Here is a 100,780-nt window from a genome sequence, read left to right on the forward strand (position 1 = left end):
GTCGCCCTGAACCGTTTCCCAGATCCATAGGCCGCAGGCTTCAATTTTTTTCTTTCCCTGTGAAAACCAGCTATCGGGCGCGGCGGTAAAAAACGCCAGTGCGTGAGTGAGTTGCTGTCCCATCAGTGGTGACCTCCTGTTATTGTATTTGCCTCTGTATCCGTGCTATTCACCGTGTCTCGCCAGAGACGCTACTGTGACCCAGGACTGGGCGGCGCCAGTTCGTAACGCACGTTGGCGGATTGACGGTAAAGTCGGCGTCCTGCAACAGTATCTCGCCCGGGGCGATATTGCGGATGCCGGTAAAGGTTATCTGGTGGCAATAGGTCTTGCTCAACCCCTCGCTGGAAGTGGAGGATTCCACATTGAGGTCGGTTGCGCCGGAAACAGACAGCCGGTAGCGGGCGAACGTGGCGGTTAAGGAAGAAAGCGGCGTGGGTATCGCGGAATAATGCTCCATGCGGTTTCCTATTTTCTGTCCATTGAGAAATTTAAGCAGTGCATTATGCCGCAACAATCAATAAAACGGTAAGAGAATTAAGCGATGAAGATCACAATAATATTCTTTTAAATCAAATTGTTATTATGATAACAATATCATTTGTCATTATTAGAAATGAGGTGTTGGAATATTTATACGGCAGGATAAAGGGAATGTTAATGGTTGTCGTCCTGCTATGCGTAAACCGGCTAATCCGCATATAAGGCTTATCGCTATCCGGGTCATACTTCGAGCTGTATGCATTGGCCCTGTACAGGGCCAACACTTTGCGTTGTTCAAAGCGACGGCGTTTTGTCCCGCAACTGGCATTATTTAGGCTATAAGGTTGCCCATCAGCCGTCTTGTTTTGGCGGTTCCGCAGGGGGTTTCGGCGGTTCCGCCGGGGACAGCGTGAGCATCAGGCCTTCCTGGCGCATCCGGGCGGCCTCGTCGGGCAGATGAAGGCGATCCAGCGCATCGGCGCGCCAGGCGTAGTCATAGGCATCCGGACGCTGATCCAACGCGGCGCGGAACGCATCGCTGGCCTGCTGCCATTCGCCATGTTGCATCGATAGCTGGCCTAGCGTGCTGTTCAGCAACGGCGTCGCGCCCTGTTGTTTGATCAACTGGCGCAACATTTTTTCCAACCGATCGGGATCGCCGGACTTCAGGCGCGGCATCAACAGAACCAGCCGCTCGTCATACTGGCGTTTGAGCCCGTCCAGAATGATTTTCTGGGCGGTATCGTGGTCGTCGCACTCGATAAGGTGCTCCACCATCGCCACCTGCAAAGGCACTTCATGGCGGACTTTCCGGCTCTGATTATTCCACCACTGTTTCAGCTCTTCACTGCCGCCGTCGGCCATCGCCTGATTCATCAGGCCGATATACGCCTGCTGCTCCAGCGCCTGCAACTGCGCGTCGTCATGCAGGTTCGTTTTGCGCATCGCGGGAATAATATCCAGCAACGCGCCGTAGGCATTGGTGCGCAGGAAAGCCTGCTCCGCCAGACGCAACACTTCCGGGTGGCGCGGGGCGACTTCCAACAGGCGATCCACGCCGTGACGGGCGGCATGGTCTTCATGACGCGCCAACTGGATGCGTACCCGGGTAATATCCACCGGCAGCTGATCGGTATCGGCGATTTCCGCGGCGCGCTCCAGATATTGTTTGGTGCGGAATTCGTCGCCGCGCTGCTGCGCCGCTTCCGCCGCCATCAGATAGTTAACCACCGGCTGATCCGCATGATCGGCATTGCGGGCCATCAATTTCTCTACCTGTCGATAATCGCCTTCCGCCAGTTTGAGCAGCGCAGCCTTGGTCTGTTTTCTGGCCCGGCTGCGTTTGCGGCCCAAAAACCAACCGCGGGTGCGGGCGCCGGTATGGAAAATACGGCGGATCGCCCACTCGATAACCAGCAGCGCCAGGAACAGCAACACCAGCATGATGACCAGACCGGTTACGCTGGTTTCAATATTGTAGTTGTCCGTTTGAATCAGTACGTATCCCTGATGACCGGCGACCATCGGGCCGACGATCACCCCGGCGATCAGGATGAGGAACAGCAGCAAAATTTTCAGCATGTTCAGCCCTCCTGCCGCGTCGCTGGCGTTTGCGCCAGTAAGTTGCGTACTCGCGTCTGCATCAGTTTTTCCAGTAGCGGCTGGCTTTGCAGCGTGGTCGGCACATCCATTGAAACTGACTGCTGGCTCAACGCATCCACGCTTTCCAGAAAGGCCTGGGTGTTGGGATCGCTGGTATCAAAATAGGCCCTGACCCAGGTGGCGGCGGTTTCCAGCGACTGTCTGTAGGTTTCGTTCTGATGGCGCGGGATGGCCTGGGCGGCCACCAGCAGACGGGAGCGGATATTCTCGCGCAGATAAATATCCTGATTCGGCGCCAGCAGCGGTTCCGCCGCGCTATCGCGCCGGCGAACGGTGATGAATTCCGCGATAAAGTTATGCCAGCTCTTGCTGAGATTTTGCCGCCATTCGCTGAGAGAGGCCGACAGCTCGGTGCTGTTCTCATCCATCGGCGTTTCATCGCTATTGTTGTCGGCAAGGCGCAGGTTATCCACCTGATCGGTCAACTGGTTCACTTTCAGAATGATGCCGTCGAAGTCGATCTGGCTGACGCCCGCCAGCGCGCTGATGTCGTTGGTGAGCGCGCGGCGCACTTCAATCACGCTTGGGTCATTCATTTCCGCCAGGCTGGCGTCCGCGCTTTTCAGCAACGCGCCCGCCGTGGTGACGTCTTTATCGCTCCATAATTTGCGGCCCGCCATTTTCACCAGGAAATCCGCCTGGGATAACAGCCAGGTGTTGGTGTCGTGCTCGGTCAGCGACGCCAGTTTTTGACTCATCTCATCCGACTGGCGGGTTAATGCGTTAAGGCGCTGCTCGGTGGCGTTCAGTGATTGGCTATGCGACTGCTGCGCGTCTTCCCACTGCCGTTGCCCCTGGTTGTACTGTTGTTGCAACGCGCTCAACTGGGATTCCAGACGCTGGATGACGGCGGCTTTCTGCTGCTCTTGTTGTTGCGTGTAGTAGTAATGCCCGCCGCTCAGCGCCAGCGCGATAATAATGGCTATCGACCCCAGCAAGACGCCGCTTCGTCCGGACGGTTGCGGTTTGGGCTCCTGCTGCTGATGCGCGGGCTCAACCCGTTCTGCCACCGTTTCGGATGGGGTCGTGGGGGTATTGTGTTCCGTCATAATGGTACATCCCATGATCAGGTTTATTGTAGTGCGCGCATAAGCGCATCGTTGTCGGCATTATCGGCGATACGAATATGACGCCAGCCGAGTTGGCGGGCCTGGACGGCCAGTCGTTCGCTAACCACTATCAACTGACAACCCAGTAACCAGGAAGCCCGATAGTAATCAGGCACTAAAGTATAGATCCGTTGTAGCATTTCTCCGCTGGTGATCACCAGCGTATCGATACCGGCCTGTTGCCAGTGGCGGCTTTGTTCCGGTCCGTCATAATGAACGGGGCGGCGCTGGTAACATTCGGCGTAACTCACTTTCGCCCCTCGTTGCGCCAGCGTGTCGCCCAGCAGTTCCCGACCGCCGTTACCCCGTAATAATAGTGCGTGTTTACCATTAACATACTGTAATTCTGGTAATTGCAGTAAACTTTCGCTGGTCTCGCGCTCTGTTGGGTAGGCGACATGCCGCGCGCTGACTTTATGCAGCGCCAGCGCGGTGGCGCGGCCGATGGCGTAATAGCTCGGGTTTGACGGCCAGCCGGCGCCGCTGCGGCTTAACAGCGGATCGGCATAATCGATGGCATGGCGGGACAGCGCGAAGAGCAGATCGCCGGGGCGCAAGCTCGCCAGCATGGCGGGCAATTGCGCCAGTTCGCCGCCCGGCGAAAATTCGATCAGCGGGCTGTGATAAGCGCTGTAGCCCCGTTTTCTTAAGCGGGTCACCAGTTGTTCACCAGCCGGAGACGGACGGGTAACCAGAATCGTCATGATGAGGGGATGTCCCGATAAACCGCCTGGAGAATGGCTTTGGCGCCTTTGGCCAACAGCTCTTCCGCCAGCGCGACGCCGATCTGTTCCGCTTCGGACGGTTTTCCCCGGCGCTCGCCGGTAATGATTCGGCCGCCATCCGGCGAGCCGACCAGCGCGCGCAGCCACAGCGTATCGCCGTCCAGTTCGGCGTAGCTGCCGATAGGCACCTGGCATCCGCCTTCCAGACGCAGGTTCATCGCCCGTTCAGCCTGCACGCGGACGGCGGTGGCGGCATGGTTGAGCGGAGAAAGCAGCCGGCGGGTTTGTTTATCGTCCTGCCGGCACTCAATGCCGATCGCCCCTTGTCCTACCGCCGGTAACGAAATTTCCGGGCTGAGCGGGCTGCGGATCCGGTCTTCCAGCTTCAGACGTTTCAGTCCCGCCGCCGCCAGAATAATCGCGTCATAGTCGCCGCTATCCAGTTTCGCCAGCCGGGTACCCACATTCCCGCGTAAATCGCGGACGATCAGATCGGGGCGCCGGGCACGCAGCTGGCACTGACGGCGCAGGCTCGACGTGCCGACGCAACTGCCCGCCGGCAGTTGATCAAGATCGGCATAATGATTGGAGACAAAGGCGTCGCGCGGATCGTCGCGCTCGCAAATCGTCGCCAGACCGAGGCCTTCAGGAAATTCAGCCGGGACATCCTTCATTGAATGGACGGCGATATCGGCGCGATCTTCAAGCAGCGCCAGTTCCAATTCTTTGACAAATAATCCCTTGCCGCCGACCTTGGCTAAGGGGGTATCGAGGATAATATCGCCGCGGGTCACCATCGGTACCAGTTCTACCCGAAGTCCCGGATGGTGGCGGCTCAGCAATTGCTGAACATATTGTGCTTGCCACAGCGCCAACGGGCTCTGTCGGGTAGCAATTCTAATGATATTGTCTAACATGCTTGATACCGTTTTTATCGTTTTCCGGCGCCATCGTATCATTGATAGTGCGCCAGTGTCAGGTGACGGACATCGGAGTCCGCCGGCAAAACGGCAGAAAATGAACGGGTTTGAAATGACATGTGACAGGCCGGATTTCTCAGGCGATAATTAAAACCGTAATGAAAGCAAGGAGGATAAGTCTAACTTTCTTTACTTTCTTTACGCTTAATCAGCAAGGTGTTAAATTGATCACGTTTCCAGCAATATCTTGCCCAACATTCTGCTAAATATAACCGTTGGCAAGTCAGGAATACGTTTTTTCTAAGCACTGATAATCAGGCGAAACGTCTTGTACTTCTATATCGAGACTTTGAAGCAAAGACTGGATGCGATCAACCAACTGCGTGTTGATCGGGCTCTGGCCGCAATGAAACCTGCTTTCCAGCAGGTCTACAGTCTTGTGCCGATTTTATTACATTATCACCACCCACTCATGCCGGGCTATGTCGAGGGCAAGGTTCCTCACGGCATTTGCTTCCACACGCCTGATGAAAAGCAGCAACAATACCTGGATAAAATCGAACTGCGCTGGGGACCGTTTGCCGACTCCCACGATAAGGGCGAATTGCCGATTACCGGCGTCTACTCCATGGGCAGCACCTCGTCTATTGGACAGAGCTGTAGTTCCGATCTGGATATCTGGGTTTGCCATCAATCCTGGCTGGATAACGAAGAGCGTCAACGCTTACAGAAGAAATGCACCCTGCTGGAAGAGTGGGCCGCCGCGCAGGGCGTGGACGTCAGCTTCTTCCTGATGGATGAAAACCGCTTTCGCCACAATGAAAGCGGCAGTCTGGGCGGCGAAGATTGCGGATCCACCCAGCATATTCTTTTACTGGACGAGTTCTACCGTACGGCCGTCCGCATGGCGGGCAAGCGTATCCTGTGGAATATGGTGCCGGTGGAAGAAGAAGCGAATTACGATGAATATGTCCTGTCGCTGTACGCGCAAGGCGCGCTGGCGCCGAACGAGTGGCTGGATCTCGGCGGGCTGAGCACGCTGTCGGCGGAAGAATATTTCGGCGCCAGCCTGTGGCAGCTCTATAAAAGCATCGACTCCCCTTACAAGGCGGTATTGAAAACGCTGCTGCTGGAAGCCTATTCCTGGGAGTATCCGGATACGCGTCTGTTGTCCATGGACATCAAAAAACGTCTGCACAAAGGCGAGATCGTCTCTTTCGGTCTGGATCCTTATTGCATGATGCTGGAACGGGTGACGAATTATCTGACGCAGATAAACGATCCGACCCGTCTCGACCTGGTGCGCCGATGTTTCTATTTAAAAGTGTGTGAAAAACTCTCCAGCGACCATGCCTGCGTCGGCTGGCGGCGCCAGATTCTGCAACAGCTGGTGCAAGAATGGGGTTGGAGCGACGATCATTTGGCGATGTTGGATAATCGCGCCAACTGGAAGATTGAACGGGTACGTGAAGCGCATAACGAACTGCTGGATGCGATGATGCAGGCCTATCGCAACCTGATTCGCTTCGCACGGCGCAATAATCTGAGCGTCAGCGCCAGTCCGCAGGATATCGGCGTCTTGACCCGCAAGCTGTACGCCGCGTTTGAAGCGCTGCCCGGCAAGGTGACGCTGCTGAACCCGCAGATTTCGCCCGACCTGTCGGAGCCGAATTTAACCTTTATTTATGTGCCGATCGGACGTGCGAACCGCTCCGGTTGGTATCTGTACAATCAGGCGCCGTCGATGGATGCCATCATCAGCCATCAGCCGCTGGAATATAACCGCTATCTGAACAAGCTGGTGGCCTGGGCCTACTTTAACGGCTTGCTGACGCCGAAGACGCATCTGCACATTAAAGGCAGCGAACTGTGCGATATCACCCGTCTACAGGCGCTGGTGTCCGATGTTTCCAGCCATTTCCCCTTGCGTCTGGCGGCGCCGACGCCGAAGGCGCTGTACAGCCCGTGCGAAATCCGCCATTTAGCCATTATCGTCAATCTGGAACATGATCCCACCGCCGTCTTCCGCAATCAGGTGGGGCATTTCGATTTCCGGCAGATGGATGTGTTCAGTTTTGGTCAACAGCAGCAATGTCTGGTCGGCAGCATCGATCTGTTGTATCGCAATTCGTGGAATGAAGTGCGTACGCTGCATTTCAGCGGCGAACAGGCGGTGTTGGAAGCGTTGAAAACGATTCTGGGCAAGATGCATCAGGATGCGGCGTTGCCGGAGTCGCTGGAAGTGTTCTGCTACAGCCAGCATTTGCGCGGGCTGATTCGTACGCGCGTGCAGCAGCTGGTCTCCGAATGCATTGAGCTGCGCCTGACCAGCACGCGTCAGGAACCGGGTCGGTTTAAAGCGGTGAAGGTCGCCGGGCAAACCTGGGGACTGTTCTTTGAACGGCTGAGCGTTTCGGTGCAGAAACTGGAAAACGCCGTTGAATTCTATGGCGCGATTTCCAACAATAAACTGCAAGGCGTGCCGGTTCATATTGAATCCAGCCATGTGCATTTACCCCCGGTGGTCGATGGCGTCGCCAGCGAGGGCATTATCCAATTCTTCTTTGAAGATTTGGATGAAAATCAAGGGTTTAATATTTATATTCTGGATGAGTCCAACCGGGTTGAAGTGTATCATCACTGCGAAGGCAGCAAAGAGGAATTGGTGCGCGACGTGAGCCGTTTCTATTCCTCCTCTCACGATCGCTTTACCTATGGATCCAGTTTTATCAATTTCAATCTGCCGCAGTTTTATCAGATTGTGCAACTGGACGGCCGCACTCAGGTGATCCCGTTTCGCAGCAGCGCGCTTTCTCATCTTTGCATTACCCCGGTGCTCGGCGATGCCGCCAAAGGTATGCAACAGCGGTTACAAATATTTTAATTCCCGGCGCCCCGCAGGCGGGCGACGCGCCAGCCTCCTTTCTCCGTTAGTCGTAGCATGCCGTCGCAGACGGCTTAGCTGAAGCGCACCGTTTCTCCGGCCTGGGTGGAGCAGGCGGCGGACAGCAGCGACATGAAATCTTCTCCGCTGCGATCGCACACCCAGCGTTTATCCTGATAGTTGAAGTGATAACCGCCGGTTTTGGTCGCCAGCCAAATCTGGTGCAATGGCTCCTGACGATTGATGACAATTTTTGTTTTGTTTTCAAAGGTCAGCGTCATCACGCCGCCGTTGGTTTCGTAATCGATATCGGCATCCCCGTCGAATTGGTCCAGCGTTTCTTCCAGTTGCAGCATCAGTTCGTCGGCTAATTGATGGAACTCGCTATCGTTCATTTTCGATTCCTATTGATTTTCATGATCCACCTGCGATTATAGAGAGCATGCATGCATGAATTACAGGTCTTAATGTTATGAAAAAGGTATTTCGCCGGTTTTTTCTGGCGTTATCGCTGCTGACGTTGTTCGGCTGCGGTCTTAAAGGGCCGCTTTATTTTCCGCCGGAGGGCAAGTCGGCAGCGCCCGACGCTCAGCAGCAGAGTGCGGATCACACACAGCAAAAATCGTCCGCGCGGCAGTAACCGGCGATGGTGTCTGATATATCTATCATTATGTTTATAACAGGTCACGATAGCGTTTACCGCGTCCGGTTAAGCCAGCGGAGTCAGGATAATGCAGTTCGCTAAAATGCATGGGTTAGGCAACGATTTCATGGTTGTTGATGCCGTCACGCAGAATGTTTATTTTTCACCCGAGCTGATCCGCCGCTTGTCGGATCGGCACTGCGGCGTGGGATTTGATCAACTCCTGGTGGTTGAGCCGCCGTACGATCCCGAGTTGGATTTCCACTACCGTATTTTCAATGCCGACGGCAGCGAAGTGGCGCAGTGCGGCAACGGCGCGCGCTGCTTCGCCCGTTTTGTGCGTCTGAAAGGGTTGACCAACAAGCGTGATATCGCGGTCAGCACCCAGACGGGACGGATGATCCTCAGCGTTACGGAGGACGACCTGGTGCGGGTGAATATGGGGGAACCCAATTTCGAGCCGCAGCAGATCCCTTTTCGCGCCATGAAAGCCGAAAAAACCTACATTATGCGCGTGGAGGAACACACCGTATTATGCGGCGTGGTCTCCATGGGCAACCCTCACTGCGTGATGCAGGTGGAGGAGGCGGCGACCGCCAATGTCGAGGTGTTGGGGCCGTTGCTGGAAAGCCATGAGCGCTTCCCTGAGCGCGCCAATATCGGTTTTATGCAAATCGTTGACCGCAATACCGTCAAGCTGCGGGTTTATGAACGCGGCGCCGGCGAGACTCAGGCCTGCGGCAGCGGGGCCTGCGCCGCGGTGGCCGTCGGCATTCAACAGGATCTGCTGTCTTCACAGGTCAAGGTATCGCTGCCGGGCGGCGATCTGGATATCCACTGGGATGGGCCGGGACATCCGTTATTCATGACCGGGCCCGCAACGCATGTTTACGATGGGTTTATTCATTTATGAAGAATGTCGAGGAGCAGGCGGAACGCCAGATCGCACTCAGTGACGACATGGTGTTGCAGTTCCTGCAACAGAATCCTGATTTCTTTATCCGCAATGCCCGGCAGATCGAGCAGATGCGCATACCGCACCCCGTCAGGGGAACGGTATCGCTGGTGGAGTGGCAGTTGTCTCGTCAACGGCACCACATCACCCAGCTTGAGGAAGAAATCACGTTGTTGATGCAGCAGGCGGGCGTTAACGAATCGCTGTTCAATCGGCTGCTGGGCCTGCAAACCGAGCTGGCGGCGGCGGATAGCCTGATGGATATGCTGGACAGGCTGCAACGCTGGGCGCGCAAGCTCGGGCTGTCGGGCGCCTCGGTTCGTCTGTTCAGCGACAAATGGCGTATCGGCGCGCCGTCTGATTTCACCCATTTATCGCTGAATCGTTCGGCGTTTGAGCCGTTGCGTATCCAGCGTCTTGGTCAGGCCAACCATTATCTGGGTAATCTGAACGGCCCCGAACTGTTGCTGCTGTTGCCGCAGGCCAAACAGGTGGGATCGGTAGCGTTATCCATGCTCGGCGAGGATCACGACCTGGGGCTGCTGATCTTCACCAGCCGCGATAGCCATCACTATCAGGATGGCATGGGAACCGTGCTGTTGCAGCAGATGGCGATGACGATTCTCCCCGCCATGCTGGCGCGCTGGATTGAACGGGTATGAGCCAACCCGCCGCGCCCGTCGCTCCCCGGCTTCAGTCGCCGGTTGACGATTTCCTGCGCTACCTGAAGGTGGAGCGTCAAATGAGTCCGTTGACGCTGAGCAGCTACGCCCGTCAGCTTGCGGCGGTTATCGCCATGGTTTCGTCCGCCGGCGTGGATGACTGGCGAACGCTGGATGCGGCCGGCGTTCGCGCCGTGGTTTCCCGCAGTAAACGCGACGGGCTGCACGCGTCCAGTCTGGCGCTGCGGCTGTCCGCCCTGCGCAGTTTCCTCGATTGGATGGTTGCGCGCGGCGAACTGGGCGCCAACCCCGCCAAAGGCGTGTCGACGCCGCGGGTCGGCCGTCATCTGCCGAAAAATATGGACGTGGATGAAATGAATCGTCTGCTGGATATCGAGCTCGACGATCCGCTGGCGGTGCGCGACCGCGCGATGCTGGAAGTGATGTACGGCGCGGGTCTGCGTTTGGCCGAATTGGTCGGCATGGACTGCCGCCATATCGATCTGGACAGCGGCGAAGTCTGGGTGTTGGGTAAAGGCAGCAAGGAGCGCCGGCTGCCGATGGGCAAAACGGCGGTAGCCTGGCTTGAGCGCTGGCTGGCGCTGCGTGAGTTGTTCGGGCCGCAGGATGACGCCATTTTTATTTCCAATCAGGGCCGGCGTATTTCCATGCGCAATGTGCAGAAACGCTTTGCGGAGTGGGGCGTCAGGCAAGGCGTCAATAGCCATGTTCATCCGCATAAACTGCGTCACTCATTTGCCACCCATATGCTGGAATCCAGCGGTGATTTACGCGCGGTGCAGGAATTGCTCGGCCATGCCAATCTTTCCACGACGCAGATCTATACCCATCTGGACTTTCAACACTTGGCGTCCGTATACGATGCCGCACATCCACGTGCCAAACGGGGAAAACATTGATGCATTTTTACCGACCATTAGGCCCCATCCGTGCGATAACCTTCGATTTAGACGACACGCTGTACGATAACGCCGAGGTGATACGGCGCACCAAGCAGGAATCGATCGCTTTTTTACAACAGTATCATCCCGGTCTGAAAGATTTTCAGGAAGCGGATTTACAGCGCCTGCGCGACGAACTACGGGCGCAAGAACCTGAAATCTATCACGACGTGACGGAATGGCGGCGGCGGGCGGTTGAACAGGCGATGAAGAACATCGGCCTGAATGCCGACGAGGCGATGCGGGGGTCAATGGCGGCGATGGACAACGTCGCCTATTGGCGCAATCAGATCGTCATACCGGAAGAGACGCATCGTACGCTGGCGACGCTGGCCGAGCAGGTGCCGCTGGCGGCGATCACCAACGGCAACGCCGATCCCTATCAGTTCGGCCTGGAGCGCTACTTTGCCTTTGTGCTGCGCGCAGGTCCGGACGGCCGCTCAAAACCGTTCGCCGATATGTATCATCTGGCGGCGGAAAAGCTCAATCTGCCGCTTAACCAGATTCTGCACGTCGGCGACGATCTTACCACCGATGTCGCCGGCGCCGTGCGCTGCGGGATGCAGACTTGCTGGATCAACCTGCGGCAAGGCGACCTGATGCATATCGACGATGCCCGCTTGCTGCCGCATATCGAAATTTGCCGATTGGCATCGCTGACAGCGTTGTTATAATCACCTGTATATATACCCAATAGATTATGGCGGGCTATCCTGCCCGCCTTCGGGTCAACGTTTTGCGTTGTTAAAAAACGATCCCGGCGTTTTTTCACGGCGCGGGCAGCGGCTTAACCGTCATGGCGGTCAACGCTTCCGCCGCCTGAACGATGCCGGGTTTGTCTTGTGTCAATAATCAGTGGTGACCGTGTTGCTTCGCGACGATACGGTTTCCCGTCAACGGATACCGTACCTATGGACGTTTCTGCTCTACTCGATGGCCTCAACGACAAACAACGAGAGGCGGTAGCCGCGCCGCGCAGCAATTTACTCGTGCTGGCGGGGGCGGGCAGCGGCAAGACGCGGGTGCTGGTGCATCGTATCGCCTGGCTGTTGTCCGTCGAAGGCTGCTCTCCTTATTCCATTATGGCGGTGACGTTCACCAATAAAGCCGCGGCGGAAATGCGTCACCGTATCGAACATCTGATCGGCACCAGCCAGGGCGGCATGTGGATCGGCACCTTCCACGGTCTGGCGCACCGTCTGCTGCGCGCGCATCATCTGGATGCCGGCCTGCCGCAGGATTTTCAGATCCTGGACGGCGAAGATCAGCTGCGTTTGCTCAAGCGCCTGATTCGGGCGCTGAATCTGGATGAGAAACAGTGGCCGCCGCGTCAGGCCATGTGGTACATCAACGGCAAGAAGGACGAAGGTTTGCGTCCTCAACATATCGAAAGTTACGGCAATCCGATAGAACAGACCTGGCAGCGGGTTTATCAGGCTTATCAGGAGGCCTGCGACCGGGCCGGGCTGGTGGATTTCGCCGAGCTGCTGCTGCGCGCCCACGAACTGTGGCTGAATAAGCCGCATATTCTGAATCACTACCGCGAACGCTTTACCAATATTCTGGTGGATGAATTTCAGGATACCAACCGTATTCAATATGCCTGGATCCGCATGCTGGCGGGGGATAGCGCCAATGTGATGATCGTCGGGGATGACGACCAGTCGATTTATGGCTGGCGCGGCGCGCAGGTGGAAAACATTCAGCTCTTTCTCCAGGATTTCGCCGGCGCGCAAACCATCCGTCTGGAGCAGAATTACCGTTCGACCAGCAATATCCTGAATGCGGCCAATGCCCTGATTGCGCATAACGGAGGGCGTTTAGGCAAGAATCTATGGACGGAGGACGCGGAGGGCGAACCCATCTCGCTGTACTGCGCGTTTAACGAACTGGATGAAGCGCGTTTTGTGGTCAACCGGATTAAAGTCTGGCAGGAGAACGGCGGCGCGCTGAGCGATAACGCCATCCTGTACCGCAGCAACGCCCAGTCGCGCGTGCTGGAAGAAGCCTTGCTTCAGCAGAGCATGCCGTACCGCATTTATGGCGGCATGCGCTTCTTCGAGCGGCAGGAAATCAAGGATGCGCTGGCTTACCTGCGCCTGATCGCCAACCGTAACGATGACGCGGCCTTTGAGCGCGTGGTGAATACGCCGACGCGCGGCATCGGCGACAGAACGCTGGACGTGGTACGGCAAACCGCCCGGGAGCGGCAGCTTACGCTCTGGCAGTCCACGCGTACGCTATTGCAGGAAAAGGCGCTGGCGGGCAGGGCGGCATCGGCGTTGCAGCGTTTCGTCGAGCTGGTGAATGCGCTGGCGGATGAAACCGCTGAAATGCCGCTGCATGTGCAAACCGACCGGGTGATCAAAGATTCCGGTCTGTGGAGTATGTACGAGCAGGAGAAAGGCGAGAAAGGACAGGCGCGGGTGGAAAACCTTGAGGAACTGGTTACCGCGACGCGGCAATACAGCTATCAGGATGAAGATCAGGATCTGATGCCGTTGCAGGCGTTTTTATCGCATGCGGCCCTGGAAGCGGGGGAGGGGCAGGCGGATGCCTATCAGGATGCGGTGCAGTTAATGACGTTGCACTCGGCGAAAGGGTTGGAGTTTCCGCAGGTGTTTATCGTCGGCATGGAAGAAGGCATGTTCCCCAGCCAGATGTCGCTCGACGAAGGCGGCCGGCTGGAGGAAGAGCGCCGTCTGGCCTATGTCGGGGTAACGCGCGCGATGCGAAAACTGACGCTGACCTACGCGGAATCCCGGCGTTTATACGGTAAAGAAGCCTATCACCGGCCGTCCCGTTTTGTCGGCGAACTACCGGCGGAGTGCGTCGAGGAAGTCAGGCTGCGGGCCAGCGTGTCGCGCCCGGTCAATCACCAGCGTCTTGGCACGCCGATAAGCGAAACCGACAGCGGTTATCGCCTGGGCCAGCGGGTACGGCATGCCAAATTTGGCGAAGGCACCATCGTTAATCTGGAAGGCAGCGGCGAGCACTGCCGGATTCAGGTGGCGTTTCAAGGGCAGGGCATAAAATGGCTGGTGGCCGCGTATGCCCGGCTGGAAGCGGTATGATTTAGACCTGGCGGCCAATCACCGGCGAGCGGTCTGGCAGACGTCGGACGAGAATAAAAAGAGCAACAAGGAGCAGCGGCATGACATTGAAGCAGATTGTGGATGCTTTACGTCAAAAGAAATGGGTGGATTTAACCCACCCGATAACGGGCGATATCCCGGTTTTCAGCGCTTTTGAGGGCGTGAAGCGTAAAACGGTGTTCAGCGTTGAACAGCACGGTTTTTTCGCGGAGGAAGTCACGTTTACCACGCCGACCGGAACGCACATCGATTCGCCGGGGCATTTTGTCGCGGGCAAGCGCTATCTGGATCGCATTGATAATAAAGAGTTATTACTGCCGCTGTCGGTGATTCACAAGCAGGAAGCGGTCGAGCGCGACCCGGACTACCGTCTGACGGTGGATGACGTTTTGCAGTTCGAGGCGCAATGGGGAACGATCCCGGCGGACAGTTTCGTCGCCTTCGCCAGCGGCTGGAGCAAAAGATGGCCGGACGGGCGGGCGTTCGACAACAAGGATGAGCAGGGAAACAGCCACACGCCGGGGTGGTCTATCGAAGCGTTAACATTCCTGTTTGAACAACGCGGCATCAGCGCCGTCGGACATGAAACGCTGGACACCGACGCCGCCGTGGATTTTCGCCGCCACAACGCGCTGATCGGGGAATATTACGTTCTGGATCAGAACGCGTATCAGGTCGAAGTGCTGAACAATCTTGAGCAGATTCCGCCCACCGGCGCCTATATTCACGTGATGTATCCCAACTTTGCCGGTACGGCGAGTTTCCCGGTGCGCGCCGTCGCCTACCTGCCGGAAGACGCCTGACCGCCAGGCGGGCGTCTGGCAAAAGAGGCGCGCCCGGCGGCGCGGAAATCCTTTGGTGATAAAGGGCATATTAGTAACGGTTTTAAAGTTGACAGCCTTTTTCATCTCGGCGTAACATGCGCGCATCATTATTCCTGGAGGACTTACGCCTTGGACGCTCCCAGTCGATGCTGGCTCAATAACCTGACCATTAGGTACAACTTCTAAGGCTATCCTCCCGTTGCTGATAGCCTCAGTGGTTGTCAGCGATCTTTTCATCAATGTCGCTGTGAGTCAGATCCGTCGAACGGACTGAAACCTGCCGGTGACGCTTTCACCCTTGTTTCTCTGCTTCAATCGCGTTGTCCATTCTTTTCTGTTCATGAAAAAGGAAGCAGTGGCCTATGCTGAGCGCATTTAAACTGGATAATTGCCGTTTATCTCGTCTGGAGCTGGACGATTCCGATGATCTCACCTCCTCTGTCTGGGTCGATTTGATCGAGCCGGAAGTCGACGAGCGTGAGAAAGTACAAAATGAACTGGGACAAAGCCTGGCGACCCGGCCGGAGTTGGAAGACATTGAAGCGTCCGCGCGTTTCTTTGAGGATGAAGACGGGTTGCATATTCACTCCTTCTTCTTTTTTGAGGATGCCGAAGACCACGCCGGCAACGCCACCGTGGCGTTTACCATTCGCGACGGCCGTCTGTACACGCTGCGTGAACGCGAGCTGCCGGCGTTTCGTCTCTACCGGATGCGGGCGCGTAATCAGACGCTGGTCGATGGTAATGCCTATGAACTGTTGCTTGATTTATTTGAAACCAAAATCGAGCAACTGGCGGACGAAATTGAAAATATCTACAGCGATCTGGAGTCGCTAAGCCGCATCATTATGGAAGGCCGTCAGGGCGACGAGTACGATGAGGCGCTTTCCACGCTGGCTGAGTTGGAGGATATCGGCTGGAAGGTGCGCCTGTGCTTGATGGATACCCAGCGCGCGCTCAACTTCCTGGTGCGCAAGGCCCGCTTGCCTTCCGGCCAGTTGGAACAGGCGCGCGAGATCCTGCGCGATATCGAATCCCTGCTGCCGCATAACGAATCCTTGTTCCAGAAGGTCAACTTCCTGATGCAGGCGGCGATGGGCTTCATCAATATCGAACAGAGCCGCATTATCAAGATATTCTCGGTGGTCTCCGTGGTGTTCCTGCCGCCGACGCTGGTGGCCTCCAGCTATGGGATGAACTTTTCGTTTATGCCTGAGCTGAAATGGTCATTTGGTTATCCGGCCGCCATCGTGCTGATGATCCTGGCGGGTCTGGCTCCTTATCTTTATTTCAAACGCAAGAACTGGCTCTGAAACGCGTCGCGCGCCCTGGTTTGCGGCGCGCGTTGACGTTTTCCCTCGCGCGATTAATTTCCATGTTAATTATTTGTACAATCCGTTTAGAATGGCGGCAGTCGTCATATTACTGAAACAGGTTGTGTGCATGCGCAATAGCTCACCCTTAATGCAATGGGGGATTCTGTTCTCGGTCTCGCTGGTGTTGGGTGTTGTGCTTCAGGTCTATCACGTTCCGGCCGCGTTGTTGCTTGGCCCTATGCTGGTTGGGGCCGTCATGGGACTGAACGGCGCAACCATTCGTCTTCCCCCCGTCTTTTTTGCCGGCAGCAACGCGGTGCTGGGTTGTCTGGTGGCGCAAAGCCTGTCGCTGTCAATCCTGATGCCTTTATTGGACCACTGGTTGATGGTGCTGTTTATTCTGCTGGCGACCCTCGCCGCCAGCGGGCTGTCCGGCTGGCTGCTGATGAAATTCAGCGAACTGCCCGGCACGACGGGCGCGTGGGGCGCGTCTCCCGGCGGCGCTTCGGCGATGGTGGCCATGGCGGGGGATTTCGGCGCGGATGTGCGGCTGGTCGCGTTTATGCAATATTTGCGCGTCCTGATGGTAACGGCGGCGGCGGCTTTTGTTGCGCGTATCAGCCTGGGGGACGGAGCCGCGCACAACAGCGCCATGCTGATATGGTTTCCGGCGCTGGACTGGCGTTTCCCGGCGACCCTGTGCGTCGCCTTTAGCTGCGCATGGTTAGGGCGGCGGCTGCGCATTCCCTCCGGCGCGCTGCTGGGGCCGATGATTATCGGCTCGCTGTTGCATTCAACCGGCGCGCTGACCTTGCAGACCCCGGAATGGCTGCTGGCGCTGGCCTATGCGATTATCGGCTGGAGCGTCGGTTTATCCTTTACCCGGGCGATTTTTCTGCTGGCGATACGCACCTTGCCGCAGATGATGGCGTCGATTATCGGGCTGATGCTGTTGTGCGGCGCGATGGCGCTGATGGTGACTCGGGTTCTGCCGATTGATCTGCTGACGGCTTATCTGGCGACCAGCCCCGGCGGGCTGGATTCGATTGCCATTATTGCCGCGGGCAGCAACGTCGACATGGCCTTTGTGATCGCGATGCAAACGATGAGGCTGTTCGCGACCCTGATAGTAAGCCCGCTCCTGTCGCGTTTTATCTCCCGGCGCATCGCGCCGTGATGCCGGCGGCTTGCCGCTGTTTATGCCGCTGTTTATGCCGGTGATAAAACGCATCCAGAATAAACAACGCCAGCGCGCTCCAGATAAAAGCGAAGGTAATCATTTTGTCTTCGCCGAACGTTTCGCCATAGCAGGTCACGGCCAGCAGGAACGTTAAGGTTGGTCCCAGATATTGGAAGAAACCCAGCGTAGACAGGCGCAAGCGCATGGCGGCGGCGGTAAAAAACAGCAAGGGAATGGTGGTGATAATACCGGCGCACATTAAAAGCAGGTTTAACGATCCGCTGTTTTCAGCCAGATGACTGCTTGGCGTATCGGCAATAAAAAACAGGTAAACGCTCGCGGCCGGCAGCAGCCACAGGGTTTCAATCAGCATGCCGATCTGGCCGTCAATCCCGATTTTCTTTCTCAGCAGGCCATATAAGGCAAAGCTGAAAGCCAGTCCCAGCCCGATGACGGGCAGCGAGCCGAAGGTCCAGAGTTGGACCAGCACGCCGGCGACGGCCAGCGACACTGCCAGCCATTGCAGACGCCGGAAGCGTTCGCCCAAAAACAGCATTCCCAGCATGACGTTCACCAATGGATTAATGAAGTAACCCAGGCTGGCTTCCAGCATATGGTGGTTATTGACCGCCCAGATATACAGCAACCAGTTGCCGCCGATTAATACGCTGGTGAATGCGAGCAGCAGCAGGCGTTTGACGTTTTTGCAGGCGACGCGAACCTGACGCCATTTCCGGCCGATGCTCAACAGGATCAACATAAAGAAAAACGACCAGATAATCCGATGCGTCAATATTTCATCGGCGGGTACATGTTCGAGTAGCTTAAAGTAAACGGGCGCAATACCCCAGATGGTGTAAGCGCCCAGAGCGAAAAAAATCCCCTTGCGGGTTTGCTGCGCATCCATGGGTGACTCGATAGAAAAAACGATATGGAAAAATAAGAGTTTATCCAAAACCGGGGGCATTTTCATTGTTATCCTCAGCCCGCAAGGTAAATAGCGGGAACAGGTGGATAAAAGGTTAATTAATTGTTTTTTTATTCATTAAATGTGTTTCAGACCAGAAAAAACCGAGAAACGGCGGAACGTTGATTCAAATAGCGGCGAACTGTGTAAAATGGCCCCTTTGGATTTCATGTGGGCCGCTCAGGCGTTCTGATTGACTCGCCGGGGGCGGCCGTCGGGATCGCGGATTTCCGGCTGACGAACATGACGGGAAGTAGACGTAGCCGATCGCTCAGGAGAAGAAGTGAATGCGTAAAATAGTAGGCATGCTGGTGATGCTGTTGGCGATACATGCTCAGGCGGAAGAAGCAACAATAGAGTCGGTGCATGACAAGCCCGCCGTGCGCGGCAGCATCATCGCCAGTCTGTTACAAAAGCACGATAGTCCGTTTATTCTTTATCCGTACGAGAGCAACTATTTACTGTATACCTACACCAGTAATATTAATAAGACCGCGATACAGAGCTACAACTGGAGCAACGCCGCTCGCAAAGATGAAGTGAATTTTCAGCTTAGTCTTGGTTTTCCTCTGTGGCGGGGTATTCTGGGCGATAATTCGTTGCTGGGCGCGTCCTATACCCAGCGTTCATGGTGGCAAATGTCCAATAAAAGCCAGTCTTCGCCGTTTCGGGAAACCGATTACGAGCCGCAGGTTTTCCTTGGCTGGGCGACGGATTACTCCGTGGCCGGCTGGACGCTGCGGGATGTCGAAGTCGGCTTCAATCATCAGTCTAACGGCCGTTCCGAACCGACATCGCGGAGCTGGAATCGCGCTTATGTCCGCCTGATGGCGCAAAACGGCAACTGGCAGGTGGATGTGAAACCCTGGATCCGTTTTTCCGACAGCCGCGACGATAACCCGGATATCACCAAATATATGGGACACTACCGTCTGCGCGTCGGCTATGTCTGGGGCGACAGCGTCATCAGCGCGGAAGGCCGCTATAACTGGAACACGGGCTACGGCGGCGGCGAGCTGGGCTGGAGCTATCCGCTGACGGAACACGTGCGCTTCTATACCAAAGTCTTCAGCGGCTATGGCGAGTCGCTGATTGATTATAATCACCGCCAGACCCGTTTCGGGGTTGGGGTGACGCTAAACGATATGTTCTGATTCTCGTCCCCGCACGGCCAAGCCGGCGGGCGGGCATCGTGGCAATATGCACGTAAACATTGCAGTTTTATCGGACGACGCTGAAAATGGCGTCTGGTTGAATTCATCAGATTGGGGAAGGCGTGTCTACGGCGGAAGTGTTAAATAAGGAAGCGCTGGCTGTGCAAATCCTGCGGGAGACGTTCGGTTATCAGCAATTCCGGCCGGGTCAGCAGGAAATTATCAATGCGACCCTTAGCGGGCAGGATTGTCTGGTGGTGATGCCGACCGGCGGCGGGAAATCACTGTGCTATCAAATCCCCGCGCTGGCGATGGATGGCCTGACGCTGGTGGTTTCTCCGCTCATTTCGCTGATGAAAGATCAGGTCGATCAGCTTCAGGCCTATGGCGTATCGGCGGCCTGTCTCAATTCGACCCAAACCCGCGAGCAGCAGTTTGAGGTGATGGCCGGCTGTCGTTCCGGGCAGATCAAACTGCTGTATATCGCGCCGGAGCGTCTGACCACCGACAGCTTCCTTGACCACCTGATGCACTGGAATCCGTCCCTGATCGCCGTGGATGAAGCGCACTGCATTTCCCAGTGGGGCCACGATTTCCGCCCTGAATACCGGGCGCTGGGGCAGGTGAAACGCCACTTTCCCGGTCTGCCGGTTATTGCGCTGACCGCCACCGCCGATGAAACCACGCGGCGGGATATCCTCCGCCTGCTGGATCTCCAGTCGCCGCTGATACAGGTCAGCAGTTTCGACCGGCCGAATATCCGCTATACGCTGGTGGAAAAATTTAAACCGCTCGATCAGCTATGGATGTTCGTACAGGGTCAGCGCGGCAAAAGCGGCATTATTTACTGCAACAGCCGGGCCAAGGTGGAAGATATCAGCGCTCGTCTGCAAAGCCGCGGACTGAGCGTGGCGGCGTATCATGCCGGCTTGGACAACGAGCGTCGGGCGCAGGTGCAGGAAGCCTTCCAGCGCGATGACCTTCAGGTGGTGGTGGCGACCGTCGCCTTCGGTATGGGGATTAATAAACCGAACGTCCGCTTTGTGGTGCATTTTGATATTCCGCGCAATATTGAATCCTACTATCAGGAAACGGGCCGGGCCGGACGCGACGGTCTGGCGGCGGAAGCCGCGCTGTTTTACGATCCCGCCGATATGGCGTGGCTGCGGCGCTGTCTGGAAGAGAAACCGGCCGGACAGCAGTTGGACATTGAGCGCCACAAGCTGAATGCGATGGGCGCCTTCGCCGAGGCGCAAACCTGCCGCCGTCTGGTGCTGCTCAACTATTTCGGCGAAGGGCGTCAGCAGGCGTGCGGCAACTGCGATATTTGTCTCGATCCCCCCAAGCGTTATGACGGACTGGTGGAAGCGCAGAAGGCGCTCTCCTGCGTGTACCGGGTGGGACAACGGTTTGGCATGGGGTACATCGTCGAAGTGCTGCGCGGCGCGAATAATCAACGTATTCGCGAGTTCGGTCATGACAAACTGCCGGTTTACGGCATTGGCCGCGACAAGTCGCATGAACACTGGATTAGCGTATTGCGCCAGCTGATTCACCTGGGGTTGCTGAGCCAGAATATCGCGCTGCATTCCGCGTTACAGCTTACGGAGTCGGCCCGCCCGGTGCTGCGCGGCGAAGTCCCGCTACAGCTTGCGGTTCCGCGGGTGATTAATCTGAAGCCGCGCGCCAGTCAGAAAACCTACGGCGGAAATTACGATCGTAAGCTGTTCGCCAAACTGCGCAAGTTGCGTAAATCCATTGCCGATGAGGCCAACGTTCCGCCCTACGTGGTGTTCAGCGACGCCACGTTGCTGGAGATGGCCGAACTGATGCCGATTACCGCCGCGGAGCTGTTGAATATCAACGGCGTCGGGCAGCGCAAACTGGAACGCTTCGGCGCGCCCTTTATGTCGATGATCCGCGATCATGTTGATAATGACGACGAATAATCGACGCTATTTCCCGTCTAACACCATAGGAAATCAATGATGCTCATGCTGTTTCTGACCGTCGCTTTGGTTCATTTCATCGCCTTAATGAGCCCCGGACCGGATTTCTTGTTTATTTCGCAGACGGCGGCCAGTCGTTCGCGCAATGAAGCGATGCTGGGTGTGCTGGGGACTTCTCTGGGGGTAATGGTCTGGGCGGCGATTGCCCTGCTGGGACTGCATCTGTTGCTACAGCAGATGGCCTGGCTGCATCGCGTCATCACCATCGTCGGCGGCGCCTATCTGTGCTGGATGGGGTGGCAGATGTTGCGGTCGGCGCGGCGCAAGGCGCAATCCCACACCGAGCCGGAGGCGGTGGTCGCGTTGCCGCGGCGGGGGAAAACTTTTATGCGCGGTTTGCTGACCAACCTGGCCAATCCGAAAGCCCTGGTCTATTTCGGCAGCGTGTTTTCGCTGTTTGTCGGGGACGGCGTCGGCGCCGGGGCGCGTTGGGGATTGTTCGCCCTGATTTCGGTGGAGACGCTGGTGTGGTTCAGTCTGGTGGCGCTGGTGTTTGCGCTCCCTGCGATCCGCCGCGCTTATCAACGCCTGGCCAAGTGGGTGGATGGCGTGGCCGGCGTACTGTTTACCGGCTTCGGGCTGCATCTGATTTTTTCCCGCTGACGTTACCTGCCGCGGACGGTAAATCCGGCGGCGTTCGTCTAGGCTTTTCTGGCGCTGGCCAGCAGCGCGCCGACCAGGATAAACAGCGAACCGAAAATCCTGTTCAATAGGCGCATCTGGCGCGCGCCTTTCAGCCAGCCGGAAATCCGCGTGGCCAGCGTGGCGTAGCCAATCATCACCACAATGTCCACGATGATGGTGGTGGCGCCCAGCACCAGATACTGAGCGGCCTGGGGCTGATGGGGAATGATGAACTGCGGGAACAGGGCAGCCAGAAACACAATGCTTTTCGGGTTGGTCAGATTAACCAGAATGGCGCGTTTCAGCAGCTTACGGCGCGGCATGGCGCTGGCCAGCGCATGCATATCCAGCGAGCCTGCCGAGCGCCACTGCTGGATCCCCAGCCAAATCAGGTACGCCGCCCCCAGCCATTTCAATATGTCGAAGAACATCATGGATTGCGACAGCAGCGCGCCGAGTCCGATCCCCACCAACACGATGTGTACGGCCAGACCAATCTGTAAACCGGCGATTGAGGCAATGGTGCCGCGATAGCCGTGGCTGATGCCGGTGCTCATGGTATTGATCGCGCCCGATCCGGGAGAAAGACTGAGAATGAATGTTGTTAATAAATAGGTTAACCACCAGTCGAAAGTCACTTGCGGATGCTCCCTGAATCCTGTTTTTGATTGCGACGTCTACGGGCCAACGCGTTGCGTTGTTGAAAATCGCTCCAGGCGATTTTTTACTCGCCTCATCCCTGAGGCTCGCCCTATGGGCCAACGTATTGCGTTGTTGAAAATCGCTCCAGGCGATTTTTTACTCGCCTCATCCCTGAGGCTTGCCCTACGGGCCAATGCGTTGCATTGTTGAAAATCGCTCCAGGCGATTTTTTATGGCGGGCTATCCCTGCCCGCCCCCTACGGGTCGTTGCTGCGCAACGTTGAAAATCGCTCCAGGCGATTTTTTACTCGCCTCATCCCTGAGGCTCGCCCTACGGGCCAACGCGTTGCGTTGTTGAAAATCGCTCCAGGCGATTTTTTGTGACACAATACGCCGATACCTATATTTGTTCTATAGCTCACAAAAACTTTCCGCTAGCTTTACTGGTCTGCCCCGGAGATGTGTGATGATTCCGTATTGCGATAGCCTGTTAACGCGAGAAGCGCAGTTCTCCGCCTTCGCTAACGGAAAATTACTGGATTTTTGGCGTCGGCGCGACGAAGGGGAGATGATCGGCGTCGATAACGTGCCGATCCGTTTTGTGCGTTTTACGTCTTCCCGCCACGATAAACTGGTTGTCGTCTTTCCCGGTCGTATTGAAAGTTACGTAAAATACAGCGAAGTGGCTTACGATCTCTTTCATAATGGCTATGACGTGCTGATGATGGACCATCGCGGGCAGGGGCGTTCCGGGCGCTTGCTTGCAGACCGGCATCGCGGGCATGTATTGCGCTTCAGCGACTATGTGGACGATGTCGATTTGCTGTGGCAACAGCAAATCGACGTTCAGGCCTATACCCGGCGATTTGCGCTGGCGCATTCGATGGGCGGCGCCATTCTGGCTCAGTTTCTGGCGCGCCGGCCGGCGGCGTTTGATGCGGCGGCGCTGTGCGCGCCAATGTGCGGCATTCACTTGCCGATGCCGCACTGGCTGGCCTGGCGAATTGTTGACTGGGCGGAACGCCACCCCTCGGTGCGCGACTATTATGCGATTGGTACCGGGCAATGGCGGGCGCTGCCTTATATGGTCAATGTGCTGACCCACAGCCGCGCGCGTTATCAGCGCAGCGTCAGAGCCTATGCCGACGAACCGGCGCTACGCGTGGGCGGGCCGACCTATCATTGGGTGCGCGAAGCCATTATCGTGGGAAAACAGTTACTGGCGATGGCCGCCGATATCACCACGCCGATCCTGCTGTTGCAGGCTGGGGAAGATTGTGTGGTGGATAATCGCAGTCAGGATGCGTTTTGTCAGGCTCTGGCGCGAAGCGGCCACCCATGCGCGGGCGGGAAGCCGCAGATTATTAAAGGCGCCCGGCACGAAATTCTGTTTGAGAAAGATGTTATTCGCGCCGAGGCATTCGGGCTGATTCTGGCTCATTTTGCCCATTATCATTAAATTTTGCGGCGAGCGCCGCGACATCCACCAGAGGTTAGAACTCACCGTTATGTACCATGTTGTCGCTTCCGATTTAGATGGCACGTTATTGTCGCCCGACCATACCCTGTCTCCTTATGCGAAAGAAACCCTTAAGCTATTGACTGAAAAAGGTATTCATTTTGTGTTCGCCACCGGGCGGCACTATATGGACGTGGGACAAATCCGGGATGGCCTTGGCATCAGCGCATTTATGATCACCTCTAACGGCGCCAGGGTCCACAATACGCAGGGCGAGCTGATTTTCAGTCATAATCTGGATGGGGACATCGCCCGCGATCTCTTCGGCGTGGTACACCACAACCCGGATATGCTGACGCATGTTTATCGCGATGACGACTGGTTTATGAACCGCCAGCGCCCGGAAGAAGAACGGTTTTTCAAAGAGTCGGTGTTTAAGTACAAGCTGTTTGAGCCCGCTCTGCTGGAAACCGACGGCGTCAGTAAAATCTTTTTTACCTGCGATGAGCATGAACAACTATTGGCGCTGGAAGAGGCGATCAATGCGCGCTGGGGCGATCGCGTCAACGTGAGCTTTTCCACGCTGACCTGTCTGGAAGTGATGGCCGGCGGCGTATCCAAAGGCCACGCGCTGGAGCAGGTGGCGAAGATTATCGGTTTCTCATTGCGGGAGTGCATTGCTTTCGGCGACGGCATGAACGATTACGAAATGCTGTCGATGGCGGGCAAAGGCTGCATTATGCAAAACGCGCATCAGCGTTTGAAGGATTTGCTGCCGCAGTTGGAAGTGATCGGCAGCAACGTGGATAGCGCGGTGCCGAACTATCTGCGGGATTTGTTTCTGAGATAACGCCGGGCGGCGGCGATGTTGCCGTGACGCTCCACCTCATCGGTAAAAAGAACGCGACCGGCAGGGCGCGTTCTCGAAGTATGACCAACCTTCCCAACCCCGTCATTCCCAACTAACGCGGGAATGACGGGGCGTAGCGGCGAATGACAATGGCGGAGAGCAAGGGCGCGTGTCCCGCTTTACGGCTGAGCTGCATATTTTCCCCCGGACGCGGTCGGTTCGCGCCGATCTCCTCGCTTCTTTCTAATCTGCCTTGCGCCGGATACGCTGCGGCCGCCGGTTCTCCTTTAGTGATATCAATCACGGTTGTGATTTTTAATCGCCATTTAATTTTCGTTTTGTGTTCGTTTTTGCTCTTTATCAAACATTACCCCTGCATTTTGTGTCTCAATAGCCTGGTGGAACGAGACGCGTGAAGCGAGGATATGATGCAACAGAAGGGGTCATACCGGGAAACCGATGTCATTGTGATTGGCGGCGGCGCGACGGGAGCCGGCACGCTGCGGGATTGCGCGCTGCGTGGATTACGCTGTCTGTTGCTCGAACGCCATGATATCGCGACCGGGGCCACCGGGCGTAATCATGGTCTGCTGCACAGCGGATCGCGCTATGCGGTGACCGACGGCGAATCCGCGCGCGAATGTATTGAAGAAAACCAAATTCTGCGGCGTATCGCCCGTCACTGCGTCGAACCCACCGATGGCCTGTTTATCACGCTGCCGGAAGACGATCTCGCTTATCAAACCCAGTTTATCGCTGCCTGCCGTCAGGCGGGGATCGCCGCGCAGGCCATCGATCCGCAAGAAGCCCTGCGGATTGAGCCGGCGGCCAACCCCGCTCTGATTGGCGCGGTTCGGGTGCCTGACGGTACGGTGGATCCTTTTCGGCTGACCACGGCCAATATGATCGATGCGCAAGAGCATGGCGCCGAGGTGCTGACCTACCATGAGGCGATCGGTCTGATCCGTCAGGGCGATCGTATTACCGGCGTGCGCGTTTTCGACCATAAAAGCGGTATGGCCAGCGAAATCTATGCGCAGGTGGTGGTGAATGCCGCGGGGATCTGGGGACAACATATCGCCGAGTATGCCGATCTGCGCGTGCGCATGTTTCCGGCGAAAGGGGCGCTGCTGATTTTGGGGCATCGTATTAACAACATGGTAATTAACCGCTGCCGTAAACCGGCTGATGCCGATATTTTGGTGCCGGGCGATACCATTTCGCTGATTGGCACCACTTCCACCCATATCGATTACGATCAGATCGATAATATGACGGTCACGCCCGCGGAAGTGGACACCTTGATGCGTGAAGGCGCCAAACTGGCGCCGCAGCTCGCGGCCACGCGTATTCTGCGCGCTTATGCCGGCGTTCGCCCGCTGGTGGCCAGCGATAGCGATCCGAGCGGGCGCAGCGTCAGCCGCGGCATTGTGTTGCTCGACCATGCCGGCCGCGATGGTCTGGAAGGTTTAATCACCATCACCGGCGGCAAATTGATGACCTACCGGCTGATGGCCGAATGGGTGACGGATAAAATCTGCGAAAAGTTGGCTCACCACGCGGTTTGTACTACCGCGCACCGGCCGTTGCCCGGTTCGGAACCCGCGCAGGAAGAGGCGGCGTCCAAGCCGTCCGCTTTCGCAAGGCCGTCGCAAAACCCGTCGCCGTCCTGGTCCGCGCCGCTACGGGGATCGGCGATTTATCGCCACGGCGAACGCGCCGATCGTTTGCTGTCCGGCGAACGTCTGGACAGCAGTCTGGTTTGCGAATGCGAGGCGGTGACCACGGGCGAAGTGCGTTATGCGGTGACGTCGCTCCAGGTGAATAACCTGGTTGATTTACGGCGTCGCACCCGCGTCGGGATGGGAACCTGCCAGGGCGAGCTGTGCGCCTGCCGGGCCGCCGGGCTGCTGTGTCGCTTCGGACAGTCGACGCCGCGGGAGTCCATCGTCCAACTGAGCCAGTTTCTGAATGAACGCTGGAAAGGCATTCGTCCGGTCGCCTGGGGAAACACCCTGCGCGAAAGCGAGTTTACCAGTTGGGTCTATCAGGGGTTGTGCGGTTTGACCGCCGACGACCGCGAGGAGGAACGCGATGCGCTATGACGTAGTCATTATCGGCGGCGGACTAGCGGGGCTGACCTGCGGCATTCGGCTCTCCGAGCAGGGGAAGCGTTGCGCCATCGTCAGCGCCGGGCAGAGCGCGCTGCATTTCTCTTCCGGCGCGCTGGATTTGCTGGCTTGTCTGCCGGACGGCCAGCCGGTCGTCCAACCTCTCGACGCGCTGGACGAGCTTGCTCGTCAGGCGCCGCGTCATCCCTATTCGCTGATCGGCGCCGAGCGGATCGCCGCATTATTGCCGCAGGCCCAGGCGCTGCTGGTTCGCTGCGCCATGCCGATGCTGGGCGACTATCGACGAAATCATCAGCGTATGACGCCGCTGGGCAAGTTTCGTCCCTGCTGGCTGAGTCCGCCGGATAGCGCGATCCGCGGTTTACCAGCGACGGCGGATTGGCGAAGACCGCTGGTGGCCGGCATTGAAGGCTTTCTGGATTTCCAGTCGCGTATTGTGGCCGGGACGCTGCAATCGCAGGGGATTGCCGCCCGCAGCGGCGAGTTGAAACTGCCGATGCTCGATCGGCTGCGCCGCAATCCCAGCGAGTTCCGGGCGGTGAATATCTCCCGCGTTCTCGATCGCGCGGAAAACCGGGCGGCGCTGGCGGAGGAACTGACGGTATTGGCGAGCGGCAACGACGGCGTGATTATGCCCGCCTGTCTTGGACTGGATTCGCCTTGCGCGCCGACCGAGCTGAGCGAGCTGTTGGGCAAACCGGTGCGGCTGCTGCCGACGCTGCCGCCTTCCGTGCCGGGGCTGCGCTTGCATCAGGGGTTGCTGCGTCGCTTTCGTCAGTCCGGCGGTATCGTCATGCCCGGAGACCGGGTGGAGCGGGCGATGCAGGATGCGCCGGAGATGGCCCTCTATACCCGCAATCATCAGGATATTCCGCTGCGCGCCAGACAGGTTGTGCTGGCCAGCGGCAGTTTTTTCAGCAATGGTCTGCGCGCGCAGTTCGATAGGGTGGTTGAACCGGTCTTCGGGCTGGATGTGCGCTTTGCGGCGCAGCGGGAAGACTGGAGTCGGCAGGATGTGTTCGCCGCGCAGCCCTATATGCAATTCGGCGTCATCGCCGATGAACAACTGCACCCCGCTATCGGTGGTAAAACGGCGGATAACCTGTATGCCGTCGGCGCGGTGTTGGAAGGGTTCGATCCCATTACGCAAGGGTGCGGCGCGGGCGTCTCGATGCTGAGCGCGCTGTATGCGGCCGACCTGATCCTGAAGGAGGGCCACGCATGAGTTTGCCGGCCGACAACAGCTTCGAAAATTGCATCAAGTGTACGGTGTGTACCACCTATTGCCCGGTATCGCGGGTTAACCCGCTCTATCCGGGGCCGAAACAGGCCGGCCCGGACGGCGAGCGGCTGCGTCGTAAAGATCCGGCCTTGTATGATGAAGCCCTGAAATATTGCACCAACTGTAAACGCTGCGAAGTGGCCTGTCCGTCGGACGTCAAAATCGGCGATATCATTCAGCGCGCGAAAGCCGGTTACAGCACGCACAAGCCTTCGTTGCGCGATGCCATTCTTAGCCATACCGATCTGATGGGCGCCGTCTCCACGCCTTTCGCCCCGTTGGTGAATACCGCCACCGGTCTGAAGCCGGTGCGTCAGCTATTGGATAAAGCGTTAAAAATCGACCATCGGCGTCAGTTGCCGAAGTATTCCTTCGGCACTTTCCGCCGCTGGTATCGCCGGCAGGCGGAAACGCAGCGGCATTACCCCGAACAGGTCGCCTACTTTCATGGCTGCTACGTTAACTATAACCATCCTCAACTGGGTAAAGATCTGATCCGGGTATTTAACGCGCTGAATGTGGGCGTTCAACTGCTCAGTAAAGAGAAATGCTGCGGCGTGCCGTTGATTGCCAACGGGTTTCACGACCAGGCGAGAAAGCAGGCGCGGGTAAATATCCAATCGCTGGATGAGGCGATCAACGGCAAGTCCATGCCGGTGGTGGCGACCTCGTCCAGCTGCGCTTTCACGCTGCGCGACGAGTATCCGCATTTGCTGGACGTCGATACGCGCGCTGTCCGCGACGGCATTGAGCTGGCGACGCGTCAGCTCTACCGCCTGCTGGAAGAACAGGGAAGAGCATTGCCGTTACGCCCGCTGGCGCTGCGGGTGGCGTATCATACGCCCTGTCATCTGGAGAAAATGGGCTGGACCGCCTATACGCTGGCGCTGTTGCAGCGCATTCCCGGTATTGAGCTTATTGTGCTGGATTCCCAGTGCTGCGGCATTGCCGGCACCTACGGTTTCAAAAAGGAAAATTACGCCACCGCGCAGGGCATCGGCGCGCCGCTGTTTCGTCAGATTGAGGAAAGCGGCGCCGATGTGGTGATCACCGACTGCGAAACCTGTAAATGGCAGATCGAAATGTCCACCGGCAAGCCGTGCGAACATCCGATTACGCTGCTGGCGCGGGCGCTGATTCAGGCGTGAAGGGGCAGGGAAGCCCATGATAAAAAAAACCTAAACACCACCGCGCCTCTGCTCCGGAAAAGCACGGTAATGCTTAGGTTTTTGGCCGGCGTGACAAAACAGGCTAACGCAGTATAAAAAACAGACTACTCCGGCAATATAGCCGTCTGAAACGAGAAAACCGTGAACCCATCCACGGTTTTTCGCCCGCAGGTTTTACACCGGCGGTAAATCAAACAGCAGGATCTCGCTCTCTTTGTCGGCATGAATCGACAGCCTGTCTTCATCCCAAACGGCGAAAGCATCGCTGATGCCCGCCTGATGACCGTTGACGGTCACACTGCCGCGCACGACCTGGATCCAGACCCTGCGTCCGGCCTGCACCGGATAAATCGACTGTTCCTGCGCTTGCAGCGCCCAGCGCCACAGCGTCATATCCTGAAAAACCTTGAGCGAACCGTCACGGGCATCCGGCGACAGCACCCGTTGACGCCCCTGCGGCATGTCAAAACGCTTTTGCTCATAACGCGGCGTCAGTCCGGCTTTTTCCGGAATAATCCAGATCTGATACAGATGCAGCAACTCATCGCGGCTGGCGTTGTATTCCGAATGGCGAATCCCCGTACCCGCGCTCATGATCTGAAACTCGCCGGCCTGAATCTGCGCCTTGTTGCCCATGCTGTCCTGATGCTCTACCGTGCCGTTCAGCACATAGGTCAGAATTTCCATATCTTTATGCGGGTGCGTGCCGAATCCTTGCCCGCCTTCAATCCGGTCTTCATTGATGACGCGCAACGCCGAGAAACCCATGAACTCCGGCTCGTAATAATCCGCAAACGAGAAGGTGTGCCAGCTATCAAGCCAGCCATGATTGGCATGTCCGCGCTGCTGCGCCTTACGTGAATAGATCATGTCAGCGTCTCCCGTATATTCGTTACGTAAAGTCTAACGGGTCGCCGGGAATAAGATAGCGTAAAAAATTTAACGTTCCGTTCAAAAAATTTCCGGGAGACATTGCTGGCGGGGTGAATCACAGGCAAAAAAAAAAGCCAGCACCCGAGCTGGCTAAAATAAATACTGGAAGCAATGTGAGCAATGTCGTGCCTTCGCGGTAAAACCGACATCGTGATGTGAATATCATCCACATAAGCATACTTATCGGCTCCCCCGGAACGCACTGCAATAATAATCATTATCATTCTCGTCTGTAAAGCGTTTTTTATAAGAGGCTTTCGGATCATTCCCCTGAGCTCGTCGCGATGTGCGATTTTTCATGGCGCGCGTTTGCGTTGCGCCGACGGCGTTTTTATGCGCGGCAGCGCGGCAAAACGCCGCTCCTGATATGCCCTGAGCGCTTTTTTTGCTAGACTCCCGCTCAATATTTGCAGGCGTGCTCCGTGGATGATGAAGAAGAAAAGACCGGTTCTCCAGGATGTTGCCGATCGGGTGGGCATTACTAAAATGACGGTGAGCCGTTATTTACGTAATCCGGCTCAGGTTTCCGCGGCATTGCAGGAAAAGATAGCCATCGTGCTTGATGAGTTGGGCTACATCCCCAATCAGGCGCCCAATATGCTCGCCAGCGCCACCAGCCGGGCGATTGGCGTTCTGCTGCCGTCGTTGACCAATCAGGTGTTTGCGGAAGTGCTGCGCGGCATTGAACGCGTCACCGATGCTCACGGGTATCAAACCATGCTGGCTCACTACGGTTATCATCCCGAAAAGGAAGAGCAGCGGCTGATGTCGCTGTTGGCTTATAACATCGACGGTCTGATTCTGGCCGAGCGTTTTCATACCGATCGCACCCGGCAGATGATTGATGTCGCGGGTATTCCCGTGGTGGAACTGATGGATTCGGTTTCTCCCTGTCTGGATATGGCGGTGGGGTTTGATAATTTCGAGGCGGCCCGGCAAATGACCCTGCATATGGTTTCGCTGGGATACCGCCATGTCGTTTATCTGGGCGCGCGGCAGGATGAGCGTACCATCACAAAATGTCGCGGTTATGAGCAGGCCATGCGGGATCGCCAACTGGCGAGCCACAGCGTGATGAGCGATTTGCCCTCATCCTATTCGCTGGGCGGCGAATTGCTGCGGCAGGCGCAGACCGAGTATCCGCAGGTCGATAGCGTTTTTTGTACTAACGACGACCTGGCCGTCGGCGCGATGTTTGAGTGCCTGCGCCAGGGATTGCGCGTGCCGCAGGATATGGGGATCGTGGGCTTTCATGGTCACGACATCGGTCAGACGACGGTGCCGAAGCTGGCCAGCGTGCTGACTCCCCGCGAGCGCATGGGACAAATCGGCGCGGAACGCCTGCTGCAACGCTTGCGGGGCGAACATGTTGAACCCGCCATGGTCGATGTGGGATTCACGCTGCTGGATGGCGGCAGCATTTAACGGCGGCCCCGCCACGGAATGTCACGCCTGCCGACGGCCGCGCAGCGCCTCGACGCAGCGGTTGACCACCTCCTCCATACTGCCGTCGATGTCGACCGTCAGCACGTCGGGTTCGTCGACGCCCGGCTCTTCCAGCGCGTCAAACTGGCTTTTTAGCAGCTCGGTCGGCATGAAATGTCCCGCCCGGGCTGTGTGCCGCGCCAGGATAAGATCAAAGCCGCCTTTGAGATAGAGAAAGGTCATTCCTTCATTATCGCGGCGTAAGCGCTCGCGGTAGCGTTTCTTCAATGCCGAACAGACGATGATGCCGGTTTCGTTTTTGTGATACAGACTGTAGGCGGCGTCGTTCAGGCGTTCCAGCCAGGGCGCGCGGTCTTCATCATTCAACGGCGTACCGCCGGCCATTTTCTGAATATTGGCGCGCGGATGCAGATCGTCGCCGTCAATGAACTTCGCATGCAGCGCCTGGGCAAGCCTGACGCCTACCGATGATTTCCCACTACCTGAGACGCCCATAAGAATAATGCTCTGGCCTGGCATAATTTGATCTCCATCCCAAAATGTAAATTAAATGAAACATATCAGTATCCGATCTTAACATGTTACCGATATCATGTTACCGGTATCAAATGGCGCTGTGACCTATCTCACAAACAATCAATCCCCCTGTCGGGGGATTGAAAGGATAATAAACATGACAGAAATTACATCTGCTTATAGTGCCGGCGTGCTGTTGCTGATTGCGGTAGGCGCAGTGGCCTTGTTACTCGTGCTGGTTATGCGTTTTAAAGTCCATGCCTTTCTGGCGCTGGTATTAGTCAGCCTGTTAACCGCGCTGGTAACAAAAACGCCTTATGAAAATATCGTCCCTACGTTACTGAGCGGCTTCGGCGGTACGCTGGCGTCGGTCGCCTTGCTGGTCGGTCTGGGGGCGATGATCGGACGTTTGCTGGAGATCACCGGCGGCGCCAATGTGTTGGCGGATACGCTGATCAATAAATTCGGTGAGCATCGGGCGCCGTTTGCGTTGGGTATCGCCTCATTGTTGTTCGGTTTCCCCATCTTTTTCGATGCCGGCCTGGTCGTTATGCTGCCGATCATCTTCAGCGTGGCGAAGCGTTTTGGCGGTTCAACCCTGAAGTACGCGCTGCCCGCAGCCGGGGCATTTGCGGTCATGCATGCGTTACTGCCGCCTCATCCGGGGCCGGTCGCCGCCAGCGAACTGCTTGGCGCCAATATTGGTCTGCTGGTGATCGTCGGTCTGATTATCGCCTTTCCAACCTGGTATCTGGGGAGCTATCTGTTCGGTCTGTGGGCGGGCAAGAAGTTCCATGTACCGCTGCCTTCCACCTTTCTGGAAGAGGTCAAGGCCGATGAACAACATACGCCGCCCTCGTTTTCAGTGGTATTGAGCGTGCTGTTGCTGCCGCTGGTATTGATCTTTCTCGATACCGGACTGAATACGCTGACGGTCATGGGGGTGATCACCGGCGACAACGCGGTGGTGCAGTTCCTGCGGATGTTGGGGAAAACCCCGGTGGCGCTGCTGATCACCGTGCTGTTTTCCCTGATCATGTTCAGCGGACAGCGCAGCCGCAAGCATCTTAATAATGTGTGTGACGGCGCGTTAGGCCCGGTATGCTCCATTATTCTGGTGACCGGCGCCGGCGGTATGTTCGGCGGCGTCTTGCGCGCCAGCGGTATCGGTACGGCGTTGGCCGATATGCTGGCTGATAACGGAATGCCGGTGATTGTCGCCGCGTTCGTGGTCTCCGCCGCGTTACGTATCGCCCAGGGGTCGGCCACCGTGGCGTTGACGACCACGGCGGCGCTGATGGCGCCGGCGGTGGCGGCGACCACCGGGCTAAGTCAGTTCGATCTGTGCTTCATCGTCATCGCCATCGCCGGCGGCGCGACGGTGCTGTCGCACGTGAACGACTCCGGCTTCTGGCTGGTCGGGCGTTTCCTGGAAATGGATGAGAAAACCACGCTGAAAACCTGGACGGTGATGGAAACGCTGATCGGCACCATTGCCTTCCTGTTGGCCGCGCTAGGCAGTATTTTCCTCTGATGATCCGACGGCGTGGCGGTAAGGTATGCCGCCACGGCCGTTGTTTCACAGCCGCATATACGCCCGCACGCCGTCCAGAAACATCTGCGTCGACAGCATCACCAGAATCAACCCCATCAATTTTTCCAGCGCGTTGACCCCTTTCTCGCCTAACAAGCGTAAAAACAGATTCGACATCAACAGGATAACGAAGGAAACCGACCAGGCGATAAAGAGCGCCAGCGTCAGGTGCGGCAGTTGATCGGGATATTGATGGGACAGCAGCATCAGCGTCGCCAGAATCGACGGGCCGGACACCAGCGGGATCGCCAGCGGCACCAGAAAGGGCTCTTCCCCGGCGGGCAGGCCGGTGCTGCCGCCTTCCCGCGAGGGAAAGATCATGCGGATGGCGATCAGGAACAGTATGATGCCGCCGGAGATCGAGACCGTTTCGGTGCGCAGATTAAGAAAGGCGAGGATCCGCTCGCCGGCGAAAAGAAAGATCAGCATCAGCCCCAGCGCGATAAGCATTTCCCGAATCAGCACCACGCGTCGGCGTTTAGGATCCAGGTGTTTCAGCACCGACATGAAAATAGGCAGATTGCCGAGCGGGTCCATAATTAACAGCAACAGCACGGTTGCCGAGATCATTTCCGTCATTTCAGCGTCTTGCTCCTGAGCGTCAAAGTGGTACATCATCCTGCATAAGAAACGATGATATTAGAATGGCTGCTGAAAAACGTCATATTATCGAATAAATTCACTTGCGACTTTATGTACATTTTGTATGGTGGAAAGTCGTTATACCCCTCATCTTTCAAGTTGCAGGTGTGTCGGCTGCCAATCACCCGCACTGATGTCTGCGCGCGGAGTTCGCTCGCTTGCCGCCTGCCCGCAACGCCCAGAGGGTGGTGGGTCTACTCTCTTAATGTATTTGCTATCAATTACTACACTAAGACAGCAGTCAGGATTCTTTTTGTTACTCCCAAGGTAGGACAGTTACCATGAAAAATGTTGGTTTTGTTGGCTGGCGCGGTATGGTCGGCTCGGTTCTCATGCAGCGTATGGTCGAAGAACGCGACTTCGACGGGATCCGCCCGGTATTCTTTTCCACTTCTCAGCACGGTGAACCGGCGCCCACGTTGGGAGGCCAGCAAGGCGTATTACAGGACGCTTACAGCCTGGAAGCGCTGCGGGCGCTGGATATCATCGTCACCTGCCAGGGCGGCGATTATACCAATGAGGTCTATCCGAAGCTGCGGGCAAGCGGCTGGCAGGGCTATTGGATTGACGCCGCCTCTTCCCTGCGCATGCAGGATGACGCCATTATTATTCTTGATCCGGTCAACCATGATGTGATCAGGCAGGGGTTGGATAAAGGCATCAAAACCTTTGTCGGCGGCAACTGCACCGTCAGCCTGATGCTGATGTCGCTGGGCGGCTTGTTCGCCAACGATCTGGTGGACTGGGTTGCGGTTTCCACCTATCAGGCGGCTTCCGGCGGCGGCGCGCGTCATATGCGCGAACTGCTGGTGCAGATGGGCCTGTTGCATGGCGAAGTGGCGAAAGAACTTCAGGATCCCGCCTCAGCCATTCTGGATATCGAACGCAAAGTGACCGCATTGACCCGCAGCGGCACGTTGCCGACCGACAATTTCGGCGCGCCTTTGGCCGGCAGTCTGATTCCGTGGATCGACAAACAGCTGGATAACGGCCAGAGCCGCGAAGAGTGGAAAGGTCAGGCGGAAACCAACAAGATCCTCGGCACCCGCCGCGCGATCCCGGTTGACGGTCTGTGCGTTCGCGTCGGCGCGCTGCGCTGTCACAGCCAGTCCTTTACCATCAAGTTGAAAAAAGATGTGGCGGTGCCGGAGATTGAACAAATGCTGGCGACCCATAATGATTGGGTGAAAGTGGTGCCGAACGATCGCGAGATCACGATGCGCGAGCTGACGCCAGCGGCGGTGACCGGTACGTTGTCCACCCCGGTCGGCCGGTTGCGCAAACTGAATATGGGGCCGGAATATCTGTCCGCCTTTACGGTGGGCGACCAGCTGCTGTGGGGCGCCGCCGAACCGCTGCGTCGTATGCTGCGTATTCTGCTGTAATCCTTCCTGCGATTTGGCGCGGCGCTGTTCAGGCGCTGCGCTAGGCCGTATTTGCGTATATAATTTCCCACAAACTTACCCTATTTTACTGCTCTGCGAGGCTGACGGTGCAAAGACTGACGATTTCAATGGATGATCAACTGGCGCAGAACTTTGACGAACTGATGCAGCGCAAAGGGTATGCCAATCGTTCCGAAGCGTTTCGCGATATGCTGCGCCGCGAGCTGGGCGAAATGACGCTGGCGACGGATAAAAACGGCGCGTGCGTGGCGGTACTGAGCTACGTCTACGATCATCACGAGCGCCAGCTTTCCAGTCGGTTGGCCGATATGCAGCATGATCATCACGATTTAACGGTCTCCACCATGCATACGCATCTGAGCCATGAAGAGTGCGTGGAAACCATTATTCTGCGCGGCACGGCGTCACAGGTTGAACGTTTTGCCGAGTCCGTGATGGCGCAAACCGGCGTCCGCCACGGACGGTTGAATCTTATTCCGTTGTGACGTCTTCAATGCCGCATCGCCGGCGCAGACGGCAAGTAAAACGCCAACCCCTTGCCGGCTGAAGTTAAGCCAGATCAAGAAAGTATGATTTTTTTTATAAAGTTCATACTCTGCGGTTAAATCAGCCAATCCTATCTGTTATAAGTCGAACATAAAAAAATCGATAACAGGACAACCCCGCGTGAGCCAACTCCTTGTCGACGATGAAAATCGCGAGCTATTGCATGACGTGCAGCGCTACTGGACGACCCGGGCCGCCGGCTACAGTCAACTGAACGCCGCCGAATTAGCCAATGCCAAGCGCGCCGCCTGGCTGAAGAAAATCAACGAATACGCCCCGGACAAACCGGTATTGAAGGTGCTGGATATCGGCAGCGGGCCGGGGTTCTTTGCCGTCGCGCTGGCGCTGGCGGGGCATCAGGTAACGGCGGTCGATATCACGCAGGCGATGCTGGATCAGGCGCGCGGCAACGCGGCGCGCTACGGCGCCGAGATAAACTTCGTGTTATCGGATGTGCATTCATTGCCGTTTGCGGATAACCGCTTCGACCTGATTGTGACGCGCAATGTGACCTGGAACCTGGACGATCCGCAGTGCGCCTATGCCGAGTGGCATCGGGTGCTGGCCGCCGGCGGGCGGTTGATTAACTTTGATGCCAACTGGTATCTGCAACTGTTTGATGAACAAAGTCATCTTGGCTATCTGCAAGACCGGGCCAACGCCCGCTATCTGGGGCTGGACGATCACTACGTCGATACCGATACCGCGGCGATGGAAAACATTGCCCGCCAACTGCCGCTCAGCCGTGAACGCCGTCCGCAGTGGGATACGCAGGCGCTGCTGAAATGCGGCTATCGCAAGATCGCGCTGGACACCCGCGTTGGCGATGAACTGTGGGATGAGACGGAAAAGGTGAATTACGCGTCGACGCCGATGTTTTTGATCTGTGCGGAAAAGTAGACGGCGGGGAACGAGATGCCGAATCGCAACATTACGCTGGCTCGACGGTTCTTCCGCGCTGTCGCGGCGATCGGCCTGACCCTGATCGCACTGGCGGCGTCGAATGGATTCGCCGCGGAAAGCGGGGCCGATCGTTCGACGTTGCATTACGCCAGCACCAAAGATATCCGCGACATTAACCCTCACCTCTATAGCGGCGAGATGGCCGCGCAGAACATGGTGTTTGAACCGCTGGTGGTGAATAGCGAACAGGGCGTGCGGCCGTGGCTGGCGCGGCGCTGGGAGGTCTCGCCGGACGGTAAACGTTATACTTTTCATCTGCGCCGCGACGTGACCTTCAGCGATGGCGAACCCTTTAATGCGCTGGCGGTGAAACTGAACATGGAGGCGGTACTGGCGAATTATCAGCGCCATGCCTGGCTGGAGCTGGTTCGCCAGATCGATAACGTCGAGGTCGTGGATGATTATACCGTCGCTCTTCAACTGAAAAATCCCTATTACCCCACGCTGGTGGAGCTGGGCTTAACCCGGCCTTTTCGCTTTATCTCGCCGAAAAATTTTATCAACGGTCAAACCCGACATGGCGTCAGCGCTTATGCCGGCACCGGCCCCTGGCTGCTGACGGCGCATGTGAAAAACCAGTATGCGGTGTTTGACGCCAATCCGCGTTATTGGGGAACGCCGCCGCGGCTTCATCGCGTGGTATGGAACGTGATCCCCGATGGTCAAAGCCTGTTGCTGGCGCTGGAGAAAGGCGATATTCAGCTTATTTTCGGCGCGGATGGCGACATGACGGACGGCGACAGCTTTGCGGCGTTGCAGGAAATGAATAAGTTTCATACCGCAATTGGCGAGCCGACGGCCTCGCGGGCGCTGGTTCTGAACAGCAGCCGGCCGATTACCGCCGATCGTCAGGTACGCCTTGCCTTGCAGTATGCGGTGGACAAGCAGGCGATCGCGGAAGGGGTGATGGCGGGCAGCGAGAGCGTGGCGGAAACGCTGCTGGCCCGTAACGTACCTTATGCCGACATCGCCGATCTGCCGGTCTACCGCTATGACCCGCGCAAAGCCAAAGCGCTGCTGGACGAGGCGGGATGGCGGCAACCCGCGGGGAGGGCAATCCGTGAAAAACAGGGCCAACCGATGCGGCTGGTGTTCTCTTACAACACCAATAATGCCGGGGAAAAGCTAATCGCCGAAGTGATACAAAGCGATTTCCGCCAGGTGGGGGTTGAGGTTTCCTTGATCGGCGAAGAGAAACAGGCTTATCTGGACAGGCAAAAGTCCGGCGATTTCGACCTGCAATATTCGCTGTCCTGGGGCAAACCTTACGATCCGCAGTCCTATGTTTCTTCGTTTCGCCTGCCGTCGCATGCCGATTACCAGGGGCAAAAAGGGTTGCCGGACAAAGCTGAGTTGGATGCGCTGATTGGCCAGGTGCTGATTGCCGCGGATGAGGCGCAGCGCCGGGCGCTGTACCGGCGGATATTTATGATGCTGGCGCGGGAAGCGGTCTATATTCCTTTGACCTATGCCCGCGCCAAAGCCGTCTTCAGCCCTCATCTGCAAGGCGTGACGTTTAATCCTTCGCAGTATGAGATCCCTTTTGAAAAGATGTACTGGCGTTAAGCGGCGGGAGAACGGATGACGCGCTATTTCTTCCGCCGGCTGTTGTCGACGATCCCGCTGCTCCTGGCGATATCCTGGATTGCCTTTGCGCTGATCCAGCTTTCTCCTTCCGATCCCGCCGAGGTGGCGCTGCGCGTCAATATGGTGGAGCCGACGGATGAGGCGGTTGCGGCGATGCGCCATGAGCTGGGGCTGGATCAGCCATTCTGGCGGCAATACTTTTCCTGGTTGCAACGTTGTCTGCATCTGGATTTCGGCGCCTCGTTCGTCACCGGAACCAGCGTATGGCGGGAACTGATGACGGCGTTGCCCGCCACGTTGCGGCTGGCCGCCGGCGCGCTGGGCATGATTCTGCTGTTTTCGCTGTCGTTCGCCCTGCTGTGCGTGGCTACCCGCGGCCGCTGGCCGGACAAACTGCTGCGTACTCTGCTTTTCCTGCTTACCGCGATGCCGAACTACTGGGTTGGCCTGCTGCTGATTTGGCTGCTGTCAGTCAAACTGAATTGGTTGCCCGTCGGCGGCATGCAGGCGTCGGGGGCGCTGATATTACCTGCATTAACGCTGGCGCTGGGCTATCTCGGCACCTATGTCCGCCTGTTGCGCAGCAATATGCTGGGGCAGCTTAACCAGCCTTATGTCGCCTATGCCCGGGCCAGGGGATTAACCGAATGGCGGATCCTCTGGCGGCATGTGCTGATTAACGCGCTCTATTCGCCGCTGGTGGCGCTTGGCATGAGTATTCCCAAACTGATTGCCGGTACGCTGATTATCGAAAACGTTTTTGCCTGGCCCGGACTGGGACGGCTGTGCGTGACGGCGATCTTTAACCGTGATTATCCGATTATTCAGGCGTATATCTTGCTGATGGCGCTGCTGTTTGTGGCGGCGAACTTTATCATCGATCTACTGCAAATGCGGCTTGATCCGCGTTTGCGGCGCGGTATCGCCGGATGAGCCGCGCGTTCTGGCTGCGTTGCAGGCAGGATCGGCTGGCGCTGACGTGCCTGTGTTTTCTGACGCTGCTGCTACTGGCGGGGTTGTTGGCGCCCTGGATCGCCCCGCACGATCCCCTGCTGGTTTCGTGGCGCGATAAATATCACGCCCCCGGCCCGCTTTATCCGCTGGGCGCCGATCATCTGGGACGCTGTCTGCTTTCTCGTCTGCTGTATGGTATCCGCAGCACGGTATGGGTATCGCTATCGGCGATGGCGGTCGCCCTGGCGTGCGGCATGTTGATCGGCATGTTGGCGGGTTACTTCCGCGGGCGTATCGACGCCGTCTTGATGCGAATGTGCGATGTCATGCTGTCGTTTCCCGGCGAAGTGATGATTTTTGCTCTGGTCGGGATCCTGGGGCCGGGGCTGGGCAATATCATACTGGCGGTGCTGTTGGTGAAATGGGCCTGGTATGCCCGGATGATCCGCGGCATCGTGCTGCAATACAGCGACCGGCACTATATTCATTACGCCAGGCTGATCGGCGGCACATCCCGTTATATCATCCTGCGGCATCTGCTGCCGGTAACCGCCGCGGAAACGGCGGTGCTGGCGACCACCGATACGGGGGCGGTGATCCTGCTGTTATCGGCGCTCTCTTTTATCGGACTGGGCGTACAGCCGCCCACGCCGGAGTGGGGCGCGATGCTGGGCGAGGCGAAAAACGTGATGATGATACACCCGGAGCAGATGTTGCCCGCCGGGATCGCCATCGTGCTGGCGGCGGCGGCCTTTAACTATCTGGGCGATTTTCTGCGCGATGTGCTGGACGGAGAGGATAAAAACTAAAGCGTCTTATCGCCGCTCACCGGTTCGTTGCCGCTGGGGATATTTATCTCTCGGCTTTAAGCCTGAGATTATTGCGCTGGTCCCGCTATCGCCTTTTTCTTTAACAAGAAAGGCAGAAACAACATGATATACGGGGCGATCAGCCAGACAAAACACCAGGCGCGAGAATACCCGGCGTAATTGATGCATCGGGTATTGCTGGAGATGACGGGCAAAAAGAAGATCAGGAAAATAAGGATCGCATAATCGCTACGATACGGGATCCACAGATAAAACAAAAACCAGCACAGCTGGAACGATAGAATACAGAAGTATTGCAGCTTACTGTCTCATCCATAACAGTCAAATGCTTTTACATATCCTCTTGTTATCGTTTTTATAAAAAAATTAATCATAAAACAGGCTCATAAAAATCATGTTGATAATTATAGTTAATATTATTGGAGCGACAAAGTATATGTAGGTTATAGCGGGAGTATGCCATTTTACATGCCCGAAGTGATGATAAAACCGATTCAGAAAAACAAACGCGCTGAATAATAAGATATTTACCACCGATTGCGTAGTAATAAAGAACAACAGCGACGGTCGCGTTTTTTTCAGCATAATAGTCACCACGAAAACCCTGATGTCTGATAATACAAATCAGGCATCGTTGATAAAGCGGTGAAGGATAGCCTAAGCATGATATCGCTAAGCCGCCTGACGCCGATCGTTGAGTAACTTTTTGGGCGAAATAAACGGCACGCGCACCTCGACGCGGGTAAAGCGCTCGGCCTCGCAGACGACGGTGATGCCGAAATGCGTACCGTAGCGGGCCTTGATGCGACGGTCCACCAGGTTCATCCCCAGACCATCTCCGCCGCTGGGCGGTTGATACATGCCGGCGTTGTCTTCCACCGTCAGCTCCAGCGTATTGGCGTGCAGGCGCCCGCTGATATGAATATGACCGACGTCGAACATCTGTGAAATGCCGTGTTTGATGGCGTTTTCCACAATGGGTTGCAGAGAAAAGGCCGGCAGCCGCGCCTCCAACAGCGAGTCCGGCAGCGTGATGTCCACCGTCAGGTGATCGGCGAAACGCGCTTTCTCTATTTCCAGATAAGCGTTCACATGTTCCATTTCGTCGCTGAGCGATACCTCGTCATTGCTGCGCTTCAGGTTTTTACGGAAAAAGGTCGACAGCGACAGCACCAGCTGACGGGCGTGGTCAGGATTGCGGCGTATCACGGCGGATAGGGTATTGAGCGCATTAAACAGAAAGTGCGGGTTAACCTGCGCATGCAGCAGCTTGATTTCCGACTGCGCCAGCAGTTGTTTCTGCCGTTCGAAGCGTCCGGCCAGAATCTGGGCGGAAAGCAAATGGGCAATCCCTTCTCCCAGCGTGCGGTTGATGCTGGAAAACAGCTTGTTCTTGGGTTCGTACAGCTTAATGGTGCCGATGACGCGCTGCTCTTCGCCGCGCAACGGGATCACCAGCGTCGATCCCAGTTTGCAGTTCGGTGAAATGGAGCAGGTGTAAGGCATTTCATTACCGTCGGCGTAGACCACCTGATTCTTCTCGATCGCCCGATGGGTGTGGCGCGAGGTGATGGGGGAATCTACGGTATGGTGGTCGTCGCCCAAGCCGATAAACGCCAGCAATTTTTCACGATCGGTAATGGCGACGGCCCCGACCCCCAGTTCTTCATAGAGGATGCGGGCGACGCGCATGCTGTTATGCTGATTGAAACCCTGTCGCAACGTGCCTTCGGCGCGGGCGGCGATTTTCAGCGCCTTGGCGGAAAAGGCCGAGGTGTACTTCTCAAAAATGGCGCGTCTGTCGAGCAGAATGCGCATGAACATCGCCGAGCCGACGGTATTGGTGATCATCATCGGCAGGGCGATGTCTCTCACCAGCGCTATCGCGTTATCAAACGGCCGGGCGACCAGCAGGATAATGACCATTTGCAGGATTTCCGCCACCAGCGCGGTTAAACCGACCACCAGAGGCCGAAACAGCAGATCGATACGGTTGCGCCGTGTCAGATAGCTGTGCAGCAAGCCGCCCAGCAGACCTTCGGCGATGGTCGACAGCATACAGGCCAGCGCCGTCATGCCCCCCATCGAATAACGATGAAGTCCGCCGGTGAGCCCGACCAGAAAACCGATCGACGGGCCGCCCAGCATACCGCCCAATACGGCGCCGGTGGCGCGGGTATTGGCAATGGAATCATCAATATGCAGGCCGAAATAGGTACCCATGATGCAAAACATGGAAAAAACCAGATAACACACCAGCTTATGGGGTAAGCGGATGGTGACCTGCATCAGCGGTATGAATAAAGGCGTCTTGCTTAACAGATAGGCGATCACCAGATAAACGCACATCTGTTGCAGTAAGGAAAGAATCAAATCGACCTGATTGACCATGGAGAATCACTCTCAGTAATGTTCGCGCCAACGGATTATACCCTTCATTTTTCAAGTTGCAGCGTTCTTGCGCTTCGCTCCGGCGGACGTATTTTTTATTATCTTTATCATTTAGTTGGAATAGTATTTGCTGATTAATGATTTTTAGTATATCTGGCGCCTCTCTGAGACGAATTAATCCTGTGCAATTCATGCTAAATGTCCGCGGACATAACTTATTTGTATAAATATAAACAGAAAAATTAGGCATCGTCTCAGATATTCTCTGGTTATTTGGCTAAGCTAAATAGGTAATCATTGATGAGTGAATTATTTCACTCTGCGAATTATTTTATTATGAGCATTTTTATTGCTTATTATTTTTAATTCATTGTTTTTATTTGATTTTATTCAAAATGCCATCAGGGGGGATATAACCGCATCATAATGGCTTGTTTCTGTAACATATTTATTTAATTCAAATGGTTAATCAGAGGATGAATACCATGCTGGAGTTTTCTGATGCGATTAATTCACTTATTGCCGGGCATTATGCCGATCCCTTTTCGCTATTGGGGATGCATAAAACCTCACAGGGAATCGAGGTGCGCGCATTATTGCCTGATGCCCAGGACGTTTGGGTGGTGGAAACCCGTCGCGGTTGCAAAGTGGCGCAATTGCAACGTTATGATGAACGCGGTTTTTTTTGCGGCGTCTTGCCGCGCAGAAAAAATGCTTTTCACTATCAATTGGCTGTGACCTGGCAGCAGGAAACGTACCTGATTGAAGATCCTTATCGCTTCGGGCCGCTGTTGCAGGATCTGGATATCTGGTTACTGGCGGAAGGGACGCATTTACGCCCTTATGAACGCCTGGGCGCGCATGTGGAAACGCTGGACGGCGTGGCGGGTACGCGCTTTGCCGTCTGGGCGCCGAATGCGCGGCGGGTTTCCGTCGTCGGTCAGTTCAATTTCTGGGACGGCCGCCGCCACCCGATGCGTTTGCGCAAGGAAAACGGTATCTGGGAGCTGTTTCTGCCCGGCGTGGGGCAGGGGGAGTTGTATAAATATGAAATCATCGACCGTCATGGCCATGTCCGTCTGAAAGCCGACCCTTACGCTTTTGAAGCGCAGATGCGCCCGGATACCGCCTCGTTGATTACCGTCTTGCCGGAGAAAGCGCCGATCGATGAAGCGCGTCGCCAGGCCAATGGCTTGCAGGCGCCGATCTCGATTTATGAAGTGCATCTCGGTTCCTGGCGCAGACATGCGGATAACAATTTCTGGCTTAGCTATCAGGAACTGGCGGAACAGCTCATCGCCTATATCAAGGAGATGGGGTTCACGCACATTGAACTGATGCCCATCAACGAACACCCGTTTGACGGCAGTTGGGGCTACCAGCCGCTCGGTCTGTATGCGCCGACGCGCCGCTTCGGCACGCCGCAGGATTTCAGAAAATTTATCGACGCCTTTCATGAGGCGGGCATCAACGTGCTGCTGGACTGGGTGCCGGGGCATTTCCCCGGCGATGAATATGGTCTGGCGCAGTTCGACGGTACGGCGCTGTATGAATACGCCGATCCCCGCGAGGGGTTTCATCAGGACTGGAATACCCTGATCTATAACTATGGCCGCCATGAGGTGCGTAACTATCTGGCGGGCAACGCCCTGTTCTGGATGGAACACTACGGCATCGACGGTCTGCGGGTCGACGCCGTCGCCTCGATGATTTACCGCGATTACAGCCGCCTCGAGGGGCAATGGGTGCCGAATCACTACGGCGGCAGAGAGAATCTTGAGGCGATCGCGTTCCTGCGCTATACCAACCAGACGCTGGGCCACGCCGCGCCGGGCGTCATTACCGTGGCGGAAGAATCGACCGACTATCCGGGCGTGACCCTCCCTCCCGACTGCAACGGATTGGGATTTCATTACAAATGGAACATGGGCTGGATGCATGACACGCTGTCGTATATGCAGCTTGACCCGATTCACCGCAAATATCACCACGATCGGCTGACGTTCGGCCTGCTGTACGCCTACAGCGAAAATTTCGTCCTGCCGCTTTCCCACGATGAAGTCGTCCATGGCAAACGCTCCCTGCTCGACCGGATGCCCGGCGACGCCTGGCAGAAATTCGCCAATCTGCGGGCTTACTACGGCTTTATGTGGGCCTATCCCGGTAAAAAACTGCTGTTTATGGGCTGCGAATTCGCCCAGGGACGTGAATGGAATTACGACGCCAGTCTGGACTGGCATTTGCTGGACGAGCCGGAGGGCTGGCATCGCGGCGTGCAGCGCCTGGTGCGCGACCTCAATCATTGCTATCGCCGGCAGCCGCCGCTGTATCAATTGGATTTCCAGCCGCAGGGGTTTGAGTGGCTGGTGGCGGACGATCGGGAAAACTCGGTGTTTGCCTTTGTGCGGCGCGACGAGCAGGGCAATGAAATTCTGGTGGTCAGTAACTTTACCCCCGTTCCGCGCTACGGCTACCGCATCGGTATTAATCAGCCCGGCCGCTGGCGGGAAATTTTAAATACCGACTCCCATTACTACCACGGCGGCAATCTGGGTAATGAAGGCGCGGTTCACAGCGAAGAGATCGGTAGTCATCAGCGGCCGCAGTCGCTGGCGCTGACCATTCCTCCCCTGGCAACGTTGTATCTGGTGAGAGAGGCATGAATGACGGTATTGCAAACGGGCGGTCCAACCCCTCTGGGAGCGCGCTTTGATGGCGCAGGCGTTAATTTCGCGCTGTTTTCGGCACAGGCGCAGCGGGTGGAGCTCTGCCTGTTCGATGCGCATCAGCAGGAGCGGCGGCTGGAGTTAACCGCGCGCAGCGGCGATATCTGGCACGGCTATCTACCCGGCGCCAAACCGGGTTTGCGCTACGGCTTTCGGGTCGACGGGCCTTTCGACCCGGCGCAAGGCTTACGTTTTAACCCGCATAAGCTGTTGCTTGACCCGTGCGCCCGTCGGTTGGACGGCTGGGTGGCGGACGATGAATGCCTGCAAGGCGGCGTCGACGAGCGCGACGAGCGCGATAGCGCGGCGGTGATGCCCAAGTGCGTGGTCGTCGATGAAGATTACGACTGGCAGGACGATGCTTTTCCGCAGACGCCGTGGAGCCGGAGCGTGATTTATGAAGCCCACGTGCGCGGGCTGACGCAACTGCACCCCGCCATTCCGCCGGCAATCCGCGGCAGCTATGCCGCGCTGGGCCACCCGGCGATTATCGATTATCTGCAAACGCTCGGCGTCACCGCGCTGGAACTGCTGCCGGTCCAGCAGCACGCCGACGAACCGCGGCTACAGCGCATGGGGCTGCGTAATTACTGGGGCTATAACGTGCTGCTGCCGTTCGCGGTGGATAACGGTCTGGCCGCCGGCGAGGATGCGCTGAACGAATTCCGCGATGCGGTTAAAGCGCTGCATCAGGCCGGTATCGAGGTCATTCTCGACGTGGTGTTTAACCACAGCGCCGAGCTGGACGCGGCGGGGCCGACCCTGTCGCTGCGCGGCATCGATAACCGCAGCTACTACTGGCTGGGCGAACGCGGCGAATACCATAACTGGACGGGCTGCGGCAACGTCCTGCGCCTTAACCACCCGGCGCTGGTCGACTGGGTGACGGACTGTCTGGTTTTCTGGCGCGAAACCTGTCGCGTCGACGGTTTCCGTTTCGATTTGGCGACGGTGCTGGGGCGCACGCCGGCATTCAACGCCGCGGCGCCGCTGCTGACGGCGATGAAAAACGACCGTCGGCTTGAGGGCTGCAAACTGATTGCCGAACCCTGGGATCTGGGCGACGGCGGCTATCAACTGGGGGGCTTCCCGCCGCCCTTCGCCGAATGGAGCGACCGCTATCGCGACGACATGCGCCGCTTCTGGCTGCATGGCGATGTTGCGCCCGGCGTTTTCGCCCGTCGTTTCGCCGCCTCCAGCGATATCTTCCAGCATCACGATCGCCTGCCTTACGCCTCGGTGAACAAACTGACCGCTCATGACGGTTTCACCCTGCGCGATCTGGTCAGCTTCAACCATAAACACAATGACGCCAACGGCGAGGATAACCGCGACGGCGCCGACAACAATTTCAGCAATAACCACGGCACGGAGGGGCTGGATGCCGACGAGGAGACGCAACGGCGGCGTCAGAATAGCCAGCGCTCATTGCTGACGACGCTGTTGCTCTCACAGGGGACGCCCATGCTGCTGGCGGGGGATGAACGGGGGAACAGCCAGCAGGGCAACAATAACGCGTATTGCCAGGATAACGAACTGACCTGGCTGCGCTGGGATGACGTCGACGAGGATCTGATCCGCTTTACCGCCGGGTTGATCCGCCTGCGCCGCGCGATACCGGCGCTGCAACAGGAAGGATGGTGGCGGGAAGGCGACGGCGCCGTGCAATGGCTGGATGCAACCGGGCGGCCGCTGACCGCGCAACAGTGGGAGCAGGGCGCTCCCCTGTTACAAATTTTGCTTTCGGAACGTTGGTTATTGCTGATCAACGCCAGCGAACGCCAGGAGGACTTCATTTTGCCGCCAGGGCCGTGGAAAGTCTCGCCTCCGTTCGATGGAAACGCGTACCGCATTAACGATGGGGTATGGCAAGGGCATGCACCGGCAGTCTGTATCCTTACAAAATAAGAAGGAGTGAGCCATGGTGAGTAACGACAAAAACGATCCCCTGATGCTGGCAAGACAATTACCGCTGAAGTCTGTGGCGCTCATTCTGGCGGGAGGCCGGGGAACCCGTTTAAAAGATCTGACGGCTTTGCGCGCCAAGCCCGCCGTTCATTTCGGCGGGATGTTTCGCATTATCGATTTCGCCCTGTCCAACTGCCTCAATTCCGGCATCCGCCGTATCGGGGTGATTACGCAATATCAGTCGCACACGCTGGTGCAGCATATTCAGCGCGGCTGGTCGTTCCTGAACGTGGAAATGAATGAGTTTATCGACCTGCTGCCTGCGCAGCAGCGTAACGCCGCCGCCGAACACTGGTATCGCGGCACCGCCGACGCGGTGTGTCAGAATCTGGATATTATCCGTCGTTACCGGGCGGAATATGTGGTGATTCTGGCGGGCGATCACATCTACAAGATGGATTATTCGCGCATGCTGATCGACCACGTCGAAAAAGGGGCGGAGTGTACCGTCGCCTGTCTGCCGGTGCCGCTGAAAGAGGCCAGCGCGTTCGGCGTCATGAGCGTCGACGCGCAGCATCGCATCCTCGATTTCAGCGAAAAACCGGCGCAGCCGATGCCGATGCCGGATAACCCGGAATTAGCGCTGGCGAGCATGGGAATCTATGTCTTCAATGTCGACTATCTCTATCGCCTGCTGGAAGAAGATCTCAGCGAGACGGAATCCAACCATGATTTCGGTCAGGATCTGATCCCGAAAATCGTCGCCCAACGCGCCGCCTGGGCCCATCCCTTTACCCTCTCCTGCGTCACCTCGGGCGACAGCAATCGCCCTTACTGGCGCGACGTCGGCACGCTGGAGGCTTATTGGCAGGCGAATCTCGATTTAGCGTCCGTGACGCCGGAGCTGGATATGTATGACCGCAGCTGGCCGATTCGCTCGGCGATTGAATCATTACCGCCGGCCAAATTCGTGCAGGACCATTCCGGCAGCCACGGTATGACCATGAACTCGCTGGTTTCGGGCGGTTGTATCGTGTCCGGTTCGGTGGTGACGCATTCGGTGCTGTTTCCCCGCGTGCGGGTCAATTCATTTTGCAGCATTGATTCGACGGTGTTGCTGCCGGACGTCGTCGTCGGCCGCTCCTGCCGTTTACGCCGCTGCGTCATCGATCGCGCCTGTCAGCTCCCGGACGGCACCGTTATCGGCGAAAACGCGGAAGAAGACAGCCGTCGGTTTTATCGCTCGGAAGAAGGGATCGTACTGGTGACGCGAGCGATGCTGGAAGCGGGGTAATCCCCGCCTAACACCCCGTCGTCCCCGCGGCAGTAGGCGGGGATCTGCTTTCGCCGGCGGCTCGGAGTTGCTGAGATTCCCGCCTGCGCGGGAATGACGAGGTAAGGGACGGGAATGACGGGTAACAAGAGATCATGAGATTGGGACAATTACAGGAGTAATGATGCGGGTATTACACGTTTGTTCAGAGTTATTTCCATTGTTGAAGACCGGCGGTTTGGCGGATGTTACCGGGGCATTGCCCGCAGCGCAGATTCAAGCCGGCATGGACGTCCGGGTTGTGCTGCCTGCGTTTCCCGATCTGAAGAAAGGTATTACCAATACGCAAATCGTGAGCGAACGGGATACGTTCGCCGGACAGGTCACTTTGCTGTATGGCTATTTTAACGGCGTCGGTATTTATCTGATCGACGCGCCGGCGCTGTATCAGCGAGCGGGCAGCCCCTACCACAATCCCGCGCAGTATGCGTATGCGGACAACTATTTACGCTTTGCGCTGCTGGGGTGGATGGGCTGCGAGCTGGCCGACGGGCTGGATCCTTACTGGCGGCCGGACGTGGTGCATGCCCATGATTGGCATGCCGGTTTGACGTGCGCCTACCTGGCCGCTCGCGGCAGACCGGCAAAATCGGTATTTACCGTCCATAATTTAGCCTATCAGGGGTTGTTCGACGCCCGACATATGGCCGAGCTGCAATTGCCGCCCGAATTTTTTCAGGTTTACGGGCTGGAGTTTTACGGACAGATTTCGTATCTCAAGGCGGGTCTCTATTACGCCGATCATGTGACCACGGTCAGTCCGACCTACGCGCATGAAATTACGTTGCCGGCATACGGCTATGGCATGGAGGGGTTATTAAAATCCCGTGAAGAGGAAGGGCGTCTGTCCGGCATTCTCAACGGCGTTGACGACGCCATCTGGAATCCGGCGCATGACTCGTTGCTGACCAGCCATTACAACCGGGATGTGCTGTTCAACAAGGCGGAGAATAAACGGCATCTGCAAACGGCAATGGGACTCAAACCGGATGAAAAAGCGCCGGTGTTCGCCATCGTCAGCCGTCTCACCAGCCAGAAAGGGCTGGATATCGCATTGAGCGCGGTGCCTGATTTGCTGGATCAGGGCGGACAACTGGTGGTGTTGGGGGCGGGGGATGCCGCCTTGCAGGAAGGATTTCTGGCCGCCGCGGCAAAGTATCACGGTCAGGTCGGGGTGCAGATCGGCTATCACGAAGCCTTCTCGCACCGCATTATCGGCGGGGCGGACGTCATTATGGTGCCGAGCCGGTTCGAGCCCTGCGGTTTAACGCAGCTTTACGGCCTGAAGTACGGCACGCTGCCGCTGGTGCGCCGCACCGGCGGACTGGCCGACACGGTTGCGGATTGTTCGCTGGAAAATCTGGCGGACGGTCTGGCGAGCGGTTTCGTCTTTAACGATAGCAACGTGGGATCGCTATCCAGGGCGATTCGCCGGGTATTTGTGCTGTGGGCGCGCCCGACGCTCTGGCGTTATGTGCAGCGTCAGGCCATGGCGATGGATTTTAGTTGGCAGGTCGCCGCGCAGGCTTATCGCGCGCTGTATCAACGCTTGTGGTAACCCTACTACTCACTGAGGGATGAATATTATGAACACGCCGTTTACGTATACTTCACCAACGCTCAGTGTGGAAGCGCTGAAACACTCTATCGCTTACAAGCTGATGTTCGCGATAGGCAAAGATCCGGCGATCGCCACCAAGCACGATTGGCTGAACGCCACGCTGCTGGCGGTGCGCGATCGTATGGTCGAGCGCTGGCTGCGTTCCAATCGGGCGCAACTGTCGCAGGATGTCCGTCAGGTTTATTACCTTTCGATGGAGTTTCTGCTGGGGCGCACGTTATCGAACGCATTACTGGCGATGGGACTGTATGAGGATTTGCAAGCCGCGCTGGACGGCATGGGGCTGGAGCTGGAAGATCTGCTTGAGGAAGAGAACGATCCAGGGTTGGGCAACGGCGGTCTGGGGCGGCTGGCGGCCTGTTTTCTGGATTCGCTGGCTACCATGGCGTTGCCGGGGCGCGGTTACGGCATCCGCTACGAGTATGGCATGTTCAAGCAGAACATCGTCAACGGGCAGCAGGCCGAATCGCCGGATTACTGGCTGGAATACGGCAACGCGTGGGAGTTCCCACGACACAGCACGCGCTACAAAGTGCGCTTTGGCGGCCGTATTCAGCAGGAAGGCGCTAAAGTCCGCTGGCTGGAAACCGAAGAGGTTATCGCCTGCGCCTATGATCAGATCATCCCCGGTTTTGATACTGACGCAACCAATACGCTGCGCTTGTGGAGCGCGCAGGCCAGTAATGAAATCAATCTGGGTAAATTCAATCAGGGCGACTATTTCGCCGCGGTGGAAGATAAAAACCATTCGGAAAACGTGTCGCGGGTGCTTTATCCTGACGATTCAACCTATTCAGGGCGCGAACTGCGACTGCGGCAGGAGTATTTCCTGGTTTCCGCCACGGTGCAGGACATCCTCAACCGCCACTGGTTGATGCATAAAACCTACGATAATCTGGCGGAAAAGTTTGCCATCCACCTGAATGATACCCACCCGGTACTGGCGATCCCGGAATTGATGCGGCTGTTGATTGACGAGCACAAGTTCAAATGGCAGGCCGCCTGGGATGTGGTCAGCAAAGTCTTTTCCTATACCAACCATACTCTGATGCAGGAAGCGCTGGAAACCTGGCCGGTGGATATGCTGGGCAAAATTTTGCCGCGCCATCTGCAATTGATTTTCGAAATTAACGAGTATTTTCTGGCGTTCGTGCAAAAAGAGATCCCCGACGACAACGATCTGTTGGCGCGGGTCTCCATCATTGAGGAGACCAACGGACGCAGAGTGCGCATGGCCTGGCTGGCGGTCGTCGCCAGCCATAAGGTCAATGGGGTATCGGAGCTGCATTCAGACCTGATGGTGCAATCGCTGTTCGCCGACTTCGCGCGTTTGTTTCCCAACCGCTTTTGCAACAAGACCAACGGCGTGACGCCGAGGCGCTGGCTGGCGCTGGCGAATCCTTCGCTCGCCAGAGTGCTGGACGATACCATCGGCCAGACCTGGCGTACCGATCTCAGCCAGCTTGACGAGCTAAAGCAGCATATCGACTATCCGGCGTTTGTGCAGCGCATCCGTCAGGCCAAATTAGAGAATAAAAAGCGGCTGGCGATTTATATCGCGGAAAACCTGAATATCGTGGTGAACCCGGAAGCGTTGTTCGACGTGCAGATTAAGCGGATTCACGAATACAAACGTCAGTTGCTCAATGTGCTGCACATCATCACGCTGTATAACCGCATTAAGGACGATCCTTCCCTTGATCGGGTGCCGCGCGTGGCGATTTTTGCCGGCAAGGCCGCATCGGCCTACTATATGGCCAAGCACATTATCAATCTGATCAACGATGTGGCGCAGGTGATCAACAACGATCCGGCGGTGCGCGATCGGCTGAAAGTGGTTTTTATCCCGAACTATAGCGTCAGTCTGGCGCAGATCATCATTCCGGCGGCGGATCTTTCCGAGCAGATCTCGCTGGCGGGGACGGAAGCCTCCGGCACCAGCAATATGAAATTCGCGCTGAATGGCGCGTTGACCATCGGCACCCTGGACGGGGCGAACGTGGAAATGCTGGAGCACATCGGCGAAGAAAACATGTTTATTTTCGGTAATACCGCCGATCAGGTGGAAGCGCTGCGCCAAAACGGTTACAACCCGCGCGAATATTACGATCAGGATGATGAACTGCACCGGGTGCTGACGCAGATCGCCACCGGCGTCTTCAGCCCGGACGACAGCCGGCGCTATAGCGATCTGTTTGATTCACTGGTGAATTTCGGCGACTACTATCAGCTGCTGGCCGACTACCGCAGCTATGTCGATACGCACGATCGGGTGGATGAGTTTTACCGTAACGAGGACGAATGGACGCGCAGCACCGCGTACAATATCGCCAGCATGGGTTATTTCTCCTCCGACCGCACCATCGGCGAATATGCCGAGGAAATCTGGAATATCAAGCCGATACGGTTGTAGCGGTTGATTGGCCGGCAAAGTTTAACACTCCGCCATTCCTGCCCCCTCCCAGCCTCCCCCTTGTCAGGGGGAGACGCTGATTTACCCGCACGCTTCCAGCTCGAATGCTGCGTTAATCCGGTATTTTACCCCGGCGACGACGCCGTTTTCCCCTTCATATACCACCAGAAAGCGGGTGCGCTCGCCGTCGTGATAAGTCAATGCGGCGCAGCCGCCTTTACCCAGCACCAACGTGTTGACGCTGCCCGATGACGTCACCACCGCATTCTCGCCGGTGGCCGTGATTGACGCGTTGTCGCCCGCATTGCTGATGCGGCTTTCACTGCCTGCCGCGCCGAGCTTGCACATATCTCCCACATTGGCGATGCTCGACGATTCGCCTACGCTGCCGATATAGCAGCGCATGCCGCTGTTGGCCGTGTGCGAGCCGCGTCCCGCGCTGCTGATTTTGACGGAGTTTCCGCTGTTGCTGATACGCGTTCGTCCGCCCAGGCTGCCAATGCGGCTGTGTTGACCGGTATTGCTGATCTTCGCGGCAAAACCGGCGCTGACGAGTTGGCAGGCGTGGCCCACGCTGGCAATGCCGCTGTTTTCGCCGGCATTGCCGATAAAATTATAGGGGCCGGATAACGCGATTTTACTGTGCAAACCAATGCAGCCGATATCCAGCGCCGGGTCGCTCGCGGCCAACCGCGTTTCGCCGGGGGAGCCTGACGCGCATTCTCCGGCATGGGGGCGGGGTTTTACCTGAACAACGCGGCTATTGCCGTTCGTCAACTGTTCAACCATCGCCTGTATGGCGCTGAGTTCCTGCGTCATAAAGCGGGGCGAACCGGCGCCGAGCGCATAGCTGTATTCCACCAGACTCTCCAGCCATTCGGTATATCCGTCATGCATCAGCGCATGGTGAATATCCTGATATTCCGCGCCTTGCGGAAAGCGACGCAGGAACCAGCGATAAATTTGCGGACTGACCTGTAGCGCATGTAGCTGCTGTTTGGTGATTTTTTTCATTCTCGCCTGCCGTTGCGTGCCGCTTTAGTGGCGATGGTAACCATCAATCATGCAGCGGAATGTCTGGGTCGGCGTCCGGCCGGTGGTGCATAGATAAATATGCCCGCACAGGAAAAACAGACCGGCGACGGCCAGCGCCAGGTGCAGCGGCAGCAGCCAGGCTTTGATCAGCACAAAATCGGCCGGCAGCCAGAGCGGATTGCTTAACAGTACGCCGGTTATCAGCAATGCGGGCAGCAGCGCGTACATCACGCCGAGGTAAGCGACCTGCTGTAGCGGATTAAACTTGGCGCGCGGCGTGGCCGGGAAGGGGTGATCTTCTCCTCTGATAATGCCGTACAGATAAAAGCGAACCTGTAAAAAAGCGCGTCGTCCCCAGCTATGACGGTCGATCAGATAATGATGTCCGTTGTCGCCGAAGGCATTAATCAGGACAAACGCCAGCCAACTGATTAATAACAGATAGCCGCATACCTCATGCAGGGCGACCAGCATGATGGTGTCTTTCACCGAGCCCACGGCGAAGTGGTTGAGCAGCCCGCTGGCGAGCAGCAGAATAAACAGCGACGCGTTGCTCCAGTGCCAGAGGCGGATGGCCCGTGAATAGAGATACACTTTTTCTTCATGTGACGGCGCGTGAGGTGGCGCGAGCTTGTAACGCAGCAGCCCGTGCAGCGTTAACACGCCCAGCATGCCCGCAAATAACACCCCGGCCAGAATCAGCCATACCGGCCAGAAATCAGGCGTATAGATATAAACATATTGGTAGAGCTGTTCCTGAAACAGCGCTGCGTTCGGCATAATATTCATACATTCACCTTTTCGACGTCATGCGGGCCGGGGCGGCGATAAATATGCGGCTTACCGACATCAGGCAATTGGTATTGATAATATTCATGCGTTTTCAGCCAGGTTTGCACGACGTCGCTGTCCTCGCGCCCAAAAATGAGCGCGCTCTGCGGGCAGGCGCTGACGCAAATGGGCGGAAAGCCTTTTTTCAGCCGGGATTCCAGACAGAAATCGCACTTGTCGGCGACGCGTGTGGTGGGATTAAGGTAACGCACCTGATACGGGCAGGCGGAAATGCAGTAGCTACAGCCGATGCATTTCGCTTTGTCGACCCGTACGATGCCGGTGCCGTCATCCCGGTAAGATGCGCCGGTCGGGCATACGGAGATGCAGGGCGCATCTTCGCACTGTTGGCAGGAATGACGGAAAAAGTGATAAATATTTCCCTGCTCCGGCGGCGTCATCGCAATATGGGCGATGCTCATACGCGCCGCGCCGACCGGGACTTTGTTCACTTTATGGCAGGCCACGGTGCAAATATTGCAGCCGTTACACCGCACTTCGTCGTGGATCATGGCGTAGCGCGCCGGTTTGCTTTTATTGGTTCCGCCGAAGGCGGAGAAGATCGGCGCGCTAAAAAAAATCACCGATCCCATGCCGAGGACAAATTTACGGCGTGAGCATGTCATCTTCCCTGCCTCCCAGAAAATGAATCGTTCAAAATCGGTTTTATTCGCGGTATCAACACTCGCTTTTTCATCGGTTCTCCAATGCGCCGGGCCGCGACTGCACGATGTCGGTCTTTTTCCCGTCGCGCGTTGATGGAAAATGGTTAAGGATTTTCATACTGTTCAACTTCAATCCATTCACATAGCCCCCAGGCCTTGCCGCGGCTCATGAACCGTTCACTGAACAAATAGGGCTCGCCGTTGGAGGCCGTGATGAGACGGATATCCTCAAATTCCTCAGATTGCTCGAAAAAGCGGAGCGCGCCGTCAATCTTTTCCTGATCGAAGGCGTAGGGCGGAAATCGCAGCATTTGCACCTTGTAAGGCCGCGGATAGGTTTGGCACTCGAAGCGGACGGTGTCCGCAATGGTTTTACAGATGTCCTGCTCGTGGGTGAAAACCAGAATCCGCGCATAGTTGTGACTCATGCTTTGATCCGAGTAGTAATACTGCGTTTCATCGTTGCCGATGGCGATAATGTCCGCGCAGCTATCGCTGGCGCCAATCTGTTCAAACAGCAGGCCGACGGTTTCCTCATCCAGTAAGTAAGGGGCCGTCTGAAGGCTCCGTCTGTCAACCAATTCGCCTGCGGCCGAACAGCGGCGGATATAATCCGCGACGGCTAAAAACGGCGCTTTCTGTTCGCTAACGTCGTTTGCCGCGGCATCGTCGTCCTCCGTTGCCGTAGGCCGCGGGGATAACGGCAGCAATAACCGTCTTCTGCTCATATCCGGCGGCGCGTCGTGTCGCTCTTCCGGCTCGGATGCCCCCGATGTGAATGATGTTGTGGTAGTCATGATCAATATCGCTATGCCGGGAGCAAATTACGCGCCGCCAGATCGTCGGCGATGTCTTCCATACCCAGTCTGATCAGCGTTTCCCGGGTCGGACAGCCGAGTTCGGGATCCCAACCCATTGCCGTATAGAACATCGTCAGGGATTTTTGCATATCCGCCCGATCCATCTTGTCGGTGCCTTCGGTAAACACCTGGATATCGGGATCTTTATCGAAAACCCAGTCGCAGATCTGATCGTGCTCGTGACGCATATCTTTGGTGTTCATCAACTTGACGGTGTAAGCGCGATGCAGGGTGAAGATGCGTTCGGCGGCCAAATCCAGACTGGCTTCCGTGGTGGGTTCCCCGGTCACCGCCGCGAAGAACTTGGCTTCCATGCCTAAGTCGCCGCGATAGCCACGGCTTTTGAGCGGTGAGGCGGTCATCGGCCAGACCCAGTTGCACAACGTAATGGCGTCATGCAGGCAGCTTCTGAAGATGGTCCATTGGGCATACTTCACTTTGTATTCGTTGATCGGGGTGTAATTCTTGGTGTCGTCGTAAGCATCGGGAGAACCGAATAATTCGCCGGCAATCTCTTTTTTCAGCGCCAACGGCAGCCCGCTGCCGATGTAGTTAATGTGGGTGTGCGTCATGGCATCGCGGTTAAACATGCAGTTGACGATCGACCCCACCTGCGCGGAGGCTTCATTGGCGTGGTGTACAGGGAAACCCATCGGCGACCAGAGCTTGTTCTTTTTGTCATTCCAGTAGGCGTCGCCCAGACCCCAGCGTTTGGCGATTTCATAAGAACCGTCGGCCAAATGGCTGAGTTCCCCGATACGATGCGCCAGCCGATGGTAAAAGTCCTTGATGAAGGCCGGATCGCCGGCTTCCAGCTGATCCCAACGGATGGCGTTGTATTCTTCGGCGGGCAGGACGCGTTTGAAGACGCCGTGGCTATAGCAGTAGATGAAATCGCGGTGCAACTGACCGTAATTGCACCATAGCCCCATGTCGTCAAAAATATTGAGTCCGACCAGATTGCCCACCACCTTGCCGTCGCCCTTTTCATCAAAATCTTTCGGCCCGTGCGGGAAGATGCTGGTGTGGACAAAGTTCGCCACACAGGTATTGCCGCCGGTGGCCGGTACGCCATATTGACTGGCCTGAGGGACGTGCAACTGCGACATGCAGCGGATGGGGCAGGAGTGGCATCCGCCCATTTTTACCGTGTATTTTTCCGCCGCCGGGCCGAGATCGAAGACGGATTTCATGGTGCGGAAGCCCACGGTATTCTGGTTGCCGGGGGGAATTTCGCCGGTTTCCACCGGGCCGCCTTCCGCGGCTCCCCAGAACAGCCCCTTGCGCGCGGTCCAACGCGATTTCGGATCCGAGTATTCCGCCCAGGCTTGCGGGGTGCTGGGAACGACATGGTTGTTATTCGCGCCGATAAGCTCGGTCATCATGTAGTCGTTCAGGTTTTTCAGTTCTTCCCGATTGGCGACGTTGACGCCCTGGGTGCCGATGACCGAGATGGCTTTAAGATTCTTGGAGCCCAGCACCGCGCCCGTCCCGGCGCCGCCGCTGTGGTTACGGCTGTTCAGAATGCCGGACAACGGCACCAGATTTTCTCCGGCCGGGCCGATAGCGGCAACGCAGGCTTCGACATTGGTGGTGCGACAAATTTCTTCCGTGGTTTCCCGCGTGCCTTTTCCCCACAGGAACGCGGCATTTTCAATACTGACCTTATCGTCCTGAATATTAATCCACACCGGTCTGGGCGATTTCCCCTCGATAATAATGGCGTCGTAGCCGGCGTATTTCATATAGGCAGCGAAAAAACCGCCCATATGCGCATCGACGACTAAATGATCGCGGGTATAGGTAGATAATGAGGTGATATTAACGCGTGAACTACAAGGGGCGCCGGAGCCGGTTAATGGCCCGACGGCAAACACCACCTTATTGGCTTCGTCAAAAGGTTTGGTTCCCGGCGCCACCTCGTCGTACATGATTCTGTAGCCAAATCCCATTCCGCCAATAAATTTTTTATATTCGCTGGAATCTTCTTTGGTGATAGCGCCGGTGCTTAAATTGATTCGTAATATATTGCCAGTCCAACCGTTGATCATAATTTATTTCCTGCATGTGGGGCATCGTCACCGATAAATGGATAGCGATAAAAGCCGGGTGATTTAAACCGTAATCTCTTTCCAGTCGATGATGCTCAATGCGCCTGTAGGGCATGCGGCGGCGCACTCTCCGCATAAATTGCACTTACCGGACTTTTTGATCTGCGGATTAACTGTCGCCATCATCCACGGACAGGCGGTAGTGCAGGCGGAACAACCGATACAGCGTCGGTCATCGACAGTTATACAGCCGCGTTCCTCGTTATAGGCGATGGCTTTTATCGGGCAGACCTTCATACATTCGGGGTCTTTACACTGTCGACAGGTATCGGTGGTGAAATTGAGATCGCCATACAGCCCGCCGCCGGAGCCGATGCCGCCGTCGCCGTAATAAAAATGACGGTGGATTTTCACCCGAGAGAAGAAGGAGCCAACGCTGCCGTAGTTATAGGCGGTGCAGGCGGTTTCACAGCGGTGGCAGCCCGTGCATCGGGCTCTTTTCGTCACCAGTACGCCTTTCGGTGTGGTGGTCAGCCCGACGTTGCCGCTGTTGATGTCTTCTTGTCTGCATCCCAATAAGGACAGCAGCGCCGGCGCGATAGTTATTCCTGCCAGGCCCTTGCCTGAAATGCGCAGGAACTCCAGTCTTGTTAATCCCAGATCCAGTAAAGGACGTTCAACCTGATTAGGCATTTAATTCTTATCCCCCGCATACCCGAATATCCCCTTTAACTTTCAAGTTGCAGAGGCGTCACCACCCGCGTGCTGAAACTTATCAGGAATAAATAAGCATAAATAAAACCTATAGCAAAATGTCAAAGATAAAATCGGCTGAAAATAAAAAGGCGACCTGATTTGAATATCGTTATATATTTATGAAAATAACGGTTGGCGTTTCCTGTCTAATTTCACCAATGGCATCCGATCAATTTGCTACCGATCCGATGTTCAGCGGCACATATAATGACCTTTCATACCCTAATGACGACCCTATTTCACGGTAGGTCACGCCTTTTACTATATGCCATTTTTATCTTTTTTATTAACCTTATTTATCCTGTGGTTATAATTTTTTTTATTATGTGATTAATGTCTTATAAATTATTTGTTTTTAATATAGTTATGCTTATTGATTCTTATTATTATTTAGAAAGCTAAAAGTTAAATAATTAATAAATATTTTTTGTGATAAGAATGTATAATTCGTCATTTAGGTTAAATAATATTATTAATGGTTAATAACAGTTGTTTGTTTGTTATTTTTTTGCATGTCAGTGGAGGCGGGAATATCGGGAATTGATTGGGCTGGAATAATATTCTTTTTTGATTTATCTCGTAATATATGAAAATAAAGGGATGGATTAAAAATGATATACGCGCGGTTTCGGCTGGGGGATAAGCGATTTTGATGGTGAGAAATAACGGAAAAACGGCGTCGATACGATTTGGTGATGCAAAACGTTTACGAAGATGTAAACGTTTTGCTGGAGAGGAATTAATCGACTTTTGCCGCCTGATGGCGGTATGTATCCAGCCATTCGCTGATGCGCTGTTGCTGCGGTTCATTTAACCACATACCCAATTTGGTACGGCGCCAGATCACATCGTCCAGTGCGACAGCCCACTCTTTGTCCACCAGATAGCGCAATTCCGCTTCATACAAATCATGACCAAAATGTTCGCCCAGGTCGCTGAGCCCCTTGCTATTCGCCAGAATCAACTCGCTGTGCGACCCGTATGTCCGGCTGTAGCGGCGGGCCAGCGCTTCCGGCAGATTAAAGCGGCGGCGCAGGGCGGCCGTATATTCATCACGCGAGCCGGCGATATCGCCGCCGGGCAGCACGGCGTCTTTGGTCCAGGCTTTGCCCGCCTGAGGATAGTATTTTTCTAATTTATCCAGCGCATGCTCCGCCAGCTTGCGATAGGTGGTCAGCTTGCCGCCGAATACGGATAACAGCGGTGCCTGACCCTGTTCATCGCTAACCGGCAGCGTGTAATCGCGGGTGATGGCTTGCGGAGAATCTGATTCATCATCGCACAGCGGACGCACGCCGGAATAGGTCCAGACAATATCCTGACGGCTGAGCGGTTGTTTGAAGTGATCGTTATAGACGTCCAACAGGTAGTCGATTTCGCCCTCATCGATTTTTACCTGATGGGGATCGCCGTGATATTCCACATCGGTGGTGCCGATGATGGAAAACTCATCCTGCCAGGGGATCACAAAGACAATGCGATGATCTTTATTCTGTAGAATGTAGGCCTGCGGCTGATCGTGGACTTTAGGGACGACAATATGGCTGCCTTTGATCAGACGGATGCCATAGGGGGATTTTAGCTGTAAGCCGTCATCAAAAAATTGCCTTACCCACGGGCCGGTGGCGTTGACCAGACCTTTGGCGCGCCAGGTGAGCGTTTCCCCGCTGAGTGAGTCGACGGCTTCAACCACCCACACTCCTTGTTCGCGGCGGGCGCTGACGACCCTGGCGCGGGTACGCACTTCGCCGCCGTGCTTAGCGGCTTCCTGCGCATTCAGCACCACCAAACGCGCATCATCCACCCAGCAGTCAGAATACTCGAAACCCTGGGTTAATTCCGGCTTCAATACCGAGCCTGCGCCGAATTTCACGCTTTTGCTGGCCGGCAGGCTGACGCGTTTGCCAATGTGGTCGTACATAAACAAACCGATACGGATCATCCACGCCGGGCGTAGATGCGGCTGATGCGGCAAGCGAAAGCGCATGGGGAAAATGATATGAGGCGCCATTTTCAGCAGGGTTTCACGTTCGGAGAGCGCTTCGCTGACCAAACGAAACTCATAATGTTCCAGATAGCGTAAACCGCCATGAATCAATTTAGAACTGGCGGAGGAAGTGGCGCAGGCCAGATCCTGCGCTTCCAGTAGCAGGACGGATAATCCACGCCCTGCGGCATCGGCGGCGATGCCGGCGCCGTTGATGCCGCCGCCGATCACAATCAGATCTTTGGTTTCCACGTTGTTCCTCCACCGTAAAATTAAATGTTCGTTTTCGAGCATTATAATAATCGTAAACAAACAAAGTAGCCAATAGTTAACCAAATAAAAACATTTATGCGTGATGAAGGTAACAATTTGACGATAGTTGTCACATTAAAAAAAGTGGGTATTAAAGGCGAAAAGAAAGGCGAGGGCAAAGTAACGGCGAATAATGCGCCGTCAATTTGCCTGCGGACGTCGTTTTTTCGGCGAGCGACCCAAAACTGTCATGTCAGCGAATTTGATACGCAGGCGTCCCCTTCCGTGGGGCTTTTTTCCCAGGACAGTCAAAAATACGCCGATTCTGATCGGCGCCGGACGGGGTTTATAAGCTTACCGCTGTCCGTAATAGGCATTGGGGCCGTGCTTACGGTGAAAGTGTTTATTCATCAGATAGCCGTCGATCGGGCGTAGCCGTGGGTTAATGGAACAGGCAATCCACGCTATTTTCGCCACTTCCTCCATCACCACCGCATTGTGGACCGCTTCATCCGCATCCTTGCCCCAGCAGAAAGGCCCATGCTGGTAAACGATAATGCCGGGAGTGTGCCGCGGATTGCCGTCGCCGATTGTTTGAGCAATCACGATACCGGTATTTTTTTCATATTCCGCTTCAACCTCCTGCGAGGTTAACGGACGGGTACAGGGAATATCGCCATAAAAATAGTCGGCGTGGGTGGTGCCCAGCGCCGGGATCGCCAGCCCGGCCTGCGCCCAGGCGGTTGCATGGGTGGAATGGGTATGGACGATGCCGCCGATTTGCGGATAGCGGCGATACAGTTCCAGATGCGTGGCGGTATCGGAGGAGGGGCGATATTTTCCTTCCACCACCTTGCCCTGCATATCCACCACCACCATGTCGTCTGCCTGCATGACCTCGTAAGCCACCCCGCTGGGTTTGATCACCATGAACTGCCGCTGCTTGTCTATCGCGCTGACATTGCCCCAGGTGTAGGTCACCAGACCGTGGCGCGGCAACGCCATGTTCGCCGCAAAAACCTGCTGTTTTAACTGTTGCATCATGCGACTTCCTCCACCAGCAAGCCGGCGCGGCTCATCTGTTGCTTGACCCAGTCACGCGCGGCGATAACTTCTTTAACCGGGTCGGAAGCGGTTTCACTCCACATTTCGATCAGATAAGGACCGCAGTAGCCGCTTTCGCGCAGCGTGGTAAAGCAGCGGGTAAAATCAACCACGCCGCTTCCGAACGGCACATTTTTGAACACGCCCGGTCGGGTATCTTTAACATGCACGGCGACGATGTGGCCTTTCCCTGCCTTCAGTTCCATCTGTACGTCGTTATCCCATGCCGACAGGTTGCCGATATCAGGATAAAGCTGGAACCACGGATTATTCAGATAGTTGGCATAGCCCAGCGCTTTACTGATGGAGTTCATTAGCGGATAGTCCATAATCTCCATCGCCAGCGTGACCTGCGCCCGGCTGGCCATTTCCACCGCCAGTTGCAGCCCGTTGCGAAAACGCTCGCGGGTCAGATCGTTGGCTTGCTGATAATAAACGTCATAACCGGCGAGTTGAATAACCCGGATACCGACATCCTGCGCCAGACGAATGGCCTTGAACATGATTTCCAGTCCGCGATCGCGGATCGCGTCATTTTCCGAGCCTAAAGGAAAGCGCCGATGGGCGCTCAGGCACATGGACGGAACGCGAATGCCGCTCACCGAAATCGCGTTGACCAGATCCAGGCGTTGCTCACGACGCCAGTCAAGCCGGGCCAGTCTGTCGTCGCTTTCATCCACCGACATTTCAACGAAGTCGAAGCCCAGCTCTTTCGCCAGTTGCAGCCGCGCCAGCCAGCTTTCGCCCGGCGGCAGCGCTTTTTCATAAATGCCGAGGGGGACGGTTTTCGTGAGCATGAGATCACCTTATCCCCAGAGCTGGGCGATGCTGTGTTTGAATTGACGAGCGGCGTCTACCGGATCCGCCGCATCACGGATGCTGCGGCCGGCGATAAACACATGAATGGGGATCCCCTTGAACAGCGGCAGGTCCGCCAGCGCCAAGCCGCCGGTGACGGTGACCTTAAAGCCCATGTCGGCCAGACGTCTGATGGCGCTGATATCCGCGTCGCTCCAGGCGATGCCCGCGGCCTGCGCATCCCTGCTGCGGTGATATACCACCTGCCGGATGCCGATATCGCGCCAGGCTTGCGCCTGTTCCCAGGTCCAGAACCCGGTCAGTTCGATCTGGACATCCCCGTTGAATTCGCGCGCCACTTCCAGCGCGCCGGCCGCCGTGTTGATGTCCGCGCAACAAATGACGGTGACCCAGTCTGCGTCGGCGGCAAAGCACATGCGCGACAGAATTTTTCCGGCGTCGGCGATTTTTGCGTCCGCCAGCACGATTTTATGCGGGTAAAGGGCTTTCAGATCGCGCACTGCGCGCACGCCCTCGCCGACGCACAGGATGGTACCCACTTCAATAATATCCACTTCTTCGGCAATCAGTCTGGTGGTGCGGTAAGCATCCGCCAGCGTTTGGTTATCCAGCGCAACTTGCAATAGGGGTAAATGAGACATCGCTAAACTCCTTAATCAGCATGCCGCGGCGGCGGCGTGGTCAATCAAATTCAGGACATCCTGCTCGCTGCGGCAGGCGCGGAGACGGTCAAAGTTGGCTTCATCTTCAAACAAATTCACGATTTGCATGATGCCCACTTCCTGATGGGTATGGGCGTCGACCGCCGCCATAGTGATCAAAATGTCGACCGGATCGTTATCGGCATGATTAAAGGGCAGCGGCGTTTTCAGGGTGACCAGTGCAAACCCGGTTTTCTTGACGCCCTCTTCCGGTCGGCCATGGGGCATGGCAAGGCCGGGTGCGATAACGAAATAAGGGCCGAATTGCTTTACGCCGTCCAGAATGGCCTGGTAGTAGCGCGGCTCGACGACATCGGCGGCGACCAGCAGATCGACGCCGATTTTCACCGCGTCCTGCCAGGTGCTGGCCTCGGCTTGCAGGCGTATGGAATGGTTTTCCGCCAGAGAATCACGTAGCTTCATCATCGTTCCTTATTGCTTTAAGTCCGCAGGAAAGTGCGCTTTGATGACGTCCATCAGCTTTGGCCCAAACTCGGCGGCGGAAAGCATATTGCGTACGCCGAGCACATATTTATTGCCGCTGACCGTGATTTCATCGGCGACATGCGTGGAAGCCACGATGATGTCCGCGCCGCTCAGTTCCGCTTTATATTCGCCTACGGCGCAGCTGTTTACGGTGTGGTCGACACCCTGCTGCGTTAGAAATTGGTCCACTTTCATTTTCATGATCATTGAGCTGCCTTGCCCACAACCACATACGGCCAGAATTCGTACTGTCATAATGATTTCTCCATGGACTCGGTGAGTTTCTTTTCAGCGTCTTCTTCCGCCCGTAATGTCCGGCTGGCAAAGACCATATAAATTAAGGCAATTACGATAACGACGCTCATGAACCACAGGCCAAGCGTCAATCCCTGCATTAACGGCGGCGCCAGAATCGACCAGTCCGCCATACCCATCCAGGCGCTGAGACCGGTCAGTTTTACCGCCCAGACGCAGCCGAATATTTCAATCATGCCCATCACCAGACAGATCTTCAGCGCCGCCCGCCAGCCGCCAAAGTGATTGGCGAAGACGCCGATGGTCGCGTTAGAGAAGAACATGGGAATAAAGCCGGGAATGATCATGATGGGGGAGCCGATAGCGATCAGAATGCCGATGGCGATTAACTGACCGATGGTACCCCACATGAATCCCCAGACCACGGCATTGGGGGCGAAGCTATAAATAGCCGCGCAGTCGATAGCCAGCACGGCGCCGGGAATCAACCGCTGGGAGATGCCGTTAAACGCTTCGGATAATTCGGCGACGAACATCCGCACGCCCTGCACGATGATGAAGATGGCGACGGCAAACTGAAAACCGGTTTGCAGGATATAAATGCTCCAGTGTGTTTTCCCCGCCATTTGCTGCACGACGTCCAGACCAAAGGAGAGCAGGATCGCGCCGAAGAATACCGTCATGACGATCGCGGTGGAGACAATATTGTCGTGGAAGATATTCAGCCAGCCCGGAAGTTTCAGGCTTTCCACGCTCTCTTCCTTTTTCCCCAGATAGGGGGCCAGCTTGTAAGCCAGCCAGGACGCAAACTGTTGCTGGTGTCCGATGGAGAAACCGCAGCCATCCGTCACCGCCTGCGTCGGTTTATACATCATGTTCGCCGTAATCCCCCAGTAGAGGGAAACCAGTACGGCGCTACAGATGATGGTGGTCCACATCGGGTAGCCGAGAATATAGAAGAATACGGCGAGCAGCCCCGCCTGCTGGAACATGATGTGGCCGGTAAGCATGATGGTGCGGATGCCGGTGAGCCGGCGCAGCAGGACGTAAACGATATTCAGCGCCAGCGCCAGCAATACCGCATAACCGACCCAGCTATAGGCTTCGCCCATGCGTTCGATGGTCGCCATCATGGAGGCGTAGGTATCCGATATGGCGCCGCTGATGCCATATACGTCGGACATTTTCGCCACGACGGGTTTGAACGTGCCGGTCAGAATGCCGGAGCCTGCCTGTAACAGCATAAAGCCAATGATCGTTTTGATCGTGCCTTTAATGATGACGGTGGCGCTTTTGCGCAGCAGCAGATAACCGAGGAACGTCACAATCCCCAGCAGCAGCGGGGCATTCGTCATGACCTGATTAAAGAAAATCGTAAAGATATTATAGAGGGTTTCCATAAGCACTCCGTTCGGCCTTTGGTCATCCTGTTGGGCGCCGTATTCGAATTGCGCCGGCGCGGCAGGTATTTTTTGTAGGGCCAGAACACTCTAACAATCATTAATAATCACAAAAAGGCGTTTATTGATTATTTGTGATTGGCTTCGCAAATATCGTTTATGATGACGAGGGTATTCATATAAAAAAGCGAAGTAATATTTTTTGTCGTTACTTTTCATGTAATTAATCATTTTTAAATCGATGTTTCTCATTTGCCGTAAAATAGCGCGATGAAAATCCGCCGCCCTTGTTTGTGAAATAGTCGATTGTCACCATCAAAAAACGGTGATAAATTCTCAAAATAAAATCATTAGTTTTCACCAAGTGATCATTTACTGGTTTTTTTATTCAATCCTACGCCAAACCGATCGATGATGAGGTTCACACTATGAGTAAAATCGAGAGCATTACCCGTGAGTCATGGATTCTCAGTACCTTCCCGGAATGGGGAACCTGGCTGAATGAAGAGATAGAACAGGAACAGGTGGCGCCGGGAACGTTTTCCATGTGGTGGCTCGGTTGCACCGGCATCTGGCTGAAGTCGGAAGAGGGAGCGAATATTTGTGTGGATTTCTGGTGCGGCACGGGCAAACAGAGCCACGGTAATCCGCTGATGAAGTCAGGTCACCAGATGCAGCGTATGGCCGGCGTGAAAAAATTACAGCCCAATTTGCGCACCACGCCGTTTGTTCTTGATCCTTTCGCCATTCGCCAAATCGATGCGGTACTGGCGACGCACGACCATAACGACCATATCGATGTGAACGTGGCCGCCGCCGTGATGAAAAACTGCGACGCCAACGTCCCCTTTATCGGCCCGGAAAGCTGCGTCAATCTGTGGATCGGCTGGGGCGTGCCGCGTGAACGCTGCATCGTGGTGAAACCGGGCGATGTGATTACGATTAAAGATGTTGAAATTCATGCGCTCGACGCATTTGATCGCACCGCGTTGATTACGCTTCCGGTCGATGAAAAAGCCGCCGGCGTGCTGCCTGACGGCATGGATAAACGGGCGGTGAACTACCTGTTCAAAACCCCGGGCGGCAATCTTTACCACAGCGGGGATTCCCATTATTCAAACTATTACGCCAAACACGGGAACGAGCATCGGATCGATGTCGCGCTTGGCTCCTATGGCGAGAACCCGCGCGGCATCACCGATAAAATGACCAGTTCCGATATGTTGCGCATGGCCGAGGCGTTGAATGCCAAAGTCGTCATTCCGTTCCATCATGATATCTGGTCCAACTTTCAAGCCGATCCGCAGGAAATCCGCGTGTTGTGGGAAATGAAGAAAGATCGCCTGAAGTATGATTTCAAGCCCTTTATCTGGCAGGTCGGCGGCAAATTCACCTGGCCTCAGGATAAAGATAATCTGGAGTATCACTACCCGCGCGGATTTGATGACTGCTTTACCCTGGAGCCGGATTTACCGTTTAAATCTTTCCTGTAAAAGCACTGGATGCGTGGTTCGTGGGCGGCGTGGTCCGCCCGTTGTACCCCTCGTTTGTCCTTCGTATCGTTATCCGTAGACGCTATCCCGTGCGTACTTTTGACAAGTTATGATTCAAATTACCGAAAGCGCTCATTATAATCGGTGGTCAGAATCCATTTAGCGGGGCCAGTATGACCGAATCTCAGCGCCATAACGCCATCCTTGATTTCTTGCAGCGACAAAGGCAACTGACCGTTGCCGACCTGATTGAGCGCTTTGATGTTTCACCCGCCACCGCCCGGCGTGATATCAATAAGCTTGACGAGTCGGGGAAGCTGCGGAAAGTTCGCAACGGCGCCGAAGCCGTCAATGTTCCGCGCCCGGCCTGGACGCCGCTCAATATTTATCAGGCGCACAATCTGGATGAGAAAATGCGTATCGCCAAAGCGGCGGCGCAGTTGTGTCGTCCGGGCGAGAGCGTGGTGATTAACTGCGGCTCGACGGCTTTTCTGCTGGGGCAGGAGATCTGCGGCAAAGACGTTCAGGTGATCACCAACTACCTTCCATTGGCGAATTACCTGATTGAACAAGAGCACGACAGCGTCGTCATCATGGGCGGGCAGTACAATAAAAGCCAGTCCATTACCCTGGCTCCGCAGGAAGGGGACGCCAGTCTTTATGCCGGACACTGGATGTTTACCAGCGGCAAGGGGCTGACGGTGGAAGGGTTGTATAAAACCGATATGCTGACCGCGATGGCGGAGCAAAAGATGCTTAACTATGTCGGCAAGCTGGCGGTGGTGGTGGACAGCAGCAAGATCGGCGAACGCGCCGGCATGCTGTTCAGCCGGGTGGAGCAGATCGACGTGGTGATTACCGGCAAACAGGCTAATGCGCAGATAGTGGCGCAGCTTCGCGAACTGAACGTGGAAGTGATATTGGTTTAAGAGGATTTTGTTATAACCCTATGGTTTGCCGGGTTTCATGCGATGTTTCACGGGTTACAATGATACCCTGTTCGTAGGTGCCTGGTGACTAATCAAGGTTATAACGCTTAATGGAACAATTTGTAGCGATTGATATTGAAAATGCGTATTCCCGCTGGCGACAGGGGGAGATTATCGTCGATATTCGCGATCCGCAGAGCTTTGCCGCCGCGCATGTACCCGGCGCGATACATCTGAGTAATGAAACCCTGTCTGAATTTGTGCGTGAGGCCGACTTTACCTCGCCGGTAATGGTCATTTGCTATCACGGCATCAGCAGTCGCAGCGCGGCGCAGTATTTGCTCAGCCTGGGCTTCGACGTGGTTTGCAGCGTTGACGGCGGTTTTGAAGCCTGGCAACAGCGCTACCCGCAGAGTGTTCAGTCACAGATTTAAGATTGTGGCTGTTGAGCCGTTAGCGTGATTATTCGCGCTAACGGTTGATTCCCGTGATGCACGTCGACTAAAGGTCTGGATAATACCTCTCTCCTTGCTATATTTCCTGAGTTAACGTGAATATGACGATACTGATGAATACTTTCGAAATGGAAAAAACGTGCGAGAGCGGCTTCCTGACGCTATGCACTAAAAGATTTCGAACAGGCTCTTAATCATTACGGTAGCATCTGAAGCTAGGAGGGTTACAGTGAAGAAAATCACGGATGATGTTACTCGTCCCTTTGGCTATAACTTTTTTTCCGGCATTTGCCATAGGGTGCGAATTTTCTTTAGCCCTCGCGGGCGTATGTTATTTGCAATACTGTCATCAATATTACTTTACATGATATTAACACCGCCCTTTTTCGATTTTTTTTGGAAAATTTCGGATTCAGCAGAAATACATTATTCAACAGGTCAATTGATGATTAACAACAAGGGAAAAAATGCGCCGCAAATAGGCGTGTTGCCAGAGAAAAAAAGACGAGTGGAGTATTTTTATTGTTTCTTTGGCTGTGGAATAAAAAAAGAATTGTTAACCTCATGGGTTGGGAAGTCGGCAGAAATCGGTTGGGTAGAAGAACCGGTGTATCACTTTCTATCCAGAAAAAGGCTGGTCACTCTAAAGGTAGAAGGCGTGGAGCAGATCAGCTTTGACAAAGGGAAGGCGTTATTCGAACGTGATAAAATGAGTCTGCCCTATTTGCTTTTTTTCTGTGCATCATTTTTTTCGATATTTATTCTTTTTGCCAAAGAGCATGTCAGGAAGTCGAAAAAGAGAGAATAACACCTTAGCGCTTGCAATAAGACAGCACCATGCAAACTGGGGCCATTAACATTCGTACTACCAGATAGGGAGTGAATTGGATGAGATCGGAGTAAGCCTGCTGGCGCGGCACAGAGGCAATGACCGGGTGGCGCTGGCCGAACATAGAAGGTGTACAGCAAGACCTAGAATAGGGCAAACCACAAATACAAAGTCTGCTGTGCGATAGCTGCTATACCAGTCATAATACGCTATGTACCGAATGGCAAGTATATCAATCGGATTGACCTTTCTGCTTGCAAAAGCAGGTAGCAGACAAATCGAAAACTGCCGTATCGCATCTTGAGATGTTTTGTTCACAAGCGTTCTTCTCAACGGAATAATATGCAGCGATCCCATCACATGGTCTTACCAATTTCAGGCTTCAAAGGTCAAAACTCAGTACTGGGAACTGGTATCAACGGGTGGCAAAGGAGCTAAGTCTCTGTCAGGTTGGGATATCAAAGGTGATAAGTAAGCCTGATCAACGCTGTTTGGTCTCCAAAGAACCGGGGGCGATTCATCTCCCGGAAGCCTGTCAGCCAAAACGAATTTTTATTACTATGTTGAGCAATCAACTTACTCTATGGTTTGCAACAAGATTATGATTCGAGTTATAGCCCTATCCAATCTACGTCTGGCCCAGGCGTTTGTTGATTACATGCAGACGCAGAATATCAGTCTGGAAATACGTGTGACGGGACAAGAGGCCGAGCTGTGGCTGGCGGATGAGGCGCAACTGGCGAAAGTGCGGCAGGCGCTGGATGTTTTTCTGCAAGATCCGCTCAACCCACGCTATCAGGCGGCAAGCTGGTCGACGGGATCGACCAATGCTGGTATCCAATATAAATCCTTTTCTTATCTGCAAACGTTGCAGCAGCACGCCGGGCCGTTGACGTTATTGATGATCGTCGCCGCTATCATGGTTTTCCTGCTGATGCAGGCTTTGGGTTATGAGCCGGTGATGGCGTGGCTGTCCTATCCGGATACCGGACAGGAACTACAGCTGTGGCGCTGGTTCAGCCACGCGTTGCTGCATTTTTCCGTCTTGCACATCCTGTTTAATCTGATGTGGTGGTGGTATCTGGGGGGGCCGGTGGAGAAAGTGCTGGGTACCCGGAAACTACTCATGATTACGCTGATATCCTCGGTGGCGAGCGGCTGGGCGCAATCCTGGTTTAGCGGTATCTACTTCGGCGGGTTGTCCGGCGTGGTGTATGCGCTGATGGGATACGTGTGGCTGCGGGGAGAAAGGGAGCCGGACGGACGTTTATTTATGCCGCGGGGTATGATGATTTTCGCGCTGCTGTGGCTGATAGCCGGATATTTCGATATTTTAGGCATGTCGATAGCCAATGCCGCGCACGTGGCGGGATTAGTCGTTGGGTTATTGATGGCCTTTTGGGATACCTATAATAAAACCGTCCGCCGGTAAATCCGGAATGCTTAGGGGATGAACGTGAAGCAAACACAACGTCATGAAGCCATCATTGAACTGGTGCGTCGTCAGGGGTATGTCAGCACGGAAGAGTTGGTCGAGCATTTTGCGGTGAGCCCGCAAACGATTCGTCGCGATCTGAATGATTTGGCCGCACAGAATAAAATCCACCGCCACCATGGCGGCGCGGCGTTGCCTTCAAGTTCGGTTAATACCGCCTATAATGACCGTAAGATGATGTGGTCTGAAGAGAAGGCGCGTATTGCCCGCCAGGTCGCCAGTCAGATCCCGGATGGCGCGACGCTGTTTATTGATATCGGCACCACGCCGGAAGCGGTCGCCCATGCGCTGATGCAGCACAAAAAACTGCGGGTGGTGACCAATAACCTGAACGTGGCGACGTTGCTGACGGCCAAAGAGGACTTTCGTTTAATCCTTGCCGGCGGCGAAGTCCGTAGCCGGGACGGCGGCATTATGGGTGAAGCCACGCTGGATTTTATCTCTCAGTTTCGTCTGGATTTCGGTATTTTGGGGATCAGCGGCATTGACATGGACGGCTCATTGCTGGAGTTTGACTACCATGAAGTACGCACCAAACGGGCGATCATTGAAAATTCTCGTTGTGTCATGTTAGTGACGGATCATTCTAAATTTGGTCGCAACGCCATGGTGAACCTGGGCAACATGGATTTGATCGACTATCTTTTCACCGATCAACTACCGCCACCTAGCGTACTGAAAATCATTGAACAATATAAGGTGCAGTTGGAGTTGTGCTAATCCAGGCGTGCCTTTTCCGTGGCGGACTATAGGGGAGAGGCACCATGTCGCAGTTTGCGTTTAACCCATCACAGTTTGCGGCGGCATTACTTCGCCAACAGCAGTATCTCGGTATTTCTTCTTTGAGTCTGATGACGCCGGCGCAGCGCTGGCGCGCCGTCAGCGCCGCGTTGGCCGAACAACTGGCGGCTCACCCCCTGTTTACCGCTCCGCCGCATGACTCGCCGGGTCAGCCGGTACGGCGTCATGTCAACTATCTGTCGATGGAGTTCCTACCCGGTCGCCTGACGGGCAATAACCTGTTGAATCTGGGATGGTATGACGATGTCGCCGCCGTGCTGGCGGCGCAACGGATCGACCTGAGCGACGTGCTGGAGCAGGAAACCGATCCCGGTTTGGGCAATGGCGGGTTGGGGCGGCTGGCCTCCTGCTTTCTGGATTCGATGGCGACGGTCGGGCAGCCGGCAATCGGCTATGGTCTTAACTATCAGTATGGTCTGTTTCGCCAGCATTTTGCGCAGGGGCAACAGCAGGAAACCCCCGATGACTGGGGACGCGAGGATTATCCGTGGCGCTTTCCGCGCCCGGAGCTGGCGGTGGACGTCGGTTTCGGCGGTAGTCTGCAATCGCAGGATGACGGCGGCGAGCGATGGCTGCCGGCCTTCTACCTGCGCGGCGAAGCCAGCGATTTACCGGTGATGGGATATCGCAACGGCTTCACCCAGCCGCTGCGGCTCTGGCGGGCAACCCACCGCCATCCGTTCGACCTGACGCTGTTCAATGCCGGGCGTTATCTTCAGGCTGAACAGGCCGGTATTGCGGCGGCCAGTCTGACCAAGGTGCTGTATCCGAACGATAATCACGCGGCGGGCAGGCGTCTGCGGCTGATGCAGCAATATTTCCAGTGCGCCTGTTCGGTGGCCGATATTCTGCGCCGACATCAGCAGGCCGGGCGGAAGGTGTCGCAACTGCCCGATTACGAAGTCATTCAGCTTAACGATACGCATCCGACGCTGGCGATCCCGGAGCTAATGAGGCTGCTGTTGGACGAGCACCACATGGATTGGGATGAAGCCTGGTCGATAACGGGCCGCACTTTCGCCTATACCAACCATACGTTGATGCCGGAAGCGCTGGAGCGCTGGGACGAACGGTTATTTGCTCGGCTGCTGCCGCGCCATCTTGCCATCATCAGGCAAATCGATGCGCAATTTCACGTTCAGGTGGAACGGCAGTGGCCCGGCGACCGCCGGATATGGGCGAAACTGGCGGTGCGTCATCAGCGGCAAATCCGCATGGCCAACCTGTGCGTGGTGAGCTGCTTTGCGGTAAACGGCGTGGCGGCGCTGCATTCGGAACTGGTGGTGAAAGACCTGTTCCCGGAATATCATCGCCTGTGGCCGAACAAATTTCACAATGTGACCAACGGTATCACGCCGCGCCGCTGGTTGAAGCAATGTAATCCTGCGTTGTCCGCGTTGCTTGACGACTCGCTGGATACGGAGTGGGTGAACAATTTACCCGCTTTACAGGGGTTGGAGCCTTATGCGGACGACGCCGGGTTTCGCGAACGTTACCGGCAGATAAAATACGGCAATAAGGTTCGACTGGCGGCCCGTTTGCAACAAGATTATGGGGTAACGCTCGACCCGCAAGCGCTGTTTGACGTGCAGATCAAGCGGCTGCATGAATATAAGCGCCAGCATTTGAATCTGCTGCATATTCTTTATCTTTATCGACAATTGCGTGATAACCCGCATCTGGATATAGTGCCGCGCGTCTTTCTGTTTGGGGCGAAGGCTGCGCCGGGCTATGTACTGGCGAAAAACATCATTTACGCCATTAACCAGGTAGCGGAAAAGATTAATCGGGACAGCCGCTGCAACGATCGCCTTAAGGTGGTATTCCTTCCCGATTACCGCGTATCGCTGGCCGAGTTGATGATCCCGGCCGCTGATGTTTCCGAGCAAATCTCCACGGCGGGCAAAGAGGCTTCCGGCACCGGCAATATGAAGCTGGCGCTGAATGGGGCGCTGACGGTGGGAACGCTGGATGGGGCCAATGTCGAGATGGCCCAACAGGTCGGCGCGGAAAATCTGTTCATTTTCGGCCATACGGTCGAACAGGTCAAAGCACTACAGGCGCAGGGATACCGCCCGTCTGACTATATCGCCGAAACCCCTTTACTGGGGGAAATACTGGATGAGCTGGGCAGCGGCGCATTTAGTCAAGGGGATAAGCAAGCGTTTGCGCCCTTGTTGGACAGCTTGCTGGAGGGCGGCGATCCCTATCTGCTTATGGCTGATTTTACGCCCTATTGTCAGGTGCAGCAGCGCGTGGATGCGACGTATCGTGAACCGGAAGAATGGACTCGCCGTTGTGTACTCAATACAGCCAGGATGGGAATGTTCAGCTCGGATCGGGCGATTCATGATTACCAGAAACGTATTTGGCAGATGCGTTGTTAAGGAAAAGCAAGATGGCATTCAAGGCGGGCAATTCGGCAATTCAATCGGTGGGTATTGCAGAAAGATACACGGATGCTTATGGCGAAGAACACGTTGTTGACGCGTCGATTCGAAACCGATTGCTGGCGATGATGGATCTCGCCGACAGCGGCAGTGCGCCGTTGCCGCCGGTAAGCGTTTTTCTTCAGGGGCAGGATGCCGTCATCGGATTGGCCGGCAACGGGGAATTTCACTGGACGCTGATGTATGAAAACGGCGGCCAGGTTCAAGGAGAAGTAACCGGCGGCACGCGCCTGACTCTCCCGGCCAAACTGCCTTTGGGCTATCACCACCTCACGCTAACGCAAGACCAACAGCGCTGGAATTGTCGAATCATCATCGCCCCTCATCGTTGTTACGAACCGGAAGCGCTGCTACAGGGCAAGCGCTGGTGGGGCGTGACCGTGCAGCTTTATACCCTGCGGTCGCAGAATAACTGGGGCGTGGGCGATTTCGGCGATTTGCGCCGGTTGGTGGAAGAGGTCGCCCGGCGCGGCGCGGCGTTTGTCGGTCTGAACCCGCTTCACTCGCTGTATCCGGCGGTTCCCGCAGCGGCAAGCCCATACAGCCCTTCTTCCCGTCATTGGCTGAATATTATTTATATCGACGTCAATCGGGTGGACGATTTTCAGCAGAGCCCGGAGGCGCAGCTCTGGTGGTTGCAGGATGACACGCAACAGACGGTGGCGGCCCTGCGCGCCGAGCGTTGGGTCGATTATGAACCGGTCATCACGCTCAAGCTGCACGCATTACGCCTGGCTTTTCGCTATTTTAATACCCGCAGCGTGCTGGATCCGCGCATCAGCGCTTTTCGCCAGTTTACGGTCAACGGCGGACAGAGTTTGCAGTTGCAGGCGACGTTCGATGCGCTACAGGCTCATTTGAAGCGTCGGGGCGAAAATTATACCGATTGGCTACAGTGGCCGGCCTGCTATCATGATGTTCACGGCGAGACCGTTAAATCGTTTCGCCATGAGCACGCCGATGAGATTACGTTTTATTGCTGGCTGCAATGGGTGGCGTATGAACAATTGGCGGAGTGTTTTGCGCACAGTAAGCAATTGGGCCTGCCTATCGGGCTGTATCGCGATTTAGCGGTCGGCGTTGCCCTGGGCGGCGCCGAGACCTGGGATGAACGGCAGCTATATTGTCTGGATGCCGCTATCGGCGCGCCGCCGGATCCGCTGGGGCCGCAGGGGCAAAACTGGCAGCTCCCTCCCATGAATCCCAATATGATGCAGCAACGGGGTTATCAGCCCTTCATTGATGTGCTGCGCAGTAATATGGCGAACTGCGGCGCGCTGCGCATCGACCATGTGATGGCATTAATGCGCTTGTGGTGGATACCAAAGGCGGAACCGGCCGCTAACGGCGCCTATGTGCATTACCCGCTGGACGACCTGTTGGCGATACTGGCGCTCGAAAGCCAGCGGCACCGCTGCCTGGTGATCGGTGAGGATTTGGGTACGGTGCCGCCGGAGATCGTCGACAAGCTGCATGATTTTGGTATTTATTCCTATAAAGTATTGTTCTTTGAACACGATGAAAAATACCGCTTCCGTTCGCCCGACACCTATCCTCGCCAGGCTTTGGCGACCATTACCACTCACGATCTCCCCACGCTGCGTGGTTATTGGCAGGCGGTGGATTTATCGTTGGGCAGGGATTTGGGGTTATATCCGAGCGCTGCGGTGTGGCAACAACAGCTTTATCTGCGCGAAAAATCGAAACAGGGACTACTGAATGCCCTGCACCAACACGGACTGTTGCCGCAAAGGGTGGGGCGTAATTCATCGCTGACGACCATGGGTGCGCCGCTTAACCGGGGCGTTCAGCGTTACATGGCGGACAGCGCCAGCGCCCTGGTGGGATTTCAACTGGAAGACTGGCTGGATATGTCCGCCCCGGTGAACGTGCCGGGAACCCATCGGGAATATCCGAACTGGCGGCGCAAACTGAGCCGTACGCTGGAATCGATCTTTGCCGATCGCTATCTGGAACGTTTGATTCGCGACATCGATCTGCGGCGCGGCGCGCCGGTCAAATAGCCTGTACTCCCCTGATGATTATGCCTGGCTCAGGTATTGAGCCGGGCATGATCTTCAGTGAAAACGCGGTTTGTAGCCGATATTGAACGCCCATACTTCGCGATGCGACGGATGGCGGCGTAACGGGCGGAATGAAATAAAAAGTTACGTTTGATTGCATGCGTTACATGGCGCATCATTTTCATAAGGAATATGTTTTACCTGATAAGAATAATGGGGGTGAAACGGGGTAATAATTATGTCATATCATAGTTGTCCGAAATGCGGAAGATTGGTTACGCTTCAACAATCTACCTGTCCGCACTGTTTATCCGATCTGCGATATAAGAGAACCAATTTCACCAAGGAATGTATAAAATTCAGCGCCTTTATTTTATTGGCGTTGTCGTTAGTGATGGTTAAATATGATCATCATTTGTTTTCGTTTGATTCATTATTTATTGCGATTGTGTCAATTGCCGCTTTGATTGTTATCGCCATTTTAATTTTACAAGAAAAACGTCATGAAAATAGAAGGTAAAATAAAAAATATACAATACCGTTATTATCGAGTTTCGCATGCGATACGGCTGACGATGGCGTTCCTTTGCTGTTTGCTGATTTTCTCAAAGATCAAAACCATAGAAGATGTATCATGGATATTTATCACGCTGGTCGTGATAATGGGGCCGATGTCCTATAAAGGCAGTGTTTATCCGCGGGCCATCCAGCGTGTTCTGGGGACGCTGATAGGGATTTTTTTCAGTATCGCTTCCTTTTATATCGGCAAATATAATGCTTTTTTAGCGCTGATCCCCATCGCGATGGGCATATTCACCTGTGGTTATCTGGTGTTGAGTAAAGTACCTTATGCCGCGATTCTTATCGGGATTTCGCTATCGGTGGTGGTGACCGCCACGGAAGGGAATCTGGATATCGCCCTGTGGCGGATATCCGATATCTTTATCGGTTGTCTGATAGCGGTGATTTTTTCCAGTATATTTCCACATAAGGCGAGTATTCACTGGAATATTGAGTTATTCAAACTTATCTCGAATTTACATCTGCTTTATGCCGCCAATCTGTCGAGGAACATTTTCACTAAACTGGATTTGCGCCGCTTAAATATAAAAAACAAGAAGATTGTCGCGGATATTATCAAGCTGTCTGGCCCTGCGCAGAAAGAAACCAAGGTTGATAAATCAGTTTATGCCAGTGTTCAGGCGTGCATTCAGGATCTCACCTCCTATCTGGTATTAATAGAAATGGCCTATTGGGAGTGCGAGGTCAGTCATAAAATTATTAATAGAACCTCGTTGTCCGCGCAAGTCAATAACGCCATTCAGTACCGCTTCGTTATGCTGGAATCCTTTATTCGCGACAATATCAGAGATACGGAGGGAATGAAGAAATTCCATTATCGCGAATTTAAAGACGAGGTGATGCTTGAGCTGAAAAAAATCACCGGCAATCAGCCGGAAAATGCGCAACAACAGGATTTGGCGGTAGAAAATCAGATTTACGGCTACTTCTATTTAGGCATGAAAATTATCGATCGACTGGATACGCTGATTGAACTGCTGTATGCGATGAAAGACGAGTGCGAGAACAAACATTTTCATCTGATACCGCACAAAGGGCAATAGCGCGGCATTGAAGCGCCGGGCGTCAACCCGGCGACCGGGAACCGGCTCTCAATAACCGGAAAGCGCCGGATCAGTAGTAGGAGTGCTCGCCGCGCTGGTGCTCGGTGAGATCGCGCACGCCCTTCAACTCAGGGAATTTTTCCAGTAATTCTTTCTCAATCCCTTCTTTCAGCGTGTAGTCGACCATGGAACAACCGTTGCAACCCCCGCCGAATTGCAGAATCGCCAGTCCGTCATCGGTGATTTCCATCAGCGTAACGCGGCCGCCGTGGCCCGCCAGCTGTGGGTTGATCTGCGATTGCAGCACGTACTCCACGCGCTCGATCAACGGCGCGTCGTCGCTAACTTTACGCATTTTGGCGTTAGGCGCCTTCAGCGTCAGCTGGGAACCCAGTTGATCGGTAACGAAATCGATCTCGGCATCTTCCAGATACGGCGCACTGAGTTCGTCCACATAAGCTGAAATTTTTTCAAATTTCAGTTCAGTGTCACTGGCTTCAACCGCATCCGGAGGACAGTAGGACACGCCGCATTCCGCGTTGGGCGTGCCGGGATTGATGACAAAAACACGGATTTGCGTGCCTTCTTCCTGTTTCGCCAGCAATTTTACAAAGTGTTCCTGAGCAGCGTCGGTAATACGGATCATAATGTTAAACTCAATGTTGATCATACTTATCGGTTATAATACGCCCATCCTCCCGCCAACTACAAGGTTCGGCACAAACACCAGACCTGAACGCTCGCCGCTCCCTGAGCCAGCAATACCCGGCTGACTTCCGCCGCCGTACTGCCGGTCGTCACTACATCATCCAGCAACGCCACCTGTTCCCCCGTCAATATCGCATTACAGGCAAAAGCGCCCTGTAGGTTTTTCCGCCGTTCTCCGGCGCTAAGCTGTTGTTGAAGCCGGGTTTGGCGCAGGCGTTGCAGCGCCTGAGGCTCATAAGTACAGGCTAGCCAGCGCGCCAGCGGTCGGGCTAACAGTTCGGTCTGATTAAAACCGCGCGCCCAGTGACGCCGTTGGTGTAAAGGTACGGTCACCAGGCGATCCGGCCGCGACAGCGAAGACGGCGCCGGCAACGCGCGCTCACGGTAGCTCGTCAGCCAGCGCAATAAGAGCTGACGGGCCAGAACCGGCGCCAGTTCCGTTTTACCGTGAAACTTAAGCAGCTTCACCAACGTGTTCAGCGGCGGAATATAGTCGCTGACAAACGTCAGGCTTTGCCAGGGCGGCGGATTTTGCAGGCAGCGGCCGCACTGTCCGGCGGGATCGGCGCTCGGCAGACCGCAGCGCGGACAACATGGCGGCAGGGCCGGCAAATGACGCTGACAGAAAGAGCAAATCCCGTGTCGGCTGTGATAAAGGGGCAGGCGGCATAGCCAGCAGTGTGCCGCGATGGTTAACATAGGCGCTTCCCTGAGATAATTTTCCTTAAAGCAGGATGATAATTGATGAAATCGTTGTATTGGCAGACTGAAGGCGCAGGCAACTCGGATCTTGTGCTGCTGCACGGCTGGGGGCTGAATGCGCAGGTATGGCATTGCATTTCGCCGCGACTGGCGCCGCATTTTCGTCTGCATCTGGTGGATCTGCCCGGCTATGGCAGAAGCCGGGGATTCGGCGCGCTGTCGCTGGAGGAGATGGCGGCGACGCTGCTGGCTCAGGCGCCTGAACGCGCCATCTGGCTGGGCTGGTCGCTGGGCGGACTGGTCGCCAGCCGGGTTGCATTAAGCGCGCCTCAGCGGGTGAACGGGTTGATCACCGTCGCCTCCTCTCCCTGTTTTAGCGCCAGAGATGAGTGGCCCGGCATTAAATCGGAAGTGTTGCACGGATTCCAGCAGCAGCTCAGCGAAGACTTCCAGCGCACCGTCGAACGTTTTCTGGCGCTGCAAACGCTGGGGACGGCCAGCGCCCGGCAGGATGCCCGTTTGTTGAAGCGCGTGGTGCTGGAGCAGGCCATGCCGCCGGTCGAGGTGCTGAACGGGGGGCTGGAGATCCTGCGTCAGGCGGATCTGCGTCAACCGATGACGGCGCTGAGCGTGCCTTTACTGCGGATCTATGGCGCGCTGGATGGGCTGGTGCCGCGCCGGGTGGCCGGGTTGTTGGATCGGTTATGGCCGCGCTCCGCCTCGGTGGTGGTGCCGAAAGCCGCGCATGCGCCCTTTATTTCCCATCCTGACGAGATCGCCGACCAGATTCTGGCGTTTAGCCGGCGGCCGGACGTGGCCGGCGGATGTGAGCAGACGCGTTAAACGCTGTCAACGTTCATCAAACTGTAAAAAAAAGTAACTACGGTATGTCCTGCTAATATCCAATCCAAGGACATCACAATGAAAGCTCGTTGGTTACTGCCCTTACTGTTTGTTTCAGCATTGCCAGGAATGCTTCAGGCACAAGCCATTTACCCGATCGATCGCGCGACGATGCTGGCGGGTGGAAAATTCGATTTTAAGGTTGAGTTTGACGAAGTATTAAAGCCGGACGATATTCGTATCCTGATCAACGGCAAAGACTATCAGCAGGTATTCGGCAAGTCAGCCACCTTTGTCGAACGCGAAGATGGCGAGAACGCCTCCGCCGTTTGGGTGCGGGATGTGAATTTGCCCACGGCGGGTAAATACGTCGTGGAGGCGCAGGCCAAAGGGAAAAATGCTGAAGTGACGTGGGATGTCTATCAGACGCCCGACACGCGGAAAGCCAAGAATGTGATCCTGTTTATCGGCGACGGTCTGTCGGTGGCGCACCGCACCGGCGCCCGTCTGCTCTCCAAAGGCATTACCGAAGGGAAGGCCGACGGACGTCTGGCGATTGACGACCTGCAGTACATGGCGTTCGCCGGCACCTCCAGCACCGACTCCATCGCGGCGGACAGCGCCAATACCATGAGCGCCTATATGACCGGCCATAAATCCGGGGTGAATGCGCTGGGCGTTTACGTCAGCCGTAGCAAAAATTCGCTGGATCATCCGAAACAGGAAACGCTGGGCGAATTGATTACCCGTTCGACCAACATGTCCGTCGGCGTAGTCAGCGATGCCGAGATTGAAGACGCCACCCCGGCTGCCGTGGTGTCCCACACCCGTCGTCGCGCGGACAAAGCCGAAATCGTCGAAATGTTTCACAACGTCAAGCCCAGCGTGATTCTGGGCGGCGGCTCGGCCTATTTTCTGCCGAAGAGCACGCCGGGTTCCAAACGCAAAGACGAAAATAACTATGTGGAAAAATTCCGGCAGGACGGCTACACGCTGGTGACCGACGCGGATGCGCTGAAGAAGAATGCGTCTCAGGCCACCAAACTGTTGGGGCTGTTCCATACCGGCAATATGGATGGCGTGCTGGATCGCCGCTTGCTGAAGAACGACGTCAGCAAAAAATTCCCCAACCAGCCGGATCTGACCGAAATGACCCAGGCGGCGCTGGACGTGCTGTCTAAAAACAAGGACGGTTTCTTCCTGATGGTGGAATCCGCGCTGATCGATAAGGCTTCGCACCCGCTGGATTGGGAACGCGCGTTCTATAACACCATCATGTTGGATCAGTCGGTGGCGATCGCGCAGAAGTTTGTCGAGAAAAATCCGGACACGTTGATCATCGTGACGGGCGACCATACGCACGGCATTTCCATCATCGGTACGGTGGATGACGACAAGCCGGGGACGGAAATGCGCGAGAAAGTCGGCGTGTATGAGGATGCCGGCTATCCGAACTATCAGGACGCCGATAAAGACGGCTATCCGGATGACGTGAATGTCTCTAAACGTCTGGCGGTGTTCTTCAATAACTATCCTGATTATTACGAAACCTTCCGGCCGAAACTGGATGGCACTTTCGTCCCCGCGATTAAGAACGAAAAAGACCAGTACGTCGCCAACAAAGCGTATGAAAAAGTGCCGGGCGCGGTGTTCCGCGAAGGTATTCTGCCGCGCTCTTCCGACACCGGCGTTCACTCGGTTGACGATATGGTGATTCAGGCCAGCGGCCCGGGCGCGGAGCGGATTCGGGGCTATATGGAAAACACCGACCTGTTCCGGGTGATGGTGGATGCGCTGGCGCTGAAAGCGCAGGATAAAAAGTAACGGATCGCCATGATTAAGTTCAATGGCAATCCGACGGGGGAGACCCTGCCAGCGTTTGGTGCTATGCATGATCCCCTCCCAGCCTCCCCCTTTGCAGGGGGAGGAACCGCAACTCTCCTGCGAGGGAGAGGGCTGGGGTGGGGGCAATCTCCGACGGCGAGTTCTCCAGCAAGATCGCTATCTATCTGGTTGAAAATCATCTCGCTGATCGTGCTGTCGGCGCTGTCGGCGCGAGCCAACGCGGCGGCGTCCGAACTCGCCTTCGACCGGCTTTATTCATCTTATGGCGTGCTGGGCCTGGAGTTTTCGGATCAAGTCAAAGCGTTAGCTGGCAAGAGGGTCGCGATGCGCGGCTTTATGGCGCCGCCGTTGAAAGCTGAATCGCAATTCTTCGTGTTAACCAAAATGCCGATGGCCTTGTGTCCTTTCTGTTCCTCTGATGCCGACTGGCCGGAAGACATCGTCGTGATTTATCTCGCCAGGCGGCAAACCTTCGTGCAGAACAACGCCATGATTGCCGTGGAAGGCGTGCTGGAGTATGGCTCATGGACCGATCCGGAAACCGGCTTCGTCAGCCTGCTGCGCCTGCGCGACGCGACATTCGATACCTTGTAGGAGTAACCATGGCTGAGCTACTGATTCAGGGCTTGAATGTCACTTTCCCCGATACCTCGGATGCGGTGCTGGATATCCCGGCGCTGCATATCGCCGCGGGAGAACAGGTGGCGGTAATGGGCCCCTCCGGTTCAGGAAAAACCACGCTGGCGAATGCCATTACCGGTATGGATAACAGCGGCGTCGGCAGCGTGTTCTGGGGGCGGCAGGATATCCGGCGGCTAAATGAATCCGGGCGCGATCGCTGGCGGGCCGGACATGTCGGGCTGGTGATGCAGGATTTTCATTTATTCCCCGGCATCAGCGCGTTGGAAAACGTTCTGCTGCCCGCGCATTTTCATTATTGGCGTATCCCGGCGGCGCTGAAGCAACGCGCCATCGATTTGCTGTCGCAGGTCGGGCTGGCGACCGGCAATCGGCCGGTGGAAGTATTGTCTCGCGGCGAGAAGCAGCGGGTCGCCGTGGCCAGGGCGTTATTGAGCGCGCCGCAAATCATTGTGGCGGACGAGCCGACCGCCAGTCTGGATGCGCGCAGCGGCGAGCAAATCGCCGATCTGCTGGCCACGCTGGCGCGCAGCAATAACGCCACGCTGATCGCCATTACCCACGATAAGCGTCTGGCATCGCAGATGACGCGTTGTCTGCAACTGGAGAAGGGGCGACTGGTCTCGGACCGCGCTCGACAGGAGACGGAATAATGATCCCATGGCGTTTGATTTGGGTTGACTGGCGCCGATTATGGCCGGGCGTATTGGTGGTGGTGTTGCTGATAGCGACGGCGACGGCGTTAAGTATTTCCGTCAGCTTACAGGAGAGGGCGTTGCGCATGGGCAGCGCAAAAGCGGCGGAGCGTTTTGATCTGGTGATCGGCGCGCCGGGCAGCGAAACGCAACTGGTGCTGTCGTCGGTTTTCCTGCAACCCTCGGCCCTGACGCTGATCCCTGCGCAACTACTGGACGATCTGGCGAACAATCCGCTGGTGGCCTGGGCGGCGCCGGTGGCGTTCGGCGATTTCTATCAAGGCATGCCGATTGTGGGTACCACGGCGCCTCTGGTGACGGACAACGGCAAGCGCAAGCTGACGGCCGGCCGACTATTTAAGCAGAATTTTGAAGCGGTGGTGGGGGCGAATACCGGTTTGGCGCTGGGCGATACGTTCAGCCCGGTCCACGGACAGATCGGCGCCGAGGGCGCGCACGCGCATGAAGACGTAACCTATACCGTGGTCGGCATGTTACCTGCGGACGGCAGCTCCTGGGATAAAGCGATTCTGGTGCCGGTTAACGCGGTGTGGCTGGTGCATGGCGTCCATCCGCCGCATGACCGCCATGAGGATGAATCGGCTCACGACGCGCACGAGCGCCATGATGACGACCATCATCATGACGACCCCCACGCCGATGAACATCATGGCGATGAACACGAGGCCGACGATCATCATGTTGATGAACAGCATGGGGCTGGCGAACGCCATGATGAAGCGCAACATGCAGGCACCGCGGAACACGCTGATGAACATCATCACCCGGCGGGGGTGCCGGCCATTGTGGTGAAACCCAAGACGATTGCCGGCGCATACCAACTGCGTTCGCTGTACCGCAGCAACACGACCCAGGCGGTGTTTCCCGGTGAAGTGCTGGTGAAGCTGTACGCCATTCTGGGCGATATCCGGCAACTGCTGGCTTACATCTCGCTGGGTACGCAGGCGTTGGTCGGCGTGGCGGTGGCGATGGTGGCGGTGATTCATCTTAAACAACGGCAAAGGCAAATCGGCGCGCTGCGGGCGTTCGGCGCGCCGCGTTATGGCATTTTCGCGCTCATCTGGTGCGGGCTGATGTCGCTGGTCAGCGTCGGGGTGCTGTTGGGGGTCGGTATCGGTTATGCCGCCGCAAGGGCGATTGCGCTGATGATGAGCGAGAAGAGCGGCTTTGTGCTGCCCGTCACGCTGGAACAGGATGACGGGATGTTCGTGCTGATCCTGCTGTTGGTTGCGGCGGCGGTGCTGACCGTTCCCGCGCTGCTGGCTTACCGCCAGTCGCCCGCGGTGGCGTTGCGGGGGGAATGATGGCCTGGATCCGGCTTCGGCGATAAGGTGTCGTCCCTGCGCAAGCCAGAATAACCTATGCGTAGCGCTTTGCATCTTTGCGGCGTCATTATCGTTTTTAGCTGGTCGCTGTCCCATGATTGGCGGCATGTCATCATCATGGGGCGCTGAGTGCATGAGAAACGGCATGGTTGCTATCGCACCCCCCTCTCTTCTGTGGGGCCAGGTGAATATTTTTAATCGGCGTGAGCGAACCGGACTAAGGCGTGAATTGCGGCAAAATCCTACCGAACCTGAGCGTCGGCTTTGGCGGACAATTCGGCAGCGCCAGTTAGGCGTAAAATTCAGAAGACAGCATGGGATTGGTATTTATATTGTCGATTTTTATTGCGCTGAACGCTATTTGGTCATTGAGGTCGACGGCGACAGTCATTTTTCGGCGCAGGGCGGCGCGTATGATGGCTTACGGGATGCGTATATCCGTTCTCTGGGGTTACGCGTGTTGAGAATATCCAATACCGATATTATGCAGAATATCGATGGCGTATTGATGTTGATTAGTGACATGCTGGCATCTTCCACACGTAAGTGAATCGCTTTTGTCGTATGGCTTGACCCCCACCCGGCCTCCCCCTTGTCAGGGGGAAGCGCCAAGCTGCTCCCTCCCCTGCGAAGGGGAGGGTTGGGGTGGGGTCGGTCAGCCGCGGATCAACGCTTTTTAAACGCGGCGGCCAGCGCGTCGCTCATGGCGCTGTTGCCTGCCGTCGGCGCGCTGGTCTGGCGCGAACGGGATTTACCCGCCGGGCGGTTGCCCGACGCGTTATTCTCGCGCGCGCCGCCGCTACGACGCACGGCGGTTTCCCCCGGCTGTTCGTCCAGCCGCATGGTCAGTGCAATGCGCTTGCGTTGCAGATCGACCTCCATCACCTTTACTTTCACGATATCGCCGGCTTTCACCACCTTGTGCGGATCGTCGACGAAGCGGTCGGCGAGAGAAGAAATATGCACCAGCCCGTCCTGATGGACGCCGATATCGACAAAGGCGCCGAAGTTGGTCACGTTGGTCACCGAGCCTTCCAGAATCATGCCCGGCACCAGATCGTTGAGGGTCTCCACGCCGTCGGCGAAGCTGGCGGTTTTGAACTCCGGACGCGGGTCTCGGCCAGGTTTTTCCAGCTCTTTGATAATGTCGGTCACCGTCGGAACGCCAAAACGTTCATCGGTGAAATCCGACGCTTTCAGATTGCGTAGCTCGCCGGGGTTGCCCATCAGTTCCTGTAGCGCCTGTTCGGTGGCGGCCAGAATACGTTCCACGACCGGATAGGCTTCCGGGTGAACGGTAGAGGCGTCCAGCGGGTTGTCGCCATGATTGATGCGCAGGAAGCCGGCGCACTGTTCAAAGGCTTTCGGCCCCAGACGGCTGACTTTCAGCAACTGCTCGCGGTTGCGGAAACGGCCGTTTTCATCGCGCCAGGCGACGATATTCTGCGCCATCATCCGCGTTAAGCCCGCCACGCGGGTCAGCAGGGCGACGGAGGCGGTATTCAGATCGACGCCGACGGCGTTAACGCAGTCTTCCACCACCGCATCCAGCTTTTTCGCCAGCAGGCTCTGGCTGACGTCGTGCTGATACTGACCGACGCCGATGGATTTCGGGTCGATTTTCACCAGCTCGGCGAGCGGATCCTGCAAGCGGCGGGCAATAGAAACGGCGCCGCGCAGGGAAACGTCCAGATCGGGGAATTCCTGCGCGGCTAATTCCGACGCCGAATACACCGAGGCCCCGGCTTCGCTGACGATCACCTTCTGCGCTTTGACGTCCGGGAACTGTTTTTGGGTATCGAGGAAGAAGCGTTCGGTCTCGCGCGAGGCGGTGCCGTTGCCGATCGCCACCAGTTCGACCTGATGTTTGATGCACAGGGCGGCAACGATGGCGGCGGCTTTGGCGGCCTGGCCGGTATGGGGATAAATGGTGTCGGTGGCGACCAGCTTGCCGGTGGCATCCACCACCGCGACTTTCACCCCGGTGCGTAAACCCGGATCCAGCCCCATGGTGGCGCGCATGCCCGCCGGCGCGGCCATCAGCAGGTCATGCATGTTGCGGGCGAAGACATTGATCGCCTCGTCTTCCGCTTTTTCACGGATGCTGCCCATCAGTTCGGTTTCCAGATGCAGCAGGATCTTGATGCGCCAGGTCCAACTGATGACCGCGCGCCGCCAGCTGTCGGCCGGGGCATTCCCGAGGCGCAGATTCAGGTGGTCGATGATGATCTGTTCGCAGTAGCTTTCGCGCGGCGCTTCCTCAAACTGCGGGTCGGCATTCAGCGAGAGCTGCAATACCCCCTCGTTGCGGCCGCGGAACATCGCCAGCGCGCGGTGGGACGGCACCTGGGCGATCGGCTCGTGATGGTCAAAGTAGTCGCGGAATTTTGCGCCTTCGTCCTCTTTCCCTTCGATGACGCGGGAGACCAGATGCGCGTTTTTCCACAGGTAATGACGGACTTTCGCCAGCAGCGCGGCGTCTTCGGCAAAGCGCTCCATCAGAATATAGCGTGCGCCGTCCAGCGCGGCTTTGACGTCCGCCACGCCTTTGTCGGCGTCGACATAAGCGAGCGCCGCCTGCTCAGGTTCCTGAGCGGGATCTTGCCATAGTCCGTCGGCCAGCGGTTCCAACCCGGCTTCAATCGCAATCTGTCCGCGCGTACGGCGTTTGGGTTTGTAGGGCAGATAGAGATCTTCCAGCTCGGTTTTGCTCAGCGTGCCGTTAATGGCGCCGGCGAGTTGGTCGGTCAGCTTGCCCTGTTCGTCGATGGATTTCAGAATTGTCTGGCGACGATCTTCCAGTTCTCGCAGGTAACTCAGGCGGGTTTCCAACTGGCGCAACTGGGTATCATCCAGCCCGCCGGTGACCTCTTTGCGGTAACGAGCGATAAAAGGGACCGTGTTTCCCTCGTCCAGCAGGCGGACGGCGGCGTCGACCTGCTCCGTTCTGGCCTGCAATTCGCCGGCGATGATCTGGCTTAATGAATCATTCATAGGTCTGATATCGATAGTCATCAATTAATGGATTAAATAGCTGGAGGACAGTTATACGGATTGACGGCGGAAAATACCAGTCGTACCCGTCTGAGAAAAAAGGGGGAGATAGCGTTCCCACAAGGGGCGGCGATTGTGGTAGCTTCAAATATGCCGCTCGGTAAACCGGCGCGCATGGCGACACGGGCAGGATAAATTTTATCTGAATCAATATTACATAAAATTATTATAACGACGCTGTGTTTTTAGCGTATTTAATAGTGTTGTTGCATGGCGGGTCGACCCCGGCAAAAGATAACAACCACGATGACTAATTCGGTCGGGAGAGATATCGATGACAGTAAGAAAGTCCACCCTGATAGTTGACGGACAGGACGATGTCACGCTGGATATTCGTTCAGGGGTGATGGGAAAAAATGGCGTGGATATCCGCCCGTTCGGCGACAAAGGATTATGCAGTTATGATCCCGGCTTCGCCAATACGGCGGGATGTGAATCGGCCATTACCTACATTGACGCCGCCGACAGCGTGTTGCTGCATCGGGGATTCCCGGTCGAGCAACTGGCCGATCAATGCGACTTTACCGAAGTCTGTTATATCCTTCTGCACGGCGACGCGCCTTCGCAGGAAGAGTACGCCAAATTCGCCAATAACATTACCCGTCATACCCTGGTCCATGAACAAATTAGCCGTATGTTCAGCGGGTTCCGGCGCGACGCTCACCCGATGGCGCTGATGTGCGCGGTGGTGGGGGCGCTGGCGGCGTTCTACCACGACGTGCTGGATATTGATAACGCGGAGCACCGTGAATTGGCCGCCATCCGGCTGTTGTCGAAAATGCCGACGCTGGCGGCGATGTGTTACAAATACTCTATCGAGCAGCCGGCCGTTTATCCCCGCAACTCGCTTTCCTATACCGGCAATTTCCTGCATATGCTGTTTTCCATTCCGGCGGAAAAGTATGAGGTGAATCCGGTGCTGGAAAACGCGATGAATCGGATCCTGATCCTGCATGCCGACCACGGTCAGTGTCCGTCCACCATGGCCGTTCGGGCCTCCGGTTCGTCCGGCGCCAATCCGTTCGCCTGTATTGCGGCGGGACTGGCGTCAATGTGGGGGCCGATGCACGGCGGCGCCAATGAAGCCTGCATGCGCATGCTGGAAGAGATCAAAACGGTGGATCGTATTCCCGAATTTGTGCGCCGGGCAAAAGAGGGGGGAACATCGCTGCGGCTGATGGGATTCGGCAACTCGGTGTATCATCACTTTGATCCGCGGGCCGCCATCCTGCGTAAAACCTGTTATGACGTACTCAGCGAGTTGGGAATGGAGGATAGCCTGCTACAGGTCGCCATTGAGTTGGAACACATCGCCATCACCGATTCGTACTTTCTGGAGCATAAGCTCTATCCTAGCGCCGATTTTTACACGGCGGTCATTCTGAAGGCGATGGGGCTGCCGTCATCGATGTTTACGGTGATTTCCGCCGTCGGCCGCACGGTGGGGTGGATTGCTCACTGGAATGAGATGCATGGGCGGGAGCTCAAGATTTATCGCCCCACGCAGATTTATACCGGCCAGCCGCGCCGTGATTACGTCTCCAGACTGGATAAATAACGCCGGATCGCACGACGGACAGGATAGCCCTCGCCGAACGATCAAGGCTCGGCTGCCCGGAGCGAAGCGCCCCTGCGGGAACCCCAACTCCGGTTTTTCTCCCGATGCGCTGAAATGCGCGGCATGAGTCGCTGCGGTTTTAGCGCAGCCAGTTGGTTTTCGCCAGTTCAATCACTTCATCGCCGCGTCCGTTGATGATGGCGCGCAGCATGTAAAGACTAAAGCCTTTGGCCTGATCCAGTTTGATTTGCGGCGGCATCGCCAGCTCCTCGGTGGCGGTGATGACGTCGACAAGCACCGGGCCGTCGAAGGCGAACGCCTCTTCCAGAGCGGCGTTCAGCTCAGACGCTTTCTCCACGCGAATGCCTTTGATGCCGCAGGCGTTGGCGATCGCCGCAAAATTGGGATTTTCCAATTCGGTGCCGTCCGTCAAATAACCGCCGGCCTTCATCTCCATGGCGACAAAACCCAGCACGCTATTATTGAACACCACGATTTTCACCGGCAATTTGAGCTGGGCGACCGACAGAAAATCGCCCATCAGCATGCTGAAGCCGCCGTCGCCGCTCAGCGAAATAACCTGACGCTGGCGATCGATCGCTTGCGCGCCCAGCGCCTGCGGCATGGCGTTGGCCATTGAGCCGTGACTGAACGAACCGATCAGGCGGCGTTTGCCGTTCATTTTCAGATAGCGCGCGGCCCAGACGGTCGGCGTTCCCACGTCACAGGTGAAGATGGCGTCTTCACTGGCATAATGGCTGATCTGTTGCGCCAGATATTGCGGATGGATCGCCTGTTTATCGTTGGCGGTCGCCAGTTCGTCGAGCCCTTTGCGCGCATCGGCATAGTGTTTCAACGCTTTGTCGAGGAATGCGCGATGGGTTTTGACCTCTAATCGCGGCAATAAAGCGTCCAGCGTGGATTTGATATCGCCGACCAGCGCCATGTCGAGGTGGCAGTGCGAGCCGAGGCTGCCGGGATTGATATCGATCTGCACGATGGCGGCGTCGGCGGGGTAGAAGGCGCGATAAGGAAACTGCGTACCCAGCAGCACCAGCGTATCGGCGTTCATCATCGCGTGGTAGCCGGATGAGAAGCCGATCAGACCGGTCATGCCGACGCTATACGGGTTGTCATATTCAATATATTCCTTGCCGCGCAGCGCGTGTACCACCGGCGCTTTCAGCGCGGCGGCCAGTTGCACCACTTCATCATGCGCGCCCGCACAGCCGCTGCCGCACATCAGGGTGATATTTTTCGCCCCGTTCAGCAGTTCGGCCAGCTTGCGGATCTCGCTTTCGTTGGGCTGAACAAGGGGAGGCTGCGGCGGATACCACGCCGCTGAAGCCTCTTCCGGCGCGGGCTTCAACGCCACATCGCCGGGCAGCACCACCACGGACACGCCGCGATCGAGAATCGCTTTGCGCATCGCGATGCCCAGCACCTGGGGAAGCTGTTCCGGATTGGAAACCAGCTCGCAGTAGTGGCTGCACTCGCGAAACAGTTCCTGCGGATGGGTTTCCTGAAAGTAGTTGCTGCCGATTTCGCTGGAAGGAATATGCGCCGCGATGGCGAGCACCGGAACATGATTGCGATGGCAATCGAACAGACCGTTAATCAGATGCAGGTTGCCCGGCCCGCAGGAGCCGGCGCACACCGCCAGTTCGCCGCTAATCTGCGCTTCGGCGCCGGCGGCGAACGCCGCCACCTCTTCATGACGCGTGGGCATCCATTCGATGGTGCCCATGCGGTTCAGACTATCGCTCAACCCATTAAGCGAATCCCCGGTGACGCCCCAAATGCGTTTTACGCCTGCGCTTTCCAGCGTTTTTGCTACTAAAGCTGCAACGGACTGTTTCATACTTTTTCGCCTTTTTTAATGAATGGCTCTTTTCCTGATTACGAATCATTTCACTGAAAAAGCATACACCCATTACGCCAGATGGGGCGGTCAGGCGTGGGTTAAAATTGTGAACTGATGTTGTCAGAGGGCGGGATAACGGTCAGAAGCGGGGTTTTGTCTCCCGGCGGGTTAAATCGCCGGGAGGCGGGAATCCGATGTCGGTTGGCGCTTGACGGTCGTCGGTTATTCACGGCGAATGCGGCGGGCGACATGGTTTCCCAGCGATTGCAGCAGTTGCACCAGTACGATCAGCACCAGCGCCGTGGCGACGGTGGCGAAGGTGTCGAAACGTTGATAACCATAGGTGATCGCCAGATCGCCGATGCCGCCGCCGCCCACGGTGCCGGCCATGGCCGTCGCGCCGATCAGGCCGATGGTGGCGGTGGTCAGGGCTAAAATCAGCGACGACAGCGCTTCGGGCAGCATGAAATACCAAATCGCCTGTAAGGGCGTGGCGCCCATCGCCTTGGCCGCCTCGATAATGCCTTCATCCACCTCCAGCAGCGAGTTTTCCACCAGGCGGGAAATATACGGGGCGATAAAGACAATCAACGGTACGATGGCGCCCGGCGTCCCGATGGTGGTGTTCACGATAAGCCGCGTTAACGGCAGGATGGCGATCAGCAGGATAATGAACGGCAGCGAACGAATGATATTCACCAGCGGGTTCAGCACGTTATAGAGCAACGGGCTTTGCAGCAGTCCGCCGGGACGGGTGACGACCAGCAGAATACCGAGCGGAATGCCGAACAGCGACCCCAGCGCCAGCGATACGCTGACCATCACCAGCGTGTCGTGCAGCGCCAGGATGAATTGATCGGCGGTGATTGCGGTTTCAAACATGGCTAGGGCTCCTGAATAATCACGCCGGCGGCGGCCAGATAATCCATGGTCTGTGTTATCTGCTCGGCATTGCCGTTTAACAGCACCATCATGAAGCCGAGCGTGGTGTCCTGAACTTCGGACATGCTGGCGAACAGAATGGTGATCTCCACGTCGAATTGTTTAATGGCGGTGGAGATCACCGGTCGACTGGCCGACTGTCCCACGAATTCCAGGCGCAGCAGCTTGCCGCTTTGCGCATCGAGGCTCCGCGCCAGACTGTCGGGCAGACGATCCTGAAGCACCGTGCGAACGAAGTTGACCGTGGTGGGGTGGGCGGGACGACCAAACACCTCAATCACCGCGCCCTGTTCAATCACCCGGCCTTTTTCGATGACCGCGACCTTATTACAGATCTTTTGGATAACCGACATTTCATGGGTGATGAGCACGATCGTAATGTTGTACTCGCGGTTGATGCGTTTTAACAGCAGCAGTATCTGCGCGGTGGTTTGCGGATCGAGCGCCGAAGTCGCCTCATCGCAGAGCAGAATCGACGGGTTCATGGCCAGCGCGCGGGCAATCCCGACGCGTTGTTTCTGGCCGCCGGACAGCTCATTCGGATAGCTGCGGGCGCGATCGCCCAGACCGACATATGCCAGCAGTTCGGCCACCCGCTGGCGGATGAATGCCTTGCTCTTACCCGCCAAAATGAGCGGCATCGCCACGTTCTGAAAGACGGTTTTCGACCTCAGCAAACTGAAATTCTGGAAGATCATGCCGATATCCCTTTTCAGGACGCTTAACTGACGCCGATGCAGGGTATCCAACGACACGCCGTTAATGAGAACCTCGCCGGCGGTTGGGGTTTCCAGCGTATTGATCATGCGCAGCAACGTACTTTTCCCCGCGCCGCTGTAGCCGATAATGCCGAATATATCGCCCTTCTCTATGCGTAAATGAATATCCTGTAATGCGTTAACGGCGATCCCTTTACGCTGAAAAGTTTTACTCACATTTCTCAGCTCAATCATTATTTTTCACTCATGAACTTCCGCCGGAGCATTACTTTAAATAATCGGGCAACAGATAACCGTCATACTGCGAATGGCTTTGAATGTATTGTTTAAATTCCGCCGAGTGGTAACCGGCAATAATATCTTTGGCGAATTGCGCGTCTTTATTTCTGCCGGCGACCGTCACCACGTTAATAAAACCCTGCGTGGGGTTCTCAAGCTGTAGCGCGGAATTCAGCTTGATGCCGCTCGATACCGCAAAATTGCCCTGAATGGCGCCGTAGTCGACATCCGGCAATGCTCGCACCTGTTGCGCGTTATCCATCTCTTTCAAAATGATTTTATACGGGTTTTCACTGATGTTTTTCTGTGAGAACGTCGCCGGCTCCGCATTATCCGCAATCTTGATCCAGCCTAAATCCTGCAACAGCAGCGCCGCCCGATATTCGTTCGACGGCTGGTTGGGTACCGAGATCACGGTGCCGGGCGCCGGTTTATCCACCCGCTGATGTTTTTGGGAGTAGAGCCCCATCGGCGGCGTCGGCACCTGTACGATGCCCACATTCTCAATGCCCAGACGTTGGTTTACCGATTGCAGGTATACCGGGTGCTGCATAATATTGGCGTCGATATCCCCGGTATTGACCGCATGATTAACCTGGATGCCGTCGCTGAAATCAAGATATTCAATTTTATAGCCTTTCTGTTGTAAATAAGGCGCCACCCCCTGAGTAAACTGTTCTTTATACGGGCCGGGATTAAAACCCAGCTTCAGTGTTTTATCGGCGTCGGCTCCCTGTGCGGTAAAGGTACTCATTAAGGCTACGGCAGAAAAAAGTAATGTGGGGATACGCCATTTCATTTTTTATATCCTGATAAATAATAGAAATATTCTATTGGTGCGATGATGAGAAAACCGTATCGACGATTCAAGCATGCGGGATATGGGTTGAAAACAATGAATTTGGTGTTTTCTTATCTGTTTTTTTGCTAATGCGATGTTTGCTATTTACGGCTGGAACGGGCGGAGAGTTTGTCCGGCGCAGCCTGTCGCGTCATCAGATCAGGCTCGCCGAAGCGGTCGCGTTGTCTTAATTTTTCTGCTGCGTATCGGCGTCGTCGTTGGCCTGGATGAAAGGCGCGATGTAACGCTGATGGCGAGACGGTTTTAGTTGCCGGAGATCGACTAACACCAATCCGTCGATGCAGTGATTGAAATCCGGATCGATACCGAAATCAATGAACTGCACCCCGCCATGTTCACAGAGTTCCGAATACTGTTTGTAAAGCGTGGGGATGCCGCATCCCATATTGCTGAGCATACTTTTCAGCCGGGTTAAATCCTGCTGGTAATCAGTGCCTGCAAACTGTTGCAGCACATCGGGCAGCGATGCGGGATAAGGGCGGCGCGAGCGGGCCAGCGGTTGGCCGGGCGCAAAATGCAGCCGGTAAAATGCGATCAGTAAATCCCGCGCCGCCGGCGGCAGCGTGCCGGACAGGGATACCGGACCGAACAGATAGCGGCACTGCGGATAGCGCGCCAGATAGGCGCCGATACCCAGCCAGAGGTAGTCCAGTCCCCGTTTGCCCCAATATTTGGGTTGGATGAAGCTGCGCCCGAGTTCGATGCCGGATGCCAGGATCGGGTGCATCTCTTCGCCGTAATGGAACAGGCTGTGGCTGTACAGGCCGTTTTTTCCTTTCCTGGCGATTTGCTCCGCCGTGGGAATAAAGCGATAGGCGCCGACGATTTCCAACGCATTCTCATCCCACAGAATCAGATGCAGATAGTCGTCGTCATAGCTATCCAGATCGCGCCGCTGGCCCGAGCCTTCGCCCACTGCGCGAAAGGCGATTTCCCGCAGTCGCCCCAGTTCGCGCAGCAGCGGCGCATAATCCTCCGCCCCCCGGCGATACAGATACACCTTTTTACCATCAGGCGTGGTGCCTAATGTTTCGCAATCGGCCAGCGCATGCTTTAGCAGCACGCGATCCTCGGCCAGCGCGATAGGTTTTTCTGCGGCGAAACAGCCGGGTTTTCCTTGTCCCAGCCGGTAAACATGACGGCGGAAACGCGCCGCCAGATCGTGAGTCGGTAGGTGGCCCTGGCTCCAACCGGCGTAGGGAATCTGCGCGCCGATGCGGATCTTGAGTCTGTGTCCGGCCTGATGAAACATTTCCCTGACCAGCAGCAGCGTTGATAGCGGCCGGTAGATAAGAGAGGTGCAATAAAACAGGACGCTGTTGCGTCCGCTGATATGTATGGGAACGATCGGCGCGCGGGCTTTGCCGGCCATGCGGATAAAACCGCTGTGCCAGCGACCGTCGCGGATCCCCCGCAGGCTGATTCTGGAAACCTCGCCGGCCGGGAACACAATAATCGCGCCGTCGTGATCCAGATGCTGTTGTATGGCGGTAATCTGCCGGCGTTTGGTGCGGTTATTGAAGTTATCAACCGGGAAGAACAGGTTTTTCAGCGGCTCAACGTAGGCGAGCAGCCGGCTGGCGACGATACGAACATCGGGCCTGACGCCGGCGACCGTGCGCAGCAACGCCAGACCGTCGAGAGAACCGATCGGATGATTCGCCACCAGCACCACGGGGCCCTGACTGGGAATGTTTTCTAAATCCCCTTCGACCATCTCACAGGCGAAGTTGAAATGGTCGAGGATCTGTTCAACCAGATCCAACCCTTTCAAATGCGGGTAGCGTTGAGCGAATTGCTGGATTTCATTTTCAAATAGCAGAGAACGCAATACGGTTTTCTGCCAGGGTGGCGTATGGCGATGCGGGGCAAGATCTTGCAAAATGGCATCTAAGCTAAACATAAGTCGTTCTCCGTAACCCACCGTTGCCAAAAGTAAGGGATGGAGGTGACACCTTTATGTCAGCGTAGAAATAATATTCACATTATTTCCTCATTAACGCCGCCTGGCTGCGAATGCGCAGGCGGAATGAATGATTGCCGTGACGCGCGCTATTCTTCTTCGTATCTGGTATAGGTTATCGCATTGACGAACCACTGCCTGAGACCGTCCGGCGTATTGACGGTAAACTCTTCGTCGACCTCCTTTTTCAACAACGCGCGCGCCATTGGCGAATCAATGGAAATATAATCCTTTGATTCACCATAGATTTCATCCGGGCCGACGATGCGAAAGCGTTTTACCTGACCCTCTTCGTTTTCAATCTCCACCCAGGCGCCGAAGAAGACTTTCCCGTCCTGCTGAGGGGAATAGTCGACGATCTGTAGTTCGGTCAGACACTTTCTTAAGTATCGGACGCGCCGGTCGATCTGGCGCAACAGACGCTTGTTGTAGGTGTAATCGGCGTTTTCAGAGCGATCTCCCAAACTGGCCGCCCACGACACAATTTTGGTTATCTCGGGCCGTTTCACATTCCAGAGATGGTCATGTTCTGCCTTGAGCTTATTATATCCTTCGCGGGTGATCAGTTTTGTTTTCACTCGTTCTCAATCTCATGCTATTTGGGGAACTCGCGAACATTATATCAAGTCTTGCCGATATATTGGTTTCCCGGGCTTGCCTGGATAAGCTGACAGGGTGCGTTCGTCTGACGTCTTCAAACCCTATCGGTTAGCATGATTTTGCCGGAATTTAACGCATTTCGTGAGCGCTATAACGCTGGAGCCATGACTTCGCATAGCGAATAGCGGTGGATTTATGGCAAGGTAACGGCAAGACGTCACAGGAAATGATTGATTACACGAATTTTAATATGCTTTGTAACAATTTTGCCTAGAATGTATACCAGAAACGACTGTCAGTAATTCGTGTGTTTCTGAACAATAGCGGCATCGGCGCTATTACGCCTTTGGAGAAAGAGAATGCAAGAGAACTATAAAATTCTGGTTGTAGATGACGACATGCGTCTGCGCGCGCTGCTGGAACGTTATCTTACCGAACAGGGTTTTCAGGTACGTAGCGTTGCCAATGCTGAACAGATGGATCGTTTATTGACCCGCGAGTCCTTTCACCTGATGGTGCTGGACCTGATGCTGCCGGGGGAAGACGGTCTGTCTATTTGTCGCCGTCTGCGCAGCCAAAGCAACCCTATGCCCATCATCATGGTGACGGCGAAAGGGGAAGAAGTCGACCGTATCGTCGGTCTGGAAATCGGCGCGGATGATTATATTCCCAAGCCGTTTAACCCACGCGAACTGCTGGCCCGCATTCGCGCGGTGCTGCGCCGTCAGGCCAATGAACTGCCGGGCGCGCCCTCGCAGGAAGAGGCGATCATCGCGTTCGGCAAATTCAAGCTGAATCTGGGAACGCGTGAAATGTTCCGTGATGACGAGCCAATGCCGTTGACCAGCGGCGAGTTCGCGGTGCTTAAAGCCCTGGTCAGCCATCCGCGGGAACCGCTGTCGCGCGACAAGCTGATGAATCTGGCGCGCGGCCGCGAATACAGCGCGATGGAGCGTTCCATCGACGTGCAGATTTCCCGTTTGCGCCGCATGGTGGAAGAAGATCCGGCGCACCCGCGCTATATCCAGACGGTTTGGGGTCTGGGCTACGTCTTTGTGCCGGACGGCAGTAAAGCATGAGGCGATGGCGCTTCTCTCCGCGCAGCTCATTTGCCCGGACGCTGTTACTGATTGTCACGCTGTTGTTCGTCAGCCTGGTGACCACCTATCTGGTGGTGCTGAATTTCGCCATTTTACCGAGTTTGCAGCAGTTCAATAAGGTGCTGGCCTACGAGGTAAGAATGCTGATGACCGACAGCCTGCAACTGGAGGACGGCACGACGCTTGAAGTGCCGCCGGCGTTCCGACGTGAGATTTACCGTGAGCTGGGTATTTCGTTATATACCAATGCCGCGGCGGAGGAGAGCGGCCTGCGTTGGGCTCAGCATTACAAGTTTTTGAGCCAGCAGATGGCGCAACAGCTGGGCGGTCCCACCGACGTGCGGGTTGAGGTAAGCAAAAATACCCCGGTCGTGTGGTTGAAAACCTGGCTGTCGCCGGATATCTGGGTGCGGGTGCCGTTAACCGAAATTCATCAGGGGGATTTTTCTCCGCTTTTCCGCTATACGCTGGCGATCATGCTGCTGGTGATTGGCGGCGCCTGGCTGTTTATTCGCGTACAGAACCGACCGCTGGTTGAGCTGGAACACGCGGCCTTACAGGTTGGGAAAGGGATTATTCCGCCGCCGTTGCGTGAGTATGGCGCCTCGGAAGTGCGTTCGGTCACCCGCGCCTTTAATCAGATGGCGTCCGGCGTGAAGCTGCTGGCTGACGATCGCACCCTGCTGATGGCGGGAGTCAGCCACGACCTGCGTACGCCGCTGACGCGCATCCGTCTGGCGACGGAGATGATGAACAAGAACGATGATTATCTGGCTGAATCCATCAATAAAGACATTGAAGAGTGCAATGCGATTATTGAACAGTTCATCGACTATTTGCGCACCGGCCAGGAAATGCAGACGGAGGTCGCCGACCTCAATGCCATCATGGGCGAGGTCGTGGCCGATGAAAGCGGTTATGAACGTCAGATCGACAGTGAGTTCTGCGAGGGCGAACTGCTCGTCCGCGTCAGTCCGTTGTCGATTAAGCGCGCCGCGCTGAATCTGGTGGTCAACGCCGCCCGTTACGGCAACGGATGGATAAAGGTCAGTACCGGCCGGGAATTGCAGCGCGCCTGGTTTCAGGTGGAGGATGACGGCGAGGGAATTGACCCCGAGCAGTTAAAGCACCTGTTCCAGCCGTTTGTACGGGGCGACAGCGCGCGCACCACCAGCGGCACGGGGTTGGGGCTGGCGATTGTGCAACGAATTATTGATGCCCATAACGGCGCGTTGGATATCAGCACCAGCGAACGCGGCGGGCTTTGTGTTCGCGCTTATTTGCCTTTGCTGCCCGAACTTGCTGATTCACACAGTGGTTCAGCGAAAGAATAGCAAGAATAAGGCGCGGGAGCCGCGCCTGAATTTGATGATCACTCCCTCAAGATAAAATCTTACTCTCCCAGCTATGTTCGTTATCCTCGCGTAGCGCGTTGTTATTAACCTTCTTATCATCAGTATGAGATTCCGTTGTTTTCGTTTATACACTTACATTAATAATAGTGATGATTAATATTATTCACATGATAATAATCTGATTTTTAATCATATTTTAAATATTTCTTCATCAAAACCCCTTGCCGATCTGATCATATTTTCGGCATAATGCGCGCCATAAAATTCCTCAATGGACATGAAAAGGAAACCGCATGGAGCGCAATTTCGCCATACCCTCGTCTTTTTCTTCGTTAACCGCCACGTTCGCCCGCTATCAACTGTCCGTTTTTGGCTGCGCCGGCCTGGACGTGGAGTCCTTCAGCGTCAGCGAGGGGCTGTTGCTGGCCGCCGCCTTTACCTTCAATCCGCCGGGCAGGCAACTGGGCGGCATCACGCTGCCTGACGTCACGCCGCCGCGTTCGGTTCACGGGGTGGTGACGCAGTTTCAGCGACTGTCGCCCGTCGCACACGCGGCTTATACCCTGACGTTTGAAAGCGGCTCGGTAATAACGGGGCGGTTGGACGAAAAGGGTTATGCGCGGCATGAAAACCTACCGGACGAACCCGGCAACGTGCGTTACGAACTGCCGCCGCCCAAACCCGAGCCGCTGTGGGAGCCATGGCGATCGATGCTGGATGAGTCTGATATATGGTCGGGTACGACAACAGGAGGCAATAACTGATGGGACAGCAACTCACTCACGCACTGGCGTTTTTTACCGCCGCGCCCGATAGCTGGTTTTCACAGGGAAAGAAAAAAATTGAAGCCTGCGGCCTATGGATCTGGGAAACGGTTCAGGGCGAC

Annotated in this window: 84 protein-coding genes; 50 read left to right on the top strand and 34 right to left on the bottom strand. The window is 55.9% G+C overall.

The window, feature by feature from the left end:
* Window positions 1-169 precede the first annotated feature (169 nt).
* From ABRZ26_RS19305 to hemC, 5 genes are all read right to left on the bottom strand, one after another.
* A complete protein-coding gene (locus ABRZ26_RS19305) occupies window positions 170-460 on the bottom strand; it encodes a hypothetical protein (RefSeq protein ID WP_319605747.1) in 291 nt (96 codons plus the stop codon).
* A 374-nt stretch (window positions 461-834) separates the two neighbouring features.
* Window positions 835-2,064 carry a protoheme IX biogenesis protein HemY gene (gene hemY / locus ABRZ26_RS19310; protein ID WP_319605748.1) on the bottom strand — a complete coding sequence of 410 codons (1,230 nt, stop codon included), beginning with the start codon at window positions 2,062-2,064 and terminating at the stop codon, window positions 835-837.
* Window positions 2,065-2,066: 2 nt separating this feature from the next.
* The gene (gene hemX / locus ABRZ26_RS19315) at window positions 2,067-3,194 is read right to left on the bottom strand and encodes a uroporphyrinogen-III C-methyltransferase (RefSeq protein ID WP_319605749.1); all 1,128 of its coding nucleotides are present in this window, start codon (window positions 3,192-3,194) and stop codon (window positions 2,067-2,069) included.
* A gap of 23 nt (window positions 3,195-3,217) precedes the next feature.
* Complete coding sequence (hemD, locus tag ABRZ26_RS19320; protein ID WP_319605750.1) at window positions 3,218-3,958, bottom strand: uroporphyrinogen-III synthase; 741 nt, start codon at window positions 3,956-3,958, stop codon at window positions 3,218-3,220.
* On the bottom strand, window positions 3,955-4,896 hold the full coding sequence (hemC, locus tag ABRZ26_RS19325; RefSeq protein WP_319605751.1) for a hydroxymethylbilane synthase: 942 nt from the start codon (window positions 4,894-4,896) through the stop codon (window positions 3,955-3,957). The genes hemD and hemC overlap by 4 nt, the downstream gene beginning before the upstream one ends.
* Window positions 4,897-5,227: 331 nt before the next feature.
* Here hemC and ABRZ26_RS19330 point away from each other — a divergent pair, with 331 nt between their 5' ends.
* Window positions 5,228-7,783 (top strand): class I adenylate cyclase, encoded by a 2,556-nt coding sequence (locus ABRZ26_RS19330; RefSeq protein ID WP_319605752.1) that lies wholly within the window; start codon window positions 5,228-5,230, stop codon window positions 7,781-7,783.
* A 74-nt stretch (window positions 7,784-7,857) separates the two neighbouring features.
* On the opposite strand, the gene cyaY is transcribed toward ABRZ26_RS19330, so the two are convergent.
* Window positions 7,858-8,178, bottom strand: a complete 321-nt coding sequence (gene cyaY / locus ABRZ26_RS19335; protein ID WP_319605753.1) for an iron donor protein CyaY — start codon at window positions 8,176-8,178, stop codon at window positions 7,858-7,860.
* A gap of 77 nt (window positions 8,179-8,255) precedes the next feature.
* Here cyaY and lptM point away from each other — a divergent pair, with 77 nt between their 5' ends.
* The 9 genes from lptM (at window position 8,256) to ABRZ26_RS19380 (ending at window position 17,417) form a co-directional block, all read left to right on the top strand.
* Complete coding sequence (gene lptM / locus ABRZ26_RS19340; protein ID WP_319605754.1) at window positions 8,256-8,423, top strand: LPS translocon maturation chaperone LptM; 168 nt, start codon at window positions 8,256-8,258, stop codon at window positions 8,421-8,423.
* 91 nt (window positions 8,424-8,514) lie between these two features.
* Window positions 8,515-9,339, top strand: a complete 825-nt coding sequence (dapF, locus tag ABRZ26_RS19345; protein WP_319605755.1) for a diaminopimelate epimerase — start codon at window positions 8,515-8,517, stop codon at window positions 9,337-9,339.
* Complete coding sequence (locus tag ABRZ26_RS19350) at window positions 9,336-10,043, top strand: DUF484 domain-containing protein (RefSeq protein WP_319605756.1); 708 nt, start codon at window positions 9,336-9,338, stop codon at window positions 10,041-10,043. Before dapF ends, ABRZ26_RS19350 begins: the two co-directional genes overlap by 4 nt.
* Entirely contained in the window at window positions 10,040-10,963 is a 924-nt protein-coding gene (gene xerC, locus ABRZ26_RS19355) for a tyrosine recombinase XerC (RefSeq protein ID WP_319605757.1), read from the top strand. Before ABRZ26_RS19350 ends, xerC begins: the two co-directional genes overlap by 4 nt.
* A complete protein-coding gene (gene yigB / locus ABRZ26_RS19360) occupies window positions 10,963-11,679 on the top strand; it encodes a 5-amino-6-(5-phospho-D-ribitylamino)uracil phosphatase YigB (RefSeq protein WP_319605758.1) in 717 nt (238 codons plus the stop codon). Before xerC ends, yigB begins: the two co-directional genes overlap by 1 nt.
* Window positions 11,680-11,916: 237 nt before the next feature.
* Entirely contained in the window at window positions 11,917-14,079 is a 2,163-nt protein-coding gene (gene uvrD, locus ABRZ26_RS19365) for a DNA helicase II (RefSeq protein ID WP_319605759.1), read from the top strand.
* Between the two features lie 80 nt (window positions 14,080-14,159).
* The gene (locus ABRZ26_RS19370; RefSeq protein WP_319605760.1) at window positions 14,160-14,903 is read left to right on the top strand and encodes a cyclase family protein; all 744 of its coding nucleotides are present in this window, start codon (window positions 14,160-14,162) and stop codon (window positions 14,901-14,903) included.
* Window positions 14,904-15,286: 383 nt separating this feature from the next.
* The gene (gene corA, locus ABRZ26_RS19375) at window positions 15,287-16,237 is read left to right on the top strand and encodes a magnesium/cobalt transporter CorA (protein ID WP_319605761.1); all 951 of its coding nucleotides are present in this window, start codon (window positions 15,287-15,289) and stop codon (window positions 16,235-16,237) included.
* Window positions 16,238-16,367: 130 nt separating this feature from the next.
* A complete protein-coding gene (locus ABRZ26_RS19380) occupies window positions 16,368-17,417 on the top strand; it encodes an AbrB family transcriptional regulator (protein WP_319605762.1) in 1,050 nt (349 codons plus the stop codon).
* Here the strand turns inward: ABRZ26_RS19380 and rarD are convergent.
* Window positions 17,392-18,327: an EamA family transporter RarD gene (gene rarD / locus ABRZ26_RS19385; protein ID WP_319605763.1), complete on the bottom strand. Its 936-nt coding sequence runs from the start codon at window positions 18,325-18,327 to the stop codon at window positions 17,392-17,394. The two genes, ABRZ26_RS19380 and rarD, sit on opposite strands and share 26 nt — an antisense overlap.
* 347 nt (window positions 18,328-18,674) lie before the next feature.
* Here rarD and pldA point away from each other — a divergent pair, with 347 nt between their 5' ends.
* The 3 genes from pldA (at window position 18,675) to rhtC (ending at window position 22,153) form a co-directional block, all read left to right on the top strand.
* Complete coding sequence (gene pldA / locus ABRZ26_RS19390; protein ID WP_319605764.1) at window positions 18,675-19,541, top strand: phospholipase A; 867 nt, start codon at window positions 18,675-18,677, stop codon at window positions 19,539-19,541.
* Window positions 19,542-19,663: 122 nt separating this feature from the next.
* Window positions 19,664-21,490, top strand: coding sequence for an ATP-dependent DNA helicase RecQ (gene recQ / locus ABRZ26_RS19395; protein WP_319605765.1), 1,827 nt, complete (start codon window positions 19,664-19,666; stop codon window positions 21,488-21,490).
* Window positions 21,491-21,529: 39 nt separating this feature from the next.
* Window positions 21,530-22,153, top strand: coding sequence for a threonine export protein RhtC (gene rhtC / locus ABRZ26_RS19400; RefSeq protein ID WP_319605825.1), 624 nt, complete (start codon window positions 21,530-21,532; stop codon window positions 22,151-22,153).
* 38 nt (window positions 22,154-22,191) lie between these two features.
* Here the strand turns inward: rhtC and rhtB are convergent, their stop codons facing one another.
* On the bottom strand, window positions 22,192-22,812 hold the full coding sequence (rhtB, locus tag ABRZ26_RS19405) for a homoserine/homoserine lactone efflux protein (RefSeq protein ID WP_319605766.1): 621 nt from the start codon (window positions 22,810-22,812) through the stop codon (window positions 22,192-22,194).
* A 470-nt stretch (window positions 22,813-23,282) separates the two neighbouring features.
* Between rhtB and pldB the strand changes: the two genes are divergently transcribed.
* The 5 genes from pldB (at window position 23,283) to glpC (ending at window position 29,687) form a co-directional block, all read left to right on the top strand.
* Window positions 23,283-24,275, top strand: coding sequence for a lysophospholipase L2 (gene pldB, locus ABRZ26_RS19410; protein ID WP_319605826.1), 993 nt, complete (start codon window positions 23,283-23,285; stop codon window positions 24,273-24,275).
* 49 nt (window positions 24,276-24,324) lie between these two features.
* Window positions 24,325-25,125 carry a sugar/pyridoxal phosphate phosphatase YigL gene (gene yigL / locus ABRZ26_RS19415; RefSeq protein WP_319605767.1) on the top strand — a complete coding sequence of 267 codons (801 nt, stop codon included), beginning with the start codon at window positions 24,325-24,327 and terminating at the stop codon, window positions 25,123-25,125.
* A gap of 425 nt (window positions 25,126-25,550) precedes the next feature.
* Window positions 25,551-27,230: an anaerobic glycerol-3-phosphate dehydrogenase subunit A gene (gene glpA, locus ABRZ26_RS19420; RefSeq protein WP_319605768.1), complete on the top strand. Its 1,680-nt coding sequence runs from the start codon at window positions 25,551-25,553 to the stop codon at window positions 27,228-27,230.
* Window positions 27,220-28,482 (top strand): glycerol-3-phosphate dehydrogenase subunit GlpB, encoded by a 1,263-nt coding sequence (gene glpB / locus ABRZ26_RS19425; RefSeq protein WP_319605769.1) that lies wholly within the window; start codon window positions 27,220-27,222, stop codon window positions 28,480-28,482. Before glpA ends, glpB begins: the two co-directional genes overlap by 11 nt.
* Window positions 28,479-29,687 (top strand): anaerobic glycerol-3-phosphate dehydrogenase subunit GlpC, encoded by a 1,209-nt coding sequence (gene glpC / locus ABRZ26_RS19430; protein WP_319605770.1) that lies wholly within the window; start codon window positions 28,479-28,481, stop codon window positions 29,685-29,687. The genes glpB and glpC overlap by 4 nt, the downstream gene beginning before the upstream one ends.
* A gap of 195 nt (window positions 29,688-29,882) precedes the next feature.
* Here glpC and ABRZ26_RS19435 read toward each other — a convergent pair whose 3' ends face one another.
* Window positions 29,883-30,578, bottom strand: a complete 696-nt coding sequence (locus tag ABRZ26_RS19435; RefSeq protein ID WP_319605771.1) for a pirin family protein — start codon at window positions 30,576-30,578, stop codon at window positions 29,883-29,885.
* A gap of 492 nt (window positions 30,579-31,070) precedes the next feature.
* Here ABRZ26_RS19435 and gntR point away from each other — a divergent pair, with 492 nt between their 5' ends.
* A complete protein-coding gene (gntR, locus tag ABRZ26_RS19440; RefSeq protein ID WP_319605827.1) occupies window positions 31,071-32,066 on the top strand; it encodes a gluconate operon transcriptional repressor GntR in 996 nt (331 codons plus the stop codon).
* A gap of 21 nt (window positions 32,067-32,087) precedes the next feature.
* On the opposite strand, the gene ABRZ26_RS19445 is transcribed toward gntR, so the two are convergent.
* Window positions 32,088-32,606: a gluconokinase gene (locus ABRZ26_RS19445; RefSeq protein ID WP_319605772.1), complete on the bottom strand. Its 519-nt coding sequence runs from the start codon at window positions 32,604-32,606 to the stop codon at window positions 32,088-32,090.
* Between the two features lie 154 nt (window positions 32,607-32,760).
* Here ABRZ26_RS19445 and ABRZ26_RS19450 point away from each other — a divergent pair, with 154 nt between their 5' ends.
* Entirely contained in the window at window positions 32,761-34,137 is a 1,377-nt protein-coding gene (locus ABRZ26_RS19450) for a GntP family permease (protein ID WP_319605773.1), read from the top strand.
* A 45-nt stretch (window positions 34,138-34,182) separates the two neighbouring features.
* Here the strand turns inward: ABRZ26_RS19450 and ABRZ26_RS19455 are convergent, their stop codons facing one another.
* A complete protein-coding gene (locus ABRZ26_RS19455; protein WP_319605774.1) occupies window positions 34,183-34,776 on the bottom strand; it encodes a YhgN family NAAT transporter in 594 nt (197 codons plus the stop codon).
* Between the two features lie 344 nt (window positions 34,777-35,120).
* On the opposite strand from ABRZ26_RS19455, the gene asd reads away from it, so the two are divergent.
* From asd to opp1C, 6 genes are all read left to right on the top strand, one after another.
* Window positions 35,121-36,224: an aspartate-semialdehyde dehydrogenase gene (gene asd / locus ABRZ26_RS19460; protein ID WP_319605775.1), complete on the top strand. Its 1,104-nt coding sequence runs from the start codon at window positions 35,121-35,123 to the stop codon at window positions 36,222-36,224.
* A gap of 107 nt (window positions 36,225-36,331) precedes the next feature.
* Window positions 36,332-36,730 carry a nickel-responsive transcriptional regulator NikR gene (gene nikR / locus ABRZ26_RS19465; RefSeq protein WP_319605776.1) on the top strand — a complete coding sequence of 133 codons (399 nt, stop codon included), beginning with the start codon at window positions 36,332-36,334 and terminating at the stop codon, window positions 36,728-36,730.
* A 181-nt stretch (window positions 36,731-36,911) separates the two neighbouring features.
* Window positions 36,912-37,691, top strand: coding sequence for a class I SAM-dependent methyltransferase (locus ABRZ26_RS19470; RefSeq protein ID WP_319605777.1), 780 nt, complete (start codon window positions 36,912-36,914; stop codon window positions 37,689-37,691).
* 15 nt (window positions 37,692-37,706) lie between these two features.
* Window positions 37,707-39,320, top strand: coding sequence for a nickel ABC transporter substrate-binding protein (gene nikA / locus ABRZ26_RS19475; RefSeq protein WP_319605778.1), 1,614 nt, complete (start codon window positions 37,707-37,709; stop codon window positions 39,318-39,320).
* 15 nt (window positions 39,321-39,335) lie between these two features.
* Complete coding sequence (gene opp1B, locus ABRZ26_RS19480) at window positions 39,336-40,274, top strand: nickel/cobalt ABC transporter permease (protein ID WP_319605779.1); 939 nt, start codon at window positions 39,336-39,338, stop codon at window positions 40,272-40,274.
* Window positions 40,271-41,104 carry a nickel/cobalt ABC transporter permease gene (gene opp1C, locus ABRZ26_RS19485; RefSeq protein WP_319605780.1) on the top strand — a complete coding sequence of 278 codons (834 nt, stop codon included), beginning with the start codon at window positions 40,271-40,273 and terminating at the stop codon, window positions 41,102-41,104. Before opp1B ends, opp1C begins: the two co-directional genes overlap by 4 nt.
* Before the next feature lie 693 nt (window positions 41,105-41,797).
* On the opposite strand, the gene ABRZ26_RS19490 is transcribed toward opp1C, so the two are convergent.
* A complete protein-coding gene (locus ABRZ26_RS19490; RefSeq protein WP_319605781.1) occupies window positions 41,798-43,516 on the bottom strand; it encodes a LytS/YhcK type 5TM receptor domain-containing protein in 1,719 nt (572 codons plus the stop codon).
* Between the two features lie 485 nt (window positions 43,517-44,001).
* Here ABRZ26_RS19490 and glgB point away from each other — a divergent pair, with 485 nt between their 5' ends.
* From glgB to glgP, 5 genes are all read left to right on the top strand, one after another.
* A complete protein-coding gene (gene glgB, locus ABRZ26_RS19495; protein ID WP_319605782.1) occupies window positions 44,002-46,179 on the top strand; it encodes a 1,4-alpha-glucan branching enzyme in 2,178 nt (725 codons plus the stop codon).
* The gene (glgX, locus tag ABRZ26_RS19500; protein WP_319605783.1) at window positions 46,180-48,150 is read left to right on the top strand and encodes a glycogen debranching protein GlgX; all 1,971 of its coding nucleotides are present in this window, start codon (window positions 46,180-46,182) and stop codon (window positions 48,148-48,150) included.
* Window positions 48,151-48,163: 13 nt separating this feature from the next.
* Window positions 48,164-49,444: a glucose-1-phosphate adenylyltransferase gene (gene glgC, locus ABRZ26_RS19505; protein WP_319605784.1), complete on the top strand. Its 1,281-nt coding sequence runs from the start codon at window positions 48,164-48,166 to the stop codon at window positions 49,442-49,444.
* 163 nt (window positions 49,445-49,607) lie between these two features.
* The gene (glgA, locus tag ABRZ26_RS19510) at window positions 49,608-51,041 is read left to right on the top strand and encodes a glycogen synthase GlgA (protein ID WP_319605828.1); all 1,434 of its coding nucleotides are present in this window, start codon (window positions 49,608-49,610) and stop codon (window positions 51,039-51,041) included.
* A 28-nt stretch (window positions 51,042-51,069) separates the two neighbouring features.
* On the top strand, window positions 51,070-53,517 hold the full coding sequence (gene glgP, locus ABRZ26_RS19515) for a glycogen phosphorylase (protein WP_319605785.1): 2,448 nt from the start codon (window positions 51,070-51,072) through the stop codon (window positions 53,515-53,517).
* Window positions 53,518-53,598: 81 nt separating this feature from the next.
* Here glgP and ydhT read toward each other — a convergent pair whose 3' ends face one another.
* From ydhT to ABRZ26_RS19580, 13 genes are all read right to left on the bottom strand, one after another.
* Complete coding sequence (gene ydhT, locus ABRZ26_RS19520) at window positions 53,599-54,531, bottom strand: protein YdhT (RefSeq protein ID WP_319605786.1); 933 nt, start codon at window positions 54,529-54,531, stop codon at window positions 53,599-53,601.
* Window positions 54,532-54,555: 24 nt separating this feature from the next.
* Window positions 54,556-55,341: a thiosulfate reductase cytochrome B subunit gene (gene phsC, locus ABRZ26_RS19525; protein WP_319605787.1), complete on the bottom strand. Its 786-nt coding sequence runs from the start codon at window positions 55,339-55,341 to the stop codon at window positions 54,556-54,558.
* Window positions 55,338-56,009 carry a 4Fe-4S dicluster domain-containing protein gene (locus ABRZ26_RS19530; RefSeq protein ID WP_319605788.1) on the bottom strand — a complete coding sequence of 224 codons (672 nt, stop codon included), beginning with the start codon at window positions 56,007-56,009 and terminating at the stop codon, window positions 55,338-55,340. The genes phsC and ABRZ26_RS19530 overlap by 4 nt, the downstream gene beginning before the upstream one ends.
* Before the next feature lie 143 nt (window positions 56,010-56,152).
* A complete protein-coding gene (locus ABRZ26_RS19535) occupies window positions 56,153-56,845 on the bottom strand; it encodes a YdhW family putative oxidoreductase system protein (RefSeq protein ID WP_319605789.1) in 693 nt (230 codons plus the stop codon).
* Window positions 56,846-56,856: 11 nt separating this feature from the next.
* On the bottom strand, window positions 56,857-58,959 hold the full coding sequence (locus ABRZ26_RS19540; RefSeq protein ID WP_319605790.1) for an aldehyde ferredoxin oxidoreductase: 2,103 nt from the start codon (window positions 58,957-58,959) through the stop codon (window positions 56,857-56,859).
* Between the two features lie 63 nt (window positions 58,960-59,022).
* Window positions 59,023-59,652: a ferredoxin-like protein gene (locus ABRZ26_RS19545; RefSeq protein ID WP_319605791.1), complete on the bottom strand. Its 630-nt coding sequence runs from the start codon at window positions 59,650-59,652 to the stop codon at window positions 59,023-59,025.
* An 802-nt stretch (window positions 59,653-60,454) separates the two neighbouring features.
* Window positions 60,455-61,954, bottom strand: a complete 1,500-nt coding sequence (gene glpD, locus ABRZ26_RS19550) for a glycerol-3-phosphate dehydrogenase (RefSeq protein ID WP_319605792.1) — start codon at window positions 61,952-61,954, stop codon at window positions 60,455-60,457.
* A 354-nt stretch (window positions 61,955-62,308) separates the two neighbouring features.
* Window positions 62,309-62,995, bottom strand: coding sequence for an L-ribulose-5-phosphate 4-epimerase (locus ABRZ26_RS19555; protein ID WP_319605829.1), 687 nt, complete (start codon window positions 62,993-62,995; stop codon window positions 62,309-62,311).
* Window positions 62,995-63,855 carry an L-ribulose-5-phosphate 3-epimerase gene (locus tag ABRZ26_RS19560; RefSeq protein WP_319605793.1) on the bottom strand — a complete coding sequence of 287 codons (861 nt, stop codon included), beginning with the start codon at window positions 63,853-63,855 and terminating at the stop codon, window positions 62,995-62,997. Before ABRZ26_RS19560 ends, ABRZ26_RS19555 begins: the two co-directional genes overlap by 1 nt.
* Before the next feature lie 9 nt (window positions 63,856-63,864).
* Complete coding sequence (locus tag ABRZ26_RS19565) at window positions 63,865-64,518, bottom strand: 3-keto-L-gulonate-6-phosphate decarboxylase UlaD (RefSeq protein ID WP_319605794.1); 654 nt, start codon at window positions 64,516-64,518, stop codon at window positions 63,865-63,867.
* Between the two features lie 15 nt (window positions 64,519-64,533).
* The gene (gene ulaC, locus ABRZ26_RS19570) at window positions 64,534-65,001 is read right to left on the bottom strand and encodes a PTS ascorbate transporter subunit IIA (RefSeq protein WP_319605830.1); all 468 of its coding nucleotides are present in this window, start codon (window positions 64,999-65,001) and stop codon (window positions 64,534-64,536) included.
* Between the two features lie 9 nt (window positions 65,002-65,010).
* Window positions 65,011-65,319, bottom strand: coding sequence for a PTS ascorbate transporter subunit IIB (ulaB, locus tag ABRZ26_RS19575; RefSeq protein WP_319605795.1), 309 nt, complete (start codon window positions 65,317-65,319; stop codon window positions 65,011-65,013).
* Window positions 65,316-66,719, bottom strand: coding sequence for a PTS ascorbate-specific subunit IIBC (locus ABRZ26_RS19580; RefSeq protein ID WP_319605796.1), 1,404 nt, complete (start codon window positions 66,717-66,719; stop codon window positions 65,316-65,318). Before ABRZ26_RS19580 ends, ulaB begins: the two co-directional genes overlap by 4 nt.
* 428 nt (window positions 66,720-67,147) lie before the next feature.
* Here ABRZ26_RS19580 and ulaG point away from each other — a divergent pair, with 428 nt between their 5' ends.
* The 9 genes from ulaG to ABRZ26_RS19625 all read left to right on the top strand — a co-directional run bounded on the left by ulaG (window position 67,148) and on the right by ABRZ26_RS19625 (window position 78,820).
* Window positions 67,148-68,212 carry an L-ascorbate 6-phosphate lactonase gene (gene ulaG / locus ABRZ26_RS19585; RefSeq protein WP_319605797.1) on the top strand — a complete coding sequence of 355 codons (1,065 nt, stop codon included), beginning with the start codon at window positions 67,148-67,150 and terminating at the stop codon, window positions 68,210-68,212.
* A gap of 173 nt (window positions 68,213-68,385) precedes the next feature.
* The gene (ulaR, locus tag ABRZ26_RS19590; protein ID WP_319605798.1) at window positions 68,386-69,141 is read left to right on the top strand and encodes an HTH-type transcriptional regulator UlaR; all 756 of its coding nucleotides are present in this window, start codon (window positions 68,386-68,388) and stop codon (window positions 69,139-69,141) included.
* Between the two features lie 110 nt (window positions 69,142-69,251).
* Window positions 69,252-69,575 (top strand): thiosulfate sulfurtransferase GlpE, encoded by a 324-nt coding sequence (glpE, locus tag ABRZ26_RS19595; protein ID WP_319605799.1) that lies wholly within the window; start codon window positions 69,252-69,254, stop codon window positions 69,573-69,575.
* 250 nt (window positions 69,576-69,825) lie between these two features.
* Window positions 69,826-70,404, top strand: a complete 579-nt coding sequence (locus ABRZ26_RS19600) for a hypothetical protein (protein ID WP_319605801.1) — start codon at window positions 69,826-69,828, stop codon at window positions 70,402-70,404.
* Between the two features lie 622 nt (window positions 70,405-71,026).
* A complete protein-coding gene (glpG, locus tag ABRZ26_RS19605) occupies window positions 71,027-71,857 on the top strand; it encodes a rhomboid family intramembrane serine protease GlpG (RefSeq protein WP_319605802.1) in 831 nt (276 codons plus the stop codon).
* Between the two features lie 24 nt (window positions 71,858-71,881).
* Window positions 71,882-72,640 carry a DeoR/GlpR family transcriptional regulator gene (locus ABRZ26_RS19610; protein ID WP_319605803.1) on the top strand — a complete coding sequence of 253 codons (759 nt, stop codon included), beginning with the start codon at window positions 71,882-71,884 and terminating at the stop codon, window positions 72,638-72,640.
* A 44-nt stretch (window positions 72,641-72,684) separates the two neighbouring features.
* Window positions 72,685-75,108, top strand: a complete 2,424-nt coding sequence (gene malP / locus ABRZ26_RS19615) for a maltodextrin phosphorylase (RefSeq protein ID WP_319605804.1) — start codon at window positions 72,685-72,687, stop codon at window positions 75,106-75,108.
* An 11-nt stretch (window positions 75,109-75,119) separates the two neighbouring features.
* Complete coding sequence (gene malQ / locus ABRZ26_RS19620; RefSeq protein ID WP_319605805.1) at window positions 75,120-77,195, top strand: 4-alpha-glucanotransferase; 2,076 nt, start codon at window positions 75,120-75,122, stop codon at window positions 77,193-77,195.
* Between the two features lie 503 nt (window positions 77,196-77,698).
* Entirely contained in the window at window positions 77,699-78,820 is a 1,122-nt protein-coding gene (locus ABRZ26_RS19625) for an FUSC family protein (protein WP_319605806.1), read from the top strand.
* A gap of 70 nt (window positions 78,821-78,890) precedes the next feature.
* Here ABRZ26_RS19625 and nfuA read toward each other — a convergent pair whose 3' ends face one another.
* Together nfuA and gntX are read right to left on the bottom strand one after the other, a co-directional pair.
* The gene (gene nfuA, locus ABRZ26_RS19630) at window positions 78,891-79,466 is read right to left on the bottom strand and encodes a Fe-S biogenesis protein NfuA (RefSeq protein WP_319605807.1); all 576 of its coding nucleotides are present in this window, start codon (window positions 79,464-79,466) and stop codon (window positions 78,891-78,893) included.
* Between the two features lie 59 nt (window positions 79,467-79,525).
* Window positions 79,526-80,227: a DNA utilization protein GntX gene (gene gntX, locus ABRZ26_RS19635; RefSeq protein ID WP_319605808.1), complete on the bottom strand. Its 702-nt coding sequence runs from the start codon at window positions 80,225-80,227 to the stop codon at window positions 79,526-79,528.
* Window positions 80,228-80,272: 45 nt separating this feature from the next.
* On the opposite strand from gntX, the gene bioH reads away from it, so the two are divergent.
* From bioH to ABRZ26_RS19665, 6 genes are all read left to right on the top strand, one after another.
* The gene (gene bioH / locus ABRZ26_RS19640) at window positions 80,273-81,073 is read left to right on the top strand and encodes a pimeloyl-ACP methyl ester esterase BioH (protein WP_319605809.1); all 801 of its coding nucleotides are present in this window, start codon (window positions 80,273-80,275) and stop codon (window positions 81,071-81,073) included.
* A gap of 78 nt (window positions 81,074-81,151) precedes the next feature.
* Complete coding sequence (locus ABRZ26_RS19645) at window positions 81,152-82,897, top strand: alkaline phosphatase (RefSeq protein WP_319605810.1); 1,746 nt, start codon at window positions 81,152-81,154, stop codon at window positions 82,895-82,897.
* A 9-nt stretch (window positions 82,898-82,906) separates the two neighbouring features.
* Window positions 82,907-83,512 (top strand): hypothetical protein, encoded by a 606-nt coding sequence (locus ABRZ26_RS19650; protein ID WP_319605811.1) that lies wholly within the window; start codon window positions 82,907-82,909, stop codon window positions 83,510-83,512.
* An 8-nt stretch (window positions 83,513-83,520) separates the two neighbouring features.
* On the top strand, window positions 83,521-84,210 hold the full coding sequence (locus tag ABRZ26_RS19655) for an ABC transporter ATP-binding protein (RefSeq protein ID WP_319605812.1): 690 nt from the start codon (window positions 83,521-83,523) through the stop codon (window positions 84,208-84,210).
* Complete coding sequence (locus ABRZ26_RS19660; RefSeq protein ID WP_319605813.1) at window positions 84,210-85,577, top strand: ABC transporter permease; 1,368 nt, start codon at window positions 84,210-84,212, stop codon at window positions 85,575-85,577. Before ABRZ26_RS19655 ends, ABRZ26_RS19660 begins: the two co-directional genes overlap by 1 nt.
* Before the next feature lie 166 nt (window positions 85,578-85,743).
* Window positions 85,744-86,148, top strand: coding sequence for an endonuclease domain-containing protein (locus ABRZ26_RS19665; RefSeq protein ID WP_319605814.1), 405 nt, complete (start codon window positions 85,744-85,746; stop codon window positions 86,146-86,148).
* 116 nt (window positions 86,149-86,264) lie between these two features.
* Here ABRZ26_RS19665 and ABRZ26_RS19670 read toward each other — a convergent pair whose 3' ends face one another.
* A complete protein-coding gene (locus ABRZ26_RS19670) occupies window positions 86,265-88,592 on the bottom strand; it encodes a Tex family protein (RefSeq protein ID WP_319605815.1) in 2,328 nt (775 codons plus the stop codon).
* Window positions 88,593-88,926: 334 nt separating this feature from the next.
* Here ABRZ26_RS19670 and ABRZ26_RS19675 point away from each other — a divergent pair, with 334 nt between their 5' ends.
* The gene (locus tag ABRZ26_RS19675; RefSeq protein WP_319605816.1) at window positions 88,927-90,210 is read left to right on the top strand and encodes a citrate synthase; all 1,284 of its coding nucleotides are present in this window, start codon (window positions 88,927-88,929) and stop codon (window positions 90,208-90,210) included.
* A gap of 139 nt (window positions 90,211-90,349) precedes the next feature.
* Here the strand turns inward: ABRZ26_RS19675 and poxB are convergent, their stop codons facing one another.
* From poxB to greB, 6 genes are all read right to left on the bottom strand, one after another.
* Entirely contained in the window at window positions 90,350-92,071 is a 1,722-nt protein-coding gene (poxB, locus tag ABRZ26_RS19680; protein WP_319605817.1) for a ubiquinone-dependent pyruvate dehydrogenase, read from the bottom strand.
* Between the two features lie 225 nt (window positions 92,072-92,296).
* Entirely contained in the window at window positions 92,297-92,956 is a 660-nt protein-coding gene (locus ABRZ26_RS19685) for a methionine ABC transporter permease (protein WP_319605818.1), read from the bottom strand.
* Between the two features lie 2 nt (window positions 92,957-92,958).
* Entirely contained in the window at window positions 92,959-93,969 is a 1,011-nt protein-coding gene (locus ABRZ26_RS19690; RefSeq protein WP_319605819.1) for a methionine ABC transporter ATP-binding protein, read from the bottom strand.
* Between the two features lie 31 nt (window positions 93,970-94,000).
* A complete protein-coding gene (locus ABRZ26_RS19695) occupies window positions 94,001-94,768 on the bottom strand; it encodes a MetQ/NlpA family ABC transporter substrate-binding protein (protein WP_413556343.1) in 768 nt (255 codons plus the stop codon).
* Window positions 94,769-95,042: 274 nt separating this feature from the next.
* Window positions 95,043-96,779: a bifunctional ornithine lipid synthase OlsF gene (olsF, locus tag ABRZ26_RS19700; protein ID WP_319605821.1), complete on the bottom strand. Its 1,737-nt coding sequence runs from the start codon at window positions 96,777-96,779 to the stop codon at window positions 95,043-95,045.
* Window positions 96,780-96,928: 149 nt separating this feature from the next.
* Entirely contained in the window at window positions 96,929-97,417 is a 489-nt protein-coding gene (greB, locus tag ABRZ26_RS19705; protein ID WP_319605822.1) for a transcription elongation factor GreB, read from the bottom strand.
* Window positions 97,418-97,798: 381 nt separating this feature from the next.
* Here greB and ompR point away from each other — a divergent pair, with 381 nt between their 5' ends.
* The 3 genes from ompR (at window position 97,799) to ABRZ26_RS19720 (ending at window position 100,658) form a co-directional block, all read left to right on the top strand.
* Window positions 97,799-98,518, top strand: coding sequence for an osmolarity response regulator transcription factor OmpR (gene ompR, locus ABRZ26_RS19710; protein ID WP_005969424.1), 720 nt, complete (start codon window positions 97,799-97,801; stop codon window positions 98,516-98,518).
* On the top strand, window positions 98,515-99,873 hold the full coding sequence (gene envZ, locus ABRZ26_RS19715) for a two-component system sensor histidine kinase EnvZ (RefSeq protein WP_319605823.1): 1,359 nt from the start codon (window positions 98,515-98,517) through the stop codon (window positions 99,871-99,873). Before ompR ends, envZ begins: the two co-directional genes overlap by 4 nt.
* A 314-nt stretch (window positions 99,874-100,187) precedes the next feature.
* Window positions 100,188-100,658 (top strand): hypothetical protein, encoded by a 471-nt coding sequence (locus tag ABRZ26_RS19720; RefSeq protein ID WP_319605824.1) that lies wholly within the window; start codon window positions 100,188-100,190, stop codon window positions 100,656-100,658.
* Window positions 100,659-100,780 lie beyond the last annotated feature (122 nt).

The sequence above is a fragment of the Brenneria sp. L4-2C genome (genome assembly GCF_040240335.1).
Lineage (GTDB): Bacteria > Pseudomonadota > Gammaproteobacteria > Enterobacterales > Enterobacteriaceae > Brenneria.

Excerpts from the sequence above, each read along its gene's own strand:
- ABRZ26_RS19655 (WP_319605812.1), top strand. The coding sequence starts at position 83,521 with ATGGCTGAGCTACTGATTCAGGGCTTGAATGTCACTTTCCCCGATACC.
- ABRZ26_RS19670 (WP_319605815.1), bottom strand. The coding sequence starts at position 88,592 with ATGAATGATTCATTAAGCCAGATCATCGCCGGCGAATTGCAGGCCAGA.
- ABRZ26_RS19380 (WP_319605762.1), top strand. The coding sequence starts at position 16,368 with ATGCGCAATAGCTCACCCTTAATGCAATGGGGGATTCTGTTCTCGGTC.
- pldA (WP_319605764.1), top strand. The coding sequence starts at position 18,675 with ATGCGTAAAATAGTAGGCATGCTGGTGATGCTGTTGGCGATACATGCT.
- glgP (WP_319605785.1), top strand. The coding sequence starts at position 51,070 with ATGAACACGCCGTTTACGTATACTTCACCAACGCTCAGTGTGGAAGCG.
- malQ (WP_319605805.1), top strand. The coding sequence starts at position 75,120 with ATGGCATTCAAGGCGGGCAATTCGGCAATTCAATCGGTGGGTATTGCA.
- corA (WP_319605761.1), top strand. The coding sequence starts at position 15,287 with ATGCTGAGCGCATTTAAACTGGATAATTGCCGTTTATCTCGTCTGGAG.
- ABRZ26_RS19580 (WP_319605796.1), bottom strand. The coding sequence starts at position 66,719 with ATGGAAACCCTCTATAATATCTTTACGATTTTCTTTAATCAGGTCATG.
- lptM (WP_319605754.1), top strand. The coding sequence starts at position 8,256 with ATGAAAAAGGTATTTCGCCGGTTTTTTCTGGCGTTATCGCTGCTGACG.
- ydhT (WP_319605786.1), bottom strand. The coding sequence starts at position 54,531 with ATGAAAAAAATCACCAAACAGCAGCTACATGCGCTACAGGTCAGTCCG.
- ulaR (WP_319605798.1), top strand. The coding sequence starts at position 68,386 with ATGACCGAATCTCAGCGCCATAACGCCATCCTTGATTTCTTGCAGCGA.
- ABRZ26_RS19540 (WP_319605790.1), bottom strand. The coding sequence starts at position 58,959 with ATGATCAACGGTTGGACTGGCAATATATTACGAATCAATTTAAGCACC.
- gntR (WP_319605827.1), top strand. The coding sequence starts at position 31,071 with ATGAAGAAGAAAAGACCGGTTCTCCAGGATGTTGCCGATCGGGTGGGC.
- hemY (WP_319605748.1), bottom strand. The coding sequence starts at position 2,064 with ATGCTGAAAATTTTGCTGCTGTTCCTCATCCTGATCGCCGGGGTGATC.
- ulaB (WP_319605795.1), bottom strand. The coding sequence starts at position 65,319 with ATGACAGTACGAATTCTGGCCGTATGTGGTTGTGGGCAAGGCAGCTCA.
- ABRZ26_RS19685 (WP_319605818.1), bottom strand. The coding sequence starts at position 92,956 with ATGTTTGAAACCGCAATCACCGCCGATCAATTCATCCTGGCGCTGCAC.
- xerC (WP_319605757.1), top strand. The coding sequence starts at position 10,040 with ATGAGCCAACCCGCCGCGCCCGTCGCTCCCCGGCTTCAGTCGCCGGTT.
- nikA (WP_319605778.1), top strand. The coding sequence starts at position 37,707 with ATGCCGAATCGCAACATTACGCTGGCTCGACGGTTCTTCCGCGCTGTC.
- ABRZ26_RS19535 (WP_319605789.1), bottom strand. The coding sequence starts at position 56,845 with ATGACTACCACAACATCATTCACATCGGGGGCATCCGAGCCGGAAGAG.
- dapF (WP_319605755.1), top strand. The coding sequence starts at position 8,515 with ATGCAGTTCGCTAAAATGCATGGGTTAGGCAACGATTTCATGGTTGTT.
- ABRZ26_RS19625 (WP_319605806.1), top strand. The coding sequence starts at position 77,699 with ATGAAAATAGAAGGTAAAATAAAAAATATACAATACCGTTATTATCGA.
- ABRZ26_RS19530 (WP_319605788.1), bottom strand. The coding sequence starts at position 56,009 with ATGACATGCTCACGCCGTAAATTTGTCCTCGGCATGGGATCGGTGATT.
- hemX (WP_319605749.1), bottom strand. The coding sequence starts at position 3,194 with ATGACGGAACACAATACCCCCACGACCCCATCCGAAACGGTGGCAGAA.
- ABRZ26_RS19695 (WP_413556343.1), bottom strand. The coding sequence starts at position 94,768 with ATGAGTACCTTTACCGCACAGGGAGCCGACGCCGATAAAACACTGAAG.
- ABRZ26_RS19560 (WP_319605793.1), bottom strand. The coding sequence starts at position 63,855 with ATGCTCACGAAAACCGTCCCCCTCGGCATTTATGAAAAAGCGCTGCCG.
- ABRZ26_RS19650 (WP_319605811.1), top strand. The coding sequence starts at position 82,907 with ATGATTAAGTTCAATGGCAATCCGACGGGGGAGACCCTGCCAGCGTTT.
- ABRZ26_RS19675 (WP_319605816.1), top strand. The coding sequence starts at position 88,927 with ATGACAGTAAGAAAGTCCACCCTGATAGTTGACGGACAGGACGATGTC.
- ABRZ26_RS19450 (WP_319605773.1), top strand. The coding sequence starts at position 32,761 with ATGACAGAAATTACATCTGCTTATAGTGCCGGCGTGCTGTTGCTGATT.
- ABRZ26_RS19305 (WP_319605747.1), bottom strand. The coding sequence starts at position 460 with ATGGAGCATTATTCCGCGATACCCACGCCGCTTTCTTCCTTAACCGCC.
- ulaG (WP_319605797.1), top strand. The coding sequence starts at position 67,148 with ATGAGTAAAATCGAGAGCATTACCCGTGAGTCATGGATTCTCAGTACC.
- glgB (WP_319605782.1), top strand. The coding sequence starts at position 44,002 with ATGCTGGAGTTTTCTGATGCGATTAATTCACTTATTGCCGGGCATTAT.
- ABRZ26_RS19545 (WP_319605791.1), bottom strand. The coding sequence starts at position 59,652 with ATGCCTAATCAGGTTGAACGTCCTTTACTGGATCTGGGATTAACAAGA.
- uvrD (WP_319605759.1), top strand. The coding sequence starts at position 11,917 with ATGGACGTTTCTGCTCTACTCGATGGCCTCAACGACAAACAACGAGAG.
- ABRZ26_RS19370 (WP_319605760.1), top strand. The coding sequence starts at position 14,160 with ATGACATTGAAGCAGATTGTGGATGCTTTACGTCAAAAGAAATGGGTG.
- malP (WP_319605804.1), top strand. The coding sequence starts at position 72,685 with ATGTCGCAGTTTGCGTTTAACCCATCACAGTTTGCGGCGGCATTACTT.
- envZ (WP_319605823.1), top strand. The coding sequence starts at position 98,515 with ATGAGGCGATGGCGCTTCTCTCCGCGCAGCTCATTTGCCCGGACGCTG.
- glpA (WP_319605768.1), top strand. The coding sequence starts at position 25,551 with ATGATGCAACAGAAGGGGTCATACCGGGAAACCGATGTCATTGTGATT.
- ABRZ26_RS19690 (WP_319605819.1), bottom strand. The coding sequence starts at position 93,969 with ATGATTGAGCTGAGAAATGTGAGTAAAACTTTTCAGCGTAAAGGGATC.
- glpB (WP_319605769.1), top strand. The coding sequence starts at position 27,220 with ATGCGCTATGACGTAGTCATTATCGGCGGCGGACTAGCGGGGCTGACC.
- hemC (WP_319605751.1), bottom strand. The coding sequence starts at position 4,896 with ATGTTAGACAATATCATTAGAATTGCTACCCGACAGAGCCCGTTGGCG.
- ABRZ26_RS19555 (WP_319605829.1), bottom strand. The coding sequence starts at position 62,995 with ATGCAACAGTTAAAACAGCAGGTTTTTGCGGCGAACATGGCGTTGCCG.
- phsC (WP_319605787.1), bottom strand. The coding sequence starts at position 55,341 with ATGAATATTATGCCGAACGCAGCGCTGTTTCAGGAACAGCTCTACCAA.
- cyaY (WP_319605753.1), bottom strand. The coding sequence starts at position 8,178 with ATGAACGATAGCGAGTTCCATCAATTAGCCGACGAACTGATGCTGCAA.
- yigL (WP_319605767.1), top strand. The coding sequence starts at position 24,325 with ATGTACCATGTTGTCGCTTCCGATTTAGATGGCACGTTATTGTCGCCC.
- glgC (WP_319605784.1), top strand. The coding sequence starts at position 48,164 with ATGGTGAGTAACGACAAAAACGATCCCCTGATGCTGGCAAGACAATTA.
- ABRZ26_RS19350 (WP_319605756.1), top strand. The coding sequence starts at position 9,336 with ATGAAGAATGTCGAGGAGCAGGCGGAACGCCAGATCGCACTCAGTGAC.
- olsF (WP_319605821.1), bottom strand. The coding sequence starts at position 96,779 with ATGTTTAGCTTAGATGCCATTTTGCAAGATCTTGCCCCGCATCGCCAT.
- glpC (WP_319605770.1), top strand. The coding sequence starts at position 28,479 with ATGAGTTTGCCGGCCGACAACAGCTTCGAAAATTGCATCAAGTGTACG.
- gntX (WP_319605808.1), bottom strand. The coding sequence starts at position 80,227 with ATGTTAACCATCGCGGCACACTGCTGGCTATGCCGCCTGCCCCTTTAT.
- hemD (WP_319605750.1), bottom strand. The coding sequence starts at position 3,958 with ATGACGATTCTGGTTACCCGTCCGTCTCCGGCTGGTGAACAACTGGTG.
- ABRZ26_RS19565 (WP_319605794.1), bottom strand. The coding sequence starts at position 64,518 with ATGTCTCATTTACCCCTATTGCAAGTTGCGCTGGATAACCAAACGCTG.
- ABRZ26_RS19645 (WP_319605810.1), top strand. The coding sequence starts at position 81,152 with ATGAAAGCTCGTTGGTTACTGCCCTTACTGTTTGTTTCAGCATTGCCA.
- rhtC (WP_319605825.1), top strand. The coding sequence starts at position 21,530 with ATGCTCATGCTGTTTCTGACCGTCGCTTTGGTTCATTTCATCGCCTTA.
- glgA (WP_319605828.1), top strand. The coding sequence starts at position 49,608 with ATGCGGGTATTACACGTTTGTTCAGAGTTATTTCCATTGTTGAAGACC.
- poxB (WP_319605817.1), bottom strand. The coding sequence starts at position 92,071 with ATGAAACAGTCCGTTGCAGCTTTAGTAGCAAAAACGCTGGAAAGCGCA.
- bioH (WP_319605809.1), top strand. The coding sequence starts at position 80,273 with ATGAAATCGTTGTATTGGCAGACTGAAGGCGCAGGCAACTCGGATCTT.
- ABRZ26_RS19665 (WP_319605814.1), top strand. The coding sequence starts at position 85,744 with ATGGTTGCTATCGCACCCCCCTCTCTTCTGTGGGGCCAGGTGAATATT.
- ABRZ26_RS19490 (WP_319605781.1), bottom strand. The coding sequence starts at position 43,516 with ATGGTCAATCAGGTCGATTTGATTCTTTCCTTACTGCAACAGATGTGC.
- glgX (WP_319605783.1), top strand. The coding sequence starts at position 46,180 with ATGACGGTATTGCAAACGGGCGGTCCAACCCCTCTGGGAGCGCGCTTT.
- ABRZ26_RS19660 (WP_319605813.1), top strand. The coding sequence starts at position 84,210 with ATGATCCCATGGCGTTTGATTTGGGTTGACTGGCGCCGATTATGGCCG.
- pldB (WP_319605826.1), top strand. The coding sequence starts at position 23,283 with ATGATTCCGTATTGCGATAGCCTGTTAACGCGAGAAGCGCAGTTCTCC.
- ulaC (WP_319605830.1), bottom strand. The coding sequence starts at position 65,001 with ATGAAGCTACGTGATTCTCTGGCGGAAAACCATTCCATACGCCTGCAA.
- ABRZ26_RS19455 (WP_319605774.1), bottom strand. The coding sequence starts at position 34,776 with ATGACGGAAATGATCTCGGCAACCGTGCTGTTGCTGTTAATTATGGAC.
- opp1C (WP_319605780.1), top strand. The coding sequence starts at position 40,271 with ATGAGCCGCGCGTTCTGGCTGCGTTGCAGGCAGGATCGGCTGGCGCTG.
- glpE (WP_319605799.1), top strand. The coding sequence starts at position 69,252 with ATGGAACAATTTGTAGCGATTGATATTGAAAATGCGTATTCCCGCTGG.
- ompR (WP_005969424.1), top strand. The coding sequence starts at position 97,799 with ATGCAAGAGAACTATAAAATTCTGGTTGTAGATGACGACATGCGTCTG.
- glpG (WP_319605802.1), top strand. The coding sequence starts at position 71,027 with ATGATTCGAGTTATAGCCCTATCCAATCTACGTCTGGCCCAGGCGTTT.
- ABRZ26_RS19435 (WP_319605771.1), bottom strand. The coding sequence starts at position 30,578 with ATGATCTATTCACGTAAGGCGCAGCAGCGCGGACATGCCAATCATGGC.
- ABRZ26_RS19720 (WP_319605824.1), top strand. The coding sequence starts at position 100,188 with ATGGAGCGCAATTTCGCCATACCCTCGTCTTTTTCTTCGTTAACCGCC.
- rarD (WP_319605763.1), bottom strand. The coding sequence starts at position 18,327 with ATGGATGCGCAGCAAACCCGCAAGGGGATTTTTTTCGCTCTGGGCGCT.
- ABRZ26_RS19445 (WP_319605772.1), bottom strand. The coding sequence starts at position 32,606 with ATGCCAGGCCAGAGCATTATTCTTATGGGCGTCTCAGGTAGTGGGAAA.
- opp1B (WP_319605779.1), top strand. The coding sequence starts at position 39,336 with ATGACGCGCTATTTCTTCCGCCGGCTGTTGTCGACGATCCCGCTGCTC.
- yigB (WP_319605758.1), top strand. The coding sequence starts at position 10,963 with ATGCATTTTTACCGACCATTAGGCCCCATCCGTGCGATAACCTTCGAT.
- nfuA (WP_319605807.1), bottom strand. The coding sequence starts at position 79,466 with ATGATCCGTATTACCGACGCTGCTCAGGAACACTTTGTAAAATTGCTG.
- asd (WP_319605775.1), top strand. The coding sequence starts at position 35,121 with ATGAAAAATGTTGGTTTTGTTGGCTGGCGCGGTATGGTCGGCTCGGTT.